Source organism: Streptomyces sp. NPDC057445, assembly GCF_042802855.1.
Lineage (GTDB): Bacteria > Actinomycetota > Actinomycetes > Streptomycetales > Streptomycetaceae > Streptomyces.
The window spans coordinates 585,457-697,503 of sequence record NZ_JBHVDH010000003.1 but is presented as its reverse complement, the minus strand read 5'-3'; the positions used below and the strand labels follow the sequence as shown (position 1 = coordinate 697,503).

The window sequence follows — 112,047 nt, the reverse complement described above, 5'->3', positions numbered from 1 at the left end:
CCGAAGCGGTCCTCCCACGAGCGCAGGACCGTGCAGAGGCGCGCCACGTCATTCTCGTGGTTGAGCGGTCCGGTCCAGCCCAGCGCCGCGGGTATGTCGGCGCTGCGGCGGGCCGGGACGAGCGCGAGCCGGGCCCGCGCGAGCCAGGAGTCCTGATCGGTCAGAATGCCGACGACCTCGGCCGCCATGTGGTCCGGGTCGTCCCCGGAGGCCGCAGCCGGGGCGAGGCCGGGGAACTCCTCGGCGGTGTCGAGTTCGTCCCCCGCGCACTCCTCCCAGAAGGCCGCAAGCACCTCCTCCGCGTCGTGATCGCCCGCGTACGACATCATCGCCGGGGACAATCCCCAGTCCTCGGGACGACTTTCGTGGCCGCCGCCCGAGCCTATGAGCACGGGGTGGAGACCTGCGGTCCTGCGGGCGGGCAGCAGGGCCGACCAGTCGCCGGGACGTGCCGGCTCGTCCGCGCACCAGAGCAGCGGCTCGTGCCAGGAGCCGTCCGTCGTGGTGTCGATCAGTCGGCCGGCCGGCAGGTCGAGCCCCAGCGAGCGGCCTGTCGGGTCGGTGGCCAGGGTCGGCAGGGGATTGGGAAGCATCGCCATGATCTGAAAGATAGAGGCCGCCACTGACAACGGGCGGCCTCCACTTCGTCCTTCGCGTGGGCGATCAGTAGGTGAGCGCGTCGGCCATGTCGCTCTGCCAGTACGTCACCTTGGCGGTGTCGTCCTCGATGTAGGTGTCCGCGGGGAGCGCGAGCTCGGCGGGTGCTCCGGTCGATCCGGCCCCCTTGTGCCCGAACGAGATGGTGAGGTGCTTCGCGACGCGGCCCGGGTTCTCGGCGGCGCCGGGCTCGCCGGTCAGGACGACCGCGGCGTAGGCGGACTCGCCGGGGGCCAGGGTGACGACGGCCTGCGGACGGCTGTCCTCGATGAACCGGGTCGGGGACTGCGCCTCGTCGAAGCGGAGGAACGGCGCGTTGTAGGCGGCGCAGGTGCGCGAGCCCGTGTTGGTGATGGTGAGCAGCAGGTGGTTGATGGGGCGCGCGACCTTGCTGATCACGGCCTTGGTGTTGTCGCCGGTGCAGGTGGTGGGGGTGGTGCTGTCGCCGCCCGTGCCCCCGCCGGTGCTCTTGCCCGAGGCCGTTCCGGAGCCCTTGTCGCCGCCGTCGGCCGGGTCCGCGGCACCGTTGCTGCCTGTGCCCGAAGGCGGGGTGGCCGCCGTGGTCCCCGAGACGCCAGCGCTTGCCTTGCCCCCGCCGGCCGGGGCCGCCGCCTTGGCCTTGTCGTCGCTCTGGCAGGCGGTGAGGGACAGTCCCGCAAGAAGCGCGGCGGTGGCGACGACGGCGGTGCGGTTGCGGATGGCGCGGCTACGGATGGTGCGCATGGTGGATCGACTCCCCGTTGTGGTGGTGAATGTGGTGGTGGTGAAGGTGGATTCGCCTGTCGGCACGGCGACCGCGAGAGCGTCGCCGGTGGCCCGGTCGCGCTGAACACACCTTGTGGGGCTGGTCGCTCGTGGGACAACGGGCCAGGGACAATGGGGGAAGCTGGAACGCCGGCAGGGGGGTTGACCAGGCGATACACCATCTCCCTGGAATGCGTTCCTGGGACGGCGAACGACAGGGGAGGGGTCGGGTGGCGACGGGGACGGAAGGCTTCGCCGGGCTGCTGAGCGCGCTGAAGGAACGCTCCGGGCGCAGCTATGGGGCTCTCGCCGGACAGCTGCACATGAGTACGTCCACGCTGCACCGCTACTGCAACGGCGACGCCGTGCCGACGGAGTACGCCCCCGTCGAACGGTTCGCGCGGCTGTGCGGGGCGACCCGGGACGAGCTGGTGGAGCTGCACCGGCAATGGATCCTTGCCGACGACGCCCGCAGGCGCGGCCGTGCCGGCGCGGCCGAGTCCTCCGATGAGCCATCTGTAGAGCCGTCGCGTGAGGCGTCTGCTGAGCCGTCGCGTCAGGCGTCTGTTGAGCCGTCCGCCGAGGCGGCTTCCGTCCCGGCTCCGGGACCTGCCGCGGCCGGTCCCGTGGCGGTGGACGGTGCGGCGGGGGAGCACGATCCCGAGCCGGGGCCGGAGGATGTGGCAGCCGAGCCGGTCGTCGTCGGGCCTGTCTCCGCCTCGCGCAGGCGCCGCCTTCGCATCGCCGTTGCCACGGCTGCCGTTGTTGCCCTCGCAGTCCCGGCCGCCTTCGCCGTAAGCCAGTTCGGGGGTGATGGCGTCCGTACGGACGCGCGCGGGAAGGGGCAGTCCGGTGCGAGGAAGGGCGCCGGGGCCTCGACCGGAGCCGTGGCCCCGTCCGCCTCCGCCTCCGCATCTGTTTCCGCCTCACCGAGCGGCAGCGCCTCACCCGGTGGGAAAGGAGTGAGCGCCTCCCCGTCGGATGCGGCCGCAGAGGGCAGGTCGCAGTCGCCCGCGGGGCAGGGCGGCGGTGTGGCACCGAGTGTGGGCATCAGCTCGTACAACTGGGAGGCGCCGTGCGGCGAGTACTACCTCCTGGACCAGCAGCCGGGCCAGGTCCCGCCGCCGCCCGCCCCGCAGGACACCCGGCGCTGGGCGCGCGCCCTGGGTGGCGTCAGTGCGGGCGACATGGCGCTCCAGCTGACCGTGACGGGCAACACGGACGAAGCTGTCGTCATCACTGCCTTGAACGTACGCGTGGTGGGGCAAAAGGCCCCACTGCCCTGGCAGGCGTACTCCATGGGCGAAGGCTGCGGCAGCGGGGTCACTCCGCGCACCTTCGACATCGACCTGGACCGTGCCCATCCGCTGGCCAAGCCCGTGGCGGGGCAGGACGGTGACACCGTCGTGCCGGCCAAGGACTTCCCGTACAAGGTCTCCACCCGTGATCCGCAGGTCCTGAACCTCGACGTCCACACCGAAGGGCACGAGGTCACGTGGTACCTGGAGCTGGCGTGGAGCAGCGGCGACCGGCGCGGGGTCGTACGGGTCGACGACGGCGGAACGCCGTTCCGTACGAGCGCCTTGGAGGGCCGCAAGAGCTATTCCTACTGGCCCGACAAGGATGAGTGGGTCACCGGCTGAGCACCGTGCGGTCGCCTCCGGCAGCCCTTTCCGAACACCACCGCCGTGTGTCACGGGCGACGTGGCGACGACGGGCCTCGCACCATCGGTGAGTGGCCGTCAGGACGCAACGGTCCAGGGCCGCTTCGGGCCAGGCGATCCCTCTTCCGGCCCCTCTGACCAGCGGCGAAAGTAACTCCTGCAACCGGGCGCCACACCTGGAACGGCCCCGACAGCTGCACCTGCAGGGCAGCTGTTCAAGGCCGAGGCGTGGACGTGCCCCTTCCTATCGCTGCCGCAGGAGAAGCCTCATGAAGCTCGCCCACGCCGCTCGCCGGACCGCCTCCGCCCTGGCCGTCGGTGCCATGTCCCTCGGACTGCTCACCGTCACCTCCGGCTCGGCCCAGGCCGTCGCGAACTGCTCCGGGAACGTGTCGGTCTACGGCACGCTGGCCGACGGCCGGCTGACGTACACGGCCATCGCCCCGAACACCGGCGACCGCCTCCGGACACTGATCGGACCCGATCTCGGCTTCACGCCGAAGGCGATGGCGACGCTCAACTTCAACACCGTCCTGGTCACTTCGACCACCGGGGCCCTGTACCGCGTCGATGTGCAGACGAACGACAGCGCTCTGGCACTCGCCGGAGTCGAGAAGATCTGGGACTCGGGCTGGACCTTCGACCAGATGACGTACGACGGCGCGGGCCATCTGTACGGGACCGTGGACGGCCAGCTCCACCAGTACGTGGTGTCGCAGGCGAAGCCGCAGGGCTCCCAGCACATAGCCCAGCACAAGGTGATCGACACGGGGTTCGTGCTGAAGACCCTCGCCGCGGCGGGTGACGACCGTCTCGTCGCCTCCACCGCGGACGGACGGCTGCTGAGCTACAAGATCAACGGCGTGAACGACTGGGACCGCTCGATCCTCAAGGCCGACGGCTGGTCCGCCGTGGACTCCCTCGTGTCCCCGGGCGGCGGTCTCTACTACGGCCGTACGAACGGCGGTATGTACTGGTACCACGACGTGGACCCGACCGACGGTGACGGCGACGACGTCGCGTACCACCCCAACGACCCGGTCGACGCCTCGGGCTGGACCCAGACGCTGCTCTCCGCCAACGCGGGCAACTGCGCCTATGTCCCGCCGGCCCCGCCCGCCTCCGTACAGGGCGGCCAGATATCCCGCAGCGAGGTCCTGGTCCGCGCCAAGAACTGGTACAGCCGCAACGTCCAGTACAGCCAGAGCGCGACCGCCGTCGACATCAACGGTGACGACTACTACCGCACCGACTGCTCCGGGTTCGTCTCCATGGCCTGGCACCTGAACTCGTCGCTGACCACCCAGACGCTCCCCGGCGTGAGCACGCAGATCGCGAAGAGCGCCCTCAAGCCGGGTGACGCCCTCAACTACTCCTCCACGCACGTGGTCCTCTTCGCGGGCTGGAAGGACCAGGCGGCGGGCACCTTCTACTACTACTCAGAGGGCAGCCCTTCCAGCGACATGAACTACAACGTCGCGAACGTCAACAGCGGCACCATCGACAGTCACCCGGCATCCGCCTACGTGGCCCTGCGCTACGACAAGATCGTCTCGGGCTGACCCGCAGCACGAGGCCGACGGCAACGACAAGGTCCCCCGCCGGAGCAGCAGCTCCGGCGGGGGACCTCGTACGTCTGCGTCTACGTATGCGTCGGCGCCGCCTCCGACGACCGCGCGGCGGCGTCAGAGGCGCTCGGGCGTCCGGATGCCCAGCAGGGCCATTCCCCGGTGGAGCGTGCGGGCGGTGAGGTCGACGAGGAACAGACGGTTCTCCACGACTTCGGCCGGGTTGTCGTCGCTGAGCACGTGGCACTGGTCGTAGAACGTCGTGAGGTGCGACGCCAGCTGGTACAGATACGCGGCCAGCTTGTGCGGCTCGTAGGACTCCGCGACCTCGGCCAGCATCTCCCCGAACTGGTCGATGTGCAGGCCCAGGGCGCGCTCCGCCGGGGCCAGTGCGAGCTCAGGGTGAGCCACCGGCCTGCGGTCGCCCGCCTTGCGGAGGATCGACTGGATACGGGCGTACGCGTACTGGAGGTACACGGACGTGTCGCCGTTCAGCGAGACCATCTGGTCGAGGTCGAACTTGTAGTCCCGCACGGCCGACGTGGAAAGGTCCGCGTACTTCACGGCGCCGATGCCGACGTACGCCCCGTTCTCGACGATCTCCTGCTCGGTCAGGCCGACCTTCTCGGCCTTCTCGCGCACCACGGACGTCGCCCGCTCGACCGCCTCGTCCAGCAGGTCCACCAGCCGCACCGTCTCGCCCTCACGGGTCTTGAACGGCTTGCCGTCCTTGCCGAGCACCGTGCCGAAGGCGAGCTGGACGGCCTTGACGCCGTCGTTCAGCCAGCCGATGCGGCGGGCGGTCTCGAAGACCATCTTGAAGTGGAGCGACTGGCGTGCGTCCACGACGTACAGCAGCGTGGTCGCCCCGAGGTTCTGGACGCGGTCACGGATCGCGGAGAGGTCCGTGGCCGCGTACCCGAAGCCGCCGTCGGACTTCTGGACGATCAGCGGGACCGGGTTGCCCTCGGGGCCCTTCACGTCGTCGAAGAAGACGCACAGCGCGCCGTTCGAGCGGACCGCGACACCCGACTCCTCCAGCAGACGGCAGGTCTCGGCCAGCATCGCGTTGTAGCCGGACTCGCCCACGACATCCGCGTCGTCGATCTCCATGTCGAGCTTGTTGAAGACCGAGTAGAAGTAGATCTTCGACTCGTCGACGAAGCGCTGCCACATGGCGAGGGTCTGCTCCTCGCCCGCCTGGAGATCGACCACCCGGCGGCGGGCCCGGTCCTTGAACTCCTCGTCGGACTCGAATACGGCACGCGAGGCCTTGTAGAGCCGGTTCAGATTGGACATGGCCTCCTCGCCGGAGACCGTCCCCCCGTCCTTGTGGTCCAGCTCGTGCGGGTGCTCCATCAGGTACTGGATGAGCATGCCGAACTGGGTGCCCCAGTCGCCGATGTGGTGGCGCCGGACCACCTTCTCGCCGGTGAACTCGAGGATCTCGACCATCGCGGCGCCGATCACGGCGGAGCGCAGATGACCGACGTGCATCTCCTTCGCCACGTTCGGCTGGGCGTAGTCGATCACGGTCGTGCCGGCACCGGAGGAGTACGGAACGCCGAGGCGGTCGTCGGCGGCGCGGGCGGCGAGGGTCTTCACGATCGCCTCATCGGTGATCGTGATGTTGAGGAAGCCGGGTCCGGAGACCTCGATGTCCTTCACGACGTCGTCGGCCGGGATCGCCTCGACGACCTTGGTCGCCAGCTCGCGCGGATTGCCCTTGAGCCGCTTGGCGAGCGCCAGGATGCCGTTGGCCTGGAAGTCGGCCCGGTCGCTACGTCGCAGCAGCGGGTCGGCGGAACCGGCCTCCGGCAGGGCAGCCGAGAGGGCGTCCGCGAGGCGCTGCTGCACGGTCGAAGCGAGGGAAGGGACCGAGGCCATGAGCTTCCGTTCCTGTCGGTGGGTGGTCGGTGGTGCTAATTCGGTAGTCAAGTGTCCCATGGGGGAGCAATCTGTTTTCCCCGGAGCCGAAGGGCTGTGGACAACCATGCACCTGTGGACAACCACCGAGCCCGCTGTTCCGTCTGGGAGAATGGCCAACGCCAGCTTCGACAGACTCAAGCATTCAAGGACGTGCCGATCGTGGCTCAGAGCAGCACCGAGACCGACTGGGTCTCCCGTTTCGCGGACGATGTCATCGCCGAGGCGGAACGGCGTGCGCCCGGGAAACCGGTCGTGGTTGCCTCTGGCCTGTCTCCGTCCGGGCCCATCCACCTGGGCAATCTTCGCGAGGTCATGACCCCGCACCTGGTCGCGGACGAGATCCGGCGGCGGGGGTACGAGGTCCGTCATCTGATCTCCTGGGACGACTACGACCGCTACCGCAAGGTGCCGGCCGACGTGCCCGGCGTCGACGGTTCCTGGGCCGAGCACATCGGCAAGCCGCTGACCTCCGTGCCCGCGCCGGCGGGCTCTCCGTACCCGAACTGGGCCGAGCACTTCAAGGCCGCGATGGTCGAGGCGCTCGCCGAGATGGGCGTCGAGTACGACCCGGTCAGCCAGACCGAGCAGTACACGTCGGGGGTGTACCGCGAGCAGATCCTGCACGCGATGAAGCACCGTGCGGACATCGACGGGATCCTCGACCAGTACCGGACGAAGGCCAAGGCCCAGGCGAAGAAGCAGCAGCAGAAGCCGGTGGACGAGGCCGAGCTGGAGGCCGCGGAGGGATCCGGCGCGGCGAGCGAGGACGACGGCAGCGGCGGCTCCGCCGGCTACTTCCCGTACAAGCCGTACTGCGGCAACTGCGAGAAGGACCTGACGGCGGTCACCGAGTACATCGACGCGACGACCGAGTTGACGTACTCCTGCACGGCGTGCGGCTTCTCGGAGACGGTCCGGCTCAGCGAGTTCAACCGCGGCAAGCTGGTCTGGAAGGTCGACTGGCCGATGCGCTGGGCGTACGAGGGCGTGATCTTCGAGCCCAGCGGTGTCGACCACTCGTCACCGGGATCGTCGTTCGTCGTGGGCGGGCAGATCGTCCGCGAGATCTTCGACGGTGTGCAGCCGATCGGCCCGATGTACGCCTTCGTCGGGATCTCCGGCATGGCGAAGATGTCGTCCTCCCGCGGTGGTGTGCCGACCCCGTCGGACGCGCTGAAGATCATGGAGGCGCCGCTGCTGCGCTGGCTGTACGCGCGCCGCAAGCCCAACCAGTCGTTCAAGATCGCCTTCGACCAGGAGATCCAGCGGCTCTACGACGAGTGGGACAAGCTGGAGAGCAGGATCGAGGACGGTTCGGCGCTGCCGGCCGACGCCGCGGCGTACTCCCGCGCGGTGCGCACCGCCGCCGGTGAGCTGCCGCGCACCCCGCGCCCGCTGCCCTACCGCACGCTCGCCTCTGTCGTCGACATCACGGCCGGTCACGACGAGCAGACCCTGCGGATCCTCAGCGAGCTGGACCCGGCGAATCCGCTGAGCTCCCTCGATGTCGCCCGGCCGCGCCTCGACCGCGCGGAGAACTGGATCACCACCCAGGTCCCGGCCGACGCCCGGACGATCGTCCGCTCCGAGCCCGACGCGGAGCTGCTCGGATCGCTCGACGACGAGGGGCGGGAGTCGCTGCGGCGGCTCCTGGAGGGTTTGGACTCGCACTGGTCGCTCGACGGGCTCACCACGCTCGTCTACGGCGTGCCGAAGGTCATGGCCGGGCTGGAGCCGGACGCCAAGCCGACGCCTGAGCTGAAGGCCGCCCAGCGATCGTTCTTCGCGCTGCTGTACCGGCTGCTGGTCAGCCGTGAGACAGGGCCGCGGCTGCCGACGCTGCTGCTGGCGGTGGGCGCGGAGCGCGTGCGCAAGCTGCTGGGCGCCTGACCCGGCGATCCGGAGACAGCGACGCCGAAGGGCCCTCCTCCCTTGCGGGTGAGGGCCCTTCGGCGTTTCCCTGCGGTGCCGGGCGCGGCGCTCGCGGCGTAGGGAGGCGCCGGGCGCGGCGGCGTGAACCGCCGTCCGCCGGACGCCCGCTACGCGATGTGCTCGGCCTCCAGCTCGGCCTGGTAGCGGTTCTGGAACTCCGGCATCAGGCGGCGCAGCAGGCTGGAGCTGCGCGGGTGGTTGACGCCGTGGACGTCGGCGAGGGTTATGTCGAGCACGTCGTTGCTCGGGAAGGCTCCGTGGAGTTCGACCCACTCCTTGAAGACGGGGTAGGCCAGCTCGGCGAACTCCGAGTCCTCGATGGGGTCCGACTCGTCCTCGGGCTGGGGCTCGGGAACCTGTTCGTACGGGCCCTGCTCGTACGGGGTCCGCTCGTACGGGCCCTGCTCGTACATCTGCTGCTCGGCGCGCGGGCCCGGAATGGCGCCCGGGCCGGGAACGGGCCCGGCGGGCATGGCGTCCGGGCCGGCCGGGACCGCGACCGCCGTGGGCTCGAGGCCCTCGACGTACGTCGGGTTGTACGCGTTCTCGTACGCCTCCTGCGGCACCTGCGGTGCCGCGAACCACGGACTTTCATGGGATCCGGCCCCGGTGCCCTCCGGCAGGTCCTGCTCCTCGGGGTGGGCCTGGGGCCAGTCCTGCCGGACATCGGCGGGGGCGAGCGGCGCCCGAAGCCTGGGTGCGGACGATCCCCCGGCGGAGAGCTCCGCCGCGGGCAGCGGGTTCGGGGGCAGCAGCGCGGGCTCGATCCCGGCGGCCGCAAGCCCCGCGGGCGCGGTCTCCGCCAGCGGAACGCCGTACTTCGCGAGCCGCAGCGGCATCAGCGACTCGACCGGGGCCTTGCGCCGCCAGGCCCGCCCGAAGCGGGCCTGCAGACGGGCCTGGTAGATCAGCCTGTCCTGCTCCAGCTTGATGACCTGCTCGTAGGAGCGCAGCTCCCACAGCTTCATCCGCCGCCACAGACGGAACGTGGGCACGGGGGAGAGCAGCCAGCGGGTCAGCCGCACGCCCTCCATGTGCTTGTCCGCCGTGATGTCGGCGATCCGGCCCACCGCGTGCCGGGCCGCCTCTACGGCGACCACGAAGAGCACCGGGATGACGGCGTGCATGCCGACGCCGAGCGGGTCGGGCCAGGCCGCGGCGCCGTTGAAGGCGATCGTCGCGGCCGTCAGCAGCCATGCCGTCTGGCGCAGCAGCGGGAAGGGGATACGGATCCAGGTCAGCAGGAGGTCGAGGGCGAGCAGCACACAGATGCCCGCGTCGATGCCGATGGGGAAGACGACGGAGAAGTCGCCGAAGCCCTTCTTCTCCGCGAGCTCGCGTACGGCGGCGTACGACCCGGCGAAACCGATCGCGGCGATGACCACCGCTCCGGCCACGACGACGCCGATGAGTATGCGGTGCGTGCGTGTCAGCTGCATCGCGGCCACCCGCGATCCCCTCCCGATATCGAATTCCGGACCGAACTCCGGTGCCCGCCCCCGGCTCCGGCGCGCCGCAGCGCGGGCCAAGCCTGGCACACGCTTGCGGAGCGCGGCCGTCCGGGGAGGCGATCCGGGTTCCGGGCCGCGACTGCGCCCGAGGCCCGGGACCGGATTTCGGGCGGCCCCGGGCCTCGGGCGGCGGAGTCGGCAGCCGCTGCCGGGTGCGGCGGTCGGGTGGGTACGCGTGCCGGCGCTCCCGCCCCGGAGACCTACTTGTTGGCCGTGGCGACCGAGGCCGCGGCCTCCTTCGCCGCCTTCACCGCGTCCTTCATCAGCTCCGCCGCGTCGGGGGTCTTGGCCCCGGCGTAGCCCGCACCGTTGTATCCGAGCGTGACCACGACGTTCCCGGTACGGGCCACGATCGTGGCGTACTTGAACGTCTCGTCCGTCTTCTTGAGGTCGTAGCTGATCGCCGTCGCCTCGTCACCGACGCCCGGCGTGGACGACTTCTTGACGCCCTTGGCGCCGTCCGTGGCCTCGGTCTTGGCGACTTCCTTCGCGTACGCCTCCTGGGCCCGCTTCTCGCCGCTGCCCAGGCCGGACTCGGACTCGTACCGCAGGAAGGAGACGTCGAGCCAGCGGTAGTTCGAGCCCTTGACGCCCTTGTCCTCCAGGCCGTTCCACGAGCAGCCGCCGCGGGCGCCGGTGTCGCTGGAGGTGCCGGCCGTACCGGCCTTGTTCTTCACCTTCGGGACCAGTTCCTCGATCGTCTTCGAGGTGATCGCCTTGCAGGGTTCGGGCAGCTTGGCGAACTTCGCGGGCTCGACGTTCGCCACGGACTGCTTCGCGTCGGGCGCCGACCCGGTCGAGGCCGCCGAGCCGGAGGCCTTGTCCTCGCTGCCGGAGTCCGAGGAGCAGCCGGCGACGACGAGCATCACCGGTACGGCGGCGCAGGCGAGTATGCGGGTGAGTCGCGGAGCTGATCGGTGCATGGTTCCTTCACTCGGTGAGTCGTACGGTCCGCCGGTGCGGGACGGACGGTCGGCCGGTCGGGAGCCTTCCGGTCGGCCACGGTACGCCGACACGTTACGTCGCCGAGGGCGTCCCGCGGGATGGGGTGGCGGAACCCGGCAGCGTCGGCGGGCAGCGGTGGAGGCCGGTGACGACGGGGCTATTCGTTGAAGCGCTCGGCCAGGTTCCGGGCCAGGGCCTGCGCTTTTTCCTGCAGTTCCTTGCTGTCCGGGAGCTCGGTCGCAAGGGCGGGCTGCTCGATGTACTCGACGGTCACGATCACGTTCGATGTGCGGAAGACCACGCTGACGGTGCGATGCTGCGCGGTGGAGCCGGCTCGGGTCAGGGCGTCGTCGAGGAAGGCCGCGTCGCCCAGGCCGTCGAGTTCGCGGGGCTCGAGGCCCTCGGTGGTCTCCGTGGGGTTGGCGGTGCCCGTTGTGTCTGATGTGCCGGTTGTGCCCGTCGCGCCCGGGGCTGCCGGGGTGCCCGCGGTGCCGCTGCTCGGGGGTGACGGGGTCCCGCTCGGGGTCCGGGTCTCCTGGACCTTCTCGTCCCGCGGATCCGCGGGAGCCGGCAGCTGCGCCGCGTCCTGCTTCCGGGCGTAGACCTCCTGCGCCCGGTCGTCGTCGCTGACCTCCGGGTCGTACGAGACGACGCGCTCGACGTCGATGCGGAGGTGGTGCGAGGCGTCCGGGGCGTCGGCCTTCCAGCTGCAGCCGACGCGGCGGTCCGTGTCGTAGGTGACGGCCGCCGTGCCCTTGTAGACCTTCTCCTGCTGTTCCTCCGGCAGCTCGGCGGCGCCGGGGAGCAGATCCCTGAGAGTCGAGCGCTGGACGGCGCCGCAGGGCTCGTAGAGCGTGCGGTACCTGCCCGGGGCGGCGGCATCGGAGCCCGCGGAGTCGCCGGGTTTGGTGTCGGCGGTGGAGCCGGTGTCGCCGGATCCGGCGGTGCAGCCGGCGAGGAGCGCGACAAGGAGCGCCGCCGTGCCGGATACGTACGCCTTGCGCTGCACGGTGCCGAGCTCCTTCTGCCGAGGGAAAACTGCTTGCCGCCCGATGCGGGCCGATGAACACAATGTGTATCGCACGCGCAGCTGTGAACGCCGGTCGGCTGTCCCCTTCATGGCCTTGGCGCCGGATTTGCGTTTTCGAACTTATCGGGGGAATCGAGAGAGTATGTCGTACGTAGAGGTGCCCGGGGCGAAGGTCCCGATCCGGATGTGGACGGACCCGTCCACGGTCGAGGGCGTCGCGATGCAGCAGCTCCGGAACGTCGCCACACTGCCCTGGATCAAGGGGCTCGCCGTGATGCCGGACGTGCATTACGGCAAGGGTGCCACGGTCGGATCGGTGATCGCGATGCGCGGCGCGGTCTGCCCTGCGGCCGTCGGCGTCGACATCGGCTGCGGAATGTCGGCGGTGAGGACCTCGCTCACCGCGAACGATCTGCCCGGCGATCTGTCCCGCCTGCGCTCCAGGATCGAGCAGGCCATTCCGGTCGGCCGGGGCATGCATGCCGACCCGGTGGACCCGGGCCGGGTGTACGGATTTCCTGAGGCGGGATTCGGCGACCTCTGGTCGCGCTTCGACTACGTGGCCGACGCGGTCAAGTTCCGGCGGGAGCGCGCGACGAAGCAGATGGGCACGCTGGGTGCGGGCAACCACTTCGTGGAGTTCTGCCTCGACGAGTCCGGCGCCGTGTGGCTGATGCTCCACTCCGGATCGCGCAACATCGGCAAGGAACTCGCCGACTACCACATCGGCGAGGCCCAGAAGCTGCCGCACAACCAGGGCCTGATCGACCGGGACCTGGCGGTCTTCGTCGCCGACACCCCGCAGATGGCGGCGTACCGCAACGACCTCTTCTGGGCCCAGGAGTACGCGAAGTACAACCGCGCGATCATGATGGGGCTCTTCCAGGAGGTCGTCCGCAAGGAGTTCCGGAAGGCCAGGGTCACGTTCGAGCCGGTCATCTCCTGCCATCACAACTACGTGGCGGAGGAACGGTACGAGGGCATGGACCTGCTGGTCACCCGCAAGGGCGCGATCCGGGCGGGCTCCGGCGATTTCGGGATCATTCCCGGGTCGATGGGCACGGGCTCGTACATCGTGAAGGGCCTCGGGAACGAGAAGTCGTTCAACTCGGCCTCGCACGGGGCAGGCCGGAAGATGAGCCGCAACGCCGCGAAGAAGCGCTTCTCGACGCGGGACCTGGAGGAGCAGACGCGGGGCGTGGAGTGCCGTAAGGACTCCGGCGTCGTGGACGAGATCCCGGGCGCCTACAAGCCGATCGAGAAGGTCATCGACCAGCAGCGGGACCTCGTGGAGGTCGTCGCGAAGCTCAAGCAGGTCATCTGCGTCAAGGGCTGAGGTCCTGCACACCACGTGATCGACAGGCCCCGGACTCTGCGTCCGGGGCTTTGTGGTTCAACGCGTCGTTTCGACCAGCTCGGCTGAGCGCCGAAAAGCGGGTCGTTGAGACAACCTCAAGCCTTGTGCCTGACGCAGATGCGGCAGTGTCTCTTCCGTCTCCGTCGATATGGAGCACGGGGGAACGCGCGATGCGGAATCCCACCTCGTCACCGTGGGCCGGCCGGCCCAGGGGGCGCCCGTGGGTCGAGGGCGTCCGCTCCTTGCGCCGGGGGGAACTCCCTTGTGTCAGAAGCCGTCTCCCGTTGTACCACCTTGTGTCGAGCATTTGACACAAGATTCCGACCAGGGCATCTTGTACCCACTGCTTGATACAAGATGATCTGGGGGGATCTCCATATGCTCGACACCGTCCCGCTCCAGTCCCGGCTCCTCGACCACGCCGACTACTACGCCCGCTGGTCCGGTCTGGCCGTCGGCGTCGTGGCCGCACAGCAGTTGGTCACCATGGAGAGCGACGACATCACGATGCCCCTCGTGTTCGCCATCACCGCTTTCGGCCTGTGCGCGGTGGGCGGTGTCCTGCTCGGCGACGCCCTGACCCTGCGTCCCCAGGAGGCGGTACGCACCGCGAGTCTCGCCCCGCGCCTGGTCCGAGACCAAGTGCCGCCCCGTATGGCACCCCTGCTTCTTCTGCAGGCGGCGTCCCTCGTCAGCCTGCTGGTGATCGGTGCGGTCACCGCCTCCTCCGACCCCGACCGGATGGGCAGAGCGGGGCGCGTCATGACCGTCACCTGCGAAGGGGTGCCCGCTTCCCTCGGTCCCTGGCCGGGCCTGTACTACAGCGGCCCGATGTTCGCCGCCCTCGCGGTCGGAACCCCCGCCTGCGTCTGGGCCCTGCGCCGTATCGCCCACGGCCCGGGCGACGACCAGCAGCGCCGCAACCGTGGGTGGGCGATTACCGGAGCTTGGGGGCTGATGGTGTCGAGCCAGGTGCTGCTCGTCGTTCTGATGATCCTCGTCGCGCTCACGGAGAAGGACTGCGTCGGCCCGCTGGGCGCCGCCACCATCGTGGTGATCTGCCCCCTGGGCCTGCTGAGCCTGTTCGCCTTCGGATGGTCCCTGGTTACCGTGGTGGCACCCCGGGCGGTCGACGACGAGGCAGCCGACGATGGGACTTTCGACGATGAGTGACCCCGCCGTCCGCGTCGACACCACCAGCCAGGTACCGCCGTACGAGCAGATCCGCGCGCAGCTGGCCGCGCTGATCCGCATTGGCCGGCTGGCCGAGGGCGAGCGCCTGCCGACCGTGCGCCAGCTCGCCGCCGACCTCGGTCTCGCGCCGGGCACCGTGGCTCGCGCCTACCGCGAGCTGGAGGCCGCCCAGCTGATCCGCACCCGCCGTGGCGCGGGCACCCGGGTCGCGGCGCCCCCGTCCGAGTCGCACGTGCCCGATGCCGACCAACTCGCCACTCTGGTCCGGGATTTCACCTCCGCCGCCCGATCGCTCGGCGCCGGCACCGAGGACATCCTGACCGCCGTCCGCGACGCCCTGGACCCGGGGCCCGCCTCCTCTTCGGCCGCGGCCGAGAGCGGAGCGGGTGGCCTCAAGACGGCCGAGGTGTCGGCGCAAGTCACAGGCGTGAGGAACAGGCTTGAGCGGCAGGCGCAAGGTCGCGAGTCCGGGACGAGCCATCAGCGATGAAGACGTGACGTTGCCGAAGGCGTGAGCCGGAGGGTGAGCGTCGATCCGGACCTGCTTGGAACGGTGCCCGCTCGGCTGCGTGCCCTGAGTGCGTGTCAGCGGAGGAGAAGCACCCCACCTGGATCTGCCGATTACTCCGAGTTACTGACAATCAGTGTGTGCCGACCGGGGGTGACTGTCGATCGGCTGCGCGCGGGTCAAACTCGCCCCTGGGATCGGACGTGGAATCCGACCGGTCGGAACGAGGAGCGCGTACATGGGTCCTGCCAACAGGACAGGGTCCCGACTGGGACCGCTGCCTCGTCGAGCCAACTGGACCGCGGGCGGCGTGATCGCCTCACTCGCGCTGGTGCTGGCGTCCGGGCTCGTCAGTCCGGTCGAGGTCGTGGCTCAGAGCAAGGGCGAACGCGCGAGCGTGTCGAGCGGCCCGGGCGGCGGAGACGGCACGTGCAGGGACGGGTCGGGCCGCGGCGGCAAGGACAGGTGCAAGAGGGGCCCTACGGGCGCGACGGGGCCGACGGGTGCGACCGGCCCGACAGGATCGACCGGGGCTACGGGGTCGACGGGATCGACCGGGGCTACGGGGTCGACGGGATCGACCGGGGCTACGGGACCGACCGGGGCTACGGGGTCGACGGGGTCGACCGGGGCTACGGGACCGACAGGACCGACCGGAGCTACGGGACCGACCGGGGCTACGGGATCGACCGGGGCTACGGGATCGACCGGAGCTACCGGGCCTGCCGGGTCCACGGTCGATGTCGGTGCGAGCATCTTCGCCGCCGAATCTCAGGCCATCCCGACCAACGCCGAGACCCAGATCACTTTTAACGGCGCTGCCTACGACACGGACACGATGTTCGACTCGGCGAACTCGACGCTGGAGGTCAACACCGCCGGGCGCTACCTCCTCAAGGGGAGGATTCTCTGGGACTTCACTGCGAATGACGAGGGGCAGCGTCAGCTTCGTATCTCCGTCAACGGCAGTGTCGTCGCCTTTGACGGGCAGGACACCGCGGACGACCCGGTCGGCATGGGCACCTCGCAGGACGTGTCGACGATTGTTCAGCTGAATGTCGGTGACGTGATCTCCCTCAGGGTCTTCCAGACCACCGGAAGTGTGGCCACCTCGAACTGGCTGTTCACGGGAGAGACCAACGTGGCTCCCCAGCTCCAGGCGGAGTGGCTCGCGCCGTAGGCCAGGCCCCCGGTCCGACCATCAGGCGCCGTAGTGCCGCAGCATCTGCCCCATCGCGGCCGGCGCGGAGGGTTCAACCCGGTAGTACACCCAGGTGCCCCGCCGCTCCGAGGTGAGCAGGCCCGCCTCCTTCAGCTTCTTCAGGTGGTGGGAGACGGTGGGCTGGGAGACGCCGACGTCGGAGATGTCGCAGACGCACGCCTCACCGCCCTCGTGCGCGGCGACGAGAGAGAACAGACGCAGCCGGACCGGGTCACCCAGCGCCTTGAACATTGCCGCCGTGCGTACGGCTTCCTCCGCCGTCAGCGGGCGCTCGGTCAGCGGCGGGCAGCACGGCGCCACGACCTCGGGGGCCTCGGGCTCCAGCAGCGGCAGCACCTCAATGTTCGACATCTATCTATGTTGACACACGTCGAACCAAGCGCCCAGGTGCTGTCGTACCCACTGCGACCTGGTGAGATGCGCGGCCACACGGCAGGCGCCGCGTCGGGAGGCGGGGTGGGCCGCGCTGGTGGGACATCGGGAGACTCCATCAGCGATCGACCTGTTTTGACGGATGTCTATGTTGACGTTCGTCGAAGCAGCAGCCATGCTGGCAATGCGATCCATCGACAGACGTCGAAACAGAACGGGGAGTCAACGTGAACGCGCCCACCGAGGCCCTGCCCACCGTGGTGATCGGAGCCGGTCCGATCGGCCTGGCCGCCGCCGCCCACCTCGCCGAGCGGGGCCTTGCGCCCCTGGTCCTGGAGGCCGGGGAAGGCGCGGCCAGCGCCGTGCGCGAGTGGAGCCATGTGCGGCTGTTCTCCACTTGGACCGAGGTCGTGGACCCCGCCGCCGAGAAGCTCCTGGCCCCCACCGGCTGGGTGAAGCCCGACGGCAACGTCTGCCCCACCGGCGGCGACTGGGCCGCCGAGTACCTCCAGCCGCTGGCCGACGTGCTGGGCGACAAGGTCCGCTTCGGGGCTCGCGTCACCGGCGTCTCCCGCCTCGGCCGCGACCGCGTCGTGGACGCAGACCGGGAACAGCAGCCCTTCACCGTCCACGTCCTCAACGCCGACGGCTCCGAGGAGCGGATCACCGCCCGCGCCGTCATCGACGCGTCCGGTACCTGGTCCACCCCTGGCCCGATCGGCGGCGACGGCCTCCCGGCCCTCGGCGAGCACACCGCATCCGATCGCATCTCCTACCGCGTCCCCGACCTCAAGGACCCAGCCGTCAGGGCGCGTTACGCGGGCAAGCGCACCGCCGTCATCGGCTCCGGTGCCTCCGCCTTCACCGCCCTCGCCCACCTGGCGGACCTCGCCGAGGACGTCCCCGGCACGCATGCCGTCTGGATCCTGCGGCGCGGCATCGGCGGATCCACTTTCGGGGGTGGCGAGGCCGACCAGCTCCCCGCCCGCGGCGCACTGGGCCTCGCGGCCAAGGCCGCGGTGGACAACGGGTACGCCGATGCCGTCACCGGTTTCCGTACGACCGCGCTCGAGAAGAGCGGCGAGCAGCTGGTCCTGGTGGCCGAGGACGGCCACCGCCTGGACCCGGTCGACGAGGTCATCGTTCTCACCGGCTTCCGCCCCGACCTCTCATTCGTTTCCGAGCTGCGCCTCGGGCTCGACGAACGACTCCAGGCCCCCGTTGAGCTGGCACCGCTGATCGACCCGAACGTCCACTCCTGCGGCACCGTCCACTCCCACGGCGTGGGCGAACTCTCGCACCCCGAGAAGGACGTCTACCTCGTCGGCATGAAGTCCTACGGCCGCGCCCCGACGTTCCTCGCCATGACCGGCTACGAGCAGGTGCGCTCCATCGCCGCCGCCCTGGCCGGCGACCAGGAGGCCGCGGAGCGCGTGGAGCTGACTCTCCCCGGGACGGGCGTGTGCGGCGGTGCCGGTCTGTTCGACGAGCCCGAGACCGTTCAGGCCGGCGACGGCGGCGGCTGCTGCGCCGCCCCCAGCACGCTCCAGATCGGCGTCGGCGCCCCGGCCGCATCCGGCGGCTGCTGACACCTGACCCACTCATCGAACCGGAGGCTCATGTCCCGCGCGCAGCTCGCCCGAAGCGAGGAGCGCGGTGGCGTCTTCACCGGCGGCGGACGAGTACGCCGCGGTGAACCCACCGTGATGTGAACCCAGTTGTAGCCTCGACGGAGCGGGCCGGAAGATGAGCCGGAGGGCCCGGCCGCGGTCCGGGGCACCAGGTCGATTTCGGCCGGATCAGACGTTCGCGCGCATCGGTAGTTTCAGCGGCCGATCGTCGGCGACCCGAGAAGGGACCGACAAACGTCTGTGAACGGAGGAGGCGCTCCCTGTGGAGTACGAGAACTGGCGTCAAGAGGCGGCATGCCTCGACGAGGACCCCGACCTGTTCTTCCCCATCGGCAACACCGGTCCCGCCCTGTTGCAGGTGGCCGAGGCCAAGGCCGTCTGCCGACGGTGCCCGGTTCGGGAACAGTGCCTGGAGTGGGCCATGGAGCACGGTCAGGATGCGGGCGTGTGGGGCGGACTCGGCGAGGACGAACGGCGAGCGTTCAAGCGCCGGACGGCCCGGCAGCGGTCCCGGACGCGGAGCGCCGGCTGAGGAGGCCGGGGCGCCCTACCGCTCGTCGTGCGGTGTCCGCCGCTGCAGCGGCCGACGGCCGAGGTGGGGCATGCGACCTCGGAGCCGTGGGGTCCTCAGAGCTCTCGGTAGATCTTGGTGTTGGACGCCTGGGCGCGGGGCCGGACGATCATGAGGTCGATGTTGACGTGGGAGGGACGGCTCACGGCCCAGGTGATCGTGTCGGCGACATCCTCGGCGGTGAGGGGTTCCGCCACACCCTCGTAGACCTTGGCGGCCTTCTCCGTGTCGCCGCGGAAGCGGGTCGTGGCGAACTCTTCGGTCTTGACCATGCCCGGGGCGATCTCGATGACGCGGACCGGGGTGCCGACGATCTCGAGTCGGAGGGTCTCGGCGAGGACGCGGGCGCCGTGCTTGGCGGCGACGTAGCCCGCGCCGCCTTCGTAGGTGCCGTGCGCGGCCGTCGAGGAGAGAACGACGACCGTGCCGTCGCCGCTGGCGGTGAGGGCGGGGAGCAGGGCCTGGGTGATGTGGAGCGTACCGAGGACGTTGACCTCGTACATCTGGCGCCAGTCGCCGGGGTCGCCTGTCGCGACCGGGTCGGCGCCGAGTGCTCCTCCCGCGTTGTTGACCAGCACCTTTACCTGGCCCCGGCCGGAGCCCTCGAGCGAGGCGGCGAAGGCGTCGACCGCGGCACGGTCGGTGACGTCGAGGGTGTGGGCCGCGGCCTGGTGGCCGGCGTCGGTGAGTTCGGCGGCGAGGGCCTCGATACGGTCCTTGCGGCGGGCCGTGAGGACCACGTGGTAGCCCGCGGCGGCCAGGCCCCGCGCTGTCGCGGCACCGATACCGCTGCTCGCTCCGGTGACGACGGCGATGGGGGCGGCGGTCATGGCGGCTCCTCGGTGAGTGATCGGTACCAGTGGCCACTGATCAGGATATGTGGTGGCCATCGGCTCCGCGGCGGCGGACGTGATCATCGTCCGCCGCAGGGCGGACCGTGGATGCCGATGTCTGCGGACTCGCCGAGCTGACAGGGAGTCAGCCCTAAAGGTTGATAATCGGTATCTTTCGGGCATGCAGGTGATGCGTGGAACTCTGTTCGCGGCGGCCACCGCGATGGCGGTGGTCGTGTCGGCCGCGGGCGCGAGTGCGGGCGCGGGCGCGGGCGCCGGCGCCCGCACTGCGGCGGCGGACGGGGCGGCTGTGCTCTCCGTGGAGGAAGCCGCGATGCCCGTTACGGAGGCGGATGTGGCGCACCACGGCTATGTCTCGCTGTGGGACGGCCGGGTCGCCGTGTGGCTGGAGAGCGACAACCATGGCCCGTCACCCGTGTCCGACGCGACCGTGCGACTGATCTTCTCGGTGCCGCCTACGGGCGGCGGGCCGCTCCCTTCGGCGTGTCTGTGGGGCGGGGACCGGGTGGTGCTGTGCCGGACAGGCGCGCTGAGGGCGGGCAGCACCGGGAAAGGGATCATGCTCGATCTGCGGGTCGCAGGACGGCCCTCCGAGATCGTCATGGATGTCGCAACGGCATGGAACGGCGGTGCGGTCGACATCAATCACGCCAACGACGAGCACGCCGTGCTCGTGCCGGCAACGGGCGACGGGTACGTCTTCTGAGCCGTGGCCGGGAGGCTGAGGCGCGGACCGGGGTCCGGCTCTGCGGTCCGGGCCCGAGGTCCGGGCCGGGGTCCGGCTCTGCGGTCTGGGCCCGAGGTCCGGACCGGGGGTCCGGCTCTGCGGTCCGGGCCCGAGGCCCGGGCCGGGGTCCGCTTCCCGGCTCTGCCCCGAGGCCTGTCGGACACGGCCCTGGGGGCGTGGCCGCGGGGTCGCCTCGCGGGCGATCCCGCGCACCTCGTCCAGATGGCGCCGGCTCGCTGTCTGCCGTCTGCCGTCTGCCTCGCGCCCATGGCGGCCGGCCTCTGCCTCGTCCCCGCCGAGGCCCCGCGCCGGGCGGCGCTCGCCACCTCTCAGATCCTGGGGATGGCGCTCGCCCGCCATGTGCTGCACATCCCGCCCGCGTCGACCTGACCAGGGAGGACGTGACCGCCTGGCCGGCACCCACGATTCAGCGGTACCTCACCGCGGAGAGCCCGTGAGCAGGCCGTTCCCGCGTCCGACGGGCCGGTTCGTCCCGTGCTGCATCCCGTCGGTTGCGTCCCGTGCCGCCGGCAGCCCGGAGCACGGAGGCCGGGGCTCGCACGGCCGCGAGGAAGACGAAAGACCCTAGACGGCCGCGTCGCCGAATTCGCGCATTGCGCCCTCGACGATCGCCTCCAGCCGGGCATGGTGGGCGCCCCGCCAGTAGACGCGCTCGCACGCCGTGCACTGGGCGAACACGTCGTAGGAGCGCTGCGTGCCCTGCTCCAGGTGGTGTTCGACGGTTTCCTTGTCCGTGTCCGCGAGTGACCCGTTGCACGCCGTGCAGCGGGTCCACGGCGCCAGAGCGGGCGTGAACCGCTGAAGCACGTCACGGAGCTGATCGTCGGGGCGGTCGCTGTAGATGTACGCCCCTGCCCACAGCTCCCGGCGGCGCAGCAGGCCACGGTCCCGGGACAGCATGACGCGTTGCTGGCGCGCGGAGAGCGCGGCGAGCGCCGCGTCCCCGATGTCCTCGCTCTCGTACGCCGCGTCGACGCCCAGCAGCCTCAGCCGCCGGGCCAGGGTGCCGAGATGGACGTCGAGCAGGAAGCGCAACGGTGCGCCGGGCACCTGCTGCGGACGGTCGATGCCGAGCACTTCGACGTGCTCGCCCGAGGCGGGGACGTGGGAGACCTGGACCGGGCGGCCGTCCACCAGCAGCCGCCCCGCTTCGGTGAGCGGAACACCGAGCGACTCGACGACGTGACCGAGCGTCGAGGCCCCGTCGGTGACGTGCGGCGTCCGTCCGTCGCGGCGCTCCGCTGCGACGAAAAGCCGCAGTTCGGGGGCGAAGCTGATGTGGATCTCGGGTCGTGTCACGCCGCCAGCATGCCACCGGGCCACCCGCGCCAGCCAGGGCATTCCGTGGCAGTGCCTCGTGCGGGCCCGGGCGTCGGCGCATGCCGCAGCGACGAGGTGTGCGGCGGGCACGGGAACCCGGTCAGCTCCCGGGGCCAGGTGGTCCGGGTGGACCGGGAGACCGGGAGGGGCCGGTGATCAGGAAGGGCCAGATGGATTTGGGTGGTCCGAAGGGAGGACCAGCAGATCGATGCGCCAGTTGTTGCCGCGCATCGGCCTGCCCGGTGGGTATTCGAACTCGCACTCACCCAGCAGCGAGAAGCCTGCCCTGCGGCAGACGCTGTTCGACGGAGCGTTGCCGACGGACGGGAAGGCGTGCAGATAGCGGTGCCTGGCCGCCGCCCGCGCCTCCGCGACGACCGCGCGCGTGGCCGCCGTGGCGACCCCGCGCCCTTGGAAGCCGGGCAGGACGCTCCAGCCCGTCTCGTACACCTTCTCCCCCTGCCAGGTGGACTCCCAGAAGCCGATGGAACCGACGGCCTCGCCGCCGTCCGTGAGCACCACCCGGTACATCCGGCCGCCACCGGTGCGGTCCGCGGTCAACGCCACGTACCGCCGGTGCCGCTCGGCAAGCTTCTCGTCCGATTCCGGGCCGCCGAGGTGCTGCATCAACTCCGGTGCGTTCGCCGCCTGGAGCAGGGGGAAGTCGCCCTCCGCCCAGGGCTCGATCCGTACCGCCGGTGTGCTGTCCGCCATGTCCCGCACCGTACGCCCCGCGTCTGACAACTGCCGGGCCGACGGCCCTCACCTGGGCGGGTGAGCGGCGTATGCCGTCGGGGGCACCCCGACCGTCGCCGTGAAGTCCCTTACGAGATGGGCCTGGTCGCTGTAGCCGAGCTCGGCCGCGAGAGCCGGCCAGTCCGGTTCGCCGCCGGTGCCCGGCCCGTCCGCCTCGGCGCGCTCCAGTGCCTCGTGGATGCGATAGCGCAGGATGACCCACTTGGGGCCGACGCCGACGTACGCCGCGAAGAGCCGTTGCAGCGTGCGCTCCGACACTCCCTCGGCATCCGCGAGTCGGGCGACACGGCGGATCGTGCGGTCGGTACGGACCTGTTCGACCAGTGCCATCGCGCGCTCGGCCTGTGGATCGGCCGCAGGGCCGAGCCCGAGCAGGAACGAGTCGAGCGCCGCGACCCGCGCGTCCTCGTCGTCGGGTTCGATGACGGCCCGAGCCGCGCCCTCCGCACTCGCTGATCCGGCCGGACCCGCCGCCATCGCGAACACGTCGCCCACCGGAACCCGGCGCCCTGTCCACTCCGACACCACCCGGCCCGGCGCAAACGGCCGGAAACCGCCCGGCCGGAACTGGACACCGCAGACCCGGCCCCGTCCCGCCAGCTTCTTCGTGAAGAGCTCGAGGCCGACACCCGCGACCTCGCCCCAGGGCTCCTCGTCCCCGTAGCGCTGGAAGACGACGTTCACGGAGGGATGCGGGACCACATGGGAGGCGTACGGCTCGGCGAGGTCCCAGTCGATGAGCCAGTAGTGCTCCAGATAGGGCCGCAGCGGCTCGGCCGGCTCACGGCGCCGGAAGCGGACCCGTGCGAAGAGCTCCGGGGCGTCGACGATGCCCCGGGTGTCGCGTCGCGGACCGCCCGACGGTGCAGGACCGCCCGACGGTGCCGGACCGCCCGATGGTGCCGGACCGCCCGTCGGCTGCGGTTCGCGCGATGGATGCGGACCGGCCGTCGCGCCCGGTTCGCTTCTCCTGCCCATGGCCGGAATCCTATGTCGCGTTTGTTCAAGACGCGGAGGTCCGCGGCTGCCAGCGTCATCGGCATGAAGGCCATCAGTGAACTGCTCGAAGCCACCACCGTCCGTGCGATGCCCGTCGTCCAGGGGGTGACGGCGCAGGACATGACAGCGCCGACCCCGTGCCCCGAGTACGACGTACGCGCCTTGATCAATCACCTCCTCCACGTGATCGTCAACTTCCAGGCGCTTGCCGCCAAGCAGGACTCCGACTTCTCCACGACGCCCGACCGCGTCTCCGCCGGCGACGGGTCCGGCGTCGGCGACTGGCAGGGCCTCTTCGAGGACGAGACGCGGCGCCTCGTCAAGGCCTGGGCCGCTCCGGACGCGGAAACGGGCACCGCGGGCACGCTCGGGCTACCGGCCAGAACGGTCGGGCACATGGTGCTGCTGGATCTGACCGTGCACATCTGGGACCTCGCTCGCGCGACCGGTCAGCCGTACGGACCGGATCCGGAGGTCGTCACCGAACTCGGTCCGGCGGTCGAGGAGATGGCCCCGACGGCCCGGAAGTGGGGGGTGTTCGGCGAGCCGGCCGGGGTGCCGGAGGGCGCGTCCCCGTTCGGGAGGCTGCTGGCGGCGACAGGGCGCGACCCGCGGTGGAGCCCGCGCTGATACGACCCGCCTCTGCGCCGAGGTGACCCGTCAGCGGGCCGGCCCCCTGGCCGTGCCGTCCCCTGTGACGCCGCGCAGCACGCCGTCACACGTGCCCCGGCACTTCCCGACGCCTGTTGTCGCCCAGGCTGCCGTGCACCTGGGCGTGCACATCGCCGTCGCCGTGCACGTGGCCATGGGCGGCCTCCTCGTAGAACGCCGCGAGTCGCGCGTACGCCTCCGCCACGACTTCCTCGGCCGCCACCAGCATCTCCCGCTCCGCGAGCCGGGCCGCGGCGTGCGAGTACGGCGGCGGCGTCGCCGGGCGTCCGCGCCGCCACCAGCTCTCGCACACCGCGTAGATGCCGCCTGCGCAGACCGTCAGCGGGATGCACAGGGCCAGCAGGACGTCACCCACGCCGGGGCCTCCTTGGATGTCAACTGGATGTCGAGCGGGACGTCGCCTTGATGTCCGGATATCCGGTTGTCATGACACCGTTTCGCGCGCGGGAAGCGGCATGGGACGCGATGACATGACGGGTGCACCCACGACGGGGTGCACTGTGGACATCGGCGGTCGCGGCGGTCGGCTGGAGGCGGGTTCACCGGTCAAAAGGATGTCCGGATAGCCGCACGGCGGGATCGCGGCAGGACCCGCCCGCAGGCCACCCCACTGCCTCGACCGGCCCGCGCCCGCGAACCGGCCGTCATGGACAAGCGACTTTCGGTCGGAGAAGGTGGCTGGGGAAGACCCCCAGAACCGCTCGGGAGCCTGCGTTGTCGATGATCCGCAACCTGCGTCGCGCGGTACGCCGTGCGTACCGTCGTACCGTCGATCTGAGCCACCCGGCCAGGTCGCCGCTCGGCAGCGCCGTCGTCAACTGCGTCGGGTACGCGGACGGCGTCAGGCAGACGGGAAGTTGCCCGGCCGAGGAGGCGCTGCGCCGCGTGCGCAAGGAGAACAGCGCGGCTCCCGGCAGCAACAGCTTCGTCTGGATCGGTCTGCACGAGCCGACGCACGAGGAGTTCGCCTCGCTCGCCGAGCTGTTCGGTCTGCACCCGCTGACCGTCGAGGACGCCGTTCACGAGCACCCCCGGCCCAAGGTCGTGCCGTACGACGACACGTTGCTCGCCGTCTTCAAGACCGTCGGTTACGCGGAGCACGACCAACTGACGGCCACCAGCCAGGTCGTGGAGACGGGCGAGATCACGGTCATCACCGGACGGGATTTCGTGATCACCATTCGGTACGGGCGGCACGGATCGCTCGGCCCCTTGCGTGAGGCTCTGGAGACCGTCCCCGAGCAGCTCGCCAAGGGGCCTTCGTCCGTGCTGCACGCCGTCGCGGACTTCGTCGTCGACGGGTACCTCGCCGTCGCCGATGCCGTGCAGGACGACATAGACGCCGTCGAGCTGGCCGTCTTCTCCGAACATGCGGGGCGTGGCGAGGCGGGCCGCAGCGAGGCGGGGCGGATCTACCAGCTCAAGCGGGAACTGCTGGAGTTCAAGCGGGCGTTGTCCCCCTTGAACCGCCCCCTGGAGGCCCTGGCCACCCAGCCTGCCTCACTCATCGCCCCGGACATACGGCCGTACTTCAGGGACGTCTCCGACCATCTCGCCCGGGCCGGTGAGCAGATCAACGGATACGACTCGCTGCTTGACTCGATCCTGCAGGCGCATCTGGCGCAGATGACCGTCGCCCAGAACGAGGACATGCGCAAGATCACGGCGTGGGCGGCGATAGTGGCCGTACCGACGATGGTGTGCGGGGTCTACGGCATGAACTTCGAGCACATGCCGGAGCTGCGCTGGACCTACAGCTACCCGGTCGTCCTCTGCGTCATCGTCGTCGCGTGTTTGGTGATCCACCGCGGCTTCCGCCGCAACGGCTGGCTCTGATCCCGGGCATCGGACCGCGCCTGCCGCACCGCCCGGTGGCACCGGGGGCATCTTTCCGTACGCAGCCGTCTCCCGTACTCAGCTGCCTGCGCGCCGGTCTGTGGTGCCGGGCACGCTTCGCGTACGCGGCCCGCCCAGGGTCTTTCGTCCGGATCAGGCCGGGGCCGGTGAGTGGGGTCCGGCGGTGACCGACGACAACGCAGCGAGGTGCGGCGCCAGGACACGCGAACCCGGCAAGACCCGAACGGGCGGCCCTAGATCACCGGCGGTCGTCCGAGCCGTGCCATCCGGACGACCGTCCTCCACCGCATCGGCCTGCGCGGACCGCAAGCGGTACGCACGCCTTCCGCGAAGCCCGCGAACCAGGCCCGCAGGCCGCTCGCCGAGCGGGTCCTGGCGACCGTGAGCACGATCCAGACACCCAGATAGACGGGCACGAGGAGGGCGGGCAGCCGGCGTTTGGCCGTCCAGACGCGGTTGCGGGCGGTCAGGCGGTAGAAGTTCGCGTGCCGGGCGGGGGAGGTGCGCGGGTGCTGGAGGACGAGCCGGGGCTCGTAGACGATCCGCCAGCCGGCATCCAGCGCACGCCAGGCGAGGTCGGTCTCCTCGTGGGTGAAGAAGAACGCGTCCGGCCAGCCCCCGATCTCGTCCAGCATCCGCATCGACAGGCTGTGGCCGCCGCCGAGGAAAGTGGTGACCTCCCCGCCCCGCAGCGGCTCGCCCGCCCGCAGCCGGGGTACGTGGCGGCGCTGGGTGAGGCCCGTCTCGTCGGCGATCCGGAAACTCACGATTCCGAGCCGGTCGTCGGCGGCGTGCAGTTCGGCGACACGCGTGAACACATCGGGGGCGATCAGCAGGCCGTCGTCGTCGAGGTCCACGAGAACGTCCACGTCCCCACGGGCACGGAGTTCGTCCATGGCGATGTTGCGGCCTGCGGTGAGGCCCACGTTCTCGGGCAGCTCCACGCCGATGAAGCCTTGCGGGAGTCCGGGCAGCGGCGTGCCGTTTCCGACGACGACGACCCGGGCTGCGGGGATGTCCTGCCCGGCGACCGAGTCGAGCAGGGCGCGCAGTTCGGCGGGCCGGTTCCCCATGGTCAGGACGGCGACGCCGATGCGCGGGTGAGGCACGGACGAACTCCCTCGGTCGCGGCGGGCGGTGGCGGCGATGGTAGCCGCCCGTCGGCGTCTGCCGCGCTCGTGACGCACCCGGGTGCCGCCGCCGGACACGGGTGAACGGTTTGCGTATCAGGACCTGTTCGCCACAGTGGTGTCGTACTTGTGCAGGGGCGTTCCGTCAGGGCCGTACACGTCGAGCAGATGGCCCTGGTCGAGGCGGACGGTCCGACGACTTCGCGGCCGGCCTGGAAAGAGGATGCAGGGGACGGGGAACGATCAGGCCATGGTCCAGCGGCTCGTAACCGCGAGACAGGGCCGGCGCCTCGACGAGAACGGCCGGTCCGGCCGGGCCGCAGCCGGCGCTCGGGGAGCCTCGACGATCGTGCTTGGCCGTGGCGGAGCTGTGCGGGACCCGGCTTCCTCGATGCAGAACCCGGGCGGGACGTTGGCCGGAATCCAAAGGTCCGGCCGGCAAGGCTCCGGGGCGGCTCGTCCCGTGCGACGCCTGTGCAAACGGCGCACTGCCGAGAGTGCGCAGGGCACAACGCGTCCGCCACCACCGGGACGGCGCCTTGACGTGCAGGGCCGGACGGTGCCCGCGAACGGCTGTCAGCGACCTCTGAGACCGCAGGTCACGGCCACACGAGGCAGTACGGCTGATGCCCCGCCTCGTGCAGGCGCACCGAGAAGTCCTGCCATTCGTGCAGCAGCTGGTACACGTTGAACGCGTCCCGCGGACCCCCGCGATCCGGGACGGTCGACCAGATGAACGCCGCCGCGCCCACCGACTCCTCGCCGATGCCGCGCAGCGGGTCGACGACGGTCATGGGGAGTTTCACCACCGCGTAGTCCGGGTGCAGCACCACCAGCTCCAGCGGCGGCACCTTGTGCAGGGGCATGCCCTGGATGCCCGTGAGGACCATCGCGGCTATCGTCTCGGGCTTGATCTTGGTGAACATTCCACCCATGCCGAGCTCATCGCCGCCCAGTTCCTCGGGGCGCATGGAAATGGGCACCCGGGCAGCCGTGGCGCCGTCCGGTGCGCCGAAGTATTTGTATGTCACCCCCATACCCCGGCCACCCCTGCTCTCCACGGGCTCACGCGCCTCGTGCCGCCGGTGCCTTCCCCGCCGGGCAGGCTCGGGACCCAGGTCGTCAGTCCCCTCGCCCAGTCCGCCACCGCGATGCATATCTCCACCCGACTGCTTTTAGGACGCACAGCGCCGGCCGCGCAACCCGATCATCGTGACAGTGACCTCCCCCGCGGACGTGTGGTGAAACACCTGTCCGCAAGAACGTCCGGGTCCTCTGACACCATGGATTCCGTGAGCTTTCCCTATGACGCCCCAGTTTCGCAGACGCTTTTCGACCGCGCGTCCCTCGTGACGCCCGGCGGCGTGAACTCTCCGGTCCGCGCCTTCCGTGCCGTGGGCGGTACGCCCCGGTTCATGGTCTCCGGCACCGGTCCCTACCTGACCGACGCGGACGGTCGCGAGTATGTCGACCTCGTGTGTTCCTGGGGTCCGATGATCCTCGGCCACTCCCACCCCGAGGTCGTCGCCGCAGTTCAGGAGGCTGTCGCACGCGGCACCTCGTTCGGTACGCCGGGGGAGGGCGAGGTAGTGCTCGCCGAGGAGATCGTCGCACGGGTCGCCCCGGTCGAGCAGGTGAGACTTGTCTCGTCCGGTACGGAGGCGACGATGTCGGCGATCCGGCTCGCCCGTGGCTTCACCGGGCGCGCCAAGGTGATCAAGTTCGCCGGCTGCTACCACGGGCACGTGGACGCGCTGCTGGCCGCGGCGGGTTCCGGTGTGGCGACCTTCGGTCTGCCGGACACCCCGGGTGTCACGGGCGCTCAGGCGGGCGACACGATCGTGCTGCCGTACAACGATCTGGAATCGGTCAACGCCGCCTTCCATGCGCACCCGGGCGAGATCGCCTGTGTGATCACCGAGGCGTCGCCGGGCAACATGGGCGTGGTCCCGCCGCTGCCGGGCTTCAACCAGGGGCTCAAGGACGCGTGCGCCAGGAACGGCGCGCTGTACATCTCCGACGAGGTCATGACCGGGTTCCGTACCTCGAAGGCCGGCTGGTACGGCATCGACGGCGTCACCCCGGACCTGATGACCTTCGGCAAGGTCATGGGCGGCGGCTTCCCGGCCGCGGCCTTCGGCGGCCGGGCCGATGTGATGGGACACCTCGCCCCGGCCGGGCCCGTCTACCAGGCGGGCACGCTCTCCGGTAACCCGGTCGCCACCGCCGCCGGTCTCGCTCAGCTGAGGCTGCTCGACGACGCCGCGTACGCGAAGGTGAACGCGGTCTCCGAGCAGATCCAGGCCCTGGTGACGGAGGCGCTGGCCAAGGAGGGCGTGGCCCACCGGCTGCAGACCGCGAGCAACATGTTCTCGGTCTTCTTCACCGCGCGTGAGGTGCGCGACTACGACGACGCCAGGAAGCAGGAGGCCCACCGCTTCAACGCGTTCTTCCACTCGATGCTTTCTCAGGGCGTCTACCTCCCGCCGTCCGCCTTCGAATCCTGGTTCGTGTCGACCGCCCACGACGACGCGGCGATCGAGCGGATCGCCGCGGCGCTGCCGGCCGCCGCCCGTGCCGCCGCGGAGGCCACCGCATGACCGGCACGGACATGAGTACGGAAACGACCGTCGTTCATCTCATGCGTCATGGCGAAGTGCACAACCCGGACGGCGTTCTGTACGGCCGCAGGCCCGGCTATCACCTGTCCGACCTCGGCCGGACGATGGCCGACCGGGTCGCCGAGCACCTCGCGGACCGGGACATCACCCATGTGGTGGCGTCTCCTCTGGAGCGTGCGCAGGAGACCGCCGCGCCGATCGCCAAGTCGCACGGCCTGACCCTGGACACCGACGAGCGGCTGATCGAGGCCGCGAACGTCTTCGAGGGCAAGACCTTCGGTGTCGGCGACGGCGCCCTGCGCAAGCCGGGCAACTGGAAGCACCTCACCAACCCTTTCCGGCCCTCCTGGGGTGAGCCCTACCTTGAGCAGGTGGTCCGGATGATGGCCGCGCTGGGCTCCGCACGGGACGCGGCACGCGGCCACGAGGCGGTGCTCGTGAGCCATCAGCTGCCGATCTGGATCGTGCGCAGCTATGTGGAGCGGCGCCGGCTCTGGCACGACCCGCGCCGCCGGCAGTGCACGCTGGCCTCGCTGACGAGTTTCACGTTCAGGGGCGACAAGATCGTTTCGGTGGGTTACTCGGAACCCGCCCGCGACCTTGTTCCGGCGCATCTCCTCGCCGGTGCCAAGCCCGTGAAGGGAAAGTCGAAGGCCTTCGGCGCATAACGGTCCGGCCGCGCGGCAAGGTCCGCGTCAATCCCTGGAACCCGTCGGTCCGCCACGCCATCTAACTCATTGGTCGCACGTGAGTCGCGACCTGACTGCACGGCGGGGCGTAAGCGAACGACGGGGAGGGCCGGTATGCGTGATATCAGCCGAAGGGGTTTGCTCGGAGCTGGACTTGGCGCCGCGGCGGCGATGGGAATCGCCGGCTGCGGCCCCGGCTCGGGAGGCGACGGCCCGGGACGGGCCGGTAACGGCGGCGGGGGCGGCGGCGGGGGCAAGCCGTCCGGCCCCGCCCCCAAGCCGGTCCGGCTCATAGGTGACGGTTCGACCGCCGACACCGGAAAGCAGCCGCACCAGCCGGACAGGCCCGTTCCGCTCCAGCCGGGCGAGACCCCGCCGCAATTCGTGATCTTTTCCTGGGACGGGGCGGGCGAGGTCGGCAACGGACTCTTCCCGCGCTTTCTGGAACTCGCCAAGAACCACGACGCGGCGATGACCTTCTTCCTCTCCGGGATCTATGTGCTGCCCGAGTCGAAGAAGACGCTCTACCGGCCGCCGAACAACCGGATCGGCGCGTCGGACATCGGCTACCTCACGGACGGTCATATCAAGGAGACCCTGAAGTACGTCCGGCAGGCCTGGCTCGACGGCCATGAGATAGGCACCCACTTCAACGGGCATTTCTGCGCCGGGTCGGGTTCGGTCGGGAACTGGACGGCCGCGCAGTGGCAGAGCGAGATCGACCAGGCCGTGTCCTTCGTCACCGAATGGAAGACGAACAGCGGCTGGAAGGACATCGATCCGCTGCCCTTCGACTACCGCAAGGAACTCGTGGGCGGCCGTACCCCCTGTCTGCTCGGCCAGGACAATCTGCTGCCGACCGCGAAGAAGCTCGGCTGGCGCTACGACGCCAGCTCGCCGGGCGGCCGTCAGAAGTGGCCCGAGAAGCGGGGCGGGGTCTGGGACCTGCCGCTCCAGGCGATGCCGTTCCCCGGTCACTCCTTCGAGGTGCTCTCGATGGACTACAACATCCTCGCCAATCAGTCGCAGAATTCGACCAAGGGCATGCCCTCGCGCTATCCGGGCTGGCGCAAACAGGCCGCCGACGCGTATCTCAACGGCTTCAACCGCGCCTACGAGTCGAATCGCGCGCCGTTCTTCATCGGCAACCACTTCGAGCAGTGGAACGGCGGCATCTACATGGACGCCGTCGAAGAGGCCCTCAAGGGCATGGCCGGCAAGAAGGACGTACGCCTGGTGTCGTTCCGCCAGTTCTGCGACTGGCTGGACGTCCAGGACCCGCAAATCCTTGCGAAGCTCCGTACGCTCGAAGTCGGCCAGTCGCCGGCGGGCGGCTGGAAGACCTTCCTCAAAGCAGCCGCATAGCGACTGCGGTCCGGCTGTTCTTTAAACGCCCTTGACAAGGGGCGTTACGGGCAGCAAGGGGGGTGCGGAAGATCCCCGCGGGGCCCATGCGAAACTTTTCACATGAGCCTTGTCCGCGCCCCTCGACGCACCCTACTGGCCGCCGGCACCGGTGCCCTTGCGGCCACGCTCGCGCTGTCGGCGTGCAGCGGTGACACCAACGGCAAGTCCGGCGGCGGTGGCGACACCAACTTCGTGACGAACACCGGGGGCATCTCCACCGTCGCCAAGGGGGAGCGGACGGCCGCCCCGGAGCTGTCCGGCAAGGACCTGGCGGGCGAGCAGCTCGACCTCGCCGACTACCGGGGCAAGATCGTCGTCATGAATGTGTGGGGCTCCTGGTGCACGCCCTGCCGCAGCGAGGCCAAGTACCTGGAGCAGGTCGCCAAGGACACCAAGGCCAAGGGCGTCGAGTTCGTCGGCATCAACACCCGTGACGACCGGACCGCCCCCGCGCAGGCCTTCGAGGAGGAATTCGGGGTCACCTACCCGAGTTTCCACGACCCGATCGGCAAACTGATCCTGAAGTTCCCCAAGGGCAGCCTCAACCCGCAGGCCATTCCCTCCACGATCGTCATCGACCGGGACGGGAAGATCGCGGCGCGCGCCCTGCGGGCCCTCGACGACAAGGCGCTCCGCTCGATGATCGACCCGCTGATCGCGGAGAAGTAGCGTGAGCGAGACGGTCCAGAGCGGCGCACTTCTGCTCGCGCTGCCCATCGCCGTACTGGGAGGCCTCGTCTCCTTCTTCTCCCCGTGCGTGCTGCCGCTGGTCCCCGGCTATCTCTCCTATGTGACCGGTGTCACCGGCACCGATCTGGCGGAGGCCAGGAAGGGCCGGATGGCCGCCGGAGCGGCGCTGTTCGTCCTCGGCTTCTCCGCCGTCTTCGTCTCCGGCGGGGCGCTGTTCGGCTACTTCGGCTCGACCCTGCAGGAGTACCGGGAGACCCTCACCACGGTCCTCGGCGTGCTGATGATCCTCATGGGGATCTTCTTCATGGGCCTGATGCCTTTTCTCACCCAGCGTGAGTTCCGCTTCCACACGCGGCCGACGACGGGACTGATCGGGGCGCCCGTCCTGGGCGCGCTGTTCGGCATCGGCTGGACCCCGTGCATCGGCCCGACGCTCAGCTCCGTCAACGCCCTCGCCTGGGAGCAGGCCAGCGCGGGCCGCGGTGCGCTGCTGACGTTCGCGTACTGCCTGGGGCTTGGCCTGCCGTTCATCCTTGCCGCCGTCGCCTTCCGCAAGGCGCTCGGTGCGTTCGGCTGGGTGAAGCGGCACTATGCCTGGGTGATGCGGATCGGCGGCGGCATGATGATCGCGACCGGTCTGCTGCTGCTCACAGGTGCGTGGGACATCCTCGTGCAGGAGATGCAGGGCTGGTCCAAGGGCTTCCAGGTGGGGATCTGATCCATGAGCAAGACCGACACGACCGGCGAGAACACCGCCGCCCAGGAGTCCGGGGAGAACGCCGCCCAGGAGTCCGGCGAGAACACCGCCACTCAGGACTCCGGCGAGCACGGCGACCTCGGGAAGGCCGGCGAGCAGCTCTCCACCGCCCCTCAGGAGCAGGCCGTACCCGGTTCCTTCGGCGGCCCGCGCGCACCGGGCGCCGCCGGTGCGGTCGCCTGGGCAGGCCGTGAGACCTTCGGCTGGGTCCGCTGGTTCTGGCGGCAGCTCACCTCGATGCGGGTCGCGCTGATCCTGCTCTTCATGCTCTCGCTCGGTGCGATCCCCGGCTCTCTCATCCCGCAGAACAGCGTGGACGAGATGAAGGTGCGCACCTGGAAGGCGAACAACGAGTTCTGGACGCCGGTCTTCGAGAAGCTCCAGCTCTTCGACGTCTACAGCTCGGTGTGGTTCTCCGCGATCTACATCCTGCTGTTCGTCTCGCTCATCGGCTGCATCGTGCCCCGCACCTGGCAGTTCACCGGGCAGCTGCGCGGCCGTCCGCCGGCCGCGCCCAAGCGGCTGACCCGCCTGCCCGTCCACACGACGTGGCGCACCGAGGCTGACCCGGAGGCGGTCCGTGAGGCCGCGCTCGCGATGCTGAAGAAGCGCGGGTTCCGTTCGCACATCGCCGGGGACGCGGTCGCCGCAGAGAAGGGTTACCTCCGCGAGGTGGGCAACCTTCTCTTCCATGTCGCGCTGATCGTGATGCTGGTCGCGTTCGCCGTGGGGCAGCTCTTCAAGTCCGAGGGCGGAAAGCTCATCGTCGAGGGCGGCGGCTTCTCCAACACCCTCACCCAGTACGACGACTTCAAGTCCGGCTCGATGTTCGGCATCGACGATCTCGCGCCGTTCAGCTTCAGACTGGACAGCTTCACCGGTACGTACGAGACCCGTGGCCCGCAGCGCGGCACCCCGCGGACCTTCGAGGCGGCCGTGACCTACACCGAGGGCGCCGACGGCGAGGAGCGCAAGCGCGTCATCCGGGTCAACGAGCCCCTGGAGATCGACGGCTCCAAGGTCTATCTGCTCTCCCACGGTTACGCGCCCGTCGTCACCGTCCGGGACGGCAGGGGCAAGATCGTCCACCAGGGCGCCGTGCCGCTCCTGCCCATCGACAACAACATCACCTCCACCGGTGTCGTCAAGGTGATGGACGGCTACCGGGACAAGAACGGCAAGAAGGACCAGCTGGGTCTGCCCGCGTTCTTCGTCCCCACGTATGCCGGCAAGGGACAGGGCCAGATGTTCTCGCAGTTCCCCGGGCTGGCCTTCCCGGTGCTGAACCTCGGCGCGTACCACGGTGACCTGCGCGTCAACGCCGGTCTTCCGCAGAACGTGTACCAGCTGGACACCAGCAAGATGACGCCCTTCAAGGACGCCCAGGGCAATGTGTTCAAGCAGACGCTGAAGCCCGGCGAGGTGATGCAGCTGCCCGACGGAGCCGGCTCCGTCACCTTCGAGAACGAGATCAGGGAGTGGGCGAGCTTCAAGATCGCCCAGCAGCCCGGCAACGGACTCGCCCTCGCGGGGGCGATCGCCGCGATCGCGGGCCTCGTCGGCTCGCTGTTCATCCAGCGGCGCCGGGTCTGGGTCCGGGCCGTACGGGACGACTCCCCGGAGGGGCTCACCGTCGTCGAGATGGCGGGACTCGGCCGCAGCGAGTCCGCGAAGCTTCCCGAGGAACTGGCGGATCTGGCCGTCACGCTCAACGCCCAGGCGCCGACCGCGCCGGACCCCGCAGTAGAACCTGCCGAACCCACCTCCCGAGGGGCTGACCAGTGATCCTCGCCGCCGCCACCAACGAGAATCTGGCGCAGATCAGCAATTGGCTGATCTATTCGTCGATGGCCGTCTACACCCTGGCCTTCTTCGCCCATATCGCCGAATGGGCCTTCGGCAGCCGCAGCAAGGTCGGCCGGACCGCCGCCGCGCTCACCGGCGGCGCGCCGGCGCAGGCCGGGGTGACGGTCCATGTCGCGCAGAAGGCCGGTGGTACCGCCGTCCTGGAGCGTCCCAAGGTCGTCACCCGGACGGCCGCCGGGCAGCGCGACGTTCCTGACGGCCCCGGCGCCGCGGGCGACGACCAGCAGGGCGACATGTACGGCCGTATCGCCGTCTCGCTGACCGCCCTCGCCTTCCTCATCGAGGCGGCGGGCGTCGTCACCCGGGCCCTGTCGGTGCAGCGGGCGCCCTGGGGCAACATGTACGAGTTCTCCACCACGTTCTCGACGGTGGCGGTCGCCGCGTACCTCGGCTTCCTCGCCGCCCGGAAGAACGTCCGGTGGATCGGCCTGCCCCTGGTCACCACCGTCCTGCTGGACCTCGGCATCGCCGTCACCTGGCTCTACACCGACAGCGACCAGCTCGTTCCCGCGCTGCACTCGTACTGGCTGTGGATCCACGTCTCCACCGCGATCTTCTGCGGTGCGGTCTTCTACCTCGGCGCGGTCGGCACGCTGCTGTACCTGTTCCGCGATTCGTACGAGAACAAGCTGGCGACCGGCGGCAATCCCGGCTCCTTCGCCCGCTCCGTCCTGGAGCGCCTGCCCGCCGCGGCCTCCCTCGACAAGTTCTCCTACCGCATCAACGCCGCGATCTTCCCGCTCTGGACCTTCACGATCATCGCCGGCGCGATCTGGGCCGGCGACGCCTGGGGCCGTTACTGGGGCTGGGACGCCAAGGAAGTCTGGTCCTTCATCACCTGGGTGGCGTACGCCGCGTATCTGCACGCCCGTGCGACGGCGGGCTGGAAGGGCCGCAAGGCCGCCTACGTCGCGCTGATCGCCTTCGCCTGCTTCCTCTTCAACTACTGGGGCGTCAATCTCTTCGTGAACAGCCTCCACTCGTACGCCGGGGTCTGAGCCCCGCGAGCCGGTTCCGCCCCGCCGTCACGCCGTCCCGGCGGGACCGTGGTCGGCCGGGTGGGTGAGACACGGTCGCGGGCCCGGCCGGGCCGGGCGACGCTGGTGCCATGACCGAAGCGATCCCTCATGGCACCAGCGAGACGCGCGACGGAGAGGACGGCACGACCCATCTCCTGCACTTCGTGGTGCATCTGCCGCACCCCGTGGTGCGGGTGTGGGCCGCCGTCGCCACCCCGGAGGGCCTGCCTCAGTGGCTGGCCGCCGCCGATCTGCTGGAGCCGCACCTGGGCGGCGGTGTGACGCTGCGATGGCTCAACGCGGGAGCGGAGGGGGAGGGGACGGTCGTCTCCGGACAGGTGACGGCCTGGGACATGGAGACCGTGGCCGAGTACACCGTCGAGCGGCACGGACGGATCCGGTTCCACATGGAGCCCGCGCCCGCCGACTCCCTCGCCGCCGTGCTGCGCTTCACCAACGAGTTCACCGGGAGCGACGAGCGGCGCCTCGACGGCCTGGCCGGCTGGCATCAGCACTTCGAGTACCTCGAGGACGCGCTCGACGGCCGGCCCGCCGACTGGTCGTCATGGACCCCGGACCGCTTCCGGCAGCTCCGCGACGAGTACGTCAGCCGGCAGTGATCGCGTCCAGCTGGGCCCGCAGATACGTGTGCGAGTCGATGCCCCGGACGTCCGTACCCGGATCGCACTCGTAGAAGTAGACCAGTGACATCAGTTCCTCTGCCGGTACGTCGGCGGGCGGCGGCAGCACCCGGTGACGCCCGGAGCACCAGCGGCCGTCCGTCCAGCGGGCCATCAGATCGCCGATGTTGACGGTCAGTGAGTCCGGCGCCCACGGGGCGTCCTGCCAGCCGCCCTCGTCGGTGAAGACCTGCAGGCCGCCTTTGCCGGTCTGCCGGTCCAGGACCGTGACCGTGCCGAAATCGGTGTGCGGGCCGATGCGGAACTGGCCCGGCCGCGGCTCGCCGACGGTGTCCCGGCCCGGATACCAGTTGATGTTGAAGCCCCAGGTCGGATGCGTGGTGTGCCGGGTGAAGAAGTCCTCCGGCTCGCCCAGGGCGACACCGAGCAGCTCGAGGAGCCGGTCCGACAGCGCCCGCATCTGCCGCAGATACGTCTCCACCGCGGGCCTGAGCCCTGGAGCCTCGTCCGGCCAGGTGTTCGGCAGGAACCACTCCGCGTCGACGGCCGGGACGCCGGTCGGGCGATCCGCCGCGAAGGACAGCGACTCCTTGAGGTCGGGCGGCGTCTGCGTACCCTCCGCGTAGCCGTTGGCCTCTGCTCCCGGACCCAGCCAGCCGCGCCCGCCGACCTTCACCGCGTACGGCTCCTTCGCGGCAGGCGGAAGACGGAAGAAGCCGCGTGCCCGCTCGCGGATCTGCGTCCGCAGCTCCGGGTCCACGCCGTGCCCGGTGACGAGCAGGAACCCGGCGGTGCGCAGGGCGGCATCGACGGTGGCGGCGGTCCGGCTGCGGGCCTCAGGGTCCCCGGAGAGCCATGGCTCCAGGTCGATCACCGGAATCGTGGCGGTGCCGCCTGGGACAGGCGACGCAGGAATCCCAGCAGTCGCAGACACTCCGGCAGCCGATGCGGGCCCAGAGGCCGCAGGGGTCCCAGAAGTACGGTCACTCGCCATCGCCGATGTCCTCGCTCCACAGCTCGGGGTGCCTGTCGATGAATCCGCGCATCAGGGCCGTGCAGTCGGGATCGTCCAGGACCAGGACCTCCACACCGTGCGCATGGAGCCAGCCGTGGGCGCCGGGGAAGGTGCTCGCCTCGCCGACGACGACCCGGGTGATCCCGAACTGCCGGACGAGTCCGGAGCAGTACCAGCAGGGGGAGAGGGTGGTGACCATCGTCGTACCGCGGTACGAGCGGCGGCGTCCCGCCGCGCGGAACGCCGCCGTCTCCGCGTGCAGCGACGGATCGTCGTCCTGGACGCGGCGGTTGTGGCCGCGGCCCAGAAGCGTGCCGTCCGCGCCGTACAGCGCCGCGCCGATCGGGATACCGCCTTCCGCCAGGCTCGCGCGGGCCTCGGCGAGTGCGGTGGCCAGCCAGTGCCGTGCCTGCTCCTGGTCCATGTCCCCACTCTCCTGTGGAGGCCCGTCCGGCGCGAGCTCCGGCGGTCAGGCCTGGCCGCCGCCCGTGTCCCCGTCCCGCTCCTGATCCTTCCCCCGGCCGGTCCCGCGGTCCTTCCCGCGGTCCGTATCCGGGTGGGTGTCGTCGTCGAGCGACTTCAGGAACTCCGGGTTGTCGTCCGGGGCCACCCACTCGCCGCGCCGCGCGGGCCGCTTCACCGTCCGGTCCTTGCCCACGAGCAGCCAGGAGATCGAGCCGACGAGCGGGAAGAGCAGCACGAGGATCGCCCAGAGCGGTTTGGGGATGTACCTGATCTCCTTCTCGTCCGTGGAGATGCAGTCGATGAAGGCATAGATGCTGAGCGCCAGCGGCACCAAGAACATCAGTACCCGAAGCATTGGCGGCCCCCTGCGTGCGGAGATCGGGACCGTACGAACGGCCCCCGTGACAGCTCCAGCCTAGCGAGTGGCAGATACTGGACGGCATGGCTTACGACGATCTTCGCTCGCTGCTCCGCGCACTGGAGCGCGAGGGCGACCTCAAGCGCATCAAGGCCGAAGTCGACCCGTATCTGGAGGTCGGGGAGATCGTCGACCGGGTCCAGAAGGCCGGCGGCCCGGCGCTCCTCTTCGAGAATGTGCGCGGCTCGTCCATGCCGCTCGCGATGAATGTGTACGGGACGGACCGCCGGCTCCTCAAGGCGCTCGGCCTGAAGTCGTACGGCGAGATCAGCGCGAAGATCGGCGGGCTGCTGAAGCCGGAACTGCCGCACGGATTCGTGGGGGTGCGCGAGGCGTTCGGGAAGCTCGGCGCCATGACCCACGTACCGCCCAAGAAGGTGAAGGACGCCCCGGTACAGGAAGTCGTGCTGCGCGGGGACGACGTCGATCTGGACCTGCTGCCCGCGCTGTTCACCTGGCCCGAGGACGGCGGCTCCTTCTTCAACCTGGGCCTGACCCACACCAAGGACCCGGACACGGGCGTGCGCAATCTGGGCCTCTACCGCCTCCAGCGCCACGACAAGCGCACCATCGGCATGCACTGGCAGATCCACAAGGACAGCCGCAACCACTACCAGGTGGCGGCGCGGCGCGGTGACAAGCTCCCGGTCGCGATCGCCTTCGGCTGCCCTCCGGCCGTGACGTACGCCTCCACGGCGCCCCTGCCGGGCGACATCGACGAGTACCTCTTCGCCGGCTTCGTCCAGGGCAAGCGGATCGAGATGGTCGACTGCAAGACCGTGCCGCTGCAGGTCCCGGCGCAGGCGGAGGTCGTGATCGAGGGCTGGCTGGAGCCGGGGAAGATGCTTCCGGAGGGCCCCTTCGGCGACCACACCGGCTTCTACACGCCGCAGGAGGACTTCCCGGCGCTCACCATCGACTGTGTGACGATGCGCAGGCGCCCGCTGCTCCAGTCGATCGTGGTGGGCCGCCCGCCGACGGAGGACGGGCCGCTGGGCCGGGCGACGGAACGCTTCTTCCTCCCGCTCCTCAAGATCATCGTGCCTGACATCGTGGACTACCACCTGCCCGAGTCGGGCGGCTTCCACAACTGCGCGATCGTCTCGATCGACAAGAAGTACCCGAAGCACGCGCAGAAGGTCATGCACGCCATCTGGGGCGCGCACATGATGTCGCTGACGAAGCTGATCGTGGTGGTCGACTCCGACTGCGACGTCCACGATCTGCACGAGGTGTCGTGGCGCGCGCTCGGCAACACGGACTACGCCCGCGACCTGACCGTGGCCGAGGGGCCGGTGGACCACCTGGACCATGCCTCGTACCAGCAGTTCTGGGGCGGCAAGGCGGGCATCGACGCGACGAAGAAGTGGCCCGAGGAGGGCTACACACGGGACGGGGGCTGGCCGAACATGGTGCTCTCCGACCCGGCCACGGCGGCCCTGGTCGACCGCCGTTGGAAGGAGTACGGCCTGTGAGCGCGTCCGCTGCGGCGGTACCGGGTCCGGGCCGCACCAAGGCGTTCCTGCGGCTGGTGATGATCGAGCACTCGGTCTTCGCGCTGCCGTTCGCGTACATCGCCGCGCTCACGGCGATGTTCCGGCTCGACCGGCACATCGACTGGGTCAAGCTGCTGCTCGTCACGGTCGCGATGGTGGGCCTGCGGACCTTCGCGATGGCCTGCAACCGGATCATCGACCGCGAGATCGACGCCCGTAACCCGCGCACGGCGGGGCGGGAGCTGGTCACGGGCGCCGTGTCCGTGCGGTCCGCATGGACCGGGGCGGGCATCGCGCTCGTGGTCTTCCTCGGTGCGGCGGCACTGCTCAATCCGCTCTGCCTCGCGCTCGCGCCCATCGCGGTCGTGCCGATGGTCGTCTATCCCTACGGGAAGCGGTTCACCGATTTCCCGCACGCGATCCTCGGCCTCGCCCAGGCGATGGGTCCGGTCGGGGCATGGATCGCGATCACCGGGACGTGGTCCTGGGACGCGGTGATCCTCGGCCTCGCGGTCGGCGTCTGGATCGGCGGCTTCGACCTGATCTTCGCCTGCCAGGACGTCGAGGCCGACCGCGCCCACGGCGTGATGTCGGTCCCGGCCCGCTTCGGCATCCCGGCGGCGCTGTGGGGCGCACGGGCCTGCCACGCGGTCACGATGGGCCTCCTGGTCTGGTACGTCCTCGCCATCGGGGCCGGGGTCTTCTTCTGGGTGGGCCTGGTGATCGTCGCCGGGGCGTTCCTCTACGAGCACACGATCGTGCGGCCGCACGATCTGTCCCGGCTCAACCGGGCGTTCTTCACCGTCAACGGCTTCATCGGGATTGCCCTGTTCGTGTGTGCCCTGCTCGATCTCGTCGTTCGGGGTCTGACCCTGTAGCTAGCGTGCGGCCTACCATCGAGTGCAGGAAGGGAGGCCGACGTGACCATCTCGGAGAGCGACCGCCTGCACTCGCAGCTCAGCCGGTTCGAGGACATGTTCCCGGGCTACCGGACGGAGATTGTCGAGGGCGCCATCGTGATGAGTCCGGTCAAGCCGCACCACAACGAGACGATCTGGGAGGTGCGGAACGCCCTGAAGGCCCAGCTCTCGAAGGAGTGGGGCTTCATCAGCGATGTCGCCGTCCCCTTCGATGCCGACAACGAATTCTGCCCCGACCTCGCCGTGATCCCGAAGGCGGAGGTGGCCAAGAACCTCAGCGCCTATGCGCCCGATCTCATCGAGCTCGCCATCGAGGTGGTCTCGCCCAGCAGCGTGCGCAACGACTACGAGGTCAAGGACCGCGCGTACGCCCGGCGCGGCATCCCGCACTACCTGATCTTCGACCCCTACAAGGCGCACTGCGTGACACTGTGGAACCCGGGGCCGGAGGGCTATCGCGGGCGGGACACCATCCCCTACGGCACGACCGTGGCCGTGAACACGGACATCGGCAAGCTCTCCGTGGACACCGCCGGCCTGCCGGTGGACCCGAGCGCGACCTGACAGCGGCTCTCGGCAGGCGTCACGACGTGGGTGTGGCGGCGGGCCCCGGGCGGCGCCGACGGAAGAGGAACGCCGCCGCCACGCCGCCCAGCAGTCCGAAGAGGTGGGCCTGCCAGCTGATGCCCGCGTCCGTCGGCAGCACCCCCCACAGGATCGAGCCGTAGAACCCGGCGATCAGCAGTCCCACCACCACGTCCAGCGTGCTGCGGTCGACGAAACCGCGGACCACCACATAGCCGAAGAGGCCGAAGACGACACCGGACGCCCCCAGCGTGATGGAGCCGGGCGGCGAGGCCAGCCAGACGCCCAGCCCCGAGGCCACGACGACGGTGAGGACGACACCGGCGAAGCGGCGTATGCCCCCGAAGGCCGCGAGGAAGCCGAGCACGAGCAGCGGGAGGCTGTTGGCGGCGACATGGCCGAAGCCCCCGTGCAGAAAGGCGGCGGGCACGATGTCCCACAGCTCCGTGAGGTCGCGCGGAGTGATCCCGTACGTATCGAGGGCATGGCCGGTCGCGAAGTCGACGGCTTCGAGCGCCCAGAGCAGCGCCACCCAGCCGACCATCAGCGCGCCGGCCGCCATGATCCGGCCGGTGCGGCTCCCTTCGGGATGCGTGCCTGCCATCGCTGCCCCCCTGCGATTCCTGTGTCTCCCCCGGAAACGTCCGGGGGACCTTACCCAGTTCCGTCCTCCGGCAGCCGGATAGGCTCAATGCCATGAATGACGCCAACCGCACTCCGTGGGTCGTGGGGATCTCGGGGGCCTCGGGCACCCCGTACGCGGCCGCGGTGCTGCGCGGGCTGCTGGACGCGGGCGAGAGCGTGGACCTCGTGGTGTCGCGCGCGTCGCGGCTCACCCTTCTGGACGAGACCGGGATCGCGTTCCGGGACGCGCGCTGGAAGGACGATCTGCGCCAGTGGCTGGGGCAGGGCGCCGACGGCAAGCCCGGCACGTTCGACGTGGATGTCACGGACGTACGGCACTGGGCGGCCGGGGATATGGCCGCCGGGCCGTCCTCGGGGTCGTACCCCGTGAAGGGGATGCTGATCGTGCCGGCGTCCACGGCGTGCGTCGCGGGTGTGGCGCTCGGCCTGTCGAAGGACCTGCTGCAGCGCGCTGCGAGCGTGACGCTGAAGGAGCGCCGGAAGCTGGTGGTCGCGGTGCGGGAGACGCCGCTGAACGGGCAGACCCTCAGGCACCTGGTGACGCTGGACGAGGCGGGCGCCGTCGTGCTGCCCGCCTCTCCGGCGTTCTACGCGGGGGCGACGCACATCCAGGATCTGGTGGATTTCGTCGCCGGGCGGGTGCTGGACGCGGCAGGGGTGCCGCACCGGCTGTACCGCCGTTGGAAGGGGGAACTGGGGGGTGCCCAGTCCCGCGGTGACTAGGCCGGGGCCCAGGGGATTTCGTTCGGATCATGCCGGATCGGTGTGCGGCGCCAGGGCGCGCGAGCCCGGCAAGATCCGAACGGGAGGCTCTAGCGCTTCTTGGCCGCGCGGCGGGCGGGGCGTCCGGCCCGGTCGGCCCGGTGCGCGGCGGCAGGCTGGTGGGCACGCGAGCGGCTGGCCAGCTCCTGGAGCTGTCGCATGTGGGCGTACGCCATCTCGATCGTGTACACGGTGAGTGTCATCTCCTGTATGGATCGTCTTTGATCGTTTGAAAGATTCACAGGGTGTCGGCCCTGTGTGCCTTAGATTCTACACGTAAACTTGCGGTATCGCTGAATAATGGAAGGCTCAGGCATATGGACGCCGTGGATAGGCAGCTCATCCAGGCTCTGCGCGAGAACGGCAGGGCTTCGTACGCCGAGCTCGGCCGGCTCGTAGGACTCTCCGGTCCCTCCGTCACCGACCGCATCAACCGCCTGGAGGCGGCGGGGGTCATCACCGGCTACCGGGCGACCGTCGACGCCGCGTCGCTCGGTCTCGGCGTCACCGCACTGATCGGGATCTCGCTCTCCGACGCGGCCGACCACGAGGACGTGGCGCGCCGGCTGCGTGACCTCGCGGAGATCGAGGACTGCTGGTTCATCGCGGGCGACGACTCGTACATGCTCAAGGTGCGGGCGAGCGACGTCGACGGGCTGGAGAAGACGATCCGTCGGCTGTCGGGGACCAAGGGCGTGTCCCGGACGCGTACGACGATCGTGCTCTCCACGAAGTGGGAGAACCGGGTCGGGGACCTGCCCGAGGAAGAGTGACCCGCGGCGGGTGACGCGCAGCGTCAAGGGGGTCTCCCCGGCTGGAAAGTACGGGGGAGTACGGTTGGTGGAGCCTCCGGACGTCCGGGGGCTTTCCCCGGGAAAGCACTGAACGTAGACATCTGGGAGGCGGCCGCATGGACGCGGGGCTCAAGCGCGAGCTGGAGGAAAAGGTCCGGGCCGGCGAGCGGCTGAGCCGCGAGGACGGTATCGCTCTCTACGAGTCGGACGACCTGGCCTGGCTCGGGGGCCTCGCCCATGAGGTGCGTACGCGCAAGAACGGCGACGTCGTCCACTTCAACGTCAACCGTCACCTCAACATGACGAACGTCTGCACGGCGTCGTGCGCGTACTGCTCGTTCCAGCGCAAGCCGGGCGAGAAGGACGCGTACACGATGCGCATCGAGGAGGCCGTCCGCCTCGCCAAGGCGATGGAGAACGAGAACCTCACCGAGCTCCACATCGTCAACGGGCTCCACCCCAACCTGCCGTGGCGCTACTACCCGCGGTCGCTCAGCGAGCTGAAGAAGGCCCTGCCGAACGTCTCGCTGAAGGCCTTCACGGCGACGGAGATCCACCACTTCGAGACGATCTCGGGGCTGTCGGCCTCCGAGATCCTCGACGAGCTGATCGAGGCCGGTCTGGAGTCGCTGACCGGCGGCGGCGCCGAGATCTTCGACTGGGAGGTCCGGCAGCACATCGTCGACCACCGCACCCACTGGGAGGACTGGTCGCGCATCCACCGCCTCGCGCACGAGAAGGGTCTGAAGACCCCGTCCACGATGCTGTACGGGCACATCGAGGAGCCCCGGCACCGTGTCGACCACGTCCTGCGGCTGCGTGAACTCCAGGACGAGACCGGCGGCTTCCAGGTCTTCATCCCGCTGCGCTACCAGCACGACTTCGTCGACATGAAGGACGGCAAGGTCCGCAACAAGCTGCAGGCGCGCACGACCATGGCGACGGGTGCCGAGGCGCTGAAGACCTTCGCCGTGTCGCGGCTGCTCTTCGACAACGTCCAGCACGTCAAGGTCTTCTGGGTGATGCACGGTGTGCAGACGGCCCAGCTGGCGCTGCAGCACGGCGCGGACGACATGGACGGCTCGGTCGTCGAGTACAAGATCACCCACGACGCCGACAACTACGGCACCCCGAACAAGCTCACACGCGACGACCTGCTGGAGCTGATCCGGGACGCGGGCTTCCGCCCGGTCGAGCGGAACACCCGCTACGAGATCATCCGCGAGTACCCGGGACCGGAGGCGGACCGCCGCGAGTCCCCTCAGCCGATGCGGGTCTGAAGCCGGGGGGCTGCGCCCCCCGGAACCCCCGTTCGGCTGCGCCGCCGGAGCCCCGAGGGCTCCCCGGGGCCCCAGGTCCGTCCCGCATCCCGCGGGGGCCTTCCGCCGTATCTCCGGAGGCTGCGCCCGGATCCCCCCGGCGCTGCGCCCTGGACCCCGTTCTGTTCCTGGCTCGCGTCAGGGGCCTGCCGTCGAACTCCCGGAGGTTGCGCCCCTGGACCCGGGAGCTACGCCCCCGAATCGCGGGCTGCCGTGAGTCGTCGGGGGCCGGCTGCCGGGCCCCGGGTCGCCCTGGAGCCGAGGCCACCCCGGAGCCGGGGTCCGAGCTTGCGCCACGGACCTCGGGGTGCCGTCCTCCGAACCGGGGCCGAGCCCGTCCGAGTCCCCGGACGGTCAGGTGTGCCGGGCCTGTGCCCTGGGGCGGGGCGCGGGGCCCTTCGGCATCTGTGCCTCCTGCTTGGGCTTCGCCCCTGTATCCGCGGGGCGCGGGATCGCCGGGCCGTGCCCGGACACTTCAGGGCCTTGCCCTGAACCCTCGACGTCCTCGGGGTCATGGCTCCGGAGGTCCAACTCCCCGGGGCCGCACCCACGATGGCCCGGGCCCGGGCGACGTGGCCCGCGAGCGGCCGCGCCAGAGCCACGGACGGGGCCCGTCGGGGTGGTTGTTACCTTCGGGAGCATGGCTCTTGCGTTCAGACTCGACCCGCCCGTCGCTCCCCACCTGCGGGACGGCGTGCTGGCGCTGTGGACGGACGTCAGCAACGCGGGCGGTGCCGTCGGCTTCGTGCCGCCGGTGACGGCGGAGGACATCAGGCCCGAGTGGCTGAAGCATCTGGCCGGGATGGCCGAGGGGCAAAAGCGCCTCCTCGTCGGGTTCGACGAGGACGGACAGGTCGCCGCCGCCGCGTTCCTCACCCACAACACCCACCGGCTGATGCGGCACTGGGTCTGGCTCTACACCGTGATGATCCACCCCCGGCACCAGGGCAAGGGGTACGGCCGCGACCTGCTCGCCTCCGCCGCGGACGCTGCCCGCACCTTCGACGGCGTCGAGGCGATACGGCTCACCTGCCGCGGCGGGGCAGGGCTGGAACGGTTCTACGCGTCGTGCGGCTACAAGGAGGTCGGACGCGTGCCCGGCGCGATCCGCGTCGCCGACGGGGACGACCGCGACGACATCACGATGCTGCTCCCCCTGAACTGATCGAATCGGCGCGTGCTTCACTGGTCGGGCAATTCACTGAAGGGAAAGGGACTGCCGTGTCCACCAGCAAGGCGAGCGCCACACTCCGGTACACGCTCATGCGTCTCGGCATCTTCGCCGGCTGCTTCTTCGTCCTGTGGGGACTGGTGTACCTGCGGGTGCTGCCGCGTGGCCTCGGCGACTCCAACCTGCTCTGGGTGCTGGTCCTCGCCGTCATGATCTCCGCGCCGCTCAGCTTCGTTCTCCTGCGCAAGCAGCGCGACGCGATGTCCGAGCAGATCGCCGTGAAGGTCGACCGGGCGAAGTCCCGGCTGGAGGCGAACCGTTCCAACGAGGACGGTGCCGTCCAGTAGGCGGAGCGTAAGCTTCCTCACACTTCCTCACGCCCCGTACATCCCGTCCGACGCCCCGGCCAGGAGCACCCGCTCCAACTCCGGGGCGTCGGCGCGTTCTTGCCCGGCGCCGTCGTGCGACTCCGTCTCAAAGCAGGCCTTTGAGATTCTCAAAGTTCAAGTGTTAACGTGCTCGGCATGACAACAGCAGTGCGCCCTCAAGCAGCCATGAGCATCCCGCTCGTGGCGCGCCTGCATGTCGATCTCTGCCGCTGTATGTCCGCGGCCTGTTGCCGCTCGGTCTGATCCGGCATCACAGCGGCGCCACCCTGTTCTCCAGGCACGGCTGCCGCACCCCTGTTTCCGTATTCACCCGATACGCCTTTCCGGAGTGTGTCCGTGTCCGCGAATTCCGTGACGCCCACCCGTACCAGCCGCATACCCCGAGTGCCGTTCTGGGCGCAGATCGTCACAGGTCTCGTCCTCGGCGCCCTGCTCGGCTGGCTGGCCCGCAGCCAGGACATCAACTGGCTCTACAAGACCCTTGAACAGGTCGGCGACATCTTCGTCCAGCTGCTGAAGCTGGCCGTCGCCCCGCTCGTCTTCTTCGCGATCCTGGTGTCGATCACCAATCTGCGGAAGGTCAACAACGCCGCACGGCTGGCCGGCCGCACCCTGCTCTGGTTCATGATCACCTCGCTGATCGCGGTCGCGATCGGCCTCGCGATCGGCCTCCTCACCGACCCGGGCGCCGGCACCGGCCTCACTCCGAAGGACGGTGAGAAGCCCGAGCACGCCGGCTCCTGGATCGACTTCCTGACCGGCATCGTCCCGACCGACGTCGTCACGCCCTTCACCGAGCTGAACGTCCTTCAGATCGTCTTCATGGCCGCCGTCGCGGGAATCGCCGCGCTGGGGCTCGGCGACCGCGCCAAGCCGGTCCTCGCGCTGAGCGAGGCGGTCCTCGAGCTGCTCCAGAAGGCACTGTGGTGGGTCATCCGCCTGGCCCCGATCGGCACCGTCGGCCTCATCGGCTACGCGATCGCCGACTACGGCTGGGACCTGATCGGCAAGTACGCCACCTTCACCGCCGACGTGTACATCGGCTGCGCGCTGGTTCTGTTCGGCGTGTACCCGCTCCTGCTCGCGACGGTCGCCAAGGTCAACCCGCTGCAGTTCTTCAAGGGCGCGTGGCCCGCCATCCAGCTGGCCTTCGTGTCCCGCTCCTCGGTCGGCACGATGCCGGTCACCCAGAAGGTCACCGAGCGCCTCGGCGTGCCGAAGGAGTACACCTCCTTCGCCGTGCCGTTCGGCGCGACGACCAAGATGGACGGCTGCGCCGCGATCTACCCGGCGCTCGCCGCGATCTTCATCGCGCAGATCTTCGACGTACAGCTCGGCATCCAGGACTACCTCCTGATCGCCTTCGTCTCGGTCGTCGGCTCCGCCGCCACCGCGGGCCTCACCGGCGCTACGGTCATGCTCACGCTGACCCTCTCCACGCTGGGCCTCCCGCTCGAAGGGGTGGGTCTGCTGATGGCGATCGACCCGATCCTGGACATGGTCCGCACGGCGACCAACGTCGCCGGCCAGGCGCTGGTCCCCGTGGTCGTTGCCGCCCGCGAGAAGATCCTCGACCTCGACGCCTACAACTCGGCGTCCGCTTCGCCGGTGGACGACGTCGAGGCCCCCGCGGCCGACGAGAAGGCGGCGGTCCCGGTCGCTGCCTGACATCGCGGAGAGGTGGTCGGCCGCGCACGCGCCCTGACGCCGAACGGCTGACCCGGCGCCCGGGCGTCCGGCGGGCCGTGGGTGCGGACAGAAGGTGCCGAACCTAGACTGACCAGGACATGGACCAGTCCTGGAACGAGGAGATCTGCACCATGTCGAAGCGCGGCAACAAGCGACGGGCTCGTAAGAAGAGGAAAGCGAACCACGGCAAGCGCCCCAACGCCTGAGCGCGACGCCTCCTGAGCGCGAAACCCGAGCACAGCACCGTTGGCCGGTCCCCCTCTGCGGAGACCGGCCTTCGGCATTCACGGCCGGCGGCTGGCCGTAGGCTTACCGCGGAGTAGATCGGCAGGGGCTGGGAGGGCGTCGCTCGTGGATGGTGCCGGTAGGAGCAAGCGGCTGCCGCGTGCCGTACGGGAGAGGCAGATGCTGGACGCCGCCGTGCGGACGTTCGGCCGGCTCGGGTACCGGGCGGCGTCGATGGACGAGATCGCCGAGCTCGCGGGCGTGTCCAAGCCGCTCGTCTATCTGTACCTGAACTCCAAGGAAGACCTGTTCACGGCGTGCATCAGGCGTGAGGCCGCGGCGCTGATCGCGGCGGTGCAGGCAGCGGTGGAGCCGGGGCTGCCGGCGGACCGGCAGCTGTGGGAGGGCCTCGCGGCGTTCTTCCGGCACACGGCCGAGCACCCTGACGCCTGGGCGGTGCTGCACCGGCAGGCGCGGACGCACGGGGAGCCGTTCGCCGCGGAGGTCGCGGTGATGCGGGACGAGATCGTGGCGTTCGTGACCGTGCTCATCGGGGCTGCGGCGCGGGAGACGCACAGGAACGGCGACCTCGCGGACCGGGACGTCGCCGGGCTGGCGCAGGCGCTGGTGGGCGCTGCGGAGTCGCTGGCGGGATGGGCGAACGACACTCCGGGCATCTCCGCCAAGGAGGCGGCGGCGACCCTGATGAACTTCGCCTGGGAGGGCCTGGGCAACCTCATGTCGGGCGAGCGCTGGTCCCCGTCCGGCCGCCGATAGGGCTCACGTCGGCCCCGTCGGCCCCTGACGACGGCCCCGCCCGAGCCGCCAGTCCCGTACGACCTCCTCGGCGTCGTAGGGCGTCAGCCCGAGCAGCGGGCCGGGCGGCGGCCGCCTCAATGCCGCGGCGATCTTGTCGTTGAGGCGCTCGACGATATGGCGCGCCGCGGCTGCCGAGGGTGCGCGTGCGGCGGCCTCCAGTGCCTCCTCGGCCTCCTTGCGCAGGGCGAGGGACGGTGGCAGGTACGACAGCCCCTCGCGGCGCATCTTGTCCTTGACCCACCACATCTCGTCGTACGGCTCGTCGCTGTCCGGCAGCGGCTTCCCGAGCCCGGGCAGATCCTCGAAGTCGCCGCGCTCGATCGCGTCGCGGATCTGTTTGTCGACCCATGACTCGAAGGAGACGCCGGGCGGCTTGCGCGCGGTCACGTCCTCCAGCGTACGAGTGGCAGGAGTGTCGTCGCGGGAGAGCGCGATGCCCCGCCGTGCCGCCCGGTCACGGGGCTCGCGGGCGGGCGGGCCGAAATGGCCGGGGCCTTCCCCCGGACCCTCTGACACACTCGAAGTGTGCTGATCAGAGACGCGAAGAGGGACGACTGGGACCGGATCTGGCCCATCTGGCACCGGATCGTGTCCGCCGGAGAGACATACGCCTGGGACCCCGACACCAGCGAGCCGGCCGCCCGTGCGTTGTGGATGGCCCCCGCGAACCAGGTCGTCGTGGTGGAGGACGACGACGGCACGCTGATCGCCTCGGCGTACGTACGGCCCAACTACGGCGGCTCGGCCGCGCACATCGCGAACGCGGGTTTCATGGTCGACCCTGACCAGGCAGGTCGCGGGATCGGGCGACGGCTCGGAGAGTACGTGCTCGAACGGGCACGGCAGGACGGCTACACGGGGATGATCTTCAACGCGGTCGTGGAGACCAACCCGGCCATGAAGCTCTGGGAATCCCTGGGCTTCCGGACTCTCGGGACCGTCCCTGGAGCCTTCCGGCACCCGGTGCACGGTCCGGTCGGGCTGAACATCCTTTTCCGGGAGCTGTAGGGGCGGCTTCCGGGAGCTCGGGAGCTGTGGCGGCGCGTTCCGTCGTACCACCGAGCGCGTCCGGAAAGGGCAGGAGCCCTGTTCCGTACGAAAGTACGGAACAGGGCTCCTTGGGTACTGCTCTAAGTCGTGCGCGATCGCCGACCCGGGCAACTTAGGCCGGGGTGACGTTCTCCGCCTGCGGGCCCTTCGGGCCCTGGGTGACGTCGAAGTTCACGACCTGGTTCTCCTCGAGGGAGCGGAAACCAGACGCGTTGATCGCGGAGTAGTGGACGAAGACATCCGGGCCGCCGCCGTCCTGGGCGATGAAGCCGAAGCCCTTTTCAGCGTTGAACCACTTGACGGTTCCGGTAGCCATAAGCCCTCCTTGGGCCAAAGGGTTGCCCTGCTCCAGAACCTGCAAACAAGTCTGAAAACTACAAAAGCCTGCGGGTCACATGCTCCGCAGGCTCTGTACTGCAAGGGAAACCAAACTGCAACTTGCGCTGAGCGTAGCACGCACGATGTTCGCAGCGGTAGAGGTAAAGATCACTTCACCCGGATGTTTGATCCCCTCTTGACATGCTGACGGTCGTGGCGGGCGAGCCCCGGGCAATCGTGGCATCGGGCGGAGGTCTAGCCTCGCGATGTGGACAGTCTTGGAGAACCCGCGGAACCCGCGGAGAACGCCGCCGGCGACCGTCGCAGCCGGCCGCGTGTCGGTCACATCCAGTTCCTGAACTGCCTGCCCCTCTACTGGGGCCTGGCCCGCACCGGGACACTGCTCGATCTGGAGCTCACGAAGGACACCCCGGAGAAGCTCTCCGAGCAGCTGGTGCGCGGCGACCTCGACATCGGGCCCATCACCCTCGTCGAATACCTCCGCAACGCCGACGACCTGGTGGCCTTCCCCGATCTCGCGGTCGGCTGCGACGGGCCCGTCATGTCGTGCGTGATCGTGTCGCAGCTGCCGCTGGAACAGCTGGACGGGTCGCGGGTCGCGCTCGGCTCCACCTCGCGCACCTCGGTCCGCCTCGCCCAGCTGCTGCTCGCCGAGCAGTACGGGGTGTCGCCGGACTACTACACATGCCCGCCCGACCTCGGCGTGATGATGCAGGAGGCCGAAGCGGCCGTGCTGATCGGCGACGCCGCGCTGCGCGCCTCGCTGCACGACGCGCCCCGCCTCGGCCTGCGGGTCCACGACCTGGGGCAGATGTGGAAGGACTGGACCGGGCTGCCGTTCGTCTTCGCGGTGTGGGCGGCTCGCAAGGACTATCTGGCGCGCGAGCCCGCGGTGGTCCGGAAAGTCCACGAGGCGTTCCTGGCCTCGCGTGATCTGTCCCTGGAGGAGGTCGCGAAGGTCGCCGAGCAGGCGTCGCGCTGGGAGACCTTCGACGCCGACCTGCTGAAGCGGTACTTCACCACGCTCGACTTCCGTTTCGGGGCCGAGCAGCTCGCCGGGGTACGGGAGTTCGCGCGCCGGACCGGGCCGACGACCGGCTTCCCGGCGGACGTACGGGTCGAGCTGCTCGGCACCTGACGGAGCCGTCGTACGGTCCGAACTGCGCCGTCAGGACGTGGGGACGGGTGCCTGCATGTGTGCGCTGATCCACTGGATCGACCCGTCCCCCATGCCCTGGACGTAGGTCCTGGCGTTGTGCTCGCCGTTCCGGATGACCTGCAGACGCGTTTTGACCGGGCCTTTTGTGCAGTCCTTGATGAAGGCCTTCAGCTTCTTCATCCCGGACTCCTCGGTGCCGATCTGGAATGCCAGACGGACGTCGTTGTCCTTGGTGTCAGGCCTGGCCCCGAGGGCCTTGGCGAGCTTCTCGGGATTGTTCGCCTGCTGCTCCTCGGGGTGTCCCGCCCAGAGCGGGGAGTCGGGCACGGTGTCGGGGCCGGACGCGATGACCGCCTTGAACTTGTCGGGGTGCTGGAGAACGGACTTGAGGCCGACGAAGGCACCTGACGAAGATCCCATGAAGGCCCAGCCGTCCCGTGATCTGAAGGTGCGGAAATTGGCCTTCACGAAATCGGGGACGTCCTCGGTCATCCACGTGCCCATTTTCGGCTGCCCCGGAATATCACTGCCGTCGTAGTAATACTTGTCGTCCGGGTTGAGGACAGGCATCACCACGATGAACGGAAGGCTCTTGCCTTCCTGGGACCACCGGCTGATGCTGCTCTGCAGCTTCAGATCGGTGCCCATCCAGTAATTGTTCGGGTAACCGTTGCCGCCGGGGAGTGCGATCAGCACGGGGAAGCCGCTGTTCGCGTACTTCGGATCGAAGTACTGCTTCGGGGCCCAGACCCAGACCTTGCCCGTGAATCCGGACTTCTTGCCCTCCAGGGTCGTGACGCCGATCCTGGTGCCGTCGTCGATGGTGTTCTGGGTGGTGAACTCGGCCTTCGGTCCGGTCGGCATCAGGGTCTTGGCGGCGGCCTCGGCCGCCTTCCCGTCCGCCGGCGTCCCGTCCGCCGCCGCCCCGGATGCGGGGGCCTGAGCCGTCGGGCCGTCGAAGGTGACCGGCTCCCCCTCGTCCGAGCAGCCGGAGGTGAGCGCGACGGAGCAGAAGGCGACGGCGGCCATGAGGGCCTTGGGCGGACGCGAGCGAAGGCGTTTCATGGCGGACTCCATGTTTCTGCTGTTTCTGCTGTGCTTTGCAGGTGTCTGAGGTGGTTCCGGTTGAGGCGCGCGGTTTACGCCCGGAGAGATGGGGCGGACGGCCGATCGGTTGGTCCGGCGGCGGACCCAATCCGGTGATCCGCCGCACGGCGCGCTCTACGCTGTCGGGGGACGTACACCGCGGGACATCGCGGAGTCGGGCGGGAATCGGGGGAGCTCATGCAGCCGCTGGAAGCGGGCGAGCCGCGGACCGTCGGTGCGTACCGGCTGCTCGGCAGGCTCGGTGCGGGCGGAATGGGGCGGGTGTATCTGGCGCGCTCCGAGGGCGGCAGAACCGTCGCGGTCAAGGTCGTCCATCCGCACTTCGCGCTCGACGAGCAGTTCCGTGCGCGGTTCCGGCGCGAGGTGGCAGCGGCGCGGCGGGTGGGCGGGGCCTGGACCGCGCCGGTGCTGGACGCGGACCCGGACGCGCCGGTTCCGTGGGTGGCAACCGGCTATGTGGCCGGGCCCTCGCTCGGGCAGGCCGTAGCGGAGCACGGCCCGCTTCCCGAGCACACCGTGCGGACGCTGGGAGCGGGGCTCGCGGAAGCGCTGGCGGCCGTGCATGCGCTGGACCTGGTCCACCGCGACGTCAAGCCCTCGAACGTGCTGCTCGCACTCGACGGCCCCCGCCTGATCGACTTCGGCATCGCCCGCGCCACCGACGGCACCGCGTCGCTCACCACGACCGGCGTCTCCGTCGGCTCACCCGGCTACATGGCGCCCGAGCAGATCGTCGGCAAGGACGGGGTCACGGGCGCGGCCGACATCTTCTCGCTCGGCGCCGTCCTCGCCTACGCCGCGACAGGCGCCGCCCCCTTCCAGGGTGATTCCTCGGCGGCGCTGCTCTACAAGGTCGTCCATGAGGAGCCCGAGCTGAGCGCGCTGGCGGGGCAGTTGCGGGAACTCGTCGCCGCCTGCCTGGCCAAGGACCCGTCCGAGCGGCCCGCACCGGGAGACCTGGCCCGCCGACTGGCCCCCGGCACCGCCGGCGCGGGCGCGCTCGTGGCGGCGGGCTGGCTGCCCGGGCCGCTGGTGGAGCAGGTGAGCCGGACGGCGGTGCGGCTCCTCGACCTGGAGCCGGCCGGGCCGGACCCGGACGTGTCCGGTCCCGTTCCGTTCAGCAGCCCGGCGATCGGGGCCTTCGGGCCGCCGTTCGACCCTCCGATCGCGTCCTCCATCGGTTCGCCGTCGCCGTCGCCGTCGCTGCCGCCCACGACCCCGCCGGCGGCGGGGAAGCCCGACGGCCGCTTCTCCCTGTCCGTCACCACCGGTACGGAACGGGACCGTCCGGGCGGTGTCCGCAAGGTCAGCTGCACGGTCGCCCTCGCCGTGGCGGGCGCACTGGCGGCGGTGACCGTGGGTGCGGGGTTTCTCTTCGACCTCTTCCCGGGCAGTGGCGGCGGCCTCAACGACTCGGCGGCCGAGCCGCCCCCGTCGTCGGTGTCCAGCAAGCCGGCGGACGGCGGGACGGGCCCGGCGAAGGACGTGCCGAAGCCCTTTCTCGGAACATGGGAGGGAGAGGTGACCGCCGCAGGGCTGCCCGCCGGGACCATGAAGGTCACCATCGGCGCCGGTCGCACCGGCGAGCGGATCGGCACGGCCGAACAGACCGACATCCTCGGCAATTTCATCTGCGAGGACCTGCTCACCGCCACGAGCGCCGACGAACGCACCCTCGTCGTCGACGCCGAGCGCGGTCCGCGGAGCAAGGGCATGTGCTCCGAGAGCACGAAGGGACTCCGCCTCGAGCTGAGCGGCAGCACACTGCGCTACGTCTCCGGTGATGCGCGCGCGGGCAATCCGGTCGGTGATCTCGCGAAGCGCGGCGGTTGACGGGGAGGCCCGGCGGGCGCGCGCGAGGTGCCCCCCACGGGCAGGCGCGGGGGCTGGCGTAGGCTGGACCGGCCCGCGCAACGCCCCGAAACACCGCCGAAAGGTGACTCCCGGTGACCCTGAAGGCCGACCAACAGAGCGTCCTGGACCGTGCCGCAGAGGGCGGGCGGATCACCCCCGAGGAGGCGCTCGACCTTTACCGGTCCGCGCCGCTGCACGCGCTGGGCGCCGCCGCCGATGCCGTACGCCGCCGCCGTTACGCCGGTACGGAGCACATCGCGACGTACATCATCGAGCGCAACATCAACTACACCAACGTCTGCGTCACGGCCTGCAAGTTCTGCGCGTTCTACGCCCCGCCCAAGGACACCGCCAAGGGCTGGACCCGCGACCTCGACGACATCCTGCGGCGCTGCGCCGAGACCGTCGAGCTGGGCGGCACCCAGATCATGTTCCAGGGCGGCCACCACCCCGACTACGGCGTCGAGTACTACGAGAAGCATTTCGCCGCCATCAAGAAGGACTTCCCGCAGCTGGTCATCCACTCCCTCGGTGCGTCCGAGGTCGAGCACATGGCCCGGATCTCCGGCGTCTCCGTCGAGGAGGCGATCTCCCGCATCCACGTCGCCGGTCTCGACTCCTTCGCGGGCGCCGGAGCCGAACTGCTGCCCGAGCGGCCGCGGAAGGCGATCGCGCCGCTGAAGGAGTCCGGCGAGCGCTGGCTGGAGATCATGGAGACCGCGCACCGGATGGGTGTCGAGTCGACGTCCACCATGCTGATGGGCACGGGCGAGACCAATGCCGAGCGCATCGAGCACATGCGCATGATCCGTGACGTACAGGACCGGACGGGTGGCTTCCGGGCCTTCATCCCGTACACGTACCAGCCCGAGAACAACCACCTCAAGGGCCGTACGCAGGCCACGATCTTCGAGTACCTGCGGATGATCGCGATCGCCCGGCTCTTCTTCGACAACGTCGCCCACATCCAGGGCTCGTGGCTGACCACGGGCAAGGAGGTCGGCCAGCTGTCGCTGCACTACGGCGCCGACGACCTGGGTTCGATCATGCTGGAGGAGAACGTCGTCTCCTCTGCCGGTGCGAAGCACCGCTCCAACCGCCAGGAGATCATCGACCTGATCCGCAAGTCGGGCCGCGTCCCGGCGCAGCGGACGACGACGTACGAGCACGTCGTCGTCCACGACGACCCGGCGAACGACCCGGTCGACGAGCGCGTCGCCTCGCACATCTCCTCGACGGCGATCGAGGGCGGCACGGCCCATCCCGAGCTGAAGCTGCTGAACGCCAACTGACGTCACCGTGCTGACGATTCACGTCGCCGACCGGGTGTTCGGCGCCCCCGGGGGCGGGCCCGCAGAAGCGGTCGCGGTCGACGGCGGCGTGATCGTCGCGATCGGGGCGTACGACGAGGTCGCCGGCGCCCGCCCACAGGCGCGGGTACGCCGCTGGCCGGGTCTGCTGGTCCCCGGGCTCGTGAACTCCGATGCCGTCGCCCTGCTGGAGGCCGCCTACCACCCGGACCCGCGCGAGGCGGACACGCTCGGCACCGAGCCGCTGACCGGCCAGGCGCTCGTGGCCCTCGGCCTCGACGACACGCGCTGGGGGGCCAGCGCGAGGCGAGGGCTGCAGCGCATGCTGGGCCATGGCACCACGGCGGTCGCCGGTCCGTTCACCCGGCCGGAGGTGCGCACCGCGGTCGCACGGTCGGGTCTGCGGGTGCGCGACCGGCGTCATGGCCCGGAGGGCGGCACACCGTCGCTGGACCCGCTCGCCACGCGTCCGCTGAGCGAGGTGCTCGACGGCGAGCTTTCGCTCGGCGCTCCGGCCGACTTCGCCGTCTTCGACGTTCCCGCCGGCGAACCTCCCGCGCGGGCACTGCGTGAACACGGCGCCGGCACGTGCGTCGCGACCGTGCTCGGCGGCCGACTGGTGTTCCGGCGCCGCTGAGCGCGTAACCGCTGGGCGCGCCACCCGCTGGGCGCGTCACCCGGCCGCGGGCCCTGCGCGCCGCATGCGTCACCCTCTGAGCACGCCACCCGGCCGCGGGCCCTGCGGGGGAGGCGCGGCGCGCACACCGGCACGCCCCCGCCGGGGCGGCCGGGGCGCGCCTGAGACAATGGCCGCGTACCGTCCGCACCCGATCATGCGAGGCCGAACGCCAGTGACACGAGCTTCTCTGGACAAGCAGCCGCACGAAGTCGCCTCCATGTTCGACGATGTGGCGGCGAACTACGACCTCACCAACGACGTGCTCTCGCTCGGCCAGGACCGGCGCTGGCGCAAGGAGGTCGCCAAGGCGGTCGACGCACGGCCAGCCCAGAAGATCCTCGACCTCGCGGCCGGCACCGGAACGTCCTCGCTGCCCTTCACCCGCACCGGCGCCTACGTCGTGCCCTGCGACTTCTCGCTCGGGATGCTGCGCGAAGGCAAGAAGCGGCACCCGTGGCTGCCGCTGACCGCGGGGGACGCGACGAAGCTCCCGTTCCGTGACAACGTCTTCGACGCGGTGACGATCTCCTTCGGGCTGCGCAACGTACAGGACACGGACCAGGCGCTGCGCGAGCTCCACCGGGTCACCAAGCCCGGCGGGCGCGTCGTGATCTGCGAGTTCTCGCACCCGACCTGGGCTCCGTTCCGGACGGTGTACGAGGAGTACCTGATGCGGGCGCTGCCGCCCGTGGCCCGCGCCGTCTCCTCCAGTCCGGACGCCTACGTCTACCTCGCCGAGTCGATCCAGTCGTGGCCCGAGCAGGCGGAGCTCGCACGTCTGCTGCAGAAGGCCGGCTGGTCGAAGGTGGCGTGGCGGAATCTGAGCGGCGGGATCGTCGCGCTGCACCGCGGCATCAAGCCGCAGTAGGACTCAGGACCGAGGACCCGGCACAGCCCCATGGACTACAAGGCACTGCTGGATCGCATCGCGCAGGAGGTGGCGCCGCTCGTCGGCAGCGGCACCCCCGCCGAGTACATCCCCGCCCTCGCCACCGTCGACCCGGGCCGCTTCGGCATGGCCGTCGCGGACGTCGACGGCAACGTGTACGGGAGCGGCGACTGGGAGCGCCCCTTCTCCACCCAGTCGGTCACCAAGGTCTTCGCGCTCGCGCTCGCCCTCTCCCTCGGCGGTGACGATCTCTGGGAGCGGGTGGGCCGCGAGCCGTCCGGCAACCCCTTCAACTCGCTGGTGCAGCTGGAGTACGAGAACGGCATCCCGCGCAATCCGTTCATCAACGCGGGCGCCCTCGTCGTCACCGACCGGCTGCAGACCCTCACCGGCGACGCCAGCAGCGAAGTCCTCGGGTTCCTGCGGCAGGAGAGCGGAAACCAGGAGCTCGCCTTCGCCCAGGAGGTCGCCGCGTCGGAGTCGGAGCACGGCGACCGCAACGCGGCCCTGGCCCACTTCATGGCGTCGTACGGCAACATCGTCAACCCCGTGCCGGTACTCCTCGACCACTACTTCTGGCAGTGCTCGATCGAGATGAGCTGCGCCGACCTGGCCCTCGCGGCCCGCTTCCTCGCCCGCCACGGGCTGCGCGCCGACGGCACCCGGCTGCTGACCCGCAGCGAGGCCAAGCAGATGAACGCCGTGATGATGACCTGCGGCACGTACGACGCGGCCGGGGAGTTCGCCTACCGCGTCGGGCTCCCCGGCAAGAGCGGGGTCGGCGGCGGGATCATCGCCGTCGTGCCCGGCCGCTGCACGGTCTGCGTGTGGAGCCCGGCACTCGACGAACAGGGCAATTCGGTGGCGGGCGTGGCGGCGCTGGACCGGTTCACGACGCTGACCGGGCTCTCCGTGTTCTAGGGCGTGCCCGCCCCTCTACAGGGTGAGCCTGAAGCAGTAGCCGGTCCGCTTCGAGACCGGCGTCGTGAAGGTCTCGGCGAGCTCCATGCCGAGCCGCCGGGTCACCGCGATCGACCGCTCGTTCTCCGCGGCCACCATCGCGACGACGCTCGGTACGCCGGCTGCCCGTACCCGCTCCAGGGTGGCGCGGGCCGCGGCCGTCGCGTAGCCACGCCCCCAGGCGCGGCGGGCCAGCCGCCAGCCGATCTCGATCTCGCCGGCCGGACCCCATGCGTGCGGCCACGGCTGCGCGCCGGTGAAGCCGATGACCTCGCCGTCCTCGTCCAGCATCGTCCACAGGCAGAAGCCGTGCTCCGCGTCGTGTCTGCGCTGCCGGGCCGTCAACTCCTCGTACACGGACAGCTCCGCGGGTGAGCCGCCGTGGAACTCCATCACCTCCGGGTCGGCGAAGATGCGGTGCCAGGCCAGGGCGTCCTCGTCGGTGGGCACGCGCAACTCGACGACCGGCGCGGCGGGAAGCGTTTCGCTCATGGGACAGCCCTTCGGTTCGTGGATCAGTACGCCCCCATAGACTGCACATGTCCAGTGCTTTTAAGCACGCGAAATCGAGTCTTCGGGAGTCCACGCCGTGACCGAGACCTTCTCCGAGCACACCGCAGATGTGATCGTCGTCGGCGCGGGCCCGGCCGGTTCCACGACCGCGTACCACCTCGCCAAGTCCGGACTCGACGTGCTCCTCCTGGAGAAGACCGCGTTCCCGCGGGAGAAGGTCTGCGGCGACGGTCTCACCCCCCGCGCCACCAAGCAGCTCGTGTCCATGGGCATCGACATCTCCGAAGAGGCCGGCTGGCTGCGCAACAAGGGACTGCGCATCATCGGCGGCGGCGTACGGCTCCAGCTGGACTGGCCCGAACTCGCCAGCTACCCGGACTACGGACTCGTGCGCAAGCGCGACGACTTCGACGAGCAGCTGGCCCGGCAGGCGCAGAAGGCCGGCGCCCGGCTCTACGAGCGCTGCAACGTCGGCGAGCCGGTCGTCGACGACCGCACCGGCCGCATCACCGGTGTGCGCGCCAAGCTGGGTGAGGAGAAGACGCCGGTCACCTTCCACGCCCCGCTCGTGGTCGCCGCCGACGGCAACTCCTCCCGGATCTCCCTCGCGATGGGCCTGCACCGCCGTGAGGACCGCCCGATGGGCGTCGCGGTCCGTACGTACTTCACCAGCCCGCGCCACGACGACGACTACCTCGAGTCCTGGCTGGAGCTGTGGGACCGCCGCGGCCCCGGCGAGGACCGGCTGCTGCCCGGCTACGGCTGGATCTTCGGGATGGGCGACGGCACGTCCAACGTCGGCCTGGGTGTGCTCAACACGACCGCCTCCTTCAAGGAGCTGGACTGGCGCGAGGTCCTCAAGGCCTGGTGCGCCTCGATGCCCGAGGACTGGGGCTACGTCCCCGAGAACATGACGGGCCCGATCCGCGGTGCGGCCCTGCCGATGGCCTTCAACCGGCAGCCCCACTACACGCGCGGTCTGCTGCTCGTCGGCGACGCGGGCGGCCTGGTCAACCCGTTCAACGGTGAGGGCATCGCGTACGCCATGGAGTCCGGGCAGATCGCGGCCGACGTGATCGTCCAGGCCCACGCCCGCGCCACCCCGGCCCAGCGTGAACTCGCGCTCCACAACTACCCGAAGGTCCTCAAGAACACCTACGGCGGTTACTACACGCTGGGCCGCGCCTTCGTGAAGCTCATCGGCAACCCGAAGGTCATGAAGATCGCGACGCAGCGCGGACTGACGCACCCCGTGCTGATGAAGTTCACGCTGAAGATGCTGGCCAACCTCACCGACCCGACGGGCGGCGATGCGATGGACCGCATCATCAACGGCCTCTCGAAGGTGGCCCCCAAGGCCTGAGCCGGTGCGGCGGCGCGGGTACGGGGCGAACGTGGTGTGAGGATGCCGTGACCGCCCGCGCCGACCGGCTCCCGGGCGGCCTCGGGTCTCCCCGGCCTGCCGCGTCCGTGATGCGCAGCGGGGGACCCGCACCGGACGCACCACCCGCACACGCTTCCTGACCGCTACCGGCGGCGCGCTCGGCGCTGCGGCCGTAGGGGTGCAGTTCTGTCTGCGCACGCCCGGCCCGCGGACGAGGCGCGCCGGCGGCTGGGTCTGCCCAACACCTTCGATCTCGGGTGATATGGGGACGGACCGACACGGAAGGGCCGTCACTCCCGTGGGGGAGCGACGGCCCTTCCGTAGGCGCGTACGGCCGGCTACGGCCGGCTGTGCGTCAGAGAACGCGGACCGCACCGCTCGCGGGGTAGCCCGACAGATCCTGGATGACGACGCCCTTGCTGGGGTTGGCGGCGTCGAGGTACTGGCCGTTACCGACGTAGACACCCACGTGGTACGCGGAACCGGCGCCGCCCCAGTAGAGGATGTCGCCGACCTGGACGTTGTCCAGGGAGACCGGGGTGCCGGCCACCGACTGGTCCTGCGAGACACGGGGGAGGTCCACGCCGACCTGGCGGTAGGCGGCCTGGACGAGGCTGGAGCAGTCCCAGGCGTTGGGGCCGGTGGCGCCCATGACGTAGGCGTCGCCGAGCTGCGCCTTGAGGAAGGCGATCACGGTGCCGACGGAGCCGGACGGGGTGGAGGAGTCGCTCTTGGTCGAACCGGAGGCGGACAGCGTGGTGCGCTCGGACGTGCGGGAGGCGCGCTCGGCCTCGGCGCGGGAGGCCTCCTCGGCCTTCTTCTCGGCCTCGGCCTTGCGGACGGCCTCGTCCTTGGCCTTCTTGGCGGCCTTGGCGGCCTTCGCGGCGGCCGCGTCCTCCTGGGTCTGCAGCTGGGCATCCAGGGCCGCTTGCTGAGTCGTCTCGGCGGAGAGGGCGACTGCGCTCGCGAGCGCAGGGGCGTCGAGCGTGAGCGCGGGCATCTCGATGGTCTCGGTCACCGGCTCGGCATTCGCCGGCCCGGCGCTACCGGCCACCGCGATGGTGCTGAGGACGCCACCGGCAACTCCGGCCCGGAGCGCGAGCTTCGAGGCGCTGCGGGGGCGGGGCTTCCGGTGGCTTCGTATGTGAGCGGTGTGGGACATGGGAATAACCGGTATCAAGGACGGCCGGTTCCCTTCAAGAAACGTGCGTTGCGCCACAGTTACGTTCGGAATCTCATAATCCGCTTTCCTGGGACCTTTATTGACGCCGTAACGGGCAAAACGGGCATCCATGATCAGGGCTGTGATCATGGGCTTTCGGTAAAAGGTCCGGATTGCCCGTCGCTTACCACCCCTTCACACCGATGGCCAAGCCCGGAATTCTGAGGGTCCGAAAGGTGTGACACAGGTCACAGAGTGATCACGGCCGGGCGCTCATGGCGGGCCCTCCGGGGGGCGGCTCGAGCGAAAGATCGCCCGAGGGTCCGACGGGGGCCGTCGGAGGGGCCCCGAAGATCCGGCTCGCGGGCCGGCGGGGGCCGGCTCCCGATCCGCCTTCGGCAGATCGGGAGCCGAGGGTGGATCTGTCATGGGCGGGTCGAAAGGTGGAGTCCGGAGAGGCCGGGGACCGGCCCGCCGCTCGTGAACGGATGCACGCGTCCACTCCCGTCCCTGCGGCCCCCCGCTTGAGTGACAGGCATCCTTTACCACCCGGTCCTGCCGCTTGCCAATTTGCTTGCAGGGGGTGGTGCTGGTAATGACCCCAAGCCCCTGACCAGCGGTAACGTGTCAGATAGCTACCTCTTGTAGTCGCTCGTGCGCTTCGCGTGCAAGATCACTGCTCATCCGACTTCATGATCCTTCGTCAGGTGGTGGAGATCACAAAGACGTTGTCGTACCCCGTGTCGCAGATCACAGACCAGCAGGCATAGGATGCGGAGCAGTCGGGCTTGTGAACTGCCTCACATATGCGTGATCTTCGCGGGGCGGCGAGCCGTATGCCCGGTGCGGTCCAACGGTCAAGGACGACTGGAAGGAGCGAGGAGCGTGAATGCCTACGCGCCCATCCTCGTGCTCGGCGCCCTAGGGGCAGGCTTTGCGATCTTCTCCGTGGTCATGGCCACGCTTATCGGTCCGAAGCGCTACAACCGCGCAAAGCTCGAGGCCTATGAATGCGGCATCGAGCCGACGCCGACGCCGGCCGGAGGGGGCCGCTTCCCCATCAAGTACTACCTGACGGCGATGCTCTTCATCATCTTCGATATCGAGATCGTCTTCCTCTATCCCTGGGCCGTCACCTTCGACGCCCTGGGGATCTTCGGGCTCGTGGAGATGCTGCTCTTCGTGCTCACCGTCTTCGTCGCCTACGCGTACGTATGGCGGCGCGGCGGCCTGGAATGGGACTGAGGGGCTGAGGGCACCAATGGGACTCGAAGAGAAACTGCCGAGCGGTTTTCTGCTGACCACCGTCGAACAGGCCGCGGGCTGGGTGCGCAAGGCGTCCGTCTTCCCTGCCACGTTCGGCCTGGCCTGCTGCGCCATCGAGATGATGACGACCGGCGCCGGCCGGTACGACCTGGCCCGCTTCGGTATGGAGGTCTTCCGCGGCTCGCCGCGGCAGGCCGATCTGATGATCGTCGCCGGGCGGGTGAGCCAGAAGATGGCGCCCGTCCTGCGCCAGGTCTACGACCAGATGCCCAATCCCAAGTGGGTGATCTCCATGGGGGTTTGCGCATCCTCGGGTGGAATGTTCAACAATTACGCGATTGTGCAGGGCGTTGACCACATTGTTCCGGTTGACATCTATTTGCCGGGCTGCCCCCCGCGCCCGGAGATGCTGATGGACGCGATCCTCAAGCTCCACCAGAAGATCCAGACCTCCAAGCTCGGCGTGAACGCGGAAGAGGCGGCCCGCGAGGCGGAGGAAGCGGCCCTCAAGGCGCTCCCGACGATCGAGATGAAGGGGCTGCTGCGGTGAGTGATCAGCCGAACCCCGAGAAGGAACTCAGCGAGCAGAACCTGCCCGGGCAGCGCGGTGAGCACGGCGAGGAGATCCGCGTCCAGCACGGCATGTTCGGCGCCGGCAACGGCGGCGACACCTCCGGCTACGGCGGCCTCGTCCGTTCCGTTCGGATGCCGGGCGCGGCCACCCGCCCCTACGGCGGCTGGTTCGACGAGGTCGCCGACGAGCTCGAAGGCGCTCTGGAGGAGCAGGACCTCCTCCCCGGGAGCGCGATCGAGAAGACGGTCGTCGACCGCGACGAGCTCACGTTCCACATCGCGCGCGAGCACCTTGTCCGGGTCGCCAGGACGCTGCGCGACGACCCGGCGCTGCGCTTCGAGCTCTGCACCGGTGTGAGCGGGGTCCACTACCTCGGCGACAAGGGCCGCGAGCTGCATGCCGTCTACCACCTGCGCTCGATCACCCACGGCCGGCTGATCCGTCTGGAGGTCAGCGCCCCGGACACGGACCCGCACGTTCCGTCGCTTGTCGAGGTCTATCCGACCAACGACTGGCACGAGCGCGAGACCTACGACTTCTTCGGCCTGATCTTCGACGGCCACCCCGCCCTCACCCGGATCATGATGCCGGACGACTGGCAGGGCTTCCCGCAGCGCAAGGACTACCCCCTCGGCGGCATCCCCGTCGAGTACAAGGGCGCCCAGATCCCGGCTCCGGACCAGCGGAGGTCGTACTCGTGACCACCCCATCTGCATCCGCACGCGAGACGACCGAGGGGACTGTATATACAGTCACCGGCGGCGACTGGGACGAGGTCGTCCAGACCGCCGCCAAGGCCGACGACGAGCGCATCGTCGTCAACATGGGTCCCCAGCACCCGTCCACCCATGGAGTGCTCCGCCTCATCCTGGAGATCGACGGGGAGACGGTCACCGAGGCCCGGTGCGGCATCGGCTATCTGCACACCGGCATCGAGAAGAACCTCGAATACCGGACCTGGACGCAGGGCACCACGTTCGTCACGCGCATGGACTACCTGACGCCGTTCTTCAACGAGACGGCGTACTGCCTCGCCGTGGAGAAGCTGCTCGGCATCGAGGACCAGATCCCGGACCGGGCGTCGGTCATCCGTGTGCTCCTCATGGAGCTGAACCGGCTCTCCTCCCACCTGGTGTGCATCGCCACCGGCGGTATGGAGCTCGGCGCCACCACGATCATGATCTACGGATTCCGTGATCGTGAACTCATTCTCGACATCTACGAACTCATCACCGGCCTGCGGATGAACCACGCGTACATCCGCCCCGGCGGTCTCGCCCAGGACCTGCCCCCGGGCGCCGTGGACCAGATCCGCGAGTTCGTGAAGAAGATGAAGAAGAACCTCCCCGAGTACGACAAACTCGCCACCGGGAACCCGATCTTCAAGGGCCGGATGCAGGGCGTCGGCTACCTCGACCTGGCCGGCTGCATGGCACTGGGCGCGACAGGTCCGATCCTGCGCTCCACCGGCCTGCCGCACGACCTGCGCAAGACCGATCCGTACTGCGGTTACGAGAACTACGAGTTCGACGTGCCGACCGCCGACACCTGCGACTCCTACGGCCGTTTCCTCATCCGGCTCGAGGAGATGCGCCAGTCGCTGCGGATCGTCGAGCAGTGCCTGGACCGGCTCGCCCCCGGCCCGGTCATGGTCGCCGACAAGAAGATCGCCTGGCCCGCCCAGCTCGCGCTCGGCCCGGACGGTCTCGGCAACTCCCTCGACCACATCAAGAAGATCATGGGCACCTCCATGGAGGCCCTGATCCATCACTTCAAGCTGGTGACCGAGGGCTTCCGGGTCCCGGCGGGTCAGATGTACGCGGCCGTCGAGTCGCCCAAGGGCGAGCTCGGTGTCCATGTCGTCTCCGACGGCGGCACCCGCCCCTACCGGGTCCACTTCCGCGACCCGTCCTTCACCAATCTGCAGGCCATGGCGGCGATGTGCGAGGGCGGCCAGGTCGCCGACGTCATCGTCGCCGTCGCGTCCATCGACCCCGTGATGGGAGGCGTCGACCGGTGACTGACGTCAGCTTGGGGATGCCCCAGCTCCCCGCACCCGACTACCCGGCCGATGTACGGGCCAGGCTCGAGGCCGATGCCAAGGAGGTCATCGGCCGCTACCCGGACAGCCGGTCCGCGTTGCTGCCGCTGCTCCACCTCGTGCAGGCGGAAGAGGGCCATGTCACCCGCACCGGGATGCGGTTCTGTGCGGAGATGCTGGGACTGACGACGGCGGAGGTCACGGCCGTCGTCACCTTCTACACCATGTACCGGAGGAAGCCCTCCGGGGACTACCAGGTGGGCGTCTGCACCAACACCCTCTGCGCGGTGATGGGCGGCGACGCGATCTTCTCGGAGCTCAAGGAGCACCTCGGCGTCGGCAACAACGAGACGACCGACGACGGCAGGATCACCCTTGAGCACATCGAGTGCAACGCGGCCTGCGACTTCGCGCCCGTCGTGATGGTCAACTGGGAGTTCTTCGACAACCAGACTCCCGAGTCGGCACGGCGGCTCGTCGACGACCTGCGGGCCGGACGGACCGTCGAGCCGACCCGCGGGGCCCCGCTGTGCACGTTCAAGGAGACCTCGCGCATCCTTGCCGGTTTCCCGGACGAGCGCCCCGGTGCCGTCGAAGCGACCGGCGGCGCCGGTCCGGCGTCGCTGACCGGCCTCCGGCTGGCCAAGGGCGAGTCCCCCCACGCGCGCGTGGTCCATCCGCGCGGTGCGGCCGCCCACGACGAACCTCGCGACGCCGCACATGAGGAGGGGGAGTGATGACTGTGTCGACCGACTACGGGGGCACCTCCCGGCCGGACGCCGGGGGCGAGTCGAGCGCCGAGAAGCTGCTCGTGCCCGTCCTGTCCGCGTTCTGGGACCAGCCCGAGTCCTGGACCCTGAGCACCTACCGGCGCCACGACGGCTACGAAGGCCTGCGCAAGGCTCTCGCGATGACCCCGGACGACCTCATCGCGTACGTCAAGGACTCCGGTCTGCGCGGGCGCGGCGGCGCGGGCTTCCCCACCGGGATGAAGTGGCAGTTCATCCCCCAGGGCGACGGCAAGCCCCACTATCTCGTGGTCAACGCCGACGAGTCGGAGCCCGGGACCTGCAAGGACATCCCGCTCCTCTACGCCAACCCGCACTCCCTCATCGAGGGGATCGTGATCGCCTGTTACGCGATCCGCTCGAACCATGCCTTCATCTATCTGCGCGGCGAGGTCGTGCCCGTACTGCGCAGGCTGCACGAGGCCGTGCGTGAGGCGTACGAGGCCGGCTTCCTCGGCAAGGACATCCTGGGCAGTGGACTCGACCTCGAACTCACCGTCCACGCGGGCGCGGGCGCGTACATCTGCGGTGAGGAGACCGCGCTGCTGGACTCCCTGGAAGGCAGGCGCGGCCAGCCCCGGCTGCGTCCCCCCTTCCCCGCGGTCGCCGGTCTGTACGCGTGCCCCACTGTGGTGAACAACGTCGAGTCCATCGCGTCGGTTCCCGCGATCCTCAACAACGGCAAGGACTGGTTCCGTTCGATGGGCAGCGAGAAGTCCCCGGGCTTCACGCTGTACTCGCTGAGCGGCCATGTCGCGTCGCCCGGCCAGTACGAGGCCCCGCTCGGCATCACCCTGCGCCAGCTGCTCGACATGAGCGGCGGAATGCGGCCCGGCCACCAGCTCAAGTTCTGGACCCCGGGCGGCTCGTCCACCCCGATGTTCACCGACGAGCACCTCGACGTCCCGCTGGACTACGAGGCCGTGGGCGCCGCCGGGTCGATGCTCGGCACCAAGGCGCTGCAGTGCTTCGACGAGACCACCTGCGTCGTGCGGGCGGTCACGCGCTGGACCGAGTTCTACGCGCACGAGTCCTGCGGCAAGTGCACGCCCTGCCGCGAAGGCACGTACTGGCTCGTGCAGTTGCTGCGTTCCGTCGAGAACGGGGCCGGCACCATGAGCGACCTCGACAAGCTGGCCGACATCGCCGACAACATCAACGGCAAGTCGTTCTGCGCCCTCGGCGACGGCGCCGCCTCGCCGATCTTCTCGTCCCTGAAGTACTTCCGCGACGAGTACGAGCAGCACATCCGCGGCAAGGGATGCCCCTTCGACCCTGCCGCGTCCACCGCGTGGGCGGACCGGCCCGCCGACACCACGGAGGTGAACGCATGACTGTGACCACCAATAGCGCTCCCTCCGGGGGCGGCGAGGCCGCGGTCCCGCGCGAGGACCTGGTCTCGCTGACCATCGACGGCATCGAGATCAGCGTGCCCAAGGGCACCCTGGTCATCCGCGCCGCCGAACTGCTCGGCATCGAGATCCCCCGGTTCTGCGACCATCCTCTCCTCGACCCGGCCGGCGCCTGCCGCCAGTGCATCGTCGAGGTCGAGGGCCAGCGCAAGCCGATGGCGTCGTGCACCATCACCTGCACCGACGGCATGGTCGTCAAGTCGCAGCTCACCTCGCCCGTCGCCGAGAAGGCGCAGCAGGGCGTCATGGAGCTGCTGCTCATCAACCATCCGCTCGACTGCCCGGTCTGCGACAAGGGCGGCGAGTGCCCCCTGCAGAACCAGGCCGTCTCGCACGGCCAGTCCGAGTCCCGGTTCGAGGGCAGGAAGCGGACGTACGAGAAGCCCGTCAACATCTCCACCCAGGTGTTGCTGGACCGTGAGCGGTGCGTGCTGTGTGCGCGGTGCACCCGCTTCTCCAACCAGATCGCGGGCGACCCCATGATCGAGCTGCTGGAGCGCGGCGCGCTCCAGCAGGTCGGTACGGGCGAGGGCGACCCCTTCGAGTCGTACTTCTCCGGGAACACCATCCAGATCTGCCCGGTGGGCGCGCTGACCTCGGCGGCGTACCGGTTCCGTTCCCGCCCCTTCGACCTCGTGTCGTCGCCGTCGGTGTGCGAGCACTGCTCGGGCGGCTGTGCCACCCGCACCGACCACCGGCGCGGCAAGGTCATGCGGCGGCTCGCGGCGGAGGACCCCGAGGTCAACGAGGAGTGGATCTGCGACAAGGGGCGGTTCGCGTTCCGCTACGCCCAGCAGCGCGACCGGCTCACCACCCCCCTCGTACGCAACCGGGAGAGCGGCGAGCTCGAGCCCGCGAGCTGGCCGGAGGCGCTGGAGGCCGCGGCCACCGGTCTCGCGGCGGCGAGCGGCAGGGCGGCCGTGCTGACCGGCGGGCGGCTCACCGTCGAGGACGCCTACGCGTACGCCAAGTTCGCGCGGATCGCCCTCGACACCAACGACGTGGACTTCCGGGCGCGGGTGCACTCCTCGGAGGAGGCCGACTTCCTGGCCTCGTCGGTGGCCGGACACGGCCGGGATCTGGACCGTGCGGGAGTCACCTACACCTCTCTGGAGGCCGCGCCGGCCGTACTGCTCGCGGGCTTCGAGTCCGAGGAGGAGGCCCCCGGCGTCTTCCTCCGGCTGCGCAAGGCGTCCCGCAAGCGCGGCCGGCGGACCTTCGCCCTCGCCACCCACGCCACCCGCGGCCTGACGAAGGCCGCAGGCATCCTGCTGCCCACCGCCCCCGGCACCGAGACCGAGTGGCTGAACGCCATCGCGGTGGGGGCCGGGCTCGAGGGCGACGGCGCCGCGGCCGCGGAGGCACTGCGCGCTCCGGGAGCTGTCATCGTCGTCGGCGAGCGGCTGGCCGGGGTGCAGGGCGCCCTGACGGCCGCGGTGCGGGCCGCCACCGCGACCGGTGCCGAGCTGGTGTGGATCCCCCGCAGGGCGGGCGAGCGCGGCGCCGTGGAGGCGGGCGCGATCCCGACGCTGCTGCCCGGCGGCAGGCCCGCCACCGACCCGCGGGCCCGTGAGGAGACCGCTGCGGCCTGGGGCGTTCGCGAACTGCCGCACCGCTACGGCCGCGACACCGGCCAGATCGTCGAGGCCGCGGCCACCGGCGAGCTCGGTGCCCTGGTCGTCGCGGGCGTCGAGGTCGCCGATCTGCCCGACCCCGCACGCGCCCGCGAGGCGCTCGACGCGGTGGGCTTCCTGGTCTCGCTGGAGCTGCGGCCGAGCGAGGTGACCTCGCGCGCCGATGTGGTCTTCCCGGTCGCGGCCGTCGCCGAGAAGCCCGGCACGTTCCTCAACTGGGAAGGCAGGGCCAGGCTCTTCGAGGCCGCGCTGAAGCCCGACCAGATGACGCGCCCGCTGCCGCCGTCGGACGCCCGTGTGCTGCACATGCTCGCCGATGCCCTCGATGTGCATCTCGCGCTGCCGGACCTGCGGTCGGTGCGGCGTGAGATGGACCGGCTCGGCGCCTGGGACGGCCCTCGGGCGTCCGGGCCCGTCGAGACGGGGCAGCCGCTGCCCCGTCCGGGCGACGGCGAGGCGGTGCTCGCGGGCCACCGGATGCTGCTCGACCAGGGGCTGCTCCAGGAGGGCGACGAGGCGCTGGCGGGGACCCGGCACGCGGCGGTCGCCCGTCTGTCCGCGGCGACCGCGGCCGAGACCGGTGTCAAGGACGGCGATCTCCTCGCCGTCACGGGACCGGCCGGTTCCGTACGACTACCGCTCCAGGTGACCGAGATGCCCGACCGGGTGGTCTGGCTCCCGCTCAACTCGACGGGCGCCGGTGTGCTGAGCGACACGGGCGCCGGGCCCGGCCGCCTCGTGCGCATCGGCCCGGCAGCCGCCGCGGCGGCCGGCAGCGACGACGTACCGGAGGTGCGCGCGTGAACCCGATCCTCCTCGCGGCCGAGGACCTCTCGCTGTTCGGACGGGACCCCTGGTGGCTCGTCGCCGTCAAGGCGGTCTTCTGCTTCGCCTTCCTGATGCTGACCGTGCTGTTCTCCATCGTGTGGGAGCGCAAGGTCGTCGCGTGGATGCAACTGCGCATCGGCCCCAACCGGCACGGACCCTGGGGCCTCCTCCAGTCCCTCGCGGACGGCGTCAAGCTGATGCTCAAGGAGGACGTGATCGTCAAGCGCGCGGACAAGGTCGTCTATGTCCTCGCGCCGGTCGTCGCCGCGATCCCCGCGTTCATGGCGATCGCCGTGATCCCCTTCGGCCCCGCCGACAACGAGATCTCGATCTTCGGTCAGCGGACCACGATGCAGCTCACCGATCTGCCGATCGCGATGCTCTACATCCTCGCGGTCGCTTCGGTCGGCATCTACGGCATCGTCCTGGCCGGCTGGTCGTCCGGCTCGACGTACCCGCTGCTCGGCGGACTGCGCTCCTGCGCACAGATGATCTCGTACGAGATCGCCATGGGTGCCGCCTTCGCCTCGGTCTTCCTCTACTCCGGGTCGATGTCGACCTCGGCGATCGTCGAGGCACAGGCGGACCGCTGGTACATCCTGCTGCTGCCGGTCTCGTTCCTGATCTACATCGTGACGATGGTCGGCGAGACCAACCGGGCCCCGTTCGACATGCCGGAGTCCGAGGGCGACCTGGTCGGTGGCTTCAACACCGAGTACTCGTCCATCAAGTTCGCGCTGTTCATGCTCGCCGAGTACGTCAACATGGTCACCGTCTCGGCGGTCTCCGTCACCCTCTTCCTCGGCGGCTGGCGGGCCCCGTACCCGATCAGCACCTTCTGGGAGGGCGCGAACCACGGCTGGTGGCCGATGCTCTGGTTCGTCATCAAGGTCCAGCTGCTGCTGTTCTTCTTCATCTGGCTGCGCGGCACGCTCCCGCGCGTCCGCTACGACCAGCTGATGAAGCTCGGCTGGAAGGTGCTGATCCCGGTCTCGGTCGTCTGGCTGATGCTCGTCGCGACCGTACGCGCGCTGCGCAACGAGGGCCGGGACTTCACCCAGATCGTGCTGTACGTGGGCGCCGCGGTGCTGGTCGTGCTGCTGCTTTCCTTCGTCGTCGACCTGTTCCGCGGCAAGAAGGAACGGGCCGAGGAAGAGGCGGCGGGGAAGACGGCCGCGCCCGCCGCCTTCGACCCGATGGCGGGCGGATTCCCGGTGCCGCCGCTGCCCGGGCAGGAGTTGCCGCCGGTGCCTCGCAGGCGGCCGCGCCGCGACGGCGAGTTGATTGTCAGTGGCGGCGTGAATACTGACAGTGACGGTCCTCGTGAGGGAAAGGAGGCTGACGGTGTCTGAGCGATCCAGCGAATCCGAGAGCTCGTTCCAGAACCCGGTCGCCGGCTTCGGCGTGACCTTCAAGGCCATGTTCAAGAAGCGGCTGACCGAGCAGTATCCGGAGCAGCAGAAGACGACGGCGCCGCGCTTCCACGGCCGGCACCAGCTCAACCGGCATCCGGACGGGCTGGAGAAGTGCGTCGGCTGCGAGTTGTGCGCGTGGGCCTGCCCGGCGGACGCCATCTATGTGGAGGGCGCGGAGAACACCGACGAGGAGCGTTACTCGCCGGGCGAGCGGTACGGCCGCGTCTACCAGATCAACTACGCCCGCTGCATCCTGTGCGGACTGTGCATCGAGGCGTGCCCGACCCGGGCACTCACGATGACCAACGAGTTCGAACTGGCCGACAGCTCCCGAGAGAACCTGATCTACACGAAGGAGCAGCTGCTCGCCGGACTCGAGCCGGGCATGGTCGAGACCCCGCACGCGATCTACCCCGGCACGGACGAGCAGGACTACTACCGGGGCCTGGTCACCGAAGCCGCCCCTGATACGGAGCGCCAGGTCGCCGTTTCCAAGGGCGAACAGCCGCCGTCGGCAGGCGCTTCGGGCGCGCCGCAGGAAGCCGCATCGGACTCCGGTGAGAACGAACCGGCCGCGAAGCGGGAGGTGGGGGCATGAGCGCCACCCTCGCCGCGGCCACCTCGACCGGGGAGGCCGTCCAGTTCTGGGTGCTGGGCACCGTCGCCGTCATCGGCGCGCTGTGCACCGTCCTGATGAAGAAGGCCGTGCACAGCGCGCTGTGTCTCGCCGGGACCATGATCATCCTGGCGGTCTTCTACCTCGCCAACGGGGCGTATTTCCTGGGCGTCGTCCAGATCGTCGTCTACACCGGCGCGATCATGATGCTGTTCCTCTTCGTCGTCATGCTCGTCGGTGTGACGGCGGCGGACTCCCTCAAGGAGACCATCAAGGGACAGCGCTGGTGGGCCGCGCTCTGCGGACTCGGCTTCGGCGTCCTGCTGATCGCCGGAATCGGCAACGCCTCCCTGACCTCCGGCTCGTTCATCGGCCTCGGCAAGGCCAACGCGGGAGGCAATGTCGAGGGCCTGGCCGCCCTCATCTTCACCAAGTACGTCTTCGCCTTCGAGATCACCGGCGCCCTGCTGATCTCGGCGGCCGTCGGCGCGATGGTGCTCACCCACCGTGAGCGCACCGAGCGCGCCAGCACACAGCGGGAGCTGTCCGAGCAGCGCGTCCGCGAGGGCAAGCACCTGCCGCCGCTTCCCGCCCCCGGTGTGTACGCCCGGCACAACGCCGTGGACATCGCCGGTCTGCTCCCGGACGGCACGCCGTCCGAGCTCACCGTCAACAAGACGCTGCGCGGGCGCGGTCAGATCCGCGACGTGTCCGCAGAGGCGCTGAACGACCTCAAGGCGCTGGAGCGGCGCTCGCAGGAGCGCCTCGGACGGGACTCGGACGAGCACGACCGGGACGGACAGCGCGACGGACAGGAGGCCAAGCGGTGAATCCGGTCAACTATCTCTATCTGGCCGCCCTGTTGTTCACCATCGGCGCGGTGGGTGTGCTGATCAGGCGGAACGCGATCGTGGTCTTCATGTGCGTCGAGCTCATGCTCAACGCCTGCAACCTCGCGTTCGTCGCCTTCTCCCGGATGCACGGCAATCTCGACGGCCAGATCATCGCCTTCTTCACGATGGTCGTCGCCGCCGCGGAGGTCGTGGTCGGGCTCGCGATCATCGTGTCGCTGTTCCGTTCCCGCCACTCGGCCTCGGTCGACGACGCCAGCCTGATGAAGCTGTAAGGGGTCGCAGCTCGTGGACACAGAGAACCTGATTGCGCTGCTGGTCGCGGCGCCCCTGCTCGGAGCGGTCCTGCTGCTGTGCGGCGGGCGCCGGCTCGACCGTACGGGCCACTGGATCGGCACCGGGCTCGCCGCCGCGTCCTTCGTCATCGGCGTCGTGCTGTTCGTCGACATGCTGGGCAGGCCCGGCGACGACCGGACGCTGACCCAGTATCTGTACAGCTGGATCCCGGTCGGGAGCTTCCAGGCGGACGTCGCCTTCCAGCTCGACCAGCTGTCGATGACCTTCGTCCTGCTGATCACCGGAGTCGGCTCGCTCATCCATCTGTACTCGGTCGGGTACATGGAGCACGACGAGCGCCGCCGCCGCTTCTTCGGCTACCTCAACCTGTTCCTCGCGGCGATGCTCCTGCTGGTCCTCGCCGACAACTATCTGCTGCTGTACGTCGGCTGGGAGGGCGTCGGCCTCGCCTCGTACCTGCTGATCGGCTTCTGGCAGCACAAGCCCAGCGCGGCGACGGCGGCCAAGAAGGCCTTCCTGGTCAACCGGGTCGGCGACATGGGTCTGTCGATCGCCATCATGCTGATGTTCACCACCTTCGGGACCTTCGCCTTCGGGCCGGTGCTGGAGTCCACCGACAAGACCTCAGAGGGCACGCTGACGGCCATCGGCCTGATGCTGCTGCTCGCGGCCTGCGGCAAGTCCGCACAGGTGCCGCTGCAGTCCTGGCTGGGGGACGCGATGGAGGGCCCGACCCCGGTCTCGGCCCTGATCCACGCGGCGACCATGGTGACCGCCGGTGTCTATCTGATCGTCCGCTCCGGAGCGATCTTCAACGACGCGCCGGACGCACAGCTCGTGGTCGTGGTGGTCGGCGCGGTCACGCTCCTCTTCGGTGCGATCGTCGGTTGCGCGAAGGACGACATCAAGAAGGCGCTGGCCGGTTCGACCATGTCGCAGATCGGCTACATGATCCTGGCCGCCGGCCTCGGCCCGATCGGCTATGTCTTCGCGATCATGCACCTGGTGACGCACGGCTTCTTCAAGGCCGGGCTCTTCCTCGGCGCCGGTTCGGTCATGCACGGCATGAACGACGAGGTGGACATGAGGAAGTACGGGGGCCTGCGGAAGTACATGCCGGTCACCTTCGTCACCTTCGGCCTCGGCTATCTCGCGATCATCGGCTTCCCCGGCCTGTCCGGCTTCTTCTCCAAGGACAAGATCATCGAGGCGGCCTTCGCCAAGGGCGGCACCGAGGGCTGGATCCTCGGCGGGGTCACCCTGCTGGGCGCGGCGATCACCGCGTACTACATGACGCGCGTGATGCTGATGACCTTCTTCGGCGAGAAGCGCTGGCAGCCCGACGAGAGCGGTGAGCTGCCGCATCCGCACGAGTCGCCGAGGACGATGACCCTGCCGATGATCGTGCTCGCCTTCGGGTCGGTCTTCGCGGGCGGACTGTTCTCGTTCCACGAGTCGTTCCTGAAGTGGCTGGAGCCGGTCACCAGCTTCGAGCACGGCCACCCGCCGATCGGCGCCGGCACGATCACCGCCGCCACCGTCGCGGTGATGGTCGTCGGCGTCGCTCTCGCCTACGTCCAGTACGGGCGCCGTCCGGTTCCGGTCGTCGCCCCGCGGGGCTCGCTGCTCACCCGGGCCGCCCGCCGCGATCTCCTCCAGGACGACTTCAACCATGTGGTCCTGGTACGCGGAGGCGAGCACCTCACGCGGTCCCTTGTGTATGTGGACCACACCCTGGTCGACGGGGTCGTCAACGGGACGGCGGCGTCGTTCGGCGGACTGTCCGGACGGCTCCGCAAGCTGCAGAACGGCTACGCCCGCTCCTACGCGGTCACGATGTTCGGAGGTGCGGCGGTGCTGATTGCCGCGACCCTGCTGATGAGGGCGGTGTAACCAGATGTCGTTCCCTCTCCTGACGGCGACAGCGGTGCTCCCGGCGGTCGGTGCGATCGCCACCGCGGCCGTCCCGGCCGGCCGCCGGGGCGCGGCCAAGTGGCTGGCGCTGCTCGTCTCGCTCGCCACGCTCGTCCTGGCCGCGGTCGTGGCCGTACGGTTCGAGCCCGGTGGCGCCCGGTACCAGCTCACCGAATCCCACGCCTGGATCAAGGACTTCGGCGTGCGGTACGAGCTGGGCGTGGACGGTATCGGGGTCGCGCTGATCGCGCTGACCGCGCTGCTGATCCCGTTCGTGATCCTGGCCGGCTGGCACGACGCCGACCCCCTGGAAGTGTCCGACGGCGACTCCGTCGCGGGGCAGTCCAGGCGCTGGCGGCCGACCCAGGGCTTCTTCGCCCTGATCCTTTCCGTCGAGGCGATGGTGATCCTCTCCTTCGAGGCCACCGACGTCTTCCTCTTCTACATCCTCTTCGAAGCCATGCTCATCCCGATGTACTTCCTCATCGGCGGCTTCGGCGACCGCGCCCACGCGGGCAGCGACGAGAACGCGGCGGCTCAGCGCTCCTACGCGGCGGTGAAGTTCCTCCTCTACAACCTGGTCGGCGGGCTGATCATGCTGGCCGCGGTGATCGGCCTGTATGTCGTCGCCGGGAACTTCTCGCTGACGGAGATCGCCGAGGCCCGCGCCAACGGGACGCTCGACATGTCGGCCACCACCGAGCGGCTGCTCTTCCTCGGCTTCTTCTTCGCCTTCGCGGTGAAGGCGCCGCTCTGGCCGCTGCACACATGGCTGCCCAACGCCATGGGCGAGGCGACCGCACCGGTCGCCGTGCTGATCACCGCGGTCGTCGACAAGGTCGGTACCTTCGCGATGCTCCGCTACTGCCTCGGGCTGTTCCCGGAGGCATCGCAGTGGGCGACGCCGGTGATCCTGGTCCTGGCACTGATCAGCATCGTGTACGGGGCGCTGCTCGCGGTGGGCCAGCGGGACATCAAGCGCCTGGTCGCGTATGCGTCGATCTCGCACTTCGGCTTCATCATCATGGGCATCTTCGCGATGACGACCCAGGGCCAGTCCGGCGCGACGCTGTACATGGTCAACCACGGGATCTCGACGGCCGCGCTGATGCTGGTGGCCGGCTTCCTGATCTCGCGGCGCGGCTCGCGGCTCATCGCCGACTACGGCGGTGTGCAGAAGGTCGCCCCTGTCCTCGCGGGCACGTTCCTCATCGGGGGCCTCGCGACCCTGTCACTGCCCGGGCTCGCGCCCTTCGTCAGTGAATTCCTCGTCCTGGTCGGGACGTTCACCCGCTATCCGGTGGTCGGCATCATCGCGACCTTCGGCATCGTGCTGGCCGCGCTCTACACCCTGGTGCTCTATCAGCGGACGATGACCGGCCCGGTGAAGGAGGAGGTGCGGAGCCTGCCGGATCTGCGCCTGCGTGAGCTGGTGGTGGTCACCCCGCTGATCGTGTTGCTGATCTTCCTCGGTGTCTATCCGAAGCCGCTGACGGAGATCGTCAACCCGGCCGTGGAGCACACCATGTCCGACGTACAGAAGCAGGACCCCAAGCCAGAGGTGGAGGCGGCCAAGTGAGCACGACAGCTGTCCACAGCCTGTGGACAACGGCGGCCGAGCCGCTGGACAAGATCCCGGCCCCGCACATCGAGTACGCACAGCTCGCACCCACGCTCATCGTGGTGGGCGCCGCGGTCATCGGTGTGCTGGTCGAGGCCTTCGTCCCGCGCAAGGCCCGCTACTACGCACAGGTCTTCCTGTCGGTCGTCGCGCTGGCCGCGGCCTTCGCCGCGGTGGTCGGCCTCGCCGCCGGCGGATACGGCACCACCAAGGCGCACATCGCCGCCATGGGTGCCGTCGCGGTCGACGGCCCCGCGCTGTTCCTGCAGGGCACGATCCTGCTGGCCTCGATGGTCGCGATCTTCACCTTCGCCGAGCGGCGCCTCGACCCGCTGGTGCACGGCAACCGCGTCGACTCGTTCGCCGCGCAGGCCGCGTCCGTGCCGGGCAGCGACAGCGAAAAGGCCGCGGTCAAGGCCGGGTTCACCACCACCGAGGTGTTCCCGCTCGCCCTGTTCGCCATCTCCGGGATGCTCGTCTTCCCCGCGGCGAACGATCTGCTGACGCTCTTCATCGCGCTGGAGGTCTTCTCCCTCCCGCTCTACCTCCTCTGCGCTCTGGCCCGTCGCAAGCGGCTCATGTCGCAGGAGGCCGCGGTGAAGTACTTCCTGCTCGGAGCGTTCTCGTCGGCGTTCCTGCTCTTCGGCATCGCGCTGCTGTACGGATACGCGGGCTCCGTGACGTACGCGAAGATCGCCGACGTCGTCGACGGCAGCATCCGGACCATCGACCCGGCGCTCGCCTCCACCATGGGCAACGACGCACTGCTGCTCATCGGTGGCGCGATGATCCTGATGGGGCTCCTCTTCAAGGTCGGCGCGGTTCCGTTCCACATGTGGACCCCTGACGTCTACCAGGGCGCGCCGACCCCGGTCACCGGCTTCATGGCGGCGGCCACCAAGGTCGCGGCATTCGGGGCGCTCCTCCGGCTGCTCTATGTGGTGCTGCCGGGGCTGAGCTGGGACTGGCGGCCGGTCATGTGGGCCGTAGCCATCGTCACCATGCTGGGCGGTGCGATCGTGGCGATCACCCAGACCGACATCAAGCGGCTGCTGGCGTACTCGTCGATCGCCCACGCCGGGTTCATCCTCGCCGGTGTCATCGCGTTGACGCCCGACGGCGTCTCTTCGGTGCTCTTCTACCTCGTCGCGTACTCCTTCGTGACGATCGGCGCCTTCGCGGTCGTCACGCTGGTGCGGGACGCGGGGGGCGAGGCGACGCATCTGTCCAAGTGGGCGGGGCTCGGGCGGCGTTCGCCGCTCGTGGCGGCGGTCTTCGCGGTCTTCCTGCTGGCCTTCGCCGGAATCCCGCTCACCTCGGGCTTCTCCGGGAAGTTCGCCGTCTTCAAGGCGGCGGCGGAGGGCGGTGCGGGTGTGCTGGTCGTGGTCGGTGTGATCTCGTCCGCGATCGCCGCGTTCTTCTACATCCGGGTCATCGTGCTGATGTTCTTCAGTGAGCCGAAGCCCGAGGGGCCGACGGTCGCCGTGCCGTCGCCGCTGACGATGACGACGATCGCGGTGGGTGTCGCCGTCACGCTCGTACTCGGCGTGGCACCTCAGTACTTCCTGGATCTGGCGGGGCAGGCGAGCGTGTTCGTGCGGTAGCCCCGCGCGGCGATCATGGCGAAGGCCCGGCACCTCCCCAGGGAGGCGCCGGGCCTTCGGCTTCGTGAGTGCCTTCTCGTCCGCGACGCTCGTCCGTGCCCGCCCCGCCGGGCCGCGCGGGAAGGACTACGCTCGACAGGGGGAGGGCTGGCAGGTCAAGGGAGAATCGTCATGATCGACCAGTACCAGTACCCGGAGTACACCACCCCCTCGCAGGCCGAGGGCGAGGACCCCGAGTCGACAGAGGAACAGCACCCCGACACCACCAGGACGACTCCGTCCCAGGCCGAGGGTGAGCGCATGGCGGACGACGAGACCTGAGCGGCCGCAGGCCGGCCGGACACGCAGGCAACCCGCGATCCAGGACCGACGTCCTCCTGGGCGCCGGAACCTGATCGTGCCTACGGGGGACCATGTGAATGCACCAGTGGTGCAGGACGAACAGCGCACACCTTCGAGCACTGCCGACACCTGGCCGGCTGTGCTCCTCCTTCCCGCCCTGCTGCTGCTGAGGTTCCTCGGCGAGCACGCCTGGGCCTACTGGACCGCGGTGGTGATCGGCGTACTCGGAGTGATCGCCGCCGCTGTCGAGATCAGCGGCGCGGTCGGGCATCTGCTGAAGGGACGCAGGCCGTGGGTCGCCGTCTGGGTCCTCTTCGTGCTGCTGACAGCGGTGCTGGTGCTGGTGCTCAGGCTGGCCGAACACTGGTGACGCTTCGGGCCGCGTAGGCCCGGACGTCCGCGTCCGGGTCGCTCGTCGCCGTCGCGAGAGCGGCGCGGGCGTCGGCCCGGTCGTGGTGGAGCAGAGCCAGTACGGCGGCCTTGCGGACATCGGCGTTGAGGTCGCCGAGCGCCTTGGCGAGGGCCGGTACGCCGGCCCCTGGCGGGGCGGCCCGCAGCGCGGTCGCGGCGCCGGCGCGGACCTGCCAGGCCGGGTCGTCGAGCGCGTCCACGGCGGCCGTCGCGAGGCCCGGCGGGCAGCCGGTCGAGCCGAGGGCGTCGAACGCGGCAGCGCGGACGAGGGGGTCGTGGTCGGACGTCAGCCGGGCGAGAACGGCGACGGCGTCGGCCGTTTCCCCTCGCCTGTCCTCCGACGCGGGCCGGGAGGCCTCGCCGGTGCCTGTGGTGGGACGGCGGTCCCTGGACGTGCTGCCCACGGCCGGGGGCGTGCCGTGTTCGGCCGTGCGGTCGCTGTCTGCGGCTGTACGGCTGGGGGAGGTACGGACGGCGTCCGTGGCCGTCCGGGTCCCGGCCGTGGGGCCCGTGGCCCCGGTCTTGCCGGCCTCTGCCGTGCTGTGGGTGACAGCGGCGCTGCGGGTCCGGGCCGTCGGTCCGGTCACCGCCGCCAGACCCCTGGCCGTGGCGACCCGCACCTCGCGGGCAGCGTCGGTGGCGGCCACCTCCAGAGCCTCGACGGCGTCCACCGACACCAGTGCGCGGACCGTCTCCACGCGGACGCCGACGTCCGGATCGCAGAGGGACGCAGAGAAGAGGGCCGCGTCACCGAGGCGGAGCGTACGGAGCACGGCCAGGGCGGCGGTGCGGACCGCCGGATCGTCGCCGCCCTTGAGCGCCGCGACCAGCGGCTGCCGCAGCGCGGGCTCCGCGGGAAGTGTCTCGACGAGTTCACGCAGAGAGCCCGCCGCGGTCGCGCGTACCCCGGGGTCGGGGTCAGCCAGGGCCGTGGCGAGCGCCGGGCCGGTGCCGTCCGGGGCCGTCTCCGTCAGCGCGGCGATCGCGGCGCGGCGAACGGTCGCGTCGGCATCGGTCAAATAGGGCTGGAGGTCCTGGAGTTCCGGCTCCCCCGCCTCGGTGAGGCCGAGGAGTTCCGGAATGCGGGGAGAGCGGGACGTGGTGGTCGTGTCGCGGTGCACCGGGGTGGCCGCCCCGGCGCCGGAGCCGATGGGCGCGATCTCGCGCGGGCCCGCCGTCGCGACCGGCTCGGGGCGGACCTCGCCGATGTGGCGGGAGGGGCCGCCGACAGGTGCGTACTCGCCGACCGGAACGAGATACGGCGCGACCGGGCGGGCGGTGAACTCCATCGCTCCGGAGGCCGACTTGTGCAGGTCCAGGTGGTGCAGCCAGCCGTCGTCGTCGCGCCGCGGATGGTCCGTGCGCTCGTGGTAGAGCCCCCACCGGGACTCGGTCCGGGCGAGCGAGGAGCGGGCCGCCATCTCCGCGCAGTCCCGGATGAACGTGACCTCGGCGCAGCGCATCAGCTCGTGCGGGGTCGTGGCGCCCATCTCCGCGATCTCCGTGCGCATCCGCTCGAAGTGCTCCACGGCGAGGGAGAGCCGGGCGCCGGACTTGGGCGGCGCGACGTAGTCGTTCACGAAACGGCGCAGTTTGTACTCGACCTGGGGCTGCGGCGGGCCGTCGGGGTGGCGCAGCGGGCGGTAGACCAGCTCGTGGGCCGCGGTCAGCTGATCCTGCGGGAGTTCGCCCTCGTACGCCTTGTACCGCGCCGCGTCCGCGCCCGCGAGATCGCCGAAGACGAACGCGCCGATCATGTAGTTGTGCGGTACGCAGGCGAGGTCGCCGGCCGCGTACAGACGGGGGACGGTGGTGCGGGCGTGGTCGTCGACCCGTACCCCGGAGGCCGAGTGGCCGCCGCACAGGCCGATCTCCGAGATGTGCATCTCGATGTCGTGCGTGCGGTAGTCGTGGCCGCGGCCAGCGTGGAAGGTGCCGCGGGTGGGGCGTTCGGTGGTGTGGAGGATGCCTTCGAGCGCGGTGACGGTCTCCTCGGGAAGATGGCTGAGCTTCAGGTAGACCGGGCCCCGGTCGGAGGCGAGTTCGGCGGCGAACTCGGCCATCATCTGCCCCGACCAGTAGTCGGAGTCGACGAAGCGCTCGCCGTGCCGGTTGACCTGGTACCCGCCGAAGGGATTGGCGACGTACGCGCAGGCCGGACCGTTGTAGTCCTTGATCAGCGGGTTGATCTGGAAGCACTCGATCCCGGTGAGTCCGGCGCCCGCGTGGTACGCCATGGCGTAGCCGTCACCCGCGTTGGTGGGGTTCTCGTAGGTGCCGTAGAGATAGCCGGAGGCGGGGAGTCCGAGGCGGCCCGCGGCGCCTGTCGCGAGGATGACCGCGCCCGCGCGTACGGTGACGAACTGTCCCGTGCGGGTGTTGAAGCCCGCCGCGCCGACAGCCCGGCCGTCGTCCCCGGTCAGGACGCGGACCGGCATCACGCGGTTCTCGATACGGATCCGCTCGCGCATCTCGCGGCGGCGGAGCCGGCGGTAGAGGACCTTCTTGACGTCCTTCCCCTCGGGCATGGGCAGCACATAGGACCCGGAGCGGTGGACCTGACGGACCGCGTACTCGCCGTGCTCGTCCTTCTCGAACTTCACGCCGTACGACTCGAGCCGCTGGACCATCGCGAAGCCGCGGGTCGCCGTCTGGCGGACCGTGGACTGGTCGACGATGCCGTCGTTGGCGCGGGTGATCTCGGCGACGTAGTCGTCGGGCTCGGCACGGCCGGGGATGACGGCGTTGTTGACGCCGTCCATGCCCATGGCGAGGGCGCCGGAGTGGCGTACATGCGCCTTTTCGAGGAGCAGGACGTTCGCGCCGTGCTCCGCGGCCGTGAGCGCGGCCATCGTGCCCGCGGTGCCGCCGCCGATGACGAGCACGTCGCAGGAGAGCGCGTCCGCGTCGGCGAGGGAGGGGATGTCCATGGGCTTGCCTCTCAGGTGCTTTCTCGGCCGCCGAGGGATTCGAGGACCGTACGGCGCAGTCGGGTGGTCGCCGGGTCGTCGTGCGCGGCGCGGTCGCGGGGGCGGGGGACTCCGAGGACGCGGCCCGTGCCGAGGAGCGCGACACGGTCGCCGAGGAACACGGCCTCGTCCACGTCGTGCGTCACGAAGACGACGGTCGCGCCGGTGCCGTGGAGTACGTCCACGAGGAGCTGCTGCATACCGGCGCGGGTCTGCGCGTCGAGTGCGCCGAACGGTTCGTCCATGAGGACGGCGCGGGGCTCGCCGGCGAGGGCGCGGGCGAGCTGAACGCGCTGGCGCTGTCCGCCGGAGACCCGGTGGGGAAGATGCCGGGCGCGGTCGGCGAGGCCGACGCGGTCGAGCCAGCGGGTTGCGGTGGCACGGCGTGTGCTCCTGCTCATGCCCTTGATGGCCAGGGGGAGTTCGACGTTGGCGCGCAGGGAGCGCCAGGGGAGGAGGGCGTCCTCCTGGAAGACCAGGGCGCGGTCCGCGCCGGGGCCGGTGACGGCGTCGTCGTCGACCGTGACCCTGCCTGCGAGTGGGGGCAGCAGACCCGCCAGGGTGCGCAGGAGCGTGGATTTGCCGCAGCCGGACGGTCCGACGACGGTGAGGATCTCGCCCGCCGCGACATCGAGGTCGAGGGCGTCGAGCGCGACCGCTCCGGGGCGGCCGAGGCGCGCGCGGTGCAGTGCGAGGCGCGCGCCGTGGGGCGGGGGGTACGTGGACCCGGCGTCCGGCGACGCGGTGCGGGGCTTGCGGGTGGACGTGGTCACGGCGGGCCTCCTGCGGGTGTCGCGGTGGGGTGCGTCGGGGTGGGCGGTACCGCGGCTGCCCCCGGTGTGTCCGTCCCCGATCGCCATGCGGGCGTGGAAAGTGCCCGGTACCGCGGGGCCCGCGGCGCCGACGGTTCCGGGCGCGGCAGCCAGTGCGTCGCGCGGCGGCCCAGGAGTTCGACCGCCGTCGAGGTGAGCCAGCCCAACAGGCCGATGCTCGCCATGCCGACGAAGACGCCCGGGTAGTCGACGACCGTGTAGTCCTGCCAGGTGCGGTAACCCACCCCGTACTCGCCGGAGATCATCTCCGCCGAGATCACGCAGATCCACGAGACACCGATGCCGACCGACAGCCCCCCGAAGATGCCCGGGAGGGCACCGGGCAGGACGACCGAGAGGAGCACGCGGACGCGTCCCGCGCCCATCGTGAGCACGGCCTCCTCCCAGCCCGGGTCCAGTGCCCGCACCGCGTGCCGGGTGGAGACCATGACCGGGAAGAACGCCGCGGTGAAGGTGATGAAGACGATGCCCTGCTCGTTGCTGGGGAAGAGCAGGATCGCCACGGGTACCAGCGCGATCGCCGGGATCGGGCGGAGGACTTCGAGGAGTGGACCGAGCAGGTCGGCGGCCACTCGGGAACGGGCGACCGCCGTGCCCACCGCCACGCCCGCGACCGCCGCCAGGGCGAAGCCCGCGCCGATCCGGCCGAGGCTGTCGCCGAGGTCCTGCCAGTACTCCGGGGTGTCCAGCCGGTCACCGAACTCGCCCGCCACCTCTGTCACCGTTGGGAACTGCTCGAAGCGGAGCCAGAGACTCACGTCGAGGGACGTCAGCAGCTGCCACAGCGCGAGCGCGGCCACCAGGGAACCCGCTCGCAGCAGCAGCCTCATGACGCGAGCTCCAGCGCCTGGGCGTAGGTGAGCGGACGTGCACCGGCGTGGGCCGACCTGTAGGCGGTGGCCGCCGCCTGCGTGAGGAAGGGCACGGGCCTGTTTCCGTCGGCGAGCCAGACCGCCTTGTCCGCGTACCAGAGGGTGCCGGTGGTCGCGTCCGGGACGTACGCCACCCGGACCCGGTCGCGATGGGCGGCGACGTGGCGCAGGGCTTCCTCGGGGGTGGCGAAGGACTCGGTACGGTCCGCCGACTTGAGCCACACCTCACTGCGGGCCGCGGGGGCCGCCGCCGTGAGCTGCTTCCCGTACGCGGAGCCGTACGCCCGCTTCAGGTACGAGTCGTCGACGAAGGCGTCCACATCGACGTCGCCGACGAGCTTCGCCGACTTGAGGACCGGTACGTCCTCCTTCAGCGCGGCGATCAGCCTCGGCTTGAGAGTGGGGTCGAAGGTGGCGATGCCGTTCGGGCCGTTGTAGAGGTGGACGACCTCCGGCGGCAGCCCGGTGGCCGCGGCCACCTTCTCACTGGCGGCGACCGGCCGTTCGCGCAGATAGGCGGTCGCGTCGATCTGGGCCTTCAGGAAGGCTTCCAGCACCTTCGGCCGCCGCCCGGCGAAGTCCTCGCGGGCGGTGACCCCGTGGAAGGTGGGCAGATTCAGCTCGGCCCCGTCGTACAGGGCCTTCGCCTTGCCCTGGAAGGCGAGCAGCCCGGGCCAGGCGACGAACTGCGAGAGCGCGTCGGCGCTCCCCGACGACAGCGCGGAAGCACCCACCGCGGGCTGCTGGTTGAGCTTGCGCACATCGTCGATGCCCGCGCGCCGGAGCGCACGTACGAGGGTGCCGTCCGCTGCCGAACCCACGCTCGTGGAGACCTTCTTGCCCGCGAGGTCCTTGAGCGAGACAAGTGTGGAGTCCGGGCCTGTGACCACGGTGTTGAGCGCGCCACGAAGGTTGTAACCGGTGACGGAGACGAGCTTCGTGGGGCGGTTCAGCTGTTTGCCGCGGGCCGCGTTGATGAGCAGCGGGAAGTCGCCCATCGAGCCGATGTCGATCTTCCCGGCGGTCATCTGCGCGGTGATCGGCGCGCCTGTGGCGTAGTCCTGCCAGACGACCTCGTACTTCTTGCCGTCCCGTTCGCCCAGGGCGCGCAGTTCACGTTCGAAGTAGCCGAGGGAGCGCAGGAGCGTGCCGGCGGTGACGGTGTTGATGGTCTTGGACTGATATCCGACGGTGACGGTGACCGTCGATCCGCCGTCCGCCTCGGCGCCACCGCCGCAGCCGGTGAGGGGGAGCAGTACGGCGGTGGTGGCGAGCAGGACGAGTGTCTTGCGGGGCATCGGGATTCGTACCTCTCACCGGAGCAGATAGGGCATGTTGACCGTGACGGCTCCGGTGGGGCAGCGAGCCGCGCACGGGCCGCAGTACCAGCACTCGTCGACGTGCATGTACGCCTTGCCGCTGTCCGGGTTGATGGCCAGGGAGTCCAGCGGGCACATCTCCACGCAGAGCGTGCAGCCGTCGATGCACTTCGATTCGTCGATGGTCACGGGCACGTCGGCCCGCTGGGGCGCCAAGGGCATGGCTGTCTCCGGTGAGGGGGTGGAAGACGGATCAGGAGGTCAGCAGGAGCGGTGCAGCAGACCGCTCATCGTGATGCGGTCCCCGCGGAAACGGATGAACTCGAGGTCCACGGGACGTCCGTCGGCGAGATGGGTGAGCCGTTCCAGCATCAGCAGGGCCGCGCCGCGCGGGGCCTGGAGCACGGCCGCGGAGTGGGCGTCGGCGTTGACGGCCTCGAGGGTGATCTGCGCGGTGCCGAGCCGCCGGCCGGTCAGTGATTCGAGCAGCCGGAAGACGTCGGTGTTCTCCAGGTCGCAGCCGATGAGTTCGGCTCCGATGTCCATGGGGACGTAGGTGAGGTCGAGGGACAGCGGCAGACCGCCGAGGAGGCGCAGCCGCTCGATGTAGAGCACGTCGCTGTGGTCGGGTACGCCGAGCCGGGCGGCGACCGGTGCGGGTGCGGCGACGGGACCCACCGTCCGGACCTCGTTGGTGACGGCGCCGTGCTCGTGCAGGGTCTCTGCGAGGCCCTGCAGCCGGTTGAGCCCGTGGCGGTACTTGCGGCCGACGACGACCGTGCCGAGACCGGGCACCCGGTCCACGAGCTGCTCCGTGCGGAGCAGATCGAGGGCCTGGCGAACGGTGTTGCGGGTGGCCCCGTAGTCACGGCCGATGATGCCCTCGTGGGGCAGGGATCCGTCGGCGAAGCCGCCCGCGAGGATCTGGTGGCGCAGCAGGTCGGCGAGCTGCCGGGCCTGGTCGGCACGCAGCCGGCGACGCCGGGCGGCGACGGTGGTCGCTCCCTGTCCGGCGTGGTCTCGGATGCGTTCGGCGGGCATGCGTCGGACCATACCGACGCATGCCCGCCGATGGTGTTGCGGCAGTGTTGCGCCACTTGCCGGGGTCGGTGAAAGGGCTCTGAACTGCGGTTGTGCGAGGCGCGCGGGAAGATCTGCCACCAGGCCTTGCCGCTTCCCCGGCACTGTCACCGCCGCTGCGCTCCTCGTCAGGGTCCGGGCACGACGGGAACCGGAGGAGGAGCGGGCGTCTCAGGCCCGCCCGGCGGCGAACGGTCCGCCGGTGCGGAAGGCCAGCTCGGCGAAGCGTTCCCCGATGCGGCGGTGTGCGGCGGCGTCCGGGTGGAGCTGGTCGGGCAGCGGCAGTTCGGCGAAGTCCGCCTCGCCGTAGAGGTCGCGGCCGTCGAGGTGGTGAAGATGGGGGTCGTCGGCCGCCCTCTGCTCCACGATGCGGGAGAGCTCGTCCCGGATGACGTTGAGCGTCAGCTTCCCTGCGGCGCGGTCCGCGGGGTCTCCCGCGGCCCGGAACCGGAGCTTTCCCTCGCCGAGGTCGCCGAGGTCGCCGAAGTCCGGGGCGCTGGGGCCGGGGGTGTCCTCGTGGATGGGGCACAGGATGGGCGAGACGACCAGCAGCGGAGTGGTGGGGTGCCCCTCGCGGATGGTGTCGAGGAAGCCGTGCACCGCAGGGCTGAAGGCGCGCAGCCGCATCAGGTCGGTGTTGACCAGGTTGATGCCGATCTTGACGCTGATCAGGTCCGCGGGGGTGTCGCGCAGGGCGCGGGCGGTGAACGGATCGAGCAGGGCGCTGCCGCCAAGGCCCAGGTTGATCAGTTCCACGCCGCCGAGGGAGGCGGCCAGCGCGGGCCAGGTCGTGCTGGGGCTCGCGGCGTCGGAGCCGTGGCTGATCGAACTGCCGTGGTGCAGCCACACCTTGCGGCCACTGTTCGGTACGGGCTCGACGGGGGCGTCGGTGCGCAGGGCGACCAGCTGGGTGATCTCGTTGTACGGCAGCCAGATCTCGACGTCCTTCACACGGCCGGGCAGGCCGGAGAACCGAACGGTGCCGACCGGGCCGGGCCGGGTTTCCGCGGACCCGGTGGTCATGTCCACCATCAGGACGTTGCCGCCGGTCACAGCGGCCTGCGCGGCCAACCGGCCGTCGACGAGCAGGTCGTACACGCCGTCGGGACGGGGCGGGGCGCCCTGGTAGGCATTCTTGGTGCGGAGTGTGTCCAGCTCGACGGCGGTGGCCCGGGTGCGGAACACCAGCCGTACTCCGGAGGGCTGGGCCTCCGCCATGGCCAGCTGCCCGTCGGCGCACTGCGCGCGGGCCCGGGCGGGCAGCCGGTGCGGCAGCAGCCCGTGCTCGGTGCGCTCCAGGTCGAGCGCACCGAGCAGGAGGCCGGCGGTGATGGGAGTGGTGGTCCAGTCCGTCGGCCGGGGTGTGGTGGCAGAGCCGGGGACGTCGTCCTGCTGGCGGTTCATGAACTCAGCGTGTCAACCGGATTCCTGATCCGCACATGATTTTGCGGCCCACCGCCCTCGTGAAGGCCGAGGGCAGCGGGCCGAGGGCCACCGTCCGCCAGGCGGTCACCCGGTCACCCGGTCAGGCGTCAGGCGGTCAGGCGGCCAGGCGGTCAGCGGAATCATGCTCGGGGAGCAGGTCCTATTCGGTGGCAGGTGCGATGCGGCCCGTGACCTCGCCGAGGCCGACCCTGACACCGTCCGGACCCGGTGCCCACGCGGTCATCGTGACCTCGTCCCCGTCCTCCAGGAAGGTCCGCTTCCCGTACGGCAGATCCAGCGGGTCCCGTCCGTTCCAGGTGAGTTCGAGGAGCGAGCCGCGCTGGTGGACCTCGGGTCCGCTCACCGTGCCGGAGCCGTACAGATCGCCGGTGCGCAGCGAGGCGCCGTTGACGGTCATGTGCGCGAGCTGCTGGGCGGCCGTCCAGTACATCGTGGCGAACGGCGGCTCGCTGACGACATGCCCGTTGATGGCGACGGAGATACGGAGGTCGAAACCGCCGGGCTCCTCCTCGCCGGAGTCGTCGAGGTAGGGGAGCAGGTCGAAGTCGCGCGCGGGCGGTTCGACACGGGCGGCGTCCAGGGCCTCCAGCGGGGTGACCCAGGCGGAGACGGAAGTGGCGAACGACTTGCCGAGGAACGGGCCGAGGGGGACGTACTCCCAGGCCTGGATGTCGCGGGCGGACCAGTCGTTGAGGAGCTGGAGTCCGAAGACATGGTCGCGGAACGAGGACAGGGGGACGGACCGGCCCAGCTCGGACGGGGTGCCGACGACGAAGCCGACCTCCGCCTCGATGTCCAGTTTGACGGACGGTCCGAAGAGCGGCGCCGGGTCCGTGGGGGTCTTGCGCTGGCCGCAGGGGCGGATCACGTCCGTGCCGGAGACGACGACCGTCCCGGAGCGGCCGTGGTAACCGATCGGCAGATGCTTCCAGTTGGGGGTCAGCGGCTCGCCGTCGGGGCGGAAGATGTGCCCGACGTTGGTGGCGTGGTGCTCGCTGGAGTAGAAGTCGACGTAGTCGGCGACCTCGTACGGAAGGTGCAGGGTGACCGAGCCGAGCGGGTGCAGCAGCGGCTCGATGTCCTGGCGGTGCGCGGGCACGGTCACCCAGGCGGTGAGCGCGCGGCGTACGTCACGCCAGGCCGTGCGGCCGGCCGTGAGCAGCGGGCCCAGGCTCGGCTGAGCGAGCAGCGCGGCGTAAGGAGAACCGAGCGTGTGCGCCGCCGCCCCGGCGTCGAGCACGTACGCGCCGATCCTGACCCCGAGCCGCCTCCGGTCGGGCTCGGCGGCGGTGGTGAAGACGCCGTACGGGAGGTTGTGCGGGCCGAAGGGGTCGCCCTCGTCCAGATCGAGCGGGCTCTGCTCGGGCATCGGTGCTTGCCTCGCTTTCCACGTGTGTGGGGGACACGTTACGTGGACGGTGCACCTGGCGTCAGTGCCCACTTGGCCGCCGGTCGCCCGGGCGGGTGCGTGGTTCAGCCCGCCTCGTGGGGAATCCGCTTCTCCCAGGTGCGGTGGAACACAACCTCGTCCCCGTGCCGGCACACCACCTCGTCCGAGGTGAGGAAGCCGCCCGTGTCGTGGGCGCTTTCTGACCGGGCCTCGATGCGGATGTCCCACGCCATGTCGGGTCGGTGGAAGCGGATCCTCCAGTCGGAGCGGCTATGGGCGGACAACGGGTCCCGCTCCTGGATCGTGTACGTCTCCCACGCCTCCTCGGTGATTTCGAGGCCGTCGGGGTAGACGCGGGTGCCGCTCTCGCCGGGAGCGGCCTCAAGTCGGCGTTCGCCCTTGGCGACGTCTCGGATGATCAGCCGCTCGGGGCGGGGCTCGTCGAGTGTGACGGGTGTGATGACACCGAGGGGCTCCGACTGTTCGGGGCCTTCGAAGGTGATCGTCCCGGCGGTGGGGGCGCGCACGGGGAGTTCGAGGGAGCAGCCCTCCGGTTCGAGCGTGAAGCCCGCGGTCCGTGGCGGGGGCCAGACCCAGGGCCAGTAGGCGGAGGAGACGGAGAGCCTGATGCGGTGACCGGCCGGGAAGGTGTGTCCGATGGCGTTCAGCTCGAAGGCGATGTCCTCGGCTCCTTCGTGCGGTGCCGTTCCGGCCCGACCGCCCGCCGCGAGATGGCCTGCCTGGTCGCCCTCGGCCCGGTCGCCCGCGGCCTGCCCGCCTCCGGTCCCGTTGCCCCGGGCCGGGACCCCGAAGGCCCCCCGGGTGACGAGGGTGGACGCGCCGTCGGGGGCGACATCGCAGAGCCGGGCGACGACATGGGCGCAGGGGGCGTCCAGGCGCAGCCGCAGGGTCACCCGGGGCCGTCCGAGGACCATGGTCCGTTCCGGGACGGCGAACTCGAAGCTCCCCGACTTGGCGTCCTCGTCGCGCTGGTCGGCGGGCAGGTCGGCGTCGCCGCCGCGGGGAAGGAAGCTGCCCGCGTCGAGGCCGGTGTGCTGCGGGGAGTCCACGACGAGCGGCGGGCCCTGGAAGACGTACGCCACGGGGGTGATGTGCCGGGACGGCCAGGTGTCGTCGCCGACCCACCGGCCGGCGGCCTCGCCGTATGCCGTCGCGGGCGGGTGCGACTCGCCGATCCACGACCGCAGCAGCGGCTCGGCCGTCACGTCCTGCCTCCCCGTGTCAGGTCGGCTGCCGGAACCCGCCTCCAGCCAGTGCTCCCACCAGCGCAGCGTCTCCTGGAGGAAGCCGATCGCCGGACCCGGCGGAAGCTCCCGGTCCGGGTAGTGGTGGGCCCACGGCCCGATCAGCCCCCGTACCCGTGACGGGTCGAGACGTTCGACCAGCCGCAGCACCGTGTCGCGGTACGGGTCGTGCCAACCGCCCACCGCCAACACCGCCGCCCGGATCGCCCCGTGGTCCGTGCGGGCGTACGCGAACCGGGTGTGGGGGAACAGTTCCACCGCCTGGAGACGGTCCAGCCACATCGTGCGCCACTCGTCGCCCGCGTACAACGGGTCCGGGGGCAGGGCGGCGAAGGCCGGCATGCCCGGCGACCAGGCGCGCACGCCGGTGGCGGGCAAGAATCGGGCCTGCCGGTCGAGGCCGTGGTCGAAGCCGTCGTCGGATCTTTCGTCGAGGCCGCGGCCGAAGCCGTCGTCGGTGGGGCAGACAGCGACGACCGCCTTCAGCGGCTCCGGGGCGAGCGCCGCGATCCGCAGCGAGGCGAGGCCGCCCCAGCCGATCCCGAACATTCCGACGCGGCCACTGCACCAGGGCTGCCCGGCCAGCCACTCCACGACCGCTGCCCCGTCCTCGAACACGGCCGCCGAGCACGGGTCGCCCGGCACACCGTCGCTGTTGCCGTATCCGCGCACGTCCACGCGTACCGACGCATAGCCGTGGCCCGCGTACCAGGGGTGCCGCTGCCGGTCGCGCGGCGCGGTCCGGTCGGTCAGCCGGCACGGGAGGTATTCGAGGAGCGCGGGCACGGGCTCGCCGGTCAGTGGCCGCCACACCCGTGCGTAGAGCCTCGTGCCGTCCGGCAAGGGGATGCGGATGTCCTCGTGACGGGTCTCGTACGGGAAGGAGGTGCGGATGCGCATGGGAAAACCTCGGGGGTGACGAGGCGGCGTCGGGTTCGGTCACGGCCGTGGACAAACACTGTGCTATCAGTCTTATGAGCTGATCAAGAACATACCGGCGGAGGCGGGAAGGCGCCGCCGGTGATCGAAAGGGGACCGGATACGCTGACTTGAGTGATGACAGCGACACATCGACAATCCGTGTGATCGTCAGCAGACAGGAGTACCTCTCGTGACCGTCGTCGGGCCGTTCGGGCTGAGCGTGCGGGACCAGGCTCTTGAGGCCGATGTCCAGACCGGATTGGCGGCTGTCGAGGCGGGACTGCTCGATGCCACCAAGAGCGAGGTCCCCTTCATCACGGAGGCAGCGCAGCACCTCGTCCGCGCGGGCGGGAAGCGCTTCAGGCCGCTGCTGGTGATGCTGGCCGCACAGTTCGGCGATCCGTACGCGCCGGGTGTCGTGCCCTCGGCCGTCGTCGTCGAGCTGACGCATCTGGCGACGCTGTACCACGACGACGTGATGGACGAGGCCGATGTGCGCCGCGGCGTGGACAGCGCCAACACCCGCTGGGGCAACTCGGTGGCCGTCCTGACCGGCGACTTCCTCTTCGCCCGCGCCTCGCACATCCTGGCCGACCTGGGCCCGGAGGCCGTCCGCATCCAGGCAGAGGCCTTCGAGCGGCTGGTCACCGGCCAGATCCTGGAGACCGCGGGCCCGCGTGACGGCCGCGACCCGGTCGAGCACTACCTCGACGTCCTGGCGGGCAAGACCGGCTCGCTGGTCGCGGTCTCCTGCCGGTTCGGCGCGATGATGGCCGGCGCCGACGAGCGGATCACCGACATCCTCACCCAGTACGGGGAGCGGCTCGGCGTCGCCTTCCAGCTGGCCGACGACGTACTCGACATCGCCTCCGACTCGCACGAGTCCGGCAAGACGCCGGGCACCGATCTGCGGGAGGGCATTCCCACGCTGCCCGTGCTCCGGCTGCGGGAGCAGGCCGCCGCGCACGGCCGGGCCGAGGACCTGGAGCTGGTCGAGCTGCTGGCCGGGGATCTGACCGACGACGCGCGGCATGCGGAGGCACTGGCCAGGCTGCGGGTGCACCCCGCCCTGGAACAGGCGCGGCGCGACACCGTGCGGTACGCGGAGGAGGCGCGGGCGATGCTGGCGCCGCTGCCCGAGTGCTACACGAAGTCCGCGCTGGTGGAGCTGTGCGACGCGGTGGTGCACCGCGCGGGCTGACCCGGGCGGCTTCGCGCGCGCCGGCCGGTCCGGACCGTGCCGAAAGCTTGTGACGCGGGTCACATACTTGGATTGAGTCCAGACTAGGACTCGCTCGTACTGATGCACAGAAGCTGACGCAGGGGGCGTCGGCATCAGTACGGGGAGAAAACAGAATGAACCGCACCAAGACCATCGCTGTCGCGGCTACCGCGATCGCCGCGGTCACCGGCGCCACGCTCGCCGTCGTCCCGGCCTTCGCCCACAGCAAGGCCCCGGCCGACGGACCCACGGCGCACGGCTCCGCCGCCGCCCGGAGCGCCACCGGGGGCCGCGGCGACCTCTTCGTGGCGAGCCTCAACGGCGCCAACGAGGTGCCTGTGCAGGGCGGACCCGCTGTCGGCGACCGGGACGGCGCCGCCCTCGAATTCGTGAAGGTCGACGGGGACCGCATCTCCGTCGCCGTGAAGTGGCGGGGCACCGGGAGGCCGACCGCCCTCCACATCCACCAGGGGGACAAGGGGGCCAACGGCGGGATCAAGGTCGACTTCACCAAGCTGCTCGGCAAGGGTGAGCACCGGTCGGTCACCGGCACGGTCAAGGTCGGCGACAAGGCCCTGCTGGAGGCCTTCAGGGCCGGCCCGGACGGCTTCTACGCCAACCTCCACACCGCCGAGTTCCCGGGCGGCGCCGTCCGCGGCCAGTTCCACAAGGTCACCAGCTCCTTCGCCTTCGGCCGCGCGCTCCACAACTTCCAGGCCCCGGTGGTCAAGGGCAGGCAGATCTACGAGTGCAGGAAGGGCGAGAACGGCACGTACTCCTTCCAGCAGCGCGACGTGCGCGCCGTCCTCGCAGGGAACATCGCCCACTCCTTCGTCGCGCCGAACTCCGGGACGCCGCAGTGGGCCGCCAAGGACGGCAGCGCCGTCACCGGCAAGGTGATCACCAGGACGCCGAACGGTGAGCGGAACATCCCCGAGCTCGATCTGAAGGCGACCCCGTCCGGCGAGAAGCACGGGCTGTTCGCGGACACCGTCGAGATCCTCCGGCTGAACACCGTCGGTGGCGCGGCCCCGTCCGGCAGCTGCCAGGAGGGCTCGATCGTCGGGGTCCCGTACGGCGCGGACTACGTCTTCGTCCAGAGGTAGACCACGGCCGGCGGTAGGGGTCGACGGCCACGACCCCTACTGGTCGGCGGAGTTCGGCGGCCCCCGGGTCATACCCCAGCAGTACATGGAGTTGATGCCGAGGGCTGACGATTACGGCGGGGGGATTTGGTCAGATGGTGTGGACGGACGACGCCGCTATCACGGAGGTAGGGCACACCATGGCACCGAACGAGAACGCAACGATCACCGCAGAGCCGGAGGAGGTCGGCCCGGCCCGCCGGAAGGCGGCGCGGTACGTCGTCCCGGTCGCGGTGGCGGGCGTTGCCGCGGCGACCATCGGGCTCGTCCCGGCGCTCGCCGCGTCAGGCGACCCCGATCTTCCCAAGATCACGGCACAGCAGCTCATCGAGAAGATCGCCGCTTCGGACGTGCAGCAGCTCTCCGGCACGGTGAAGATCAGCACGGACCTGGGCCTCCCCGACCTGGGCGGTCTGGCGAGCAGCCTCGCGCCCGGAGCCGGCAAGGGAGGAGCGGGCGCCTCTGCGTCCCCCGAGAGCAGGCTGATGGAACTGGCTTCCGGCACGCACAAGGTGGATGTCGCCGCCGACGGACCGGACAGGCAGCGGGTGTCCTTCCGGTCCGGCGGCGAGGAGTACAGCGTCACCCACAACGGTGAGGACGTCTGGACGTACGACAGCGCATCGGACGAGGTCGTTCACGGCAAGGACGGCGGCAAGGGCGAAGGCGACGGGGACAAGGCGCCCAAGGAACTGCCGACCACGCCCAAGGACCTCGCCGACGAAGCGCTGAAGGCCGTGGACGGGACCACCTCCGTGACGGTCGACGGCACGGCCCGTATCGCCGGCCGGGACGCGTACCAGCTGGTCATCAAGCCCAGGCAGAGCGGCTCGACGATCAGTTCCATCAAGGTCGCGGTGGACGCGGAGAACGGCGTGCCGCTGAAGTTCACGCTGCTGCCGAGCGACGGCGGCAAGGCTGCGGTCGACGCGGGCTTCACCAAGGTCGACTTCTCGAAGCCGGCCGCCTCCACCTTCGACTTCACCCCGCCGAAGGGCGCGAAGGTCACCGAGTCGGACGACCTCAACGCCATGGAGAAGGGAGCCCCGAAGGCGCCCGCGGCTCCCAAGTCCCCCCGGTCCCCCGGGTCGCCCGAGGAGTTCGAGGGCATGGAGGACTTCAACGGCCTGAACGTCATCGGCAAGGGCTGGACCTCCATCGCCGAACTGGCCGCCCCGGGCGGCGAGGGCCTCAAGGCGCCGAAGGCCGGCGAGGGCGACGTCCCGCCGGAGGCCGGGAAGTTCCTGGACGCCCTGGGTGACCAGGTGAAGGGTGACTTCGGCACGGGCACGGTCTTCAAGACCCGTCTGGTCAACGCCCTGATGACGGACGACGGCAAGGTCTACGTCGGCGCCGTCACCAAGGACGCTCTGATCAAGGCGGCGAACGACGCGAAGTAGCGGGCCCGCGGCAGCCCGCGCCCGCGCGGCGGACGAACGGTAGTGGGCGCCGGGCCGGACGACGGATGCGGGGCACCCCTCAAGGGGGGTGCCCCGCAACCGTGTTGTCCCGTGCAGGTCAGGGCCTGGCTGGTGTGACGCTCAGAAGGTGAGCTTCCAGCTGTCGATGAAGCCGGTGTCCTGGGCCGCCACGTCCTGGACCTTCAGCTGCCAGGTGCCGTTCGCGCTCTCACCGGACGCGTTCACCGTGTAGGTCGTGATGACGTTGTCCGCCGAGTCGCTGCCACTGGAGTTCTTCAGGCGGTACGCCGTACCGTCCGGGGCCAGCAGGTCGATGACCAGGTCGCCGCGCCAGGTGTGCTTGATGTCCACGCCCACCGCGAGGGCGGCCGGGGCGTTTCCGGTGCGGCCGGAGACCGTCACCGACGAGGTGACGGCGGCGCCGTTGTCCGGTATGGAGACGTTGTTCGCGTTCTCGTAGACATCACCCGGTGGGACGGTCGTCCCCGCGGACAGGGTCCAGATCGCGTGGGCGATCGCGTCGCTGTTGCGGTCGAGCGCGGTGTCGTTGATGTTGGACGCGCTGTCGCAGGAGGAGTGGTAGCAGCGGTCGAAGGCCTGTCCGGCCGTGCCACCCCACTTCTGGGCCTGCGCACTCGACTTCGTACGGCTCGCGCCGGTGAAGAGTCCGCCGACCGGTATGCCCACGTTCTTGAAGGATGCGTGGTCGGAGCGGCCGTCGCCCTCCGTCTCGATCTCGGTCGGGACGCCGATGCCCGCGAAGTAGTCCTTGAAGGTCTTCTCGATCGTCGGGTCGTCGTCGTAGACGAAGTAGCCGGGGTTCGGCGAACCGATCATGTCGAAGTTGAGATAGCCGCTGATCTTCGAACGTTCCGCGGACGGCAGGTTGTTGACGTAGTACTTGGACCCGACCAGGCCCAGTTCCTCCGCGCCCCACCAGGCGAAGCGCAGATGCTTGTCCGGGTTGAGCTGGGCACGGGAGACGGCGAGCGCGGTCTCCAGGACGCCGGCCGAGCCGGAGCCGTTGTCGTTGATGCCGGGGCCCGAGGTGACCGAGTCGAGGTGGGCGCCGGCCATCAGCACCCGGTTGGTGTCGCCGCCCGGCCAGTCGGCGATCAGGTTGTATCCGGTGGCGCCCGAGGACGTGAACTGCTGGACGGTGGTGGTGAATCCGGCCGCGTCCAGCTTGGCCTTCACATGGTCGATCGACGCCTTGTAGCCCGTGCGGCCGTGCGCACGGTTGCCACCGTTGGCGCTCGCGATCGACTGGAGGTCGCCGAGATGTGCCTTGACGTTGGCGAGAGGGATGTCGGGCGCGGCGAGCGCCGCCGGGGAAGTGGCGGCGCTCGGAGCGGCGGCGGTGGTGGTTGCGGCTGTGCTCGGCACGGCTGCGGCGAGCAGGCCGGCCAGGGCGACTGCCGTGAGTGCGGCGGTGCGTCTGTGCACGGAGTGGGTCATGTGGGGGCTCCGGATTCCGTTCGGGGGCGGGACGGAACGTGCGAGACACCCTGCGACGGCGGCATCGCAGGGTGCTGGAGCTGTACTCGGTGCGGTGTGTGGTGAATGTTCAGCGAGATGTTGACTGACCGTCAAGGGCGGAAACCGGTCAGTCAGGTTCGCTCAACGAACACCGGGGCTCGTCCCCGTATACAAGGTGTCGTATCCAATGCACGCAGAACTCGTTGCCCTCGGGATCCTGCATGATGCACCACTGTCCGCCGGGCTCCTTCACATGCCGCAGCACCGTCGCTCCCAGCCCCTCCGGCCGGGCGACCTCCTGGTCCCGTCGGCCCGGCCCGGTGCGCAGGTCGAGGTGGAGGCGGTTCTTGACCGTCTTGGTCTCCGGGACCCGCTGGAGCAGCAGCCGCCTGCCGAGGCCGCTGCCCGTCTCCTCCTCGTACGGGTCGTCCGGATGCCGGACGGCGGCGAGATCGCGCCACGCGCACGCTGCCTCGGGGCAATCCCGTTCGCTCAGCCCGCGGCGGCCTCGCGCCGAGCCGGTGCCGTGACATCGGCGGGTGCCGGGACATCGGCGACGACGGGAACGGAAGCGGCGTCCGGTGCCGCGGCGGCAAGCCGTACCGCTTCCGCCCGGGTGCGCCGGGCCGTGCGCAGGGCGTCCCAGGTGAGGACGGTCAGCGCCAGCCAGACCAGTGAGAAACCGGCCCACCGCTCGGCGGGCATGGCCTCATGGAAGTAGACGACGCCCAGCAGGAACTGGAACATCGGCGCCAGATACTGCAGCAGACCCAGTGTCGACAGAGGCACCCTGATGGCCGCCGCTCCGAAGCACACCAGTGGTGCCGCGGTGACCACGCCCGTCGTGGCGAGCAGAGCGGCATGGCCGGCGCCTCCCGTGACGAACGTCGCAGAGCCCTGGGAGCCCAGCCACAGCAGATAGCCGAGCGCGGGCAGGAACTGCACCGCCGTCTCCGCGGCCAGCGATTCCAGGCCGCCGATGTTGGTCTTCTTCTTGATCAGCCCGTAGACCGCGAACGAGAACGCCAGGATCAGTGAGATCCATGGCGGCCTGCCGTAGCCGACGGTCAGCACGAGGACGGCGGCGAAGCCGATGCCGACCGCCGCCCACTGCGCGGGCCGCAGCCGCTCCTTGAGCAGCAGTACGCCCATCGCGATGGTGACCAGCGGATTGATGAAGTAGCCGAGCGACGCCTCCACCACCTGGCCCGCGTTGACGGCCCAGATGTACAGGCCCCAGTTGACGGTGATCACCGTGGCGGCGACGGTGATCATGCCGAGCTTGCGCGGCTCGCTCAGCAGGGCACGTATCCAGCTCCAGCGCCGCAGGGCCAGCAGCGCGACGGCCACCACGGCGAGGGACCAGACCATGCGGTGGGCGAGGATCTCGATCGCGTCGGCCGGCTTCAGCAGCGGCCAGAAGAGCGGGACCAGTCCCCACATTCCGTAGGCGCCGATCCCGTACAGCAGTCCAGCCCGCTGCTCGTCGTCCTTCACCGCTCCTCCTGCCTGCCGCCACGCGTCCGCGTCCGAAGGTAGCGCCGGGCAGGGCGAACTGTCATGTCCGTATCGCCATACGGTCATGACGGGCGGGATCGGCGGCGGGCGAACGCCACGCCCGCCCCGGTCGGAATCTGCCGGTGCACCTCGGCAGGGACGTGGTGTATTGCGGGACTGCTTGGCGACCTCGGCGGCGTAATCGGCGAGGGACCAGGCCGTGTCCCCGCTGAGTTCGTACGCCGGGCCGATGAGGCCCTCGCCGGTCGGCACGGCGCGCGTGGACCACTCTCGCTGGGCGAGCGGCGCCTGGGGGACGTGGAGTGCGCGCGGGCGGCGTACGACGAGCCAAGGGTGCGACGCGGTCGATCCCCTGGCAGCCGGGGCAGGTTGGGGGCACGGTCGAAGCCGTCACAGGTGCCGTCGAACCGTGAGGGGCGCCGGTCATGGACCGGCGCCCCTCACGTGTCCGTGGCCGTACCCGGCCCGGTTTCCGCCGCCGTCAGCCGACGACGGTCCAGGTGTCGTTGCCGGTGAGCAGCGACGACAGGTCGCCCTTGCCGTTCTGCTCGATCGCGGCGTCGAGCTGTTCGGACATCTGGGTGTCGTACACCGGCCGGTCGATGCTGCGGAACACCCCGATGGGGGTGTGGTGCAGCGTGTCCGGGTCGGCCAGCCGCGACAGGGCGAAAGCAGTGGTCGGGCTGGCGCTGTGCGCGTCGTGGACGAGGATCTCCGCCTCGTTCGCGGGCGTCACCGCGACGACCTTCAGATCGCCGGTGGCGCGGTCCCGGACGACACCCTTGCCCTGGTCGGCGCCGAAGCGGATCGGTCTGCCGTGCTCGAGGCGGATCACGGCTTCCTCGGCGGACTGCTTGTCCTTGAGGGCGTCGAAGGCGCCGTCGTTGAAGATGTTGCAGTTCTGGTAGATCTCCACGAGCGCCGTGCCCGGATGATCGGCGGCGGCGCGCAGCACCTCGGTGAGGTGCTTGCGGTCGGAGTCGACCGTCCGCGCCACGAACGAGGCCTCGGCGCCGATCGCCAGCGACACCGGGTTGAAGGGCGCGTCGAGCGAGCCCATCGGCGTCGACTTGGTGACCTTGCCGACCTCGGACGTCGGGCTGTACTGGCCCTTGGTCAGACCGTAGATCCGGTTGTTGAAGAGCAGGATCTTGAGGTTGACGTTGCGCCGCAGCGCGTGGATCAGGTGGTTTCCGCCGATGGAGAGGGCGTCGCCGTCTCCGGTGACGACCCAGACGCTCAGATCGCGGCGCGAGGACGCGAGCCCGGTCGCGATGGCGGGCGCGCGACCGTGGATGGAGTGCATCCCGTAGGTGTTCATGTAGTACGGGAAGCGGGAGGAGCAGCCGATGCCCGAGACGAAGACGATGTTCTCCTTCGCCAGGCCGAGCTCGGGCATGAAGCCCTGCACGGCGGCGAGGATCGCGTAGTCACCGCAGCCCGGACACCAACGGACTTCCTGGTCCGACTTGAAGTCCTTCATGGACTGCTTGGCCTCGGCCTTCGGAACCAGCGACAGCAAAGTGGACGCTGTCTCAGTCATTGATGGCCTCCTTGAGAGCCTTGGCGAGCTGCTCGGCCTTGAACGGCATGCCGTTGACCTGGTTGTAGGACTGCGCGTCGACCAGGAACCGCGCCCGGATCAGGGTGGCGAGCTGGCCGAGGTTCATCTCCGGAACCACTACCTTGTCGTAACGCTCGAGAACGTCACCGAGATTCCTCGGGAACGGGTTGAGATGGCGCAGATGGGCCTGCGCGATGGGCAGCCCCGCGCTCCGCAGCCGGCGCACGGCCGCGGTGATGGGCCCGTACGTCGACCCCCAGCCCAGCACGAGCGTGCGGGCGCCGTCCGGGTCGTCGACCTCGAGGTCGGGCACCTCGATGCCGTCGACCTTGGCCTGGCGGACGCGGACCATGAAGTCGTGGTTGGCGGGGTCGTAGGAGATGTTGCCCGTGCCGTCCTGCTTCTCGATGCCGCCGATCCGGTGCTCCAGACCCGGTGTGCCGGGCACGGCCCAGGGGCGGGCCAGCGTCTGCGGGTCCCGCTTGTACGGCCAGAAGACCTCGGTGCCGTCCTCCGCGGTGTGGTTGGGGCCCTGCGCGAACTGCACCCGCAGGTCGGGGAGTTCGTCCACGTCCGGGATGCGCCACGGCTCGCTGCCGTTGGCGAGGTAGCCGTCGGAGAGCAGGAAGACCGGCGTGCGGTACGTCAGGGCGATCCGGGCGGCCTCGAGCGCCGCGTGGAAACAGTCCGCGGGTGTCTTCGGGGCCACGACCGGGACCGGCGCCTCGCCGTTGCGCCCGTACATCGCCTGCAGCAGGTCGGCCTGCTCGGTCTTGGTGGGCAGCCCGGTCGACGGACCTCCGCGCTGGATGTCGATGATCAGCAGCGGCAGCTCCAGGGACACCGCCAGACCGATCGTCTCCGACTTCAGCGCCACACCGGGGCCGGACGTGGTGGTGACGGCCAGCGAGCCGCCGAAGGCCGCGCCGAGCGCCGCGCCGATGCCCGCGATCTCGTCCTCGGCCTGGAAGGTCCGTACACCGAAGTTCTTGTGCTTGGACAGCTCGTGCAGGATGTCGGAGGCCGGGGTGATGGGGTAGGAGCCCAGGTAGAGCGGCAGGTCCGCCTGCCGGGACGCCGCGACCAGGCCGTAGGACAGTGCCAGGTTGCCGGAGATGTTGCGGTACGTACCGGTCGGGAAGGCCTGGGCGGCCGGGGCGACCTCGTAGGAGACGGCGAAGTCCTCCGTCGTCTCGCCGAAGTTCCAGCCGGCCCGGAAGGCGGCGACATTCGCCTCTGCGATCTCCGGCTTCTTGGCGAACTTGGTGCGCAGGAACTTCTCGGTGCCCTCGGTCGGACGGTGGTACATCCAGCTCAGCAGGCCCAGCGCGAACATGTTCTTGGAACGCTCGGCCTCCTTGCGGGAGAGGCCGAACTCCTTGAGCGCCTCTACGGTGAGCGTCGTGAGAGGCACCGGGTGGACGCTGTAGCCGTCGAGCGAGCCGTCCTCGAGCGGGCTGGTGTCGTAGCCGACCTTGGCCATGGCGCGCTTGGCGAACTCATCCGTGTTGACGATGATTTCGCCGCCGCGGGGCACATCGCCGATGTTCGCCTTGAGCGCGGCAGGATTCATCGCCACCAGGACGTTCGGTGCGTCACCCGGGGTGAGGATGTCGTGGTCGGCGAAGTGCAGCTGGAACGAGGAGACGCCCGGCAGGGTGCCTGCGGGCGCGCGGATCTCGGCCGGGAAGTTCGGGAGCGTGGACAGGTCGTTGCCGAACGACGCCGTCTCCGACGTGAAGCGGTCACCCGTCAGCTGCATACCGTCACCGGAGTCACCCGCGAACCGGATGATCACTCGGTCGAGGCGGCGGATCTCCTTGTCGCCGGGGGGCCTGCGCTGCCCCCCGACGAGGGTCTCGCCGGCCTCGTCTGCCTCGTCTTCGTGCTCGGCTGGGCTACTGACCTGGCTGGTCACTGAACTGGACCTCCTTCGAGGCGGCTGGGCTGCGGCCGGCTCACCGGTCGCTCCAAGGTCAACCCTACGTCGGTAAGGGTCGCCTTCCCTGGACCGCTCATATGCTGGACGTCTCTTTGAGACACCCTGATGCCCTGGTTTGCCATGTTCTGTTCGCCCCCCGGGGTTCTTTCCCTTAAGACGCTCCCGATCGGTCCTCTGGTTGTTCTCGATCGTGCCTGCCTGACAGAGTGTCAGGCAATCAGGAGTTGAGATACGTCAGCACGGCCAGTACACGCCGGTGATCCCCGTCGCTGGGGGACAGCCCGAGCTTCATGAAGATGTTGCTCACATGCTTCTCCACGGCTCCGTCGCTCACGACCAGCTGCTTCGCGATCGCCGAGTTCGTCCGCCCTTCCGCCATCAGGCCGAGCACCTCCCGCTCGCGCGGTGTCAGCCCGGCCAGGACGTCCTGCTTACGGCTGCGGCCGAGCAGCTGCGCCACCACCTCCGGGTCGAGCGCGGTGCCGCCCCGGGCGACCCGGACGACGGCGTCCACGAACTCCCGGACCTCGGCGACCCGGTCCTTCAGCAGATAGCCCACGCCCCGGCTGCTCCCGGCGAGCAGCTCGGTGGCGTACCGCTCCTCCACGTACTGGGAGAGCACGAGGACCCCGATCCCGGGGTGATCACGGCGCAGCCGCACGGCCGCGCGGACGCCCTCGTCGGTGTGCGACGGCGGCATCCGCACATCGGCGACCACGACGTCCGGCAGTGTCTCCTGCGCCGCGAGGTCGTCGATCGTCTTGATCAGCGCCTCCGCGTCCCCCACGCCCGCGACCACGTCGTGCCCGCGGTCGGTCAGCAGGCGGGTCAGGCCTTCCCGAAGCAGAACGGAATCCTCGGCGATGACCACCCGCACCCTGTCCTCCACGACCTGCAGCCCCCATATGTCGAAATGCGTCCCGCCCCTGGTACACCCAGCATCCCAGCATCCGGGCGCGGACGCCCTCATCAATCGCAATCCGGCCCGGCCCGGCGCGGCGGGCCGGACCCGTGCGGGGTCCGGCCCGTGGCCGTGGGGGTGCCGGCTTGGGCGCCCGGCCCGGGGTGTGGAGGGTCGGGGTGTGGCGGGTCGGCCGGGGGCCGGGGGCGGGGGCCCTCTCCCTGGTCACACGCGCCAGGGCAGTTCCGCGGTGACCACGGTGGGGCCTCCGGCCGGGGAGTCGACGACGAGGACGCCGTCCACCGCGTCGAGCCGTTCGGCGAGGCCGGCCAGTCCGCTGCCCGCCGTGACATCCGCGCCGCCCTGCCCGTCGTCCCTGACCTGCAGCATCAGCCGGTCCTCCGTGCGCCACACGTCGACGGACGCCTGCCGGGCCTGTGCGTGCTTGCTGATGTTCTGCAGCAGCTCGGACACCGTGAAGTACGCGATGCCCTCGATCGCCTCGGCGGGACGGGCCCCCAGATCCACCTCCACCCGGACCGGAACGGTGCAGCGGGAGGCCACGGCCGAGAGAGCCGCGTCCAGGCCCCGGTCGGTGAGGACGGCGGGGTGAATGCCGCGCGCCAGATCCCGCAGCTCCTGCAGCGCGGTCTTCACCTCCCCGTGCGCCTCCTCCACCATGCGCGCCGCCTCCCGAGGGTCCTCCTGGAGCTTCTCCTTGGCCAGGCCGAGATCCATCGCGAGGGCGACCAGCCGCGCCTGCGCCCCGTCGTGCAGATCGCGCTCGATACGCCGCAGATCGGCCGCCGCCTTGTCCACGACCACCCCCCGGTCCGACTCCAGTTCCACGACGCGGCCCTCCAGCCGGGACGGACCCAGCAGACCTGCGACCAGCAGACGGTCCACGGTGGCGAGCCCCCGCACGAGCCACGGTGTCGTCATCAGCAGCAGCAGCCCTACCGCGCAGGTCGTGGCCAGCTCGAAGGGCGAGTCGAGATAGACGTTGTGCGTCCCGTCGCCGTACAGCTGGATTCCGTCCTGCCCGGCGTACATCGGGAACACCCAGTGCCAGAGCGGATACGTGGCGAGGCTCCACCCGGCCACCCAGAAGGGAAGCGCGACGGAGAACGCGAACACGGCCCACGGCAGATGCACCAGCGCATAGAGGAGGTGCCGCCAGGAAACCCCGCTCTTGAGCATCGCCCCCACCCACGCCATCGCCCCGCCCGACCGGGGCCGGACCGGGGCGGGGTCGACGATGTCGAGGCGCAGCAGGGCACGGGCACGGGAGCGCTCCAGCGCGCCGAAGCCACGGCACATGGCCAGCGTCCCGGCCAGGAGAGGGATGCCGAGGAAGGTGACCACCAGACCGCTGCCGGCCGCCGTCAAGGAGACGGCGAAGGAGAAGAAGACGATGCTGAGGGGCAGGCTGAGTACGAGGTAGGCGAACTCGCGCCAGGTGCGGGCCTCGAACGGCACGCGCAGCGCCTGAGGAAGGCGGAAGGTCCGGGTTTCCGGTTCCGTGCCGAATGCCGTGGCCATCTTGTCGTCCGTTTCTTTTCGTCGGCTGCCGCCGCTGAGGGGCACCGATTGCTCAGTGCCTCCATGCTGCTCAGAGCGCCGATCCGGCACCATGAGGCCGGTATCCCTCTCGGCCCGGGGGTTATCCCCACCTGCGGGGAGCGGGCGGTTCCCGCGTTGCGCAGGGACGGCTTCGGCCTGCAGCCACCGCTTGCGGGGCGGTTCCCGCTTCTGGGCCGTTCTCGCTTGCCTTGCGGTTCTCGCTCCACGTACGGGGCGGCTTCCGTCCTGCGGGGCGGCGCCCGGCTACGGCCACCGCTTGCGGGGCGGCTCCCGCCTTACGGGGACGGCTCCGGCCGCTACAGCGGGGCCGCCGCCTTCGGCACCGCTCCCGGTGCCGCGGCGGCTCTGTCGCGCCAGGGCAGTTCCGCGGTGACCACGGTGGGGCCTCCGGCCGGGGAGTCGACGACGAGGACGCCGTCCACCGCGTCGAGCCGTTCGGCGAGGCCGGCCAGTCCGCTGCCCGCCGTGACATCCGCGCCGCCCTGCCCGTCGTCCCTGACCTGCAGCATCAGCCGGTCCTCCGTGCGCCACACGTCGACGGACGCCTGCCGGGCCTGTGCGTGCTTGCTGATGTTCTGCAGCAGCTCGGACACCGTGAAGTACGCGATGCCCTCGATCGCCTCGGCGGGACGGGCCCCCAGATCCACGGCGACCTGCACGGGCACGGTGCAGCGGGAGGAGACCGCGGACAGGGCGGCGTCCAGGCCCCGGTCGGTGAGAACGGCGGGGTGAATGCCGCGCGCCAGATCCCGCAGCTCCTGCAGTGCCAGCTTCACCTCGCCATGTGCCTCGTCGACCATCGCCGCTGCCGCGTCCGGGTCCTCGAGCAGCTTTTCCTTGGCAAGACCGAGCCCCATGGCGAGGGCGACCAGCCGCGCCTGCGCCCCGTCGTGCAGATCGCGCTCGATACGCCGCAGATCGGCCGCCGCCTTGTCCACGACCACCCCCCGGTCCGACTCGAGCTCGGCGATCCGTCGCTCCAGCTCGTCGGAGGGCGAGAGCAGCCCGCGCACCAGCGCCCGGTCGACATTGGTGAGGCCCCGCGCCACATACGGAAGCACCGGCCAGAGCACGAACAGCCCCGTGAGGGTGATGACGAACCCCAGTACGCCCCACGGAAGCCCTATGAACGCGTACAGCACGGAGCGCCACGCCACCGGGTCCTTCAGGCCCGCCCACACCGTGCCGAGGAAGCTGTCGCCGGGCCGGCGGGGCAGCGGGCTCGGCTCGTCCACCCGTACACCGAGCAGCTTGCGCGCCCGCGCCCGTTCCCACCTGCCGAGCAGTCGCGATCCGGCGAGACCGACGGCGAGGAGGGGCAGGCCGACGACCGTGACGGACATCCCCGCGCCGACCGACACCATGAACACCGTGTAAACAAATCCGAGAAGGGCGAACGGCAGCCCGGAGAGGAGATAGGCGATCTCTTTCCAGGTGTGCCTGTCGTACGCGAAGCGGGCGGGCGGCGGGCCTTCGTCGTCCGGGCCGCCGGCATTGCTGGTCACGGTCATGCGCCCCAGCCTGCCGCGTCCCATCCGTGCACGCCATGGGGTATGTGGGTGGGGGCGAAGTAGGGATATCCCCACTCATGAGGCACCTGGTCCCGGCCAAGGCGTGACACGACTGCTTACCCTGCCCTTAGCAGGGCCTAGACTCCCGTGCGAAAGGATCGTCGAACACCGGGGCAGGGAGCGAGGGACGGACGTGCCGGAACCCACCGAACCGACCGTACTCGCGGCCGACTACTTCCAGAGCTACTCGGTCGTCGGGCTGCTCGCCGTGATCGGAGTCCTCTTCGTCGCGGTGGCCTTCGGCGCGGGCCGCCTGCTGCGGCCGGTCGTACCGACTCCGGAGAAGCTCCTCACGTACGAATGCGGAGTCGACCCGGTGGGCGAGGGCTGGGCCCACACGCAGGTCCGCTACTACGTGTACGCCTACCTCTACGTGATCTTCGCCGTCGACTCGATCTTCCTGTTCCCATGGGCGACGGTCTTCGCCGCTGCCGGGTACGGCGCGACGACCCTCGTGGAGATGTTCATCTTCCTCGGCTTCCTGGCCGTGGGACTGCTCTATGCATGGAAGAAGGGCGTCCTCACATGGACGTGACCCCGCAGACCCCCGAACCCGTGCTGCTTCCCGAGCCTGGGGGACCCCCCGCCGAAGGCAGGGGGAGGCTGGGCGCCCTCGCCCGGCTCGCACCCGAGCCGATGAAGGTGGTCCTGAACTGGGGCCGCCGCTACAGCCTCTGGGTCTTCAACTTCGGGCTCGCCTGCTGTGCGATCGAGTTCATCGCCGCGTCGATGGCCAAGCACGACTTCATCCGGCTCGGCGTCATCCCGTTCGCGCCCGGACCGCGCCAGGCCGACCTGATGATCGTCTCCGGCACGGTGACCGACAAGATGGCACCCGCGGTGAAGCGGCTGTACGAGCAGATGCCGGAGCCCAAGTACGTCATCTCCTTCGGCGCCTGCTCGAACTGCGGCGGTCCCTACTGGGACTCGTACTCGGTGACCAAGGGCGTCGACCAGATCATCCCCGTCGATGTGTATGTGCCGGGCTGCCCGCCCCGGCCCGAGGCGCTGCTCCAGGGGATCCTCAAGCTCCAGGAGAAGATCGCGCGGGAGTCGCTGAGCGAGCGGTACGGCTCCGCCCCGACGGGGGCGTCCGTCGGCGAGCTGCGCAGTGGTCTGGTCACCCCGCCTCCCGCCCCGGGAGCCGCCTCGTGACCGCCTTCGACACCGATATCGCCGAACGGTTCGGACCGGACGCGACCGCCGAGGCGGCCTACGACGTACTGACGGTGGACGTCCCGGCGGCCGGCTGGCTCGAAGCGCTGCGCACTGCCCGCGACGAACTCGGCTGCACCTATTTCGACTGGCTCAGCGCCGTCGACGAGCCGGGCACGGGCTTCCGTGTCTGCGCCCACGTCGTCGCGCTGGAGACAGGACCCGGGTCCGGGGGACACTCGGTCCGCCGCCTCCTGCTCCGTACGACGGTCCCGCACGACACCCCCGCCCTTCCCACGGCGGTGGGTGTCTACGCGGGCGCGGCCTGGCACGAGCGCGAGACGTACGAGATGTTCGGTGTCACCTTCACCGACCACCCGCACCTCGTTCCGCTGCTCCTGCCGGAGGGCTTCGAAGGGCATCCGCTGCGCAAGGACTTCGTCCTTGCGGCGCGTGTCGCCAAGGCCTGGCCCGGTGCGAAGGAGCCGGGGGAGTCCGAGCACGGCGGCCCGAAGCGGCGCCAGATGCTCCCGCCCGGCGTTCCCGACCCGAACGAGTGGGGCCCTCTCAAGGGCCAGCTCCCTCCGGCCCCTGCCCGGCCCGCCCGCGCTCCACGCGCTGCGGGGGACCGCCCTGCTCGGCGTACGCGCAGCGTGGCGGAGGGCTCGGTCGGCCAGGCGACGGGGGCCCCCGGGACTCCCGAAACCCCCGAAACCCCCGAAACCCCCGTGACTCCCGTGACTCCCGAAACCGCGGCGGCCTCCGAAGCCTCTGCGGCACCGGCCCGCCGGGCGCGCACCGCTTCCGGGGGCTCGGCGAGCCAGCGCCCGTCGGCTCCCGAGCAGGCCACGCCGGAGGCCACGGACGCGCAGCCCCCGGCCGCCGCGGCACCGGCGGAGGCAAAGCCTTCCGCCACCGAACCGCCCCCCGCGACCGCACCCCGGCGTGCGCGCAGCGCGAGCGAAGGCTCGGCGACGCAGCGCGAGGAACAGGCCGCAGCCACGCCGGAAGCTGCCGCTGTGCCGGAGGCCACCGCCGCGGTAGCGCCGGAGGCCGCGGAACCGCCCGCGCGCCCGCGCGCCCGTAGCGCCGATGCTCCCTGGCACCACGCCCGCCCGGCATTCGAGAATGCCGAGCCCAAGCCCGAAGGCGACGCGGAGCGCGAGACGGAGCGCGAGACGGAGCCCGAACGGGAACCCGCAGCGGAACCCACCGCCGGGATTCGGCCGCCTCGGCCGCCTCGGCCCGAGTCCCGGGACGAGGGCGAGGGTGAGGCAGAGCCCGGGGCCGAGGCCGAAAGCGGCACGCCCGAGTCTCAGGACCAGCGCGAGGCACAGCACGGGGCCGAAGCCGGGGCTGAAGCCGGTGCGGAACCCGAGCCCGAGCCCACGTCCGAGCACCGACCCGATCCCGATCTCGAGCCCACGCCCGACTCCGCGCCCCGGCCCGAGACCGAGACCGAGACGGACACCGCATCCACCCCCCGGCGGGCGAAAGGGTCCGACGAAGGACCCGGCGCCGAGCCGGCCGACTCCGAAGGAGGCGACCCCGCATGAACGGCGCACTCGACGTCGCCCTGCGGCTGGTCGTCATCTTCGCCGTCTTCCTGGTGCTGCCACTCGTCATCGGGCAGACCGAGCACAAGGTGATGGCCCATATGCAGGGCCGCCTCGGCCCCATGTACGCGGGCGGCTTCCACGGCTGGGCGCAGCTCGTCGCAGACGGTGTGAAGTTCGCGCAGAAGGAGGACGTGGTCCCGGCGAACGCCGACCGCCGCATCTTCCAGCTCGCACCCGCCGTGGCACTCCTCCCTTATCTCCTCGTCCTGGTGGCCATCCCGATCGGTCCGAGCGAGGGCGCGGTCGGTGTGCTCATCGACGCGGGCCTGTTCTTCGTGCTCGCCGTCATGGGCGTCGGGGTGCTCGGCTCGCTCATGGCGGGCTGGGCGTCCGCCAACAAGTTCTCCCTCCTCGGCGGTCTGCGTACCGCCGCCCAGCTCCTCGCGTACGAGCTCCCGATGCTGCTCGCCGCCGCCTCCGTCGCGATGGCGGCCGGAACCGTCTCGCTCCCCGGCATCCTGAACGCCTTCGAGTGGTGGTGGCTGCCCTGGCAGATCGTCGGCGCCCTGGTCTTCTTCGTCGCCGGCCTCGCCGAGCTGCAGCGCCCGCCCTTCGACATGCCGGTCGCCGATTCCGAGATCATCTTCGGCGCGTACACCGAGTACACCGGCCTGCGTTTCGCGCTCTTCCTGCTCGCCGAGTACGCGGGCATCGTCGTCCTCTGCGGTCTGACCACCGTCCTCTTCCTCGGCGGCTGGCACGGTCCGTTCGGCGCCGACGGCCTCGGCTGGGTGTGGACCCTGCTCAAGACGGCCGTGCTCGCCTTCATCGTGATCTGGCTGCGCGTGACCTATCCACGGCTGCGCGAGGACCAGCTGCAGCGGCTCGCCTGGACGGCCCTCGTGCCGCTCGCCCTCGCCCAGATCGCCCTCACCGGCGTCGTGAAGGTGGTGATGCAGTAATGCCTCCGATCCCCGGATCCGGCCTGGCCAAGGGTCTGGCCGTCACACTCCGCACGATGACGCGGAAGTCCGTCACCGCGCAGTACCCGGAGGTCCAGCCGCATCTGCCGCCCCGCAGCCGCGGCGTGATCGGCCTGTTCGAGGAGAACTGCACGGTCTGCATGCTCTGCGCCCGTGAGTGCCCCGACTGGTGCATCTACATCGACTCCCACAAGGAGACGGTTCCCGCGGCCACCCCGGGTGGCCGTGATCGCAGCCGCAATGTCCTCGACCGCTTCGCGATCGACTTCTCGCTCTGCATGTACTGCGGTATCTGCATCGAGGTGTGTCCTTTCGACGCGCTGTTCTGGTCCCCGGAGTTCGAGTACGCGGAGACGGACATCCGTGAGCTCACCCACGAGCGGGACAAGCTCCGCGAGTGGATGTGGACGGTCCCGGCGCCTCCCGCGCTCGACCCCGCCGCGGAGGAACCCAAGGAGCTCGCGGCCGCCCGCAAGGCGGCCGAGAAGCTCGCCGCGGAGCAGCAGGCCGCCGCGGAGGCCGAGGCCGCCGCCGAGGCCGGGCCCACCGCCTCCGAGGAGGGGGAGTCGTGAGACTCGCAGCCGAAGCGCACGGCTTCCTGTCCCCGACCGGCGTGGAGATCGCGTTCGTCCTCGTCGGCATCGCCACCCTCGCGGCCGCCGTTGTCACGGTCACGACCAGGCAGCTGGTGCACGCCGCCCTCTGGCTGGTCGTGGCGCTCGGCGGCCTCGCGGTCGAGTACCTGCTCCTGACCGCCGAGTTCATCGCCTGGGTGCAGGTGCTGATCTACGTCGGTTCCGTCGTGGTCCTCCTTCTTTTCGGTCTGATGCTCACCAAGGCCCCGATCGGCCGATCCCCGGGAGCGAACTCGGGCAACCGCCCGGCCGCCCTGGTCGTGGCCGTCGTGTCCGCCGCCGCCCTGGTCTGGGTGGTCGTCGATGCGTTCCGCGCCACCTGGATCGACCTGGACGGAGCGGCCCAGGGCTCCACCCGGGTGTCGGGAGAGATGCTCTTCCGGTACTGGGTGCTGCCGTTCGAGGCGCTGTCCGTCCTGCTTCTGGCCGCCCTGGTGGGCGCGATCGTCCTGTCGCGCAAGGGCCCGGCGGACCAAGAGGGGTCCGGCAAGGACCGTGAGGGGAAGAGCTGATGCATCTCGCCTATCCCGCGGTGCTCTCCGTCCTGCTCTTCTGCACCGGGCTGTACGGAGTGCTCGCGCGCCGGAACGTGATCCTGGTCCTGATGTCCGTCGAGCTGATGCTCAACGCGGTCAATCTCAACCTGGTCGCCTTCGACGTCTGGCTGCGGGACACCCTGCACACCGGCCAGGCCCTGACCCTCTTCACCATCGCCATCGCCGCCGCGGAGATCGGCATCGGCCTGGCGATCGTCCTGGCGGTCTACCGCAACCGCGGCTCCTCGGACATCGACAACCTCCGCGACACCGCCGAGGGCGCCAAGGGCGCCGAGGAGGCGGCCGAGCCCGCCCCGGCAGAGAAGGCTGAGGCCACCGCGTGACCACGACGACCCTCGCCGTTCTCGTCCCCCTCCTTCCGTTCCTCGGCGCCGCTGCCGGCCTGTTCCTCGGCCGTACCGCGCCCGGGTTCGCCCGCCCTCTGGCCGTCCTGCCGACGCTGGCCGCCACCGTGGTCGCGGCCCTCGTCGCCGGGCGCCAGGGCGGCGGCAAGCCGATCGTCGCCTCCACCGAGCTCACCCCCACCGGCTCGGTCCCCATCGACCTCGCCCTGTACCTCGACGGCTTCGCCGTCCTGGTCGCCGTGCTCGTCGGGGTCGTCGCGTCCTGCGTGCAGATCTACTCGACGGCGTATCTGCGCGACGACCCTCGCTACCCCTCGTACGCGGCACTCGTCTCCCTCTTCACCTCCGCGATGCTGCTCGTCGTCTACTCCGGCGACCTGATGGTGCTGCTGGTCGGCTGGGAGATCATGGGCATCTGCTCGTACTTCCTGGTCGGCCACTACTGGGAGACGCCCGAGGCCCGCTCGGCCTCCCTCAAGGCCTTCCTCGTCACCAAGCTCGGCGACGTCCCCTTCCTCTTCGGGCTCTTCGCCCTGGCCGTGGATGCCGGAACGTTCCGCATCACCGGCATCCTGGGCGCCGTGGCGGCAGGCGGCATCGACCACCCCACCCTCGTCGCGCTGCTGCTGCTCGCGGGTGTCGCGGGCAAGTCCGCGCAGTTCCCGCTGCACACCTGGCTCCCCGACGCCATGGCGGGCCCCACCCCGGTCTCCGCGCTGATCCACGCCGCGACGATGGTCGCCGCCGGTGTCTACTTCGTCGCACGGCTGCTGCCCGTC

At 70.2% G+C, this 112,047-nt stretch carries 108 protein-coding genes and 1 pseudogene (2 of these 109 cut by a window edge); 67 read left to right on the top strand and 42 right to left on the bottom strand.

Going from position 1 to position 112,047, the window contains the following annotated elements; all coding sequences use genetic code 11:
• On the bottom strand, nt 1–599 hold the 5' portion of the coding sequence (locus ACFU5O_RS11175) for a DUF4253 domain-containing protein (RefSeq protein WP_384238886.1). It extends 205 nt beyond the left edge of the window; only the first 599 of its 804 coding nucleotides appear in the window; its start codon is at nt 597–599; its stop codon lies beyond the left edge, outside the window.
• A 64-nt stretch (nt 600–663) separates the two neighbouring features.
• Nucleotides 664–1,380, bottom strand: a complete 717-nt coding sequence (locus ACFU5O_RS11170) for a DUF4232 domain-containing protein (RefSeq protein ID WP_384238884.1) — start codon at nt 1,378–1,380, stop codon at nt 664–666.
• Nucleotides 1,381–1,631: 251 nt separating this feature from the next.
• Between ACFU5O_RS11170 and ACFU5O_RS11165 the strand changes: the two genes are divergently transcribed.
• Together ACFU5O_RS11165 and ACFU5O_RS11160 are read left to right on the top strand one after the other, a co-directional pair.
• The gene (locus ACFU5O_RS11165; RefSeq protein ID WP_384238883.1) at nt 1,632–3,044 is read left to right on the top strand and encodes a helix-turn-helix domain-containing protein; all 1,413 of its coding nucleotides are present in this window, start codon (nt 1,632–1,634) and stop codon (nt 3,042–3,044) included.
• A 290-nt stretch (nt 3,045–3,334) separates the two neighbouring features.
• Nucleotides 3,335–4,627: a hypothetical protein gene (locus ACFU5O_RS11160; RefSeq protein WP_384238882.1), complete on the top strand. Its 1,293-nt coding sequence runs from the start codon at nt 3,335–3,337 to the stop codon at nt 4,625–4,627.
• 123 nt (nt 4,628–4,750) lie between these two features.
• Here the strand turns inward: ACFU5O_RS11160 and argS are convergent, their stop codons facing one another.
• Nucleotides 4,751–6,520, bottom strand: coding sequence for an arginine--tRNA ligase (argS, locus tag ACFU5O_RS11155; protein ID WP_384238880.1), 1,770 nt, complete (start codon nt 6,518–6,520; stop codon nt 4,751–4,753).
• 192 nt (nt 6,521–6,712) lie between these two features.
• Between argS and lysS the strand changes: the two genes are divergently transcribed.
• A complete protein-coding gene (gene lysS, locus ACFU5O_RS11150; protein ID WP_384238879.1) occupies nt 6,713–8,452 on the top strand; it encodes a lysine--tRNA ligase in 1,740 nt (579 codons plus the stop codon).
• A 149-nt stretch (nt 8,453–8,601) separates the two neighbouring features.
• Here lysS and ACFU5O_RS11145 read toward each other — a convergent pair whose 3' ends face one another.
• The 3 genes from ACFU5O_RS11145 to ACFU5O_RS11135 all read right to left on the bottom strand — a co-directional run bounded on the left by ACFU5O_RS11145 (nt 8,602) and on the right by ACFU5O_RS11135 (nt 11,959).
• Nucleotides 8,602–9,942 (bottom strand): DUF2637 domain-containing protein, encoded by a 1,341-nt coding sequence (locus tag ACFU5O_RS11145; protein WP_384238877.1) that lies wholly within the window; start codon nt 9,940–9,942, stop codon nt 8,602–8,604.
• Between the two features lie 263 nt (nt 9,943–10,205).
• The gene (locus ACFU5O_RS11140; RefSeq protein WP_384238875.1) at nt 10,206–10,928 is read right to left on the bottom strand and encodes a DUF3558 domain-containing protein; all 723 of its coding nucleotides are present in this window, start codon (nt 10,926–10,928) and stop codon (nt 10,206–10,208) included.
• A gap of 179 nt (nt 10,929–11,107) precedes the next feature.
• Entirely contained in the window at nt 11,108–11,959 is an 852-nt protein-coding gene (locus ACFU5O_RS11135) for a DUF3558 domain-containing protein (protein ID WP_384238873.1), read from the bottom strand.
• A 163-nt stretch (nt 11,960–12,122) separates the two neighbouring features.
• Between ACFU5O_RS11135 and ACFU5O_RS11130 the strand changes: the two genes are divergently transcribed.
• The 4 genes from ACFU5O_RS11130 to ACFU5O_RS11115 all read left to right on the top strand — a co-directional run bounded on the left by ACFU5O_RS11130 (nt 12,123) and on the right by ACFU5O_RS11115 (nt 16,219).
• A complete protein-coding gene (locus ACFU5O_RS11130; protein WP_384238872.1) occupies nt 12,123–13,316 on the top strand; it encodes an RtcB family protein in 1,194 nt (397 codons plus the stop codon).
• A gap of 399 nt (nt 13,317–13,715) precedes the next feature.
• Nucleotides 13,716–14,510 (top strand): hypothetical protein, encoded by a 795-nt coding sequence (locus ACFU5O_RS11125; RefSeq protein ID WP_384238871.1) that lies wholly within the window; start codon nt 13,716–13,718, stop codon nt 14,508–14,510.
• Nucleotides 14,503–15,021, top strand: a complete 519-nt coding sequence (locus tag ACFU5O_RS11120) for a GntR family transcriptional regulator (RefSeq protein WP_384238869.1) — start codon at nt 14,503–14,505, stop codon at nt 15,019–15,021. The genes ACFU5O_RS11125 and ACFU5O_RS11120 overlap by 8 nt, the downstream gene beginning before the upstream one ends.
• Before the next feature lie 856 nt (nt 15,022–15,877).
• Nucleotides 15,878–16,219, top strand: coding sequence for a hypothetical protein (locus tag ACFU5O_RS11115; protein ID WP_384238868.1), 342 nt, complete (start codon nt 15,878–15,880; stop codon nt 16,217–16,219).
• A gap of 21 nt (nt 16,220–16,240) precedes the next feature.
• Here the strand turns inward: ACFU5O_RS11115 and ACFU5O_RS11110 are convergent, their stop codons facing one another.
• Entirely contained in the window at nt 16,241–16,612 is a 372-nt protein-coding gene (locus ACFU5O_RS11110) for an ArsR/SmtB family transcription factor (RefSeq protein ID WP_384238866.1), read from the bottom strand.
• Nucleotides 16,613–16,860: 248 nt separating this feature from the next.
• Here ACFU5O_RS11110 and ACFU5O_RS11105 point away from each other — a divergent pair, with 248 nt between their 5' ends.
• Nucleotides 16,861–18,222, top strand: a complete 1,362-nt coding sequence (locus ACFU5O_RS11105; RefSeq protein WP_384238865.1) for an NAD(P)-binding domain-containing protein — start codon at nt 16,861–16,863, stop codon at nt 18,220–18,222.
• A 304-nt stretch (nt 18,223–18,526) separates the two neighbouring features.
• Nucleotides 18,527–18,796 carry a WhiB family transcriptional regulator gene (locus ACFU5O_RS11100; RefSeq protein ID WP_384238863.1) on the top strand — a complete coding sequence of 90 codons (270 nt, stop codon included), beginning with the start codon at nt 18,527–18,529 and terminating at the stop codon, nt 18,794–18,796.
• A 95-nt stretch (nt 18,797–18,891) separates the two neighbouring features.
• Here the strand turns inward: ACFU5O_RS11100 and ACFU5O_RS11095 are convergent, their stop codons facing one another.
• On the bottom strand, nt 18,892–19,665 hold the full coding sequence (locus ACFU5O_RS11095; protein WP_384238861.1) for an SDR family NAD(P)-dependent oxidoreductase: 774 nt from the start codon (nt 19,663–19,665) through the stop codon (nt 18,892–18,894).
• A gap of 184 nt (nt 19,666–19,849) precedes the next feature.
• Between ACFU5O_RS11095 and ACFU5O_RS11090 the strand changes: the two genes are divergently transcribed.
• Nucleotides 19,850–20,395: a hypothetical protein gene (locus ACFU5O_RS11090; protein WP_384238860.1), complete on the top strand. Its 546-nt coding sequence runs from the start codon at nt 19,850–19,852 to the stop codon at nt 20,393–20,395.
• A 288-nt stretch (nt 20,396–20,683) separates the two neighbouring features.
• Nucleotides 20,684–20,806, top strand: coding sequence for a hypothetical protein (locus ACFU5O_RS11085; protein ID WP_384238858.1), 123 nt, complete (start codon nt 20,684–20,686; stop codon nt 20,804–20,806).
• Between the two features lie 195 nt (nt 20,807–21,001).
• Here ACFU5O_RS11085 and ACFU5O_RS11080 read toward each other — a convergent pair whose 3' ends face one another.
• From ACFU5O_RS11080 to ACFU5O_RS11070, 3 genes are all read right to left on the bottom strand, one after another.
• Complete coding sequence (locus tag ACFU5O_RS11080; RefSeq protein ID WP_384238971.1) at nt 21,002–21,778, bottom strand: Mut7-C RNAse domain-containing protein; 777 nt, start codon at nt 21,776–21,778, stop codon at nt 21,002–21,004.
• Nucleotides 21,779–21,913: 135 nt separating this feature from the next.
• Nucleotides 21,914–22,471, bottom strand: coding sequence for a GNAT family N-acetyltransferase (locus ACFU5O_RS11075; RefSeq protein ID WP_384238856.1), 558 nt, complete (start codon nt 22,469–22,471; stop codon nt 21,914–21,916).
• Nucleotides 22,472–22,519: 48 nt separating this feature from the next.
• Nucleotides 22,520–23,491: a DUF6597 domain-containing transcriptional factor gene (locus tag ACFU5O_RS11070; RefSeq protein ID WP_384238854.1), complete on the bottom strand. Its 972-nt coding sequence runs from the start codon at nt 23,489–23,491 to the stop codon at nt 22,520–22,522.
• A 63-nt stretch (nt 23,492–23,554) separates the two neighbouring features.
• Between ACFU5O_RS11070 and ACFU5O_RS11065 the strand changes: the two genes are divergently transcribed.
• Entirely contained in the window at nt 23,555–24,142 is a 588-nt protein-coding gene (locus tag ACFU5O_RS11065; RefSeq protein ID WP_384238852.1) for a TIGR03086 family metal-binding protein, read from the top strand.
• An 85-nt stretch (nt 24,143–24,227) separates the two neighbouring features.
• On the opposite strand, the gene ACFU5O_RS11060 is transcribed toward ACFU5O_RS11065, so the two are convergent.
• On the bottom strand, nt 24,228–24,539 hold the full coding sequence (locus tag ACFU5O_RS11060) for a hypothetical protein (RefSeq protein WP_384238850.1): 312 nt from the start codon (nt 24,537–24,539) through the stop codon (nt 24,228–24,230).
• A 365-nt stretch (nt 24,540–24,904) separates the two neighbouring features.
• Between ACFU5O_RS11060 and ACFU5O_RS11055 the strand changes: the two genes are divergently transcribed.
• Entirely contained in the window at nt 24,905–26,020 is a 1,116-nt protein-coding gene (locus tag ACFU5O_RS11055) for a magnesium and cobalt transport protein CorA (RefSeq protein WP_384238848.1), read from the top strand.
• A gap of 254 nt (nt 26,021–26,274) precedes the next feature.
• Here ACFU5O_RS11055 and ACFU5O_RS11050 read toward each other — a convergent pair whose 3' ends face one another.
• Together ACFU5O_RS11050 and ACFU5O_RS11045 are read right to left on the bottom strand one after the other, a co-directional pair.
• Nucleotides 26,275–27,150: a glycosyltransferase family 2 protein gene (locus ACFU5O_RS11050; protein ID WP_384238846.1), complete on the bottom strand. Its 876-nt coding sequence runs from the start codon at nt 27,148–27,150 to the stop codon at nt 26,275–26,277.
• Nucleotides 27,151–27,770: 620 nt separating this feature from the next.
• Entirely contained in the window at nt 27,771–28,328 is a 558-nt protein-coding gene (locus tag ACFU5O_RS11045; RefSeq protein ID WP_384238844.1) for a hypothetical protein, read from the bottom strand.
• 126 nt (nt 28,329–28,454) lie between these two features.
• Between ACFU5O_RS11045 and hemL the strand changes: the two genes are divergently transcribed.
• From hemL to ACFU5O_RS11005, 8 genes are all read left to right on the top strand, one after another.
• Nucleotides 28,455–29,771, top strand: coding sequence for a glutamate-1-semialdehyde 2,1-aminomutase (gene hemL / locus ACFU5O_RS11040; protein WP_384238842.1), 1,317 nt, complete (start codon nt 28,455–28,457; stop codon nt 29,769–29,771).
• Nucleotides 29,768–30,460 carry a histidine phosphatase family protein gene (locus ACFU5O_RS11035; RefSeq protein ID WP_384238840.1) on the top strand — a complete coding sequence of 231 codons (693 nt, stop codon included), beginning with the start codon at nt 29,768–29,770 and terminating at the stop codon, nt 30,458–30,460. Before hemL ends, ACFU5O_RS11035 begins: the two co-directional genes overlap by 4 nt.
• Before the next feature lie 135 nt (nt 30,461–30,595).
• Entirely contained in the window at nt 30,596–31,846 is a 1,251-nt protein-coding gene (locus tag ACFU5O_RS11030; RefSeq protein ID WP_384238838.1) for a hypothetical protein, read from the top strand.
• A 102-nt stretch (nt 31,847–31,948) separates the two neighbouring features.
• Nucleotides 31,949–32,557, top strand: coding sequence for a TlpA family protein disulfide reductase (locus ACFU5O_RS11025; RefSeq protein WP_384238836.1), 609 nt, complete (start codon nt 31,949–31,951; stop codon nt 32,555–32,557).
• Nucleotide 32,558: 1 nt separating this feature from the next.
• Nucleotides 32,559–33,296: a cytochrome c biogenesis CcdA family protein gene (locus tag ACFU5O_RS11020; RefSeq protein WP_384238834.1), complete on the top strand. Its 738-nt coding sequence runs from the start codon at nt 32,559–32,561 to the stop codon at nt 33,294–33,296.
• 3 nt (nt 33,297–33,299) lie between these two features.
• Complete coding sequence (locus ACFU5O_RS11015) at nt 33,300–35,120, top strand: cytochrome c biogenesis protein ResB (RefSeq protein WP_384238833.1); 1,821 nt, start codon at nt 33,300–33,302, stop codon at nt 35,118–35,120.
• On the top strand, nt 35,117–36,199 hold the full coding sequence (gene ccsB / locus ACFU5O_RS11010) for a c-type cytochrome biogenesis protein CcsB (protein WP_384238831.1): 1,083 nt from the start codon (nt 35,117–35,119) through the stop codon (nt 36,197–36,199). The genes ACFU5O_RS11015 and ccsB overlap by 4 nt, the downstream gene beginning before the upstream one ends.
• Nucleotides 36,200–36,309: 110 nt before the next feature.
• Complete coding sequence (locus ACFU5O_RS11005) at nt 36,310–36,840, top strand: SRPBCC domain-containing protein (RefSeq protein WP_384238829.1); 531 nt, start codon at nt 36,310–36,312, stop codon at nt 36,838–36,840.
• Here ACFU5O_RS11005 and ACFU5O_RS11000 read toward each other — a convergent pair.
• The 3 genes from ACFU5O_RS11000 to ACFU5O_RS10990 all read right to left on the bottom strand — a co-directional run bounded on the left by ACFU5O_RS11000 (nt 36,827) and on the right by ACFU5O_RS10990 (nt 38,696).
• Nucleotides 36,827–37,735, bottom strand: a complete 909-nt coding sequence (locus tag ACFU5O_RS11000) for an isopenicillin N synthase family dioxygenase (protein WP_384238828.1) — start codon at nt 37,733–37,735, stop codon at nt 36,827–36,829. The genes ACFU5O_RS11005 and ACFU5O_RS11000 overlap by 14 nt on opposite strands.
• A 109-nt stretch (nt 37,736–37,844) precedes the next feature.
• Nucleotides 37,845–38,300: a nucleoside deaminase gene (locus ACFU5O_RS10995; RefSeq protein ID WP_384238827.1), complete on the bottom strand. Its 456-nt coding sequence runs from the start codon at nt 38,298–38,300 to the stop codon at nt 37,845–37,847.
• Between the two features lie 45 nt (nt 38,301–38,345).
• Nucleotides 38,346–38,696, bottom strand: a complete 351-nt coding sequence (locus ACFU5O_RS10990) for a PLDc N-terminal domain-containing protein (RefSeq protein ID WP_384238825.1) — start codon at nt 38,694–38,696, stop codon at nt 38,346–38,348.
• Nucleotides 38,697–38,782: 86 nt separating this feature from the next.
• Here ACFU5O_RS10990 and ACFU5O_RS10985 point away from each other — a divergent pair, with 86 nt between their 5' ends.
• Genes ACFU5O_RS10985 through ACFU5O_RS10975 form a run of 3 tightly spaced genes read left to right on the top strand, consistent with a single transcriptional unit; the run spans nt 38,783 to nt 41,739 of the window.
• Nucleotides 38,783–40,234 carry a menaquinone biosynthesis decarboxylase gene (locus ACFU5O_RS10985; protein ID WP_384238824.1) on the top strand — a complete coding sequence of 484 codons (1,452 nt, stop codon included), beginning with the start codon at nt 38,783–38,785 and terminating at the stop codon, nt 40,232–40,234.
• Nucleotides 40,231–41,133, top strand: a complete 903-nt coding sequence (mqnP, locus tag ACFU5O_RS10980; protein WP_384238823.1) for a menaquinone biosynthesis prenyltransferase MqnP — start codon at nt 40,231–40,233, stop codon at nt 41,131–41,133. The genes ACFU5O_RS10985 and mqnP overlap by 4 nt, the downstream gene beginning before the upstream one ends.
• Nucleotides 41,134–41,175: 42 nt before the next feature.
• Nucleotides 41,176–41,739 carry a Uma2 family endonuclease gene (locus ACFU5O_RS10975; RefSeq protein ID WP_384238822.1) on the top strand — a complete coding sequence of 188 codons (564 nt, stop codon included), beginning with the start codon at nt 41,176–41,178 and terminating at the stop codon, nt 41,737–41,739.
• Nucleotides 41,740–41,758: 19 nt separating this feature from the next.
• Here ACFU5O_RS10975 and ACFU5O_RS10970 read toward each other — a convergent pair whose 3' ends face one another.
• The gene (locus ACFU5O_RS10970) at nt 41,759–42,364 is read right to left on the bottom strand and encodes a rhomboid family intramembrane serine protease (RefSeq protein ID WP_384238820.1); all 606 of its coding nucleotides are present in this window, start codon (nt 42,362–42,364) and stop codon (nt 41,759–41,761) included.
• Between the two features lie 92 nt (nt 42,365–42,456).
• Between ACFU5O_RS10970 and ACFU5O_RS10965 the strand changes: the two genes are divergently transcribed.
• Nucleotides 42,457–43,128, top strand: a complete 672-nt coding sequence (locus tag ACFU5O_RS10965; RefSeq protein WP_384238819.1) for a UbiX family flavin prenyltransferase — start codon at nt 42,457–42,459, stop codon at nt 43,126–43,128.
• 89 nt (nt 43,129–43,217) lie between these two features.
• Here the strand turns inward: ACFU5O_RS10965 and ACFU5O_RS10960 are convergent, their stop codons facing one another.
• The gene (locus ACFU5O_RS10960) at nt 43,218–43,370 is read right to left on the bottom strand and encodes a hypothetical protein (RefSeq protein ID WP_384238818.1); all 153 of its coding nucleotides are present in this window, start codon (nt 43,368–43,370) and stop codon (nt 43,218–43,220) included.
• A gap of 114 nt (nt 43,371–43,484) precedes the next feature.
• On the opposite strand from ACFU5O_RS10960, the gene ACFU5O_RS10955 reads away from it, so the two are divergent.
• From ACFU5O_RS10955 to ACFU5O_RS10940, 4 genes are all read left to right on the top strand, one after another.
• Complete coding sequence (locus tag ACFU5O_RS10955) at nt 43,485–43,940, top strand: Lrp/AsnC family transcriptional regulator (protein ID WP_384238816.1); 456 nt, start codon at nt 43,485–43,487, stop codon at nt 43,938–43,940.
• A gap of 137 nt (nt 43,941–44,077) precedes the next feature.
• Nucleotides 44,078–45,241: an aminofutalosine synthase MqnE gene (gene mqnE, locus ACFU5O_RS10950; RefSeq protein ID WP_384238814.1), complete on the top strand. Its 1,164-nt coding sequence runs from the start codon at nt 44,078–44,080 to the stop codon at nt 45,239–45,241.
• Nucleotides 45,242–45,920: 679 nt separating this feature from the next.
• Nucleotides 45,921–46,445 carry a GNAT family N-acetyltransferase gene (locus ACFU5O_RS10945; protein ID WP_384238812.1) on the top strand — a complete coding sequence of 175 codons (525 nt, stop codon included), beginning with the start codon at nt 45,921–45,923 and terminating at the stop codon, nt 46,443–46,445.
• 56 nt (nt 46,446–46,501) lie between these two features.
• A complete protein-coding gene (locus ACFU5O_RS10940) occupies nt 46,502–46,798 on the top strand; it encodes a DUF4229 domain-containing protein (RefSeq protein ID WP_384238810.1) in 297 nt (98 codons plus the stop codon).
• Nucleotides 46,799–46,825: 27 nt separating this feature from the next.
• Here the strand turns inward: ACFU5O_RS10940 and ACFU5O_RS10935 are convergent, their stop codons facing one another.
• The gene (locus ACFU5O_RS10935) at nt 46,826–46,951 is read right to left on the bottom strand and encodes a hypothetical protein (RefSeq protein WP_384238809.1); all 126 of its coding nucleotides are present in this window, start codon (nt 46,949–46,951) and stop codon (nt 46,826–46,828) included.
• A 225-nt stretch (nt 46,952–47,176) separates the two neighbouring features.
• On the opposite strand from ACFU5O_RS10935, the gene ACFU5O_RS10930 reads away from it, so the two are divergent.
• The 3 genes from ACFU5O_RS10930 (at nt 47,177) to ACFU5O_RS10920 (ending at nt 49,531) form a co-directional block, all read left to right on the top strand.
• Nucleotides 47,177–48,508, top strand: a complete 1,332-nt coding sequence (locus tag ACFU5O_RS10930) for a dicarboxylate/amino acid:cation symporter (protein WP_384238808.1) — start codon at nt 47,177–47,179, stop codon at nt 48,506–48,508.
• A gap of 152 nt (nt 48,509–48,660) precedes the next feature.
• Nucleotides 48,661–48,735: a 50S ribosomal protein bL37 gene (locus ACFU5O_RS10925; RefSeq protein ID WP_106430099.1), complete on the top strand. Its 75-nt coding sequence runs from the start codon at nt 48,661–48,663 to the stop codon at nt 48,733–48,735.
• 199 nt (nt 48,736–48,934) lie between these two features.
• Complete coding sequence (locus ACFU5O_RS10920) at nt 48,935–49,531, top strand: TetR/AcrR family transcriptional regulator (RefSeq protein WP_384238806.1); 597 nt, start codon at nt 48,935–48,937, stop codon at nt 49,529–49,531.
• A 3-nt stretch (nt 49,532–49,534) separates the two neighbouring features.
• On the opposite strand, the gene ACFU5O_RS10915 is transcribed toward ACFU5O_RS10920, so the two are convergent.
• A complete protein-coding gene (locus ACFU5O_RS10915; protein WP_384238969.1) occupies nt 49,535–49,960 on the bottom strand; it encodes a DUF1992 domain-containing protein in 426 nt (141 codons plus the stop codon).
• A 138-nt stretch (nt 49,961–50,098) separates the two neighbouring features.
• Between ACFU5O_RS10915 and ACFU5O_RS10910 the strand changes: the two genes are divergently transcribed.
• A complete protein-coding gene (locus ACFU5O_RS10910; protein ID WP_384238804.1) occupies nt 50,099–50,581 on the top strand; it encodes a GNAT family N-acetyltransferase in 483 nt (160 codons plus the stop codon).
• Between the two features lie 154 nt (nt 50,582–50,735).
• Here ACFU5O_RS10910 and ACFU5O_RS10905 read toward each other — a convergent pair whose 3' ends face one another.
• On the bottom strand, nt 50,736–50,939 hold the full coding sequence (locus ACFU5O_RS10905) for a cold-shock protein (RefSeq protein WP_003967102.1): 204 nt from the start codon (nt 50,937–50,939) through the stop codon (nt 50,736–50,738).
• Nucleotides 50,940–51,209: 270 nt separating this feature from the next.
• Between ACFU5O_RS10905 and ACFU5O_RS10900 the strand changes: the two genes are divergently transcribed.
• Nucleotides 51,210–52,100, top strand: a complete 891-nt coding sequence (locus ACFU5O_RS10900; protein ID WP_384238802.1) for a menaquinone biosynthetic enzyme MqnA/MqnD family protein — start codon at nt 51,210–51,212, stop codon at nt 52,098–52,100.
• Between the two features lie 30 nt (nt 52,101–52,130).
• On the opposite strand, the gene ACFU5O_RS10895 is transcribed toward ACFU5O_RS10900, so the two are convergent.
• Nucleotides 52,131–53,186 (bottom strand): alpha/beta hydrolase, encoded by a 1,056-nt coding sequence (locus tag ACFU5O_RS10895; protein ID WP_384238800.1) that lies wholly within the window; start codon nt 53,184–53,186, stop codon nt 52,131–52,133.
• Nucleotides 53,187–53,405: 219 nt separating this feature from the next.
• On the opposite strand from ACFU5O_RS10895, the gene ACFU5O_RS10890 reads away from it, so the two are divergent.
• From ACFU5O_RS10890 to ACFU5O_RS10870, 5 genes are all read left to right on the top strand, one after another.
• On the top strand, nt 53,406–55,061 hold the full coding sequence (locus ACFU5O_RS10890) for a serine/threonine-protein kinase (RefSeq protein WP_384238798.1): 1,656 nt from the start codon (nt 53,406–53,408) through the stop codon (nt 55,059–55,061).
• A 113-nt stretch (nt 55,062–55,174) separates the two neighbouring features.
• Nucleotides 55,175–56,374, top strand: a complete 1,200-nt coding sequence (gene mqnC / locus ACFU5O_RS10885) for a cyclic dehypoxanthinyl futalosine synthase (protein WP_384238796.1) — start codon at nt 55,175–55,177, stop codon at nt 56,372–56,374.
• Between the two features lie 7 nt (nt 56,375–56,381).
• Nucleotides 56,382–57,029, top strand: coding sequence for a hypothetical protein (locus ACFU5O_RS10880; RefSeq protein ID WP_384238795.1), 648 nt, complete (start codon nt 56,382–56,384; stop codon nt 57,027–57,029).
• Between the two features lie 214 nt (nt 57,030–57,243).
• A complete protein-coding gene (locus ACFU5O_RS10875; protein ID WP_384238793.1) occupies nt 57,244–57,939 on the top strand; it encodes a demethylmenaquinone methyltransferase in 696 nt (231 codons plus the stop codon).
• A 30-nt stretch (nt 57,940–57,969) separates the two neighbouring features.
• Nucleotides 57,970–58,881, top strand: coding sequence for a glutaminase (locus tag ACFU5O_RS10870; protein WP_384238791.1), 912 nt, complete (start codon nt 57,970–57,972; stop codon nt 58,879–58,881).
• 15 nt (nt 58,882–58,896) lie between these two features.
• Here ACFU5O_RS10870 and ACFU5O_RS10865 read toward each other — a convergent pair whose 3' ends face one another.
• Complete coding sequence (locus tag ACFU5O_RS10865; RefSeq protein ID WP_384238789.1) at nt 58,897–59,412, bottom strand: GNAT family N-acetyltransferase; 516 nt, start codon at nt 59,410–59,412, stop codon at nt 58,897–58,899.
• Between the two features lie 97 nt (nt 59,413–59,509).
• On the opposite strand from ACFU5O_RS10865, the gene ACFU5O_RS10860 reads away from it, so the two are divergent.
• Complete coding sequence (locus ACFU5O_RS10860; RefSeq protein ID WP_384238787.1) at nt 59,510–60,796, top strand: geranylgeranyl reductase family protein; 1,287 nt, start codon at nt 59,510–59,512, stop codon at nt 60,794–60,796.
• A 376-nt stretch (nt 60,797–61,172) separates the two neighbouring features.
• Here the strand turns inward: ACFU5O_RS10860 and ACFU5O_RS10855 are convergent, their stop codons facing one another.
• The gene (locus ACFU5O_RS10855) at nt 61,173–61,979 is read right to left on the bottom strand and encodes a C40 family peptidase (protein WP_384238785.1); all 807 of its coding nucleotides are present in this window, start codon (nt 61,977–61,979) and stop codon (nt 61,173–61,175) included.
• 885 nt (nt 61,980–62,864) lie between these two features.
• Between ACFU5O_RS10855 and ACFU5O_RS10850 the strand changes: the two genes are divergently transcribed.
• The 16 genes from ACFU5O_RS10850 to ACFU5O_RS10775 all read left to right on the top strand — a co-directional run bounded on the left by ACFU5O_RS10850 (nt 62,865) and on the right by ACFU5O_RS10775 (nt 79,552).
• Nucleotides 62,865–63,224, top strand: a complete 360-nt coding sequence (locus tag ACFU5O_RS10850; RefSeq protein WP_003974383.1) for an NADH-quinone oxidoreductase subunit A — start codon at nt 62,865–62,867, stop codon at nt 63,222–63,224.
• A gap of 16 nt (nt 63,225–63,240) precedes the next feature.
• Nucleotides 63,241–63,795, top strand: coding sequence for an NADH-quinone oxidoreductase subunit B family protein (locus ACFU5O_RS10845; protein ID WP_003998928.1), 555 nt, complete (start codon nt 63,241–63,243; stop codon nt 63,793–63,795).
• Nucleotides 63,792–64,520, top strand: a complete 729-nt coding sequence (locus ACFU5O_RS10840) for an NADH-quinone oxidoreductase subunit C (protein ID WP_384238782.1) — start codon at nt 63,792–63,794, stop codon at nt 64,518–64,520. Before ACFU5O_RS10845 ends, ACFU5O_RS10840 begins: the two co-directional genes overlap by 4 nt.
• Nucleotides 64,517–65,839: an NADH-quinone oxidoreductase subunit D gene (locus tag ACFU5O_RS10835; protein ID WP_384238781.1), complete on the top strand. Its 1,323-nt coding sequence runs from the start codon at nt 64,517–64,519 to the stop codon at nt 65,837–65,839. Before ACFU5O_RS10840 ends, ACFU5O_RS10835 begins: the two co-directional genes overlap by 4 nt.
• Before the next feature lie 17 nt (nt 65,840–65,856).
• A complete protein-coding gene (gene nuoE / locus ACFU5O_RS10830) occupies nt 65,857–66,597 on the top strand; it encodes an NADH-quinone oxidoreductase subunit NuoE (RefSeq protein WP_384238967.1) in 741 nt (246 codons plus the stop codon).
• Nucleotides 66,597–67,982, top strand: a complete 1,386-nt coding sequence (gene nuoF / locus ACFU5O_RS10825; RefSeq protein ID WP_384238779.1) for an NADH-quinone oxidoreductase subunit NuoF — start codon at nt 66,597–66,599, stop codon at nt 67,980–67,982. The genes nuoE and nuoF overlap by 1 nt, the downstream gene beginning before the upstream one ends.
• The gene (locus ACFU5O_RS10820) at nt 67,979–70,498 is read left to right on the top strand and encodes an NADH-quinone oxidoreductase subunit G (protein WP_384238777.1); all 2,520 of its coding nucleotides are present in this window, start codon (nt 67,979–67,981) and stop codon (nt 70,496–70,498) included. The genes nuoF and ACFU5O_RS10820 overlap by 4 nt, the downstream gene beginning before the upstream one ends.
• Nucleotides 70,495–71,874, top strand: a complete 1,380-nt coding sequence (nuoH, locus tag ACFU5O_RS10815) for an NADH-quinone oxidoreductase subunit NuoH (protein WP_384238775.1) — start codon at nt 70,495–70,497, stop codon at nt 71,872–71,874. Before ACFU5O_RS10820 ends, nuoH begins: the two co-directional genes overlap by 4 nt.
• Nucleotides 71,867–72,535, top strand: a complete 669-nt coding sequence (gene nuoI, locus ACFU5O_RS10810) for an NADH-quinone oxidoreductase subunit NuoI (protein WP_384238773.1) — start codon at nt 71,867–71,869, stop codon at nt 72,533–72,535. The genes nuoH and nuoI overlap by 8 nt, the downstream gene beginning before the upstream one ends.
• The gene (locus ACFU5O_RS10805; protein ID WP_384238771.1) at nt 72,532–73,383 is read left to right on the top strand and encodes an NADH-quinone oxidoreductase subunit J; all 852 of its coding nucleotides are present in this window, start codon (nt 72,532–72,534) and stop codon (nt 73,381–73,383) included. Before nuoI ends, ACFU5O_RS10805 begins: the two co-directional genes overlap by 4 nt.
• A complete protein-coding gene (nuoK, locus tag ACFU5O_RS10800; RefSeq protein ID WP_376433518.1) occupies nt 73,380–73,679 on the top strand; it encodes an NADH-quinone oxidoreductase subunit NuoK in 300 nt (99 codons plus the stop codon). The genes ACFU5O_RS10805 and nuoK (ACFU5O_RS10800) overlap by 4 nt, the downstream gene beginning before the upstream one ends.
• 13 nt (nt 73,680–73,692) lie before the next feature.
• Nucleotides 73,693–75,594, top strand: coding sequence for an NADH-quinone oxidoreductase subunit L (nuoL, locus tag ACFU5O_RS10795; RefSeq protein WP_384238769.1), 1,902 nt, complete (start codon nt 73,693–73,695; stop codon nt 75,592–75,594).
• A gap of 4 nt (nt 75,595–75,598) precedes the next feature.
• On the top strand, nt 75,599–77,194 hold the full coding sequence (locus ACFU5O_RS10790; RefSeq protein WP_384238767.1) for an NADH-quinone oxidoreductase subunit M: 1,596 nt from the start codon (nt 75,599–75,601) through the stop codon (nt 77,192–77,194).
• Nucleotides 77,191–78,840, top strand: coding sequence for an NADH-quinone oxidoreductase subunit NuoN (gene nuoN, locus ACFU5O_RS10785; RefSeq protein WP_384238766.1), 1,650 nt, complete (start codon nt 77,191–77,193; stop codon nt 78,838–78,840). Before ACFU5O_RS10790 ends, nuoN begins: the two co-directional genes overlap by 4 nt.
• Before the next feature lie 171 nt (nt 78,841–79,011).
• On the top strand, nt 79,012–79,161 hold the full coding sequence (locus ACFU5O_RS10780) for a hypothetical protein (RefSeq protein ID WP_384238764.1): 150 nt from the start codon (nt 79,012–79,014) through the stop codon (nt 79,159–79,161).
• Between the two features lie 94 nt (nt 79,162–79,255).
• Entirely contained in the window at nt 79,256–79,552 is a 297-nt protein-coding gene (locus tag ACFU5O_RS10775) for a hypothetical protein (RefSeq protein ID WP_384238762.1), read from the top strand.
• Here ACFU5O_RS10775 and ACFU5O_RS10770 read toward each other — a convergent pair.
• The 9 genes from ACFU5O_RS10770 to ACFU5O_RS10730 all read right to left on the bottom strand — a co-directional run bounded on the left by ACFU5O_RS10770 (nt 79,530) and on the right by ACFU5O_RS10730 (nt 91,667).
• Nucleotides 79,530–82,523 (bottom strand): fumarate reductase/succinate dehydrogenase flavoprotein subunit, encoded by a 2,994-nt coding sequence (locus tag ACFU5O_RS10770; protein WP_384238760.1) that lies wholly within the window; start codon nt 82,521–82,523, stop codon nt 79,530–79,532. The two genes, ACFU5O_RS10775 and ACFU5O_RS10770, sit on opposite strands and share 23 nt — an antisense overlap.
• A gap of 11 nt (nt 82,524–82,534) precedes the next feature.
• Entirely contained in the window at nt 82,535–83,335 is an 801-nt protein-coding gene (locus ACFU5O_RS10765; protein ID WP_384238758.1) for an ABC transporter ATP-binding protein, read from the bottom strand.
• On the bottom strand, nt 83,332–84,225 hold the full coding sequence (locus ACFU5O_RS10760) for an ABC transporter permease (protein ID WP_384238756.1): 894 nt from the start codon (nt 84,223–84,225) through the stop codon (nt 83,332–83,334). Before ACFU5O_RS10760 ends, ACFU5O_RS10765 begins: the two co-directional genes overlap by 4 nt.
• Nucleotides 84,222–85,565 carry an ABC transporter substrate-binding protein gene (locus ACFU5O_RS10755; protein ID WP_384238755.1) on the bottom strand — a complete coding sequence of 448 codons (1,344 nt, stop codon included), beginning with the start codon at nt 85,563–85,565 and terminating at the stop codon, nt 84,222–84,224. Before ACFU5O_RS10755 ends, ACFU5O_RS10760 begins: the two co-directional genes overlap by 4 nt.
• 15 nt (nt 85,566–85,580) lie before the next feature.
• Nucleotides 85,581–85,808 (bottom strand): ferredoxin family protein, encoded by a 228-nt coding sequence (locus ACFU5O_RS10750; protein WP_384238753.1) that lies wholly within the window; start codon nt 85,806–85,808, stop codon nt 85,581–85,583.
• Nucleotides 85,809–85,847: 39 nt separating this feature from the next.
• Complete coding sequence (locus tag ACFU5O_RS10745) at nt 85,848–86,627, bottom strand: GntR family transcriptional regulator (RefSeq protein ID WP_384238751.1); 780 nt, start codon at nt 86,625–86,627, stop codon at nt 85,848–85,850.
• Nucleotides 86,628–86,837: 210 nt separating this feature from the next.
• Nucleotides 86,838–88,070 (bottom strand): GDSL-type esterase/lipase family protein, encoded by a 1,233-nt coding sequence (locus ACFU5O_RS10740; protein ID WP_384238750.1) that lies wholly within the window; start codon nt 88,068–88,070, stop codon nt 86,838–86,840.
• 181 nt (nt 88,071–88,251) lie between these two features.
• Nucleotides 88,252–89,481 (bottom strand): fumarylacetoacetase, encoded by a 1,230-nt coding sequence (gene fahA / locus ACFU5O_RS10735; protein WP_384238748.1) that lies wholly within the window; start codon nt 89,479–89,481, stop codon nt 88,252–88,254.
• A 104-nt stretch (nt 89,482–89,585) separates the two neighbouring features.
• Nucleotides 89,586–91,667 carry a CocE/NonD family hydrolase gene (locus ACFU5O_RS10730; RefSeq protein WP_384238746.1) on the bottom strand — a complete coding sequence of 694 codons (2,082 nt, stop codon included), beginning with the start codon at nt 91,665–91,667 and terminating at the stop codon, nt 89,586–89,588.
• Between the two features lie 211 nt (nt 91,668–91,878).
• On the opposite strand from ACFU5O_RS10730, the gene ACFU5O_RS10725 reads away from it, so the two are divergent.
• The 3 genes from ACFU5O_RS10725 (at nt 91,879) to ACFU5O_RS10715 (ending at nt 95,455) form a co-directional block, all read left to right on the top strand.
• Nucleotides 91,879–92,889 carry a polyprenyl synthetase family protein gene (locus ACFU5O_RS10725; RefSeq protein ID WP_384238744.1) on the top strand — a complete coding sequence of 337 codons (1,011 nt, stop codon included), beginning with the start codon at nt 91,879–91,881 and terminating at the stop codon, nt 92,887–92,889.
• A gap of 155 nt (nt 92,890–93,044) precedes the next feature.
• Nucleotides 93,045–94,016 carry a CHRD domain-containing protein gene (locus ACFU5O_RS10720; RefSeq protein ID WP_384238742.1) on the top strand — a complete coding sequence of 324 codons (972 nt, stop codon included), beginning with the start codon at nt 93,045–93,047 and terminating at the stop codon, nt 94,014–94,016.
• Between the two features lie 179 nt (nt 94,017–94,195).
• A complete protein-coding gene (locus ACFU5O_RS10715; protein ID WP_384238740.1) occupies nt 94,196–95,455 on the top strand; it encodes an outer membrane lipoprotein carrier protein LolA in 1,260 nt (419 codons plus the stop codon).
• Nucleotides 95,456–95,596: 141 nt separating this feature from the next.
• Here ACFU5O_RS10715 and ACFU5O_RS10710 read toward each other — a convergent pair whose 3' ends face one another.
• From ACFU5O_RS10710 to ACFU5O_RS10675, 8 genes and pseudogenes are all read right to left on the bottom strand, one after another.
• Nucleotides 95,597–96,934, bottom strand: a complete 1,338-nt coding sequence (locus ACFU5O_RS10710) for a M28 family metallopeptidase (protein WP_384238739.1) — start codon at nt 96,932–96,934, stop codon at nt 95,597–95,599.
• 208 nt (nt 96,935–97,142) lie between these two features.
• A pseudogene (locus ACFU5O_RS10705) lies at nt 97,143–97,418 on the bottom strand (VOC family protein); the annotation flags it as partial.
• A 29-nt stretch (nt 97,419–97,447) separates the two neighbouring features.
• Nucleotides 97,448–98,398 (bottom strand): EamA family transporter RarD, encoded by a 951-nt coding sequence (gene rarD, locus ACFU5O_RS10700; RefSeq protein WP_384238965.1) that lies wholly within the window; start codon nt 98,396–98,398, stop codon nt 97,448–97,450.
• Between the two features lie 556 nt (nt 98,399–98,954).
• Entirely contained in the window at nt 98,955–100,016 is a 1,062-nt protein-coding gene (locus ACFU5O_RS10695; RefSeq protein WP_384238737.1) for a 2-oxoacid:ferredoxin oxidoreductase subunit beta, read from the bottom strand.
• Nucleotides 100,009–101,955 carry a 2-oxoacid:acceptor oxidoreductase subunit alpha gene (locus tag ACFU5O_RS10690; protein WP_384238735.1) on the bottom strand — a complete coding sequence of 649 codons (1,947 nt, stop codon included), beginning with the start codon at nt 101,953–101,955 and terminating at the stop codon, nt 100,009–100,011. Before ACFU5O_RS10690 ends, ACFU5O_RS10695 begins: the two co-directional genes overlap by 8 nt.
• A 241-nt stretch (nt 101,956–102,196) precedes the next feature.
• Nucleotides 102,197–102,856, bottom strand: coding sequence for a LuxR C-terminal-related transcriptional regulator (locus ACFU5O_RS10685; RefSeq protein ID WP_384238964.1), 660 nt, complete (start codon nt 102,854–102,856; stop codon nt 102,197–102,199).
• A gap of 249 nt (nt 102,857–103,105) precedes the next feature.
• On the bottom strand, nt 103,106–104,422 hold the full coding sequence (locus ACFU5O_RS10680; RefSeq protein WP_384238733.1) for a sensor histidine kinase: 1,317 nt from the start codon (nt 104,420–104,422) through the stop codon (nt 103,106–103,108).
• Between the two features lie 338 nt (nt 104,423–104,760).
• Nucleotides 104,761–105,975, bottom strand: coding sequence for a sensor histidine kinase (locus ACFU5O_RS10675; protein WP_384238732.1), 1,215 nt, complete (start codon nt 105,973–105,975; stop codon nt 104,761–104,763).
• 193 nt (nt 105,976–106,168) lie between these two features.
• Here ACFU5O_RS10675 and ACFU5O_RS10670 point away from each other — a divergent pair, with 193 nt between their 5' ends.
• The 8 genes in view from ACFU5O_RS10670 to ACFU5O_RS10635 are tightly spaced (each overlapping or abutting the next) and all read left to right on the top strand, a layout consistent with a single transcriptional unit that may run on beyond the window.
• Nucleotides 106,169–106,570 (top strand): NADH-quinone oxidoreductase subunit A, encoded by a 402-nt coding sequence (locus ACFU5O_RS10670; protein WP_384238730.1) that lies wholly within the window; start codon nt 106,169–106,171, stop codon nt 106,568–106,570.
• Nucleotides 106,561–107,190 (top strand): NADH-quinone oxidoreductase subunit B, encoded by a 630-nt coding sequence (locus ACFU5O_RS10665; RefSeq protein WP_384238728.1) that lies wholly within the window; start codon nt 106,561–106,563, stop codon nt 107,188–107,190. Before ACFU5O_RS10670 ends, ACFU5O_RS10665 begins: the two co-directional genes overlap by 10 nt.
• A complete protein-coding gene (locus ACFU5O_RS10660; protein WP_384238726.1) occupies nt 107,187–108,746 on the top strand; it encodes an NADH-quinone oxidoreductase subunit C in 1,560 nt (519 codons plus the stop codon). The genes ACFU5O_RS10665 and ACFU5O_RS10660 overlap by 4 nt, the downstream gene beginning before the upstream one ends.
• On the top strand, nt 108,743–109,711 hold the full coding sequence (locus ACFU5O_RS10655) for an NADH-quinone oxidoreductase subunit H (protein WP_384238724.1): 969 nt from the start codon (nt 108,743–108,745) through the stop codon (nt 109,709–109,711). Before ACFU5O_RS10660 ends, ACFU5O_RS10655 begins: the two co-directional genes overlap by 4 nt.
• Nucleotides 109,711–110,304, top strand: coding sequence for a NuoI/complex I 23 kDa subunit family protein (locus ACFU5O_RS10650; RefSeq protein ID WP_384238723.1), 594 nt, complete (start codon nt 109,711–109,713; stop codon nt 110,302–110,304). Before ACFU5O_RS10655 ends, ACFU5O_RS10650 begins: the two co-directional genes overlap by 1 nt.
• A complete protein-coding gene (locus ACFU5O_RS10645) occupies nt 110,301–110,879 on the top strand; it encodes an NADH-quinone oxidoreductase subunit J (protein ID WP_384238721.1) in 579 nt (192 codons plus the stop codon). The genes ACFU5O_RS10650 and ACFU5O_RS10645 overlap by 4 nt, the downstream gene beginning before the upstream one ends.
• Nucleotides 110,879–111,247 (top strand): NADH-quinone oxidoreductase subunit NuoK, encoded by a 369-nt coding sequence (nuoK, locus tag ACFU5O_RS10640; protein ID WP_384238719.1) that lies wholly within the window; start codon nt 110,879–110,881, stop codon nt 111,245–111,247. The genes ACFU5O_RS10645 and nuoK (ACFU5O_RS10640) overlap by 1 nt, the downstream gene beginning before the upstream one ends.
• Nucleotides 111,244–112,047: the 5' portion of an NADH-quinone oxidoreductase subunit L gene (locus ACFU5O_RS10635; protein ID WP_384238718.1), read on the top strand. It continues 1,188 nt past the right edge of the window; 804 of the gene's 1,992 nt are visible here — the first part of the coding sequence; the start codon lies at nt 111,244–111,246; its stop codon lies off the right edge, out of view. The genes nuoK (ACFU5O_RS10640) and ACFU5O_RS10635 overlap by 4 nt, the downstream gene beginning before the upstream one ends.

What these genes read in the sequence shown, in the direction of transcription:
- nuoE (WP_384238967.1), top strand. Translation starts at nt 65,857, where the DNA reads ATGCCCCAGCTCCCCGCACCCGACTACCCGGCCGATGTACGGGCCAGG.
- ACFU5O_RS10695 (WP_384238737.1), bottom strand. Translation starts at nt 100,016, where the DNA reads ATGACTGAGACAGCGTCCACTTTGCTGTCGCTGGTTCCGAAGGCCGAG.
- ACFU5O_RS11085 (WP_384238858.1), top strand. Translation starts at nt 20,684, where the DNA reads ATGGCGGCCGGCCTCTGCCTCGTCCCCGCCGAGGCCCCGCGCCGGGCG.
- ACFU5O_RS11125 (WP_384238871.1), top strand. Translation starts at nt 13,716, where the DNA reads ATGCTCGACACCGTCCCGCTCCAGTCCCGGCTCCTCGACCACGCCGAC.
- ACFU5O_RS10650 (WP_384238723.1), top strand. Translation starts at nt 109,711, where the DNA reads ATGCCTCCGATCCCCGGATCCGGCCTGGCCAAGGGTCTGGCCGTCACA.
- ACFU5O_RS10770 (WP_384238760.1), bottom strand. Translation starts at nt 82,523, where the DNA reads ATGGACATCCCCTCCCTCGCCGACGCGGACGCGCTCTCCTGCGACGTG.
- ACFU5O_RS10890 (WP_384238798.1), top strand. Translation starts at nt 53,406, where the DNA reads ATGCAGCCGCTGGAAGCGGGCGAGCCGCGGACCGTCGGTGCGTACCGG.
- rarD (WP_384238965.1), bottom strand. Translation starts at nt 98,398, where the DNA reads ATGTGGGGACTGGTCCCGCTCTTCTGGCCGCTGCTGAAGCCGGCCGAC.
- ACFU5O_RS11015 (WP_384238833.1), top strand. Translation starts at nt 33,300, where the DNA reads ATGAGCAAGACCGACACGACCGGCGAGAACACCGCCGCCCAGGAGTCC.
- ACFU5O_RS11140 (WP_384238875.1), bottom strand. Translation starts at nt 10,928, where the DNA reads ATGCACCGATCAGCTCCGCGACTCACCCGCATACTCGCCTGCGCCGCC.
- ACFU5O_RS11110 (WP_384238866.1), bottom strand. Translation starts at nt 16,612, where the DNA reads ATGTCGAACATTGAGGTGCTGCCGCTGCTGGAGCCCGAGGCCCCCGAG.
- ACFU5O_RS10715 (WP_384238740.1), top strand. Translation starts at nt 94,196, where the DNA reads ATGGCACCGAACGAGAACGCAACGATCACCGCAGAGCCGGAGGAGGTC.
- ACFU5O_RS11005 (WP_384238829.1), top strand. Translation starts at nt 36,310, where the DNA reads ATGACCGAAGCGATCCCTCATGGCACCAGCGAGACGCGCGACGGAGAG.
- ACFU5O_RS10760 (WP_384238756.1), bottom strand. Translation starts at nt 84,225, where the DNA reads ATGAGGCTGCTGCTGCGAGCGGGTTCCCTGGTGGCCGCGCTCGCGCTG.
- ACFU5O_RS10895 (WP_384238800.1), bottom strand. Translation starts at nt 53,186, where the DNA reads ATGAAACGCCTTCGCTCGCGTCCGCCCAAGGCCCTCATGGCCGCCGTC.
- ACFU5O_RS10970 (WP_384238820.1), bottom strand. Translation starts at nt 42,364, where the DNA reads ATGGCAGGCACGCATCCCGAAGGGAGCCGCACCGGCCGGATCATGGCG.
- ACFU5O_RS11095 (WP_384238861.1), bottom strand. Translation starts at nt 19,665, where the DNA reads ATGACCGCCGCCCCCATCGCCGTCGTCACCGGAGCGAGCAGCGGTATC.
- ACFU5O_RS10960 (WP_384238818.1), bottom strand. Translation starts at nt 43,370, where the DNA reads ATGACACTCACCGTGTACACGATCGAGATGGCGTACGCCCACATGCGA.
- ACFU5O_RS11075 (WP_384238856.1), bottom strand. Translation starts at nt 22,471, where the DNA reads ATGGCGGACAGCACACCGGCGGTACGGATCGAGCCCTGGGCGGAGGGC.
- ACFU5O_RS11045 (WP_384238844.1), bottom strand. Translation starts at nt 28,328, where the DNA reads ATGCATCGCGGTGGCGGACTGGGCGAGGGGACTGACGACCTGGGTCCC.
- hemL (WP_384238842.1), top strand. Translation starts at nt 28,455, where the DNA reads ATGGATTCCGTGAGCTTTCCCTATGACGCCCCAGTTTCGCAGACGCTT.
- ACFU5O_RS10955 (WP_384238816.1), top strand. Translation starts at nt 43,485, where the DNA reads ATGGACGCCGTGGATAGGCAGCTCATCCAGGCTCTGCGCGAGAACGGC.
- ACFU5O_RS11130 (WP_384238872.1), top strand. Translation starts at nt 12,123, where the DNA reads ATGTCGTACGTAGAGGTGCCCGGGGCGAAGGTCCCGATCCGGATGTGG.
- ACFU5O_RS10745 (WP_384238751.1), bottom strand. Translation starts at nt 86,627, where the DNA reads ATGCCCGCCGAACGCATCCGAGACCACGCCGGACAGGGAGCGACCACC.
- ACFU5O_RS10755 (WP_384238755.1), bottom strand. Translation starts at nt 85,565, where the DNA reads ATGCCCCGCAAGACACTCGTCCTGCTCGCCACCACCGCCGTACTGCTC.
- ACFU5O_RS11035 (WP_384238840.1), top strand. Translation starts at nt 29,768, where the DNA reads ATGACCGGCACGGACATGAGTACGGAAACGACCGTCGTTCATCTCATG.
- ACFU5O_RS10740 (WP_384238750.1), bottom strand. Translation starts at nt 88,070, where the DNA reads ATGAACCGCCAGCAGGACGACGTCCCCGGCTCTGCCACCACACCCCGG.
- ACFU5O_RS11090 (WP_384238860.1), top strand. Translation starts at nt 19,850, where the DNA reads ATGCAGGTGATGCGTGGAACTCTGTTCGCGGCGGCCACCGCGATGGCG.
- ACFU5O_RS10845 (WP_003998928.1), top strand. Translation starts at nt 63,241, where the DNA reads ATGGGACTCGAAGAGAAACTGCCGAGCGGTTTTCTGCTGACCACCGTC.
- ACFU5O_RS10870 (WP_384238791.1), top strand. Translation starts at nt 57,970, where the DNA reads ATGGACTACAAGGCACTGCTGGATCGCATCGCGCAGGAGGTGGCGCCG.
- ACFU5O_RS10655 (WP_384238724.1), top strand. Translation starts at nt 108,743, where the DNA reads ATGAACGGCGCACTCGACGTCGCCCTGCGGCTGGTCGTCATCTTCGCC.
- ACFU5O_RS11065 (WP_384238852.1), top strand. Translation starts at nt 23,555, where the DNA reads ATGAAGGCCATCAGTGAACTGCTCGAAGCCACCACCGTCCGTGCGATG.
- ACFU5O_RS10945 (WP_384238812.1), top strand. Translation starts at nt 45,921, where the DNA reads ATGGCTCTTGCGTTCAGACTCGACCCGCCCGTCGCTCCCCACCTGCGG.
- ACFU5O_RS10680 (WP_384238733.1), bottom strand. Translation starts at nt 104,422, where the DNA reads ATGGCCACGGCATTCGGCACGGAACCGGAAACCCGGACCTTCCGCCTT.
- fahA (WP_384238748.1), bottom strand. Translation starts at nt 89,481, where the DNA reads ATGCCCGAGCAGAGCCCGCTCGATCTGGACGAGGGCGACCCCTTCGGC.
- ACFU5O_RS11120 (WP_384238869.1), top strand. Translation starts at nt 14,503, where the DNA reads ATGAGTGACCCCGCCGTCCGCGTCGACACCACCAGCCAGGTACCGCCG.
- ACFU5O_RS10920 (WP_384238806.1), top strand. Translation starts at nt 48,935, where the DNA reads ATGCTGGACGCCGCCGTGCGGACGTTCGGCCGGCTCGGGTACCGGGCG.
- nuoK (WP_384238719.1), top strand. Translation starts at nt 110,879, where the DNA reads ATGCATCTCGCCTATCCCGCGGTGCTCTCCGTCCTGCTCTTCTGCACC.
- ACFU5O_RS10905 (WP_003967102.1), bottom strand. Translation starts at nt 50,939, where the DNA reads ATGGCTACCGGAACCGTCAAGTGGTTCAACGCTGAAAAGGGCTTCGGC.
- ACFU5O_RS11160 (WP_384238882.1), top strand. Translation starts at nt 3,335, where the DNA reads ATGAAGCTCGCCCACGCCGCTCGCCGGACCGCCTCCGCCCTGGCCGTC.
- ACFU5O_RS10710 (WP_384238739.1), bottom strand. Translation starts at nt 96,934, where the DNA reads ATGACCCACTCCGTGCACAGACGCACCGCCGCACTCACGGCAGTCGCC.
- ACFU5O_RS10865 (WP_384238789.1), bottom strand. Translation starts at nt 59,412, where the DNA reads ATGAGCGAAACGCTTCCCGCCGCGCCGGTCGTCGAGTTGCGCGTGCCC.
- ACFU5O_RS11070 (WP_384238854.1), bottom strand. Translation starts at nt 23,491, where the DNA reads ATGGGCAGGAGAAGCGAACCGGGCGCGACGGCCGGTCCGCATCCATCG.
- mqnE (WP_384238814.1), top strand. Translation starts at nt 44,078, where the DNA reads ATGGACGCGGGGCTCAAGCGCGAGCTGGAGGAAAAGGTCCGGGCCGGC.
- ACFU5O_RS11025 (WP_384238836.1), top strand. Translation starts at nt 31,949, where the DNA reads ATGAGCCTTGTCCGCGCCCCTCGACGCACCCTACTGGCCGCCGGCACC.
- ACFU5O_RS10750 (WP_384238753.1), bottom strand. Translation starts at nt 85,808, where the DNA reads ATGCCCTTGGCGCCCCAGCGGGCCGACGTGCCCGTGACCATCGACGAA.
- ACFU5O_RS10805 (WP_384238771.1), top strand. Translation starts at nt 72,532, where the DNA reads ATGAGCGCCACCCTCGCCGCGGCCACCTCGACCGGGGAGGCCGTCCAG.
- ACFU5O_RS10675 (WP_384238732.1), bottom strand. Translation starts at nt 105,975, where the DNA reads ATGACCGTGACCAGCAATGCCGGCGGCCCGGACGACGAAGGCCCGCCG.
- ACFU5O_RS11170 (WP_384238884.1), bottom strand. Translation starts at nt 1,380, where the DNA reads ATGCGCACCATCCGTAGCCGCGCCATCCGCAACCGCACCGCCGTCGTC.
- ACFU5O_RS11115 (WP_384238868.1), top strand. Translation starts at nt 15,878, where the DNA reads ATGTTCGACTCGGCGAACTCGACGCTGGAGGTCAACACCGCCGGGCGC.
- ACFU5O_RS10730 (WP_384238746.1), bottom strand. Translation starts at nt 91,667, where the DNA reads ATGCGCATCCGCACCTCCTTCCCGTACGAGACCCGTCACGAGGACATC.
- ACFU5O_RS10665 (WP_384238728.1), top strand. Translation starts at nt 106,561, where the DNA reads ATGGACGTGACCCCGCAGACCCCCGAACCCGTGCTGCTTCCCGAGCCT.
- ACFU5O_RS10995 (WP_384238827.1), bottom strand. Translation starts at nt 38,300, where the DNA reads ATGGACCAGGAGCAGGCACGGCACTGGCTGGCCACCGCACTCGCCGAG.
- ACFU5O_RS10965 (WP_384238819.1), top strand. Translation starts at nt 42,457, where the DNA reads ATGAATGACGCCAACCGCACTCCGTGGGTCGTGGGGATCTCGGGGGCC.
- argS (WP_384238880.1), bottom strand. Translation starts at nt 6,520, where the DNA reads ATGGCCTCGGTCCCTTCCCTCGCTTCGACCGTGCAGCAGCGCCTCGCG.
- ACFU5O_RS10985 (WP_384238824.1), top strand. Translation starts at nt 38,783, where the DNA reads ATGGCTTACGACGATCTTCGCTCGCTGCTCCGCGCACTGGAGCGCGAG.
- ACFU5O_RS10790 (WP_384238767.1), top strand. Translation starts at nt 75,599, where the DNA reads ATGTCGTTCCCTCTCCTGACGGCGACAGCGGTGCTCCCGGCGGTCGGT.
- nuoF (WP_384238779.1), top strand. Translation starts at nt 66,597, where the DNA reads ATGACTGTGTCGACCGACTACGGGGGCACCTCCCGGCCGGACGCCGGG.
- ACFU5O_RS11080 (WP_384238971.1), bottom strand. Translation starts at nt 21,778, where the DNA reads ATGCCCTGGCTGGCGCGGGTGGCCCGGTGGCATGCTGGCGGCGTGACA.
- ACFU5O_RS10720 (WP_384238742.1), top strand. Translation starts at nt 93,045, where the DNA reads ATGAACCGCACCAAGACCATCGCTGTCGCGGCTACCGCGATCGCCGCG.
- ACFU5O_RS11030 (WP_384238838.1), top strand. Translation starts at nt 30,596, where the DNA reads ATGCGTGATATCAGCCGAAGGGGTTTGCTCGGAGCTGGACTTGGCGCC.
- ACFU5O_RS11055 (WP_384238848.1), top strand. Translation starts at nt 24,905, where the DNA reads ATGATCCGCAACCTGCGTCGCGCGGTACGCCGTGCGTACCGTCGTACC.
- ACFU5O_RS10990 (WP_384238825.1), bottom strand. Translation starts at nt 38,696, where the DNA reads ATGCTTCGGGTACTGATGTTCTTGGTGCCGCTGGCGCTCAGCATCTAT.
- ACFU5O_RS10820 (WP_384238777.1), top strand. Translation starts at nt 67,979, where the DNA reads ATGACTGTGACCACCAATAGCGCTCCCTCCGGGGGCGGCGAGGCCGCG.
- ACFU5O_RS10855 (WP_384238785.1), bottom strand. Translation starts at nt 61,979, where the DNA reads ATGTCCCACACCGCTCACATACGAAGCCACCGGAAGCCCCGCCCCCGC.
- ACFU5O_RS10780 (WP_384238764.1), top strand. Translation starts at nt 79,012, where the DNA reads ATGATCGACCAGTACCAGTACCCGGAGTACACCACCCCCTCGCAGGCC.